The 115,343-nt window shown below is 60.6% G+C and carries 77 protein-coding genes and 1 pseudogene (2 of these 78 only partly in view); 39 read left to right on the top strand and 39 right to left on the bottom strand.

Annotated elements, in window-relative coordinates:
* Positions 1-435, bottom strand: partial view of a cryptochrome/photolyase family protein gene (locus ACZ5B4_RS06030; RefSeq protein WP_464913530.1) — the 5' end (the start) only. The gene continues 1,008 nt to the left of window position 1, outside the view; only the first 435 of its 1,443 coding nucleotides appear in the window; the start codon lies at positions 433-435; the stop codon falls past the left edge of the window.
* A 329-nt stretch (positions 436-764) separates the two neighbouring features.
* On the opposite strand from ACZ5B4_RS06030, the gene ACZ5B4_RS06035 reads away from it, so the two are divergent.
* Together ACZ5B4_RS06035 and ACZ5B4_RS06040 are read left to right on the top strand one after the other, a co-directional pair.
* Complete coding sequence (locus tag ACZ5B4_RS06035) at positions 765-1,667, top strand: sugar phosphate isomerase/epimerase family protein (RefSeq protein WP_464913531.1); 903 nt, start codon at positions 765-767, stop codon at positions 1,665-1,667.
* A gap of 30 nt (positions 1,668-1,697) precedes the next feature.
* Complete coding sequence (locus ACZ5B4_RS06040; RefSeq protein WP_464913532.1) at positions 1,698-3,107, top strand: Gfo/Idh/MocA family protein; 1,410 nt, start codon at positions 1,698-1,700, stop codon at positions 3,105-3,107.
* A 97-nt stretch (positions 3,108-3,204) separates the two neighbouring features.
* Here the strand turns inward: ACZ5B4_RS06040 and ligA are convergent, their stop codons facing one another.
* The 3 genes from ligA to ACZ5B4_RS06055 form a co-directional block, all read right to left on the bottom strand.
* A complete protein-coding gene (gene ligA / locus ACZ5B4_RS06045; RefSeq protein WP_464913533.1) occupies positions 3,205-5,214 on the bottom strand; it encodes an NAD-dependent DNA ligase LigA in 2,010 nt (669 codons plus the stop codon).
* Positions 5,215-5,406: 192 nt separating this feature from the next.
* Positions 5,407-7,152: a DUF1559 domain-containing protein gene (locus ACZ5B4_RS06050; RefSeq protein ID WP_464913534.1), complete on the bottom strand. Its 1,746-nt coding sequence runs from the start codon at positions 7,150-7,152 to the stop codon at positions 5,407-5,409.
* A 108-nt stretch (positions 7,153-7,260) separates the two neighbouring features.
* A complete protein-coding gene (locus ACZ5B4_RS06055; RefSeq protein WP_464913535.1) occupies positions 7,261-8,559 on the bottom strand; it encodes a Gfo/Idh/MocA family protein in 1,299 nt (432 codons plus the stop codon).
* 429 nt (positions 8,560-8,988) lie between these two features.
* Between ACZ5B4_RS06055 and ACZ5B4_RS06060 the strand changes: the two genes are divergently transcribed.
* The 6 genes from ACZ5B4_RS06060 to ACZ5B4_RS06085 all read left to right on the top strand — a co-directional run bounded on the left by ACZ5B4_RS06060 (position 8,989) and on the right by ACZ5B4_RS06085 (position 16,240).
* Positions 8,989-11,754 (top strand): FAD-dependent oxidoreductase, encoded by a 2,766-nt coding sequence (locus tag ACZ5B4_RS06060; protein ID WP_464913536.1) that lies wholly within the window; start codon positions 8,989-8,991, stop codon positions 11,752-11,754.
* A 158-nt stretch (positions 11,755-11,912) separates the two neighbouring features.
* Positions 11,913-12,887, top strand: a complete 975-nt coding sequence (locus tag ACZ5B4_RS06065; protein WP_464913537.1) for a sugar phosphate isomerase/epimerase family protein — start codon at positions 11,913-11,915, stop codon at positions 12,885-12,887.
* A gap of 26 nt (positions 12,888-12,913) precedes the next feature.
* Positions 12,914-13,927, top strand: a complete 1,014-nt coding sequence (locus ACZ5B4_RS06070; protein ID WP_464913538.1) for a Gfo/Idh/MocA family protein — start codon at positions 12,914-12,916, stop codon at positions 13,925-13,927.
* A 26-nt stretch (positions 13,928-13,953) separates the two neighbouring features.
* Complete coding sequence (locus ACZ5B4_RS06075; RefSeq protein WP_464913539.1) at positions 13,954-14,349, top strand: metallopeptidase family protein; 396 nt, start codon at positions 13,954-13,956, stop codon at positions 14,347-14,349.
* 169 nt (positions 14,350-14,518) lie between these two features.
* On the top strand, positions 14,519-14,923 hold the full coding sequence (locus ACZ5B4_RS06080) for a UxaA family hydrolase (protein WP_464913540.1): 405 nt from the start codon (positions 14,519-14,521) through the stop codon (positions 14,921-14,923).
* Between the two features lie 84 nt (positions 14,924-15,007).
* A complete protein-coding gene (locus tag ACZ5B4_RS06085) occupies positions 15,008-16,240 on the top strand; it encodes a UxaA family hydrolase (RefSeq protein ID WP_464913541.1) in 1,233 nt (410 codons plus the stop codon).
* A 68-nt stretch (positions 16,241-16,308) separates the two neighbouring features.
* Here the strand turns inward: ACZ5B4_RS06085 and ACZ5B4_RS06090 are convergent, their stop codons facing one another.
* On the bottom strand, positions 16,309-17,328 hold the full coding sequence (locus ACZ5B4_RS06090; protein WP_464913542.1) for a 2-hydroxyacid dehydrogenase: 1,020 nt from the start codon (positions 17,326-17,328) through the stop codon (positions 16,309-16,311).
* 224 nt (positions 17,329-17,552) lie between these two features.
* Here ACZ5B4_RS06090 and ACZ5B4_RS06095 point away from each other — a divergent pair, with 224 nt between their 5' ends.
* Positions 17,553-18,293 (top strand): glycosyltransferase family 2 protein, encoded by a 741-nt coding sequence (locus tag ACZ5B4_RS06095; protein WP_464913543.1) that lies wholly within the window; start codon positions 17,553-17,555, stop codon positions 18,291-18,293.
* Between the two features lie 30 nt (positions 18,294-18,323).
* Positions 18,324-19,985: a hypothetical protein gene (locus ACZ5B4_RS06100; RefSeq protein ID WP_464913544.1), complete on the top strand. Its 1,662-nt coding sequence runs from the start codon at positions 18,324-18,326 to the stop codon at positions 19,983-19,985.
* 83 nt (positions 19,986-20,068) lie between these two features.
* Here ACZ5B4_RS06100 and ACZ5B4_RS06105 read toward each other — a convergent pair whose 3' ends face one another.
* Together ACZ5B4_RS06105 and ACZ5B4_RS06110 are read right to left on the bottom strand one after the other, a co-directional pair.
* Positions 20,069-20,605, bottom strand: coding sequence for an adenine phosphoribosyltransferase (locus ACZ5B4_RS06105; RefSeq protein WP_464913545.1), 537 nt, complete (start codon positions 20,603-20,605; stop codon positions 20,069-20,071).
* 56 nt (positions 20,606-20,661) lie between these two features.
* Positions 20,662-21,405: a hypothetical protein gene (locus ACZ5B4_RS06110; protein ID WP_464913546.1), complete on the bottom strand. Its 744-nt coding sequence runs from the start codon at positions 21,403-21,405 to the stop codon at positions 20,662-20,664.
* Positions 21,406-21,927: 522 nt separating this feature from the next.
* On the opposite strand from ACZ5B4_RS06110, the gene ACZ5B4_RS06115 reads away from it, so the two are divergent.
* A complete protein-coding gene (locus ACZ5B4_RS06115) occupies positions 21,928-22,290 on the top strand; it encodes a methylated-DNA--[protein]-cysteine S-methyltransferase (RefSeq protein WP_464913547.1) in 363 nt (120 codons plus the stop codon).
* 34 nt (positions 22,291-22,324) lie between these two features.
* Here the strand turns inward: ACZ5B4_RS06115 and ACZ5B4_RS06120 are convergent, their stop codons facing one another.
* The 5 genes from ACZ5B4_RS06120 to ACZ5B4_RS06140 all read right to left on the bottom strand — a co-directional run bounded on the left by ACZ5B4_RS06120 (position 22,325) and on the right by ACZ5B4_RS06140 (position 30,687).
* The gene (locus tag ACZ5B4_RS06120) at positions 22,325-23,557 is read right to left on the bottom strand and encodes a Rid family hydrolase (RefSeq protein ID WP_464913548.1); all 1,233 of its coding nucleotides are present in this window, start codon (positions 23,555-23,557) and stop codon (positions 22,325-22,327) included.
* Between the two features lie 355 nt (positions 23,558-23,912).
* On the bottom strand, positions 23,913-25,817 hold the full coding sequence (locus ACZ5B4_RS06125) for a heparinase II/III domain-containing protein (RefSeq protein WP_464913549.1): 1,905 nt from the start codon (positions 25,815-25,817) through the stop codon (positions 23,913-23,915).
* Positions 25,818-26,459: 642 nt separating this feature from the next.
* Entirely contained in the window at positions 26,460-27,242 is a 783-nt protein-coding gene (gene nagB, locus ACZ5B4_RS06130) for a glucosamine-6-phosphate deaminase (protein WP_464913550.1), read from the bottom strand.
* A 240-nt stretch (positions 27,243-27,482) separates the two neighbouring features.
* Positions 27,483-29,690, bottom strand: a complete 2,208-nt coding sequence (locus ACZ5B4_RS06135) for an NfeD family protein (protein WP_464913551.1) — start codon at positions 29,688-29,690, stop codon at positions 27,483-27,485.
* A gap of 430 nt (positions 29,691-30,120) precedes the next feature.
* Positions 30,121-30,687: a GNAT family N-acetyltransferase gene (locus ACZ5B4_RS06140; RefSeq protein WP_464913552.1), complete on the bottom strand. Its 567-nt coding sequence runs from the start codon at positions 30,685-30,687 to the stop codon at positions 30,121-30,123.
* A gap of 400 nt (positions 30,688-31,087) precedes the next feature.
* Here ACZ5B4_RS06140 and ACZ5B4_RS06145 point away from each other — a divergent pair, with 400 nt between their 5' ends.
* Positions 31,088-33,268, top strand: a complete 2,181-nt coding sequence (locus ACZ5B4_RS06145; RefSeq protein WP_464913553.1) for a protein-disulfide reductase DsbD family protein — start codon at positions 31,088-31,090, stop codon at positions 33,266-33,268.
* Positions 33,269-33,351: 83 nt separating this feature from the next.
* Here ACZ5B4_RS06145 and ACZ5B4_RS06150 read toward each other — a convergent pair whose 3' ends face one another.
* The 3 genes from ACZ5B4_RS06150 to ACZ5B4_RS06160 all read right to left on the bottom strand — a co-directional run bounded on the left by ACZ5B4_RS06150 (position 33,352) and on the right by ACZ5B4_RS06160 (position 34,928).
* Complete coding sequence (locus tag ACZ5B4_RS06150) at positions 33,352-34,155, bottom strand: hypothetical protein (RefSeq protein ID WP_464913554.1); 804 nt, start codon at positions 34,153-34,155, stop codon at positions 33,352-33,354.
* Between the two features lie 104 nt (positions 34,156-34,259).
* Positions 34,260-34,577 carry a hypothetical protein gene (locus ACZ5B4_RS06155; RefSeq protein ID WP_464913555.1) on the bottom strand — a complete coding sequence of 106 codons (318 nt, stop codon included), beginning with the start codon at positions 34,575-34,577 and terminating at the stop codon, positions 34,260-34,262.
* A 15-nt stretch (positions 34,578-34,592) separates the two neighbouring features.
* Positions 34,593-34,928, bottom strand: coding sequence for a hypothetical protein (locus tag ACZ5B4_RS06160; RefSeq protein WP_464913556.1), 336 nt, complete (start codon positions 34,926-34,928; stop codon positions 34,593-34,595).
* Positions 34,929-35,775: 847 nt separating this feature from the next.
* Between ACZ5B4_RS06160 and ACZ5B4_RS06165 the strand changes: the two genes are divergently transcribed.
* Complete coding sequence (locus ACZ5B4_RS06165) at positions 35,776-35,958, top strand: hypothetical protein (RefSeq protein WP_464913557.1); 183 nt, start codon at positions 35,776-35,778, stop codon at positions 35,956-35,958.
* Positions 35,959-36,104: 146 nt separating this feature from the next.
* Here ACZ5B4_RS06165 and cobA read toward each other — a convergent pair whose 3' ends face one another.
* Complete coding sequence (gene cobA / locus ACZ5B4_RS06170) at positions 36,105-37,769, bottom strand: uroporphyrinogen-III C-methyltransferase (protein WP_464913558.1); 1,665 nt, start codon at positions 37,767-37,769, stop codon at positions 36,105-36,107.
* A gap of 206 nt (positions 37,770-37,975) precedes the next feature.
* Here cobA and ACZ5B4_RS06175 point away from each other — a divergent pair, with 206 nt between their 5' ends.
* Entirely contained in the window at positions 37,976-39,463 is a 1,488-nt protein-coding gene (locus ACZ5B4_RS06175; protein ID WP_464913559.1) for a tetratricopeptide repeat protein, read from the top strand.
* A gap of 174 nt (positions 39,464-39,637) precedes the next feature.
* Positions 39,638-39,886 carry a 30S ribosomal protein S20 gene (gene rpsT, locus ACZ5B4_RS06180; RefSeq protein ID WP_464914001.1) on the top strand — a complete coding sequence of 83 codons (249 nt, stop codon included), beginning with the start codon at positions 39,638-39,640 and terminating at the stop codon, positions 39,884-39,886.
* A 105-nt stretch (positions 39,887-39,991) separates the two neighbouring features.
* Here the strand turns inward: rpsT and ACZ5B4_RS06185 are convergent, their stop codons facing one another.
* The 3 genes from ACZ5B4_RS06185 to ACZ5B4_RS06195 all read right to left on the bottom strand — a co-directional run bounded on the left by ACZ5B4_RS06185 (position 39,992) and on the right by ACZ5B4_RS06195 (position 42,547).
* Entirely contained in the window at positions 39,992-40,903 is a 912-nt protein-coding gene (locus ACZ5B4_RS06185) for a dihydroorotate dehydrogenase electron transfer subunit (RefSeq protein ID WP_464913560.1), read from the bottom strand.
* Positions 40,904-41,014: 111 nt separating this feature from the next.
* Positions 41,015-41,731, bottom strand: a complete 717-nt coding sequence (locus ACZ5B4_RS06190; RefSeq protein ID WP_464913561.1) for a pseudouridine synthase — start codon at positions 41,729-41,731, stop codon at positions 41,015-41,017.
* A 336-nt stretch (positions 41,732-42,067) separates the two neighbouring features.
* Positions 42,068-42,547 (bottom strand): DUF4339 domain-containing protein, encoded by a 480-nt coding sequence (locus ACZ5B4_RS06195; protein ID WP_464913562.1) that lies wholly within the window; start codon positions 42,545-42,547, stop codon positions 42,068-42,070.
* 1,219 nt (positions 42,548-43,766) lie between these two features.
* Here ACZ5B4_RS06195 and argB point away from each other — a divergent pair.
* The 14 genes from argB (at position 43,767) to ACZ5B4_RS06265 (ending at position 66,269) form a co-directional block, all read left to right on the top strand.
* Positions 43,767-44,666: an acetylglutamate kinase gene (gene argB / locus ACZ5B4_RS06200; protein WP_464913563.1), complete on the top strand. Its 900-nt coding sequence runs from the start codon at positions 43,767-43,769 to the stop codon at positions 44,664-44,666.
* A 137-nt stretch (positions 44,667-44,803) separates the two neighbouring features.
* A complete protein-coding gene (locus ACZ5B4_RS06205) occupies positions 44,804-46,033 on the top strand; it encodes an aspartate aminotransferase family protein (RefSeq protein ID WP_464913564.1) in 1,230 nt (409 codons plus the stop codon).
* Between the two features lie 71 nt (positions 46,034-46,104).
* Positions 46,105-47,040, top strand: coding sequence for an ornithine carbamoyltransferase (argF, locus tag ACZ5B4_RS06210; RefSeq protein ID WP_464913565.1), 936 nt, complete (start codon positions 46,105-46,107; stop codon positions 47,038-47,040).
* Between the two features lie 53 nt (positions 47,041-47,093).
* Positions 47,094-47,819 carry a ribonuclease PH gene (gene rph, locus ACZ5B4_RS06215; RefSeq protein WP_464913566.1) on the top strand — a complete coding sequence of 242 codons (726 nt, stop codon included), beginning with the start codon at positions 47,094-47,096 and terminating at the stop codon, positions 47,817-47,819.
* A 292-nt stretch (positions 47,820-48,111) separates the two neighbouring features.
* Complete coding sequence (locus ACZ5B4_RS06220) at positions 48,112-49,473, top strand: 6-phosphofructokinase (protein ID WP_464913567.1); 1,362 nt, start codon at positions 48,112-48,114, stop codon at positions 49,471-49,473.
* Positions 49,474-49,846: 373 nt separating this feature from the next.
* Positions 49,847-50,758, top strand: coding sequence for a serine/threonine-protein kinase (locus ACZ5B4_RS06225; RefSeq protein WP_464913568.1), 912 nt, complete (start codon positions 49,847-49,849; stop codon positions 50,756-50,758).
* Positions 50,759-50,955: 197 nt separating this feature from the next.
* Positions 50,956-52,413, top strand: a complete 1,458-nt coding sequence (locus ACZ5B4_RS06230) for a hypothetical protein (RefSeq protein WP_464913569.1) — start codon at positions 50,956-50,958, stop codon at positions 52,411-52,413.
* Positions 52,414-52,501: 88 nt separating this feature from the next.
* Positions 52,502-54,715, top strand: a complete 2,214-nt coding sequence (locus tag ACZ5B4_RS06235) for an arylsulfatase (protein WP_464913570.1) — start codon at positions 52,502-52,504, stop codon at positions 54,713-54,715.
* A gap of 188 nt (positions 54,716-54,903) precedes the next feature.
* A complete protein-coding gene (locus tag ACZ5B4_RS06240; RefSeq protein ID WP_464913571.1) occupies positions 54,904-56,280 on the top strand; it encodes a sulfatase in 1,377 nt (458 codons plus the stop codon).
* Between the two features lie 320 nt (positions 56,281-56,600).
* A complete protein-coding gene (locus ACZ5B4_RS06245) occupies positions 56,601-57,437 on the top strand; it encodes an inositol monophosphatase family protein (RefSeq protein WP_464913572.1) in 837 nt (278 codons plus the stop codon).
* 442 nt (positions 57,438-57,879) lie between these two features.
* On the top strand, positions 57,880-62,265 hold the full coding sequence (locus tag ACZ5B4_RS06250) for a tetratricopeptide repeat protein (RefSeq protein ID WP_464913573.1): 4,386 nt from the start codon (positions 57,880-57,882) through the stop codon (positions 62,263-62,265).
* A gap of 210 nt (positions 62,266-62,475) precedes the next feature.
* A complete protein-coding gene (gene hisH, locus ACZ5B4_RS06255) occupies positions 62,476-63,087 on the top strand; it encodes an imidazole glycerol phosphate synthase subunit HisH (RefSeq protein WP_464913574.1) in 612 nt (203 codons plus the stop codon).
* A gap of 238 nt (positions 63,088-63,325) precedes the next feature.
* The gene (gene hisA / locus ACZ5B4_RS06260; protein WP_464913575.1) at positions 63,326-64,051 is read left to right on the top strand and encodes a 1-(5-phosphoribosyl)-5-[(5-phosphoribosylamino)methylideneamino]imidazole-4-carboxamide isomerase; all 726 of its coding nucleotides are present in this window, start codon (positions 63,326-63,328) and stop codon (positions 64,049-64,051) included.
* 115 nt (positions 64,052-64,166) lie between these two features.
* A complete protein-coding gene (locus ACZ5B4_RS06265) occupies positions 64,167-66,269 on the top strand; it encodes an elongation factor G (protein ID WP_464913576.1) in 2,103 nt (700 codons plus the stop codon).
* A 149-nt stretch (positions 66,270-66,418) separates the two neighbouring features.
* Here ACZ5B4_RS06265 and alaS read toward each other — a convergent pair whose 3' ends face one another.
* From alaS to ACZ5B4_RS06300, 7 genes are all read right to left on the bottom strand, one after another.
* Complete coding sequence (alaS, locus tag ACZ5B4_RS06270; protein ID WP_464913577.1) at positions 66,419-69,046, bottom strand: alanine--tRNA ligase; 2,628 nt, start codon at positions 69,044-69,046, stop codon at positions 66,419-66,421.
* 297 nt (positions 69,047-69,343) lie between these two features.
* Positions 69,344-70,507 (bottom strand): aldose epimerase family protein, encoded by a 1,164-nt coding sequence (locus ACZ5B4_RS06275; protein WP_464913578.1) that lies wholly within the window; start codon positions 70,505-70,507, stop codon positions 69,344-69,346.
* 67 nt (positions 70,508-70,574) lie between these two features.
* The gene (locus ACZ5B4_RS06280; RefSeq protein ID WP_464913579.1) at positions 70,575-71,798 is read right to left on the bottom strand and encodes an acetate/propionate family kinase; all 1,224 of its coding nucleotides are present in this window, start codon (positions 71,796-71,798) and stop codon (positions 70,575-70,577) included.
* A gap of 87 nt (positions 71,799-71,885) precedes the next feature.
* Positions 71,886-72,638 (bottom strand): TlpA family protein disulfide reductase, encoded by a 753-nt coding sequence (locus ACZ5B4_RS06285; protein ID WP_464913580.1) that lies wholly within the window; start codon positions 72,636-72,638, stop codon positions 71,886-71,888.
* 188 nt (positions 72,639-72,826) lie between these two features.
* On the bottom strand, positions 72,827-74,608 hold the full coding sequence (gene aspS, locus ACZ5B4_RS06290) for an aspartate--tRNA ligase (protein WP_464913581.1): 1,782 nt from the start codon (positions 74,606-74,608) through the stop codon (positions 72,827-72,829).
* A 337-nt stretch (positions 74,609-74,945) separates the two neighbouring features.
* A complete protein-coding gene (locus ACZ5B4_RS06295) occupies positions 74,946-75,362 on the bottom strand; it encodes a secondary thiamine-phosphate synthase enzyme YjbQ (RefSeq protein WP_464913582.1) in 417 nt (138 codons plus the stop codon).
* Between the two features lie 85 nt (positions 75,363-75,447).
* Positions 75,448-75,690: a hypothetical protein gene (locus ACZ5B4_RS06300; protein WP_464913583.1), complete on the bottom strand. Its 243-nt coding sequence runs from the start codon at positions 75,688-75,690 to the stop codon at positions 75,448-75,450.
* Positions 75,691-76,634: 944 nt separating this feature from the next.
* Between ACZ5B4_RS06300 and ACZ5B4_RS06305 the strand changes: the two genes are divergently transcribed.
* The 3 genes from ACZ5B4_RS06305 to ptsP all read left to right on the top strand — a co-directional run bounded on the left by ACZ5B4_RS06305 (position 76,635) and on the right by ptsP (position 79,619).
* Complete coding sequence (locus tag ACZ5B4_RS06305) at positions 76,635-77,114, top strand: PTS sugar transporter subunit IIA (RefSeq protein WP_464913584.1); 480 nt, start codon at positions 76,635-76,637, stop codon at positions 77,112-77,114.
* A gap of 246 nt (positions 77,115-77,360) precedes the next feature.
* Positions 77,361-77,774, top strand: a complete 414-nt coding sequence (locus ACZ5B4_RS06310) for an HPr family phosphocarrier protein (RefSeq protein WP_464913585.1) — start codon at positions 77,361-77,363, stop codon at positions 77,772-77,774.
* Positions 77,775-77,855: 81 nt separating this feature from the next.
* Positions 77,856-79,619, top strand: coding sequence for a phosphoenolpyruvate--protein phosphotransferase (ptsP, locus tag ACZ5B4_RS06315; protein WP_464913586.1), 1,764 nt, complete (start codon positions 77,856-77,858; stop codon positions 79,617-79,619).
* 173 nt (positions 79,620-79,792) lie between these two features.
* Here the strand turns inward: ptsP and fabF are convergent, their stop codons facing one another.
* The 5 genes from fabF to rpmF all read right to left on the bottom strand — a co-directional run bounded on the left by fabF (position 79,793) and on the right by rpmF (position 83,676).
* Positions 79,793-81,043 (bottom strand): beta-ketoacyl-ACP synthase II, encoded by a 1,251-nt coding sequence (gene fabF / locus ACZ5B4_RS06320; protein ID WP_464913587.1) that lies wholly within the window; start codon positions 81,041-81,043, stop codon positions 79,793-79,795.
* Positions 81,044-81,122: 79 nt separating this feature from the next.
* Complete coding sequence (acpP, locus tag ACZ5B4_RS06325) at positions 81,123-81,407, bottom strand: acyl carrier protein (protein WP_464913588.1); 285 nt, start codon at positions 81,405-81,407, stop codon at positions 81,123-81,125.
* Positions 81,408-81,653: 246 nt separating this feature from the next.
* Complete coding sequence (gene fabG / locus ACZ5B4_RS06330; protein ID WP_464913589.1) at positions 81,654-82,424, bottom strand: 3-oxoacyl-[acyl-carrier-protein] reductase; 771 nt, start codon at positions 82,422-82,424, stop codon at positions 81,654-81,656.
* 112 nt (positions 82,425-82,536) lie between these two features.
* The gene (gene fabD / locus ACZ5B4_RS06335; RefSeq protein WP_464913590.1) at positions 82,537-83,445 is read right to left on the bottom strand and encodes an ACP S-malonyltransferase; all 909 of its coding nucleotides are present in this window, start codon (positions 83,443-83,445) and stop codon (positions 82,537-82,539) included.
* A 24-nt stretch (positions 83,446-83,469) separates the two neighbouring features.
* Positions 83,470-83,676 (bottom strand): 50S ribosomal protein L32, encoded by a 207-nt coding sequence (gene rpmF / locus ACZ5B4_RS06340; RefSeq protein ID WP_464913591.1) that lies wholly within the window; start codon positions 83,674-83,676, stop codon positions 83,470-83,472.
* A gap of 721 nt (positions 83,677-84,397) precedes the next feature.
* Here rpmF and ACZ5B4_RS06345 point away from each other — a divergent pair.
* The gene (locus tag ACZ5B4_RS06345; RefSeq protein WP_464913592.1) at positions 84,398-85,912 is read left to right on the top strand and encodes an aldehyde dehydrogenase family protein; all 1,515 of its coding nucleotides are present in this window, start codon (positions 84,398-84,400) and stop codon (positions 85,910-85,912) included.
* A 48-nt stretch (positions 85,913-85,960) separates the two neighbouring features.
* On the opposite strand, the gene ACZ5B4_RS06350 is transcribed toward ACZ5B4_RS06345, so the two are convergent.
* Together ACZ5B4_RS06350 and ACZ5B4_RS06355 are read right to left on the bottom strand one after the other, a co-directional pair.
* On the bottom strand, positions 85,961-86,785 hold the full coding sequence (locus tag ACZ5B4_RS06350) for a CPBP family intramembrane glutamic endopeptidase (protein ID WP_464913593.1): 825 nt from the start codon (positions 86,783-86,785) through the stop codon (positions 85,961-85,963).
* Positions 86,786-86,898: 113 nt separating this feature from the next.
* Entirely contained in the window at positions 86,899-88,086 is a 1,188-nt protein-coding gene (locus ACZ5B4_RS06355) for a hypothetical protein (RefSeq protein WP_464913594.1), read from the bottom strand.
* Between the two features lie 324 nt (positions 88,087-88,410).
* Between ACZ5B4_RS06355 and ACZ5B4_RS06360 the strand changes: the two genes are divergently transcribed.
* Positions 88,411-89,979, top strand: a complete 1,569-nt coding sequence (locus tag ACZ5B4_RS06360) for a twin-arginine translocation signal domain-containing protein (RefSeq protein ID WP_464913595.1) — start codon at positions 88,411-88,413, stop codon at positions 89,977-89,979.
* Positions 89,980-90,250: 271 nt separating this feature from the next.
* Positions 90,251-91,261 (top strand): annotated as a pseudogene (locus ACZ5B4_RS06365) (AAA family ATPase); the annotation flags it as partial.
* A gap of 366 nt (positions 91,262-91,627) precedes the next feature.
* On the opposite strand, the gene ACZ5B4_RS06370 reads toward ACZ5B4_RS06365, so the two are convergent.
* Positions 91,628-92,305, bottom strand: coding sequence for an OmpH family outer membrane protein (locus ACZ5B4_RS06370; RefSeq protein WP_464913596.1), 678 nt, complete (start codon positions 92,303-92,305; stop codon positions 91,628-91,630).
* Between the two features lie 613 nt (positions 92,306-92,918).
* Here ACZ5B4_RS06370 and ACZ5B4_RS06375 point away from each other — a divergent pair.
* From ACZ5B4_RS06375 to ACZ5B4_RS06390, 4 genes are all read left to right on the top strand, one after another.
* Positions 92,919-103,583 (top strand): Ig-like domain-containing protein, encoded by a 10,665-nt coding sequence (locus ACZ5B4_RS06375; RefSeq protein ID WP_464913597.1) that lies wholly within the window; start codon positions 92,919-92,921, stop codon positions 103,581-103,583.
* 309 nt (positions 103,584-103,892) lie between these two features.
* Entirely contained in the window at positions 103,893-104,276 is a 384-nt protein-coding gene (locus ACZ5B4_RS06380; RefSeq protein ID WP_464913598.1) for a hypothetical protein, read from the top strand.
* Positions 104,277-104,433: 157 nt separating this feature from the next.
* Positions 104,434-105,291, top strand: coding sequence for a purine-nucleoside phosphorylase (locus tag ACZ5B4_RS06385; RefSeq protein WP_464913599.1), 858 nt, complete (start codon positions 104,434-104,436; stop codon positions 105,289-105,291).
* 187 nt (positions 105,292-105,478) lie between these two features.
* Positions 105,479-108,892 (top strand): isoleucine--tRNA ligase, encoded by a 3,414-nt coding sequence (locus tag ACZ5B4_RS06390; protein ID WP_464913600.1) that lies wholly within the window; start codon positions 105,479-105,481, stop codon positions 108,890-108,892.
* A gap of 9 nt (positions 108,893-108,901) precedes the next feature.
* On the opposite strand, the gene ACZ5B4_RS06395 is transcribed toward ACZ5B4_RS06390, so the two are convergent.
* From ACZ5B4_RS06395 to ACZ5B4_RS06415, 5 genes are all read right to left on the bottom strand, one after another.
* Positions 108,902-110,608, bottom strand: coding sequence for a sulfatase family protein (locus ACZ5B4_RS06395; protein ID WP_464913601.1), 1,707 nt, complete (start codon positions 110,606-110,608; stop codon positions 108,902-108,904).
* A gap of 93 nt (positions 110,609-110,701) precedes the next feature.
* The gene (locus ACZ5B4_RS06400) at positions 110,702-111,889 is read right to left on the bottom strand and encodes an iron-containing alcohol dehydrogenase family protein (protein WP_464913602.1); all 1,188 of its coding nucleotides are present in this window, start codon (positions 111,887-111,889) and stop codon (positions 110,702-110,704) included.
* A 158-nt stretch (positions 111,890-112,047) separates the two neighbouring features.
* Entirely contained in the window at positions 112,048-113,094 is a 1,047-nt protein-coding gene (locus ACZ5B4_RS06405; protein ID WP_464913603.1) for a uroporphyrinogen decarboxylase family protein, read from the bottom strand.
* A 285-nt stretch (positions 113,095-113,379) separates the two neighbouring features.
* The gene (locus ACZ5B4_RS06410; RefSeq protein WP_464913604.1) at positions 113,380-114,144 is read right to left on the bottom strand and encodes a DUF1638 domain-containing protein; all 765 of its coding nucleotides are present in this window, start codon (positions 114,142-114,144) and stop codon (positions 113,380-113,382) included.
* Between the two features lie 78 nt (positions 114,145-114,222).
* Positions 114,223-115,343, bottom strand: partial view of a uroporphyrinogen decarboxylase family protein gene (locus tag ACZ5B4_RS06415; protein WP_464913605.1) — the 3' portion only. It continues 94 nt past the right edge of the window; only the last 1,121 of its 1,215 coding nucleotides appear in the window; the start codon falls outside the window, past its right edge; the stop codon is at positions 114,223-114,225.

Raw genomic sequence — 115,343 nt, forward strand, 5'->3', positions numbered from 1 at the left:
CGGCCGGCCTTGGCCCGTGACGACTTCCCACGGTTCCAACAACAGCGAGCCGTTGAAACTCTCCGCATCCGTTCCGTTTTCGCGAAGGTAGCGCTTCACCATTGCGTCGCGGCGGAGGGTTTCCGGCTCGTAAACACGATTCCAGCAAACGGCATCGCACTGAGTGGCGGCGACTACCTCTTCGATGGCCTCGCGCGTCGGCCCACGCCGCAGTATCAAGCGCGAGCCAAGCCGCCGTAACGAAGCATCCAGCCGATCCAGGGATTGGTGGAGCCACCAGCGTGATGCGGCGCCGGGCGCCCAATCCCCTTCCTCTTCCGGTGCCCAGACGAAAAGACAGATTACCGGGCCTCCCCGCCGAACCGCCGCTAGCAGAGCGGGGTTATCCACCACTCGCAAGTCGCGACGAAACCATACCACGCAACCGCTCATCATCGTCCTCCGTCAACCCCATATTCCACACCGAAGGCTCAAGATTGCGACCCGGCTAACGGCACACCGCCCCACTTGGACCCGTGGAATCAACAGGGTATGTAACCGACCGGCCTACGACGCCCAATCCCCAGCGGTGGCATCCTGTCTTGCGTACTGCCGGAGCCCTTGGCGGCGGCCTGCGTCGTTCCGTCATACTTGTCACGGAATTGACTTTCCCATCGCATGGAAACTACATTGACGTTTGCGACGTCGGGAACCAACATCCGTATTGTACGACCACGAGCGATTCGGCAACGACGTCATCCCCATCCCGAGGAGAAGCGATGCATATGACGTCGGCCTCCCGATTTTCCCGCCGCTCCCTGCTCAAAACGGCATCGGTCGCGGCGATCGGCCGTTGGACGTTTTCGGCCGCATCGGCGTTCGAGCCGGCGAATAGCTCCGATACGCCCAAACTACGACTTTCCGCGTCCACCATCAATTTTTCACGTTTGCCGATCGAGGTGGCCTGCCGCAAGATCGCGGAGTTGGGTTTTGAAGCCGTCGATATTTGGTCGGCGCACGCGGGTTGTCCGCATTTGGACGACGTGCAGGATCGACTCGGCGCATCCGGTCTGCGAGAGCTGTTGGACTCGGTCAATCTCAGGCTCTATGCCTTCTCGGTGTACTCGGGCGGATATCCCAAGTACGCCGAACTGTTGGGGCGATGCGGGGGCGGCGTGGCCGTTCGCGGTAGTGCCGGGCCGTGCGATCCCGCCGACTTGGTCCCCAAGATGAAGGCCTTCTTGGAATCGCTCCGACCCGAGTTGGAGTTGGCCGAGAAATATGACTCGTACTTGGCCGTCGAAAATCACGGAAACGCGATCCTCGATTCGTGCGACAGCTTGAAGGCCTTCACCGATCTCAACCGGCACCCGCGCTTGGGAATCGCCTTGGCACCGTACCATATCCAGGCTCGAGGCGAGGACGTGGCCGAGGCGGTGCGCATTTGCGGCCGCCAACTACTTTACTTTTACGCATGGCAGAAGGCGGAGGGCATGGCGCAATTGCCGGGGTACGGCCCGAGCGATTTCACCCCCTGGTTGGCGGCGTTGCGGTCGATCGACTACGGCTGGTATGTGAACCCCTTTATGCACGACGAACCGGAGCCGGAGGTCATGGCGGCCGCCCTGGCTAAGACCCAAGACTATCTACGAGAACGATGGCACGCCGCTCAAGCCGCCGCCGGCTGATTCCTGACACGTCTTGGAGGGTTGCACGCCATGAATCCACAATCGCGACGTCGGCTTTGGACACGCAGAGGCTGGCTGCATGGGGCGGCGTCAAGCCTGGCCGGGCTGAGCTTGCCGATGATCTTGCCTCGCGTGTCGGCGCTGGGCTATGAGGCGAACGAGCGGCTGGCCGTTGCTTTGGTGGGAGTCTCCGGCCGCGGTGAGTGGTTTGTCCACGCCATTCCCGCCATCGGCGAACGGGTCGTCGCCCTCTGTGACGCCAATCAACGACGAGCAGCGGCTGCTTTCGAGAAATTTCCCGACGCTCCCAAGTTTTCCGACTATCGCCGGATGTTGGGCGCGGAAGGCCCGCGGATCGATGCCGTCGTGATTGCGGTGCCCGACCACAATCACGCGGTGATTGCCAACGCGGCGATCGAGTTGGGCAAGCACGTCTATTGCGAGAAACCTTTGACGCATGACGTGCGAGAGGCGCGCATTTTGCGGCTCAATGCGGCGCGCCACGGCGTCGCCACGCAAATGGGGAACCAGGGCACGGCCACCGACGCCTTCCGCGAAGGGGTGGAATGGATCCAATCCGGCCGGCTGGGCGAGGTGAAGGAGGTTTACGTATGGAAGGACGGCGGCGGTCCGGGACCGCGCCCTCTGCCTCAAGGTCGCGGTACTCCGCCCGACTATTTGAATTGGGACGTTTGGTTGGGACCGGCTGCGGAGCGTCCCTTCGATGAACAGTGGCTGCAATGGCACACCTGGCGCGATTTCGCCACCGGCAATCTGGGAAACTGGGGATCGCATTCTGCAAACATGGCCTTCATGGGGCTTCATGTGGACGCCCTGTGGCGAGACGGCGGCGCGACTTCGCCGATCGTAGTCCGCGCCGAGGTCGGTTCTCCGCCCGGTCCGACCCATCCCCGCTGGGAGATCGTGGAGTGGCGCGTTCCTGCTCGCGATCAAATGCCTCCCGTCCTCTTCCGGTGGTTCAACGGCGCAGGCTCGCCCGGGCAACGGGACCATGTCGAGGCCTTGATGGGAAAGAAGCTCGACTGGGGGGATGCCGGCGCGAAGAAATGGGACGATCACGCAGGGTGCTTGATCGTCGGCGAGCGAGCCATGATTCACGCCACCGGGCACAATTCCACGTACGTCCTACTTCCTGAGGACGCAGCAAAGACCCTCGAAAGACCTCCCCGGATCCTGCCGCGGCATGGCAGCCACGAGCGGGAGTGGGTGCAAGCCTGCAAGGGCGAGCGACTTCCCATGTCGCACTTCGGTTACTCGGGACCGTTGACCGAGTTTCTGATGCTGGGTAACGTGGCCACGCTTTTCCCGGAGCGAGAACTGGAATACGACCCGATTGCCGGCCATATACGCAACGACGCCGAAGCGGACGCCGCCCTTTTCCGCGAGTATCGCAAGGGCTGGGAACTCGATGCATCGTAGGCGATACGGCTTCATCGGAGTCCATCCCGTCGGAGCTTCGATTCCCCCGGAAGGGCGTGGGGAGAGGGGAGGCCGTGGGAATGGTTCGTGCGGAAATCTACTCGGCGCTTTCGATCAGCCGCTCGAATTCCTGCTCTGTGAGCTGAGGTACACCCAGCGATTGCGCCTTCTGAAGCTTGCTGCCCGGATTCTCTCCCACCAAGAGATAGTCCGTCTTGCGCGAGACCTGGGACGCAGCCTTGCCGCCAAGACGCTCAATCAGGCGTTCCACTTCTTCGCGCGTTCCAATCTTGAAGCTACCGGTGACGACGAGCGTCTTACCGGCGAGAGGGGAGGGCCCGTGCGTCTCCGCCGCCTCTTCCGTCAGCTTCACGCCGCATTGGAGCAGGTCCTCGAAGATGCGGCGTCCACGGGAGCTGTTGACGAATTCGTGGACGCTTTCGGCGATGACCGGTCCGATCTCCGGAATGCGCGAGAGATCCTCGATGTCAGCAGCAAGGAGGTTGTTCAGGGTTCCGAAATGCCGGGCCAAGAGGGAGGCGGTCTTCGTGCCCACATGACGGATTGCCAATCCGGCCAACACCGCCGCAAGGCCGCGCTGTTTGCTTTTTTGGATGTTGCTGAGCAGGACGCCGGGAAGTTTTTCGCCCATCCCCTCCAATTGCGAAAACTTTTCCTGATCCAGGCGAAAAATGTCTCCGTAGGTCCGCACCAGCCCTTTCTCGACCAATTGATCGATCAGCCTCTCACCCAAGCCGTCGATGTCCATCGCGTCCTTCCCCACAAAGAAGCGCAATCGCTCCTTGAGCTGGGCGGGGCATTCCGGGTTACGGCATAGGACGTACACGCCGCCTTCCTCGCCGGAAAGCTCGCATCCGCAATCGGGACAAAGGCGAGGAAAAGGGAAGGGCGGCAGCCAATAGCGGCGACGGTGTCGTTCCACCCGAACGATGTGCGGAATGATCTTGCCCGCCTTCTCCACCACCACCACGTCGCCCACGCGAACATCCTTGCGTCTGATTTCGTCGGCATTGTGGAGGCTCGCCCGCGTGACCACCGTGCCGGCCAGTTTGACGGGAGCCAAGATGGCCACCGGGGTCACGACGCCCGTCTTGCCGACCTGGGCGTCGACCGCTACCAGTCGCGTCACGGCTTCGTACTTCTCGAATTTATAGGCGATCACCCAACGCGGGCTTTTGGCGGTCGCCCCCAACCGCTCGCGCTGATCGAAGCGATTGACTTTGACCACGAGCCCGTCGATTTCGAAGTCCAGTTCGTGCAGCCGCTCGATGATGGATTCGCAATACTCCAAAGTTTGGGAGACGCCGCCGAAACAGGCAGCCAAGGGCGCAATCGGGATGCCGTATTCCCGCATCTTTTGCAGGAACGCGAAGTGCGTGGCGATCGAAAAACCTTCCGCGTATCCCAGGCCGTGGCAGAAGAACCGCAATCGCCGGCGGCCGCAAATCTTGGGATCCAGCAAGCGGATCGTGCCCGCCGTCACATTCCGAGAATTGGCGAAGGGCGGTTCGCCGCGACGTTTCTGTTCCTCGTTCAGCAAGCTGAGATCCGAGTTCGTCATGTAGACCTCGCCCCGAATCTCCAGCACCGGCGGTACGTCCCGACCCATCAACCGTAATGGAATATCCCGAATGGTCCTGGCATTGTGCGTGACGTCGTCGCCGACCATTCCGTCACCGCGGGTCACGGCGCGGCGCAGCAGGCCGTTCTCGTACCATAGCGAGATGGCCACGCCGTCGATCTTCAGCTCCACCACCCATTCGACCTCTTCGTCGGGAAGCAGTTTCTGCACGCGATGCATAAACTCGCGGAGCTGGTGGAGATCGTAGGTGTTCTCGATCGACAGCATCGGCACGCGGTGACGGACCTTTTCCAGCCCGTCCACCGGCCGGTCGCCGATGCGCCGGGTAGGGCTGTCCTCCGCGGCGTATTCCGGGTGTGCCGACTCCAGCTCGCGGAGCCGCTGCATCAAGCGGTCGTACTCCAGGTCGGATATCTCGGGCGCCGCCTCGACGTAGTACTTGCGATCGTGGTGTTGGATGAGTTCTCGCAGGTGCCGTATTTCCTGCTCGATGTCCTGTGACATAAGCGACCTTTCAACCCTCGAAACGCGGCCATCGGCCCCGAGACGCCGACAGTCGGTGACGGCCCGCGGGATCGAACATCACACCTGGGTCGTCCGCCCGAAACATCGGCGTGGAACTCAAGCGCGGCGGCCCCGACCGTGGAGCGTCGCCGTCATCATTCTTTCCTCCCGGGAAAGGCCGGTTCCGTCCGCTCACAAATCTCCTAAAGGTTTGCCATCGGCGATGGTCGCCATGCGGCGAAACACCTCGCGGTCGATGGTTTCCGAAATAAACCGCACGGAACCATCGCAAAAAAGCACATTGAAACCGCCGGGATGAGCGTTTCCCAAACCGTCGAGCGGGTTCTCGGGGTCGAAAGGGAGGTCCTCGGGCTTAGTCCAAATCACGGCCCGATCGGAATTCACCTCCACCAGCATAATGCTATTGCTGGAGCCGTCGAGAATGTCCCGAAACGAGCGTGCCTCCCTGCCTTCAAAAAGCGTGCCCGGTCCGACAAGGGCGACGTAATGTGCCAAGCCCGGTTCCGCCAGAGCGCTGGGGTTCCTGTAAACCTCCGGCATTTGCGGAATCAAGGCCTTGTTATGCTCGCTGTCCCACGGTTCGTCGAGATGGAACTGCTCGTAGAGGTCTTGTTCTTCGATGAACGGCAGTATTTGCACGCGCCAGCTCAAGAGAGGCCGGCCTTCGGAATCGAAAATCGCCCGCGTGGGAAATCGCCTGTAAACGTCGTGATAGTTGTGCATCGCCAACCCTAGTTGTTTCAGATTATTAACCGATTGGCTTCGACGAGCGGCTTCCCGCGCGGAAGAAACGGACGGCAGAAGCAAAGCTACCAAGATTCCGATGGCCGCCATTTGCGACTCCTGCCCGCCGTCCAACCGCTTGTAAAGGGTGTCTCCTTTGCGATCGGGCTGGATCGCCCCGAAATAACGGTCCGTGATCCTTTGCAGATACTGCGCCATGGCCCGTTCGACCGGGTCTTCGCTTTCAGCGTGGCGATCGATTTCCTTCGCGAGTCTCCCTTTGACCTCTTGCAACATCGCCGAAACGATGTTTTGGAGCTTCAGTGCGTCGGCATCATTGTTGGCCCTCACCGCCAGATACAGGAACGATTTTCCGGTCAGATCGGCTCTCGCCTCCACTTCCGCCACCAGCGCCGGGATATCTTGCAACGCAGCCAAGGTCGGCGGAGGCGGATTCTGAAGCATCAGGCCGGACACCAACGGGCGGAGAGGCTCGAAATCCATGGCCAACGCCGCGTCCGGCAAGCGCTCCATGCCCCGGATGATTCGGCTGACTTTCCCGGGCTGGGGATCCTGATGATTTTTCAGCATCTTTTGCAGCAATCCCTCGTGCGCCACGATCACGGAATGATCGTCGGGCAAGAAAATGCTCGGCGTCAACGAAGGAATGCGAGAACGATAGTACGGACGGCCGTCGAGCGTTTGCTTCTCGGCATCTCGCTTGAGCGGCATCAACAACTGAGAATCATCCAAGGGCGAGGAAGAGCGGAGGATCAATCCGACTTGCGGCGGACCGAATCCCGTCACCTCGGCCACTCCGACCGCCCATTCGATTTCCAAAGGATCGAGGCCGAACTGCTGTTTGCCGGCCGCGGAAATCACTTCCAACGGGAGCAGCTCGAACTCGGGAGCGGTGAGGACGCGGCGGGGATGCAAAACCACCGCCGCCGTAGCACTCGGCGGAACGTAACCGATATCGGCCGTGACGCCGTCGGACGACCCAGCCGAGGCACTTTGGGCTAGCAATTGGAGAGCCTTCCCGGCCGGCCGCGGTTTCGCTTGCTTGACCGCGGGGACGCCCGCCTTTGGGAGAACGGCTCCTTCGTTCGCCGCCGCCGGCGCGGCCAACCACTGGCCGTGCAGCAAGGCTGTTACAAGCAACCATACCGTCACAAGTCTGCATCGACGTTTCATGACGCACCCCCTCGGTGGACAAGACCTTTCGCGACGGACCTTCCCCCGGCCCCGGCGGCCAAAGCATTCAAGGCCTTATCGCTTGGCACAACCTCGGTCCATGCACGATCACGCAATCTCCGGGTATTGCCACGGCGGGCGATAGTCGCGGCGAAGCAAACGATTCGCTTCCTCGTCGCCGACGATGACCTCCTTCTCCCCGTCCCAGGCGATGCTGCGTCCCAACTTCAAGGACAGCATCCCCAGCAAACTCATGTTCGTGGAGCGATGGCCGATCTCGATGTCGCAAACGGGAAGACGCCGATTTTCAATCGCGTCGAGGAAGTCGGCCCAAAGCTCCGGGATGTTGTGGTTGTCCTGACCGTGGAGTTGGGCGTCCTCGTGGATGACGGACTTGCTCTTGTTCGTAGGGTAGAAAGTCCAGCCGTCCAGCCAGCCCAGATGAAGCATTCCCTCGGTGCCGTAGAAGTAGCAGCCGATGTTGTGCTTTTCCGCGTCGTTCCCGCCGTAGCGGCGGTGTTCCCAAACGGCCGTGAATGACTCGAACGTGAACTGCACGACCTGGGTATCGGGCGCGTCGTCATTGGCTTGCCGAATGAATCGCCCCCCCGTTGAGGCCACGTGCCGCGGGTATTTCTCCTCGGTCCACCACAGAATTTGATCCATCCAGTGGATGCCCCAGTCTCCCAACGTACCGTTGGCATAGTCGAGAAACTGGCGAAAACCGCGGGGATGAATGGCCGGGTTGAAGGGACGCAAGGGGGCCGGGCCGCACCAAAAATCCCAATCCAAGCCGGCCGGCGGTTCGGCATCCGGCGTGGGCGAACCCGCTCCGCCCGGATAATGCACGAAAGCCCGAACCATGCCGATCTTGCCCAACCCACCCTCCTTAAGAAATCGCTGAGCCGACATGCAGTGCGGCGAGACCCGCCGATGCGTCCCCACTTGGACGATGCGATCGGCTCGGCGCGCCGCGCGGACCATGGCCCGCCCTTCGTAAATCGTGTGACTGATCGGCTTCTCGACGTAGACATGAGCTCCGCTTTCCACCGCGGCAATGGTAATCAGCGGGTGCCAGTGATCGGGCGTGGCCACGATCGCGATCTCCGGTTTTTCCCGCTCCAAAAGCTCCCGATAGTCGCGATATCGGCCCGGCGTCTTGCCGGTCCATTCCTCGACCTTGGCCGCCGCGGGACGGAGCTGATTCTCGTCCACGTCGCACAGGGCGACGACTTCGCATCGCCGCGATTCCACCGCAGCTTGGAGGATATTCATACCCCACCAACCCGAGCCGATCAAAGCCGTGCGAAAACGACGTTCTTTTTCCGCTCCGATCACGGCCGGTGCGGTCCACGACATGGCTCCCACTCCGATGACTTGCATGGCTCTGCGTCGGGAAAGATCCACGATTTCACCTCCGGTGCTCGAGGGCCGATAGCGGTAACGCCAAGTTCCGTCGGCGTTCCACCCTTGAAATCCGTGCTACGATCCATTTGCCGCGGGCTGCGGAACAAATCCTGAGATTAGTGTGACGCGTCCCTCGGCCGTTTGCAACTCGAAGCGGCAGGTATCCGGATGCAGGACGGCTACGTGTGGTCGGCGCCCCCTTTATCCGTTGGAACGAATCGCGGCCGCGGCGGAGCATGGAGCCCTCCGCACTGTGCGTTGAATTCGGCTTTTCGAAAGGATAAACTTTGGGGGCAGTGGAAAGCACGTGTTGAGACGCGGCCCCTCACCGTCGGTTGCACAAAGAAAGGCGGCGGGAATCGCCCAACCTCCCGACGGGTCGGCTGCGACGGTGAGCGGCATCGCCGACAGGAGTAGGAGCAACTACGCATGCGGGTCGGATCGGAACTGGTTCAAGGGCGTCCAGTGTCGCTCTTCGCCACGGTGATAGCGGCAGTTTGGGGAATTTCCCTCCCGTTTATGACGGCCGGGGCGTCCGGCATGGAAGATGACTCCGCGGCCGTGATCTGGGTCGAAGCGGAGCATTTCCAACAATCGGGCGGTTGGGTCAATGATGCTCAATTCGTCGATCAGATGGGATCGCCCTTTCTTCTCGCGATCGGCCTGGAAGGCCCGGTGGCGGATGCCGTGACGACGGTCTCGATACCCCGGGCCGGCAAATACCGCTTGTGGGTTCGCTGCCGAGATTGGGTGCCTGAATTCAGTCCCGGACGGTTCCACGTCGTCGTGGGCGACAAAATGTCGCAGAAGGTATTCGGAGCCTCCAAATCCGGGGAATGGGTTTGGGAAGACGGGGGCGAATTCGATCTGCCGGCGGGGAACTTGGAGATACGTCTCCGTGATTTGACCGGACACTACGGACGATGCGACGCCGTCGTCCTGGCGTCCGATCCCGAATTACGTTTGCCGGACGACCCGGCCAAAATCGCCGTCCTGCGCGAACGGTACGGCGGCGTCAGTCGGGAAGTCCGCGACATGGGGCCTTACGACACGGTCGTTGTGGGCGGCGGTTTGGCCGGCACGTTTGCCGCCGTAGCCTCGGCCCGGATGGGTTGTCGCACGGCGCTCGTACAGAATCGCCCCGTTCTGGGTGGAAACGCCAGCACGGAAATCCTCGTCAATCCGGAGGGCGATACCACACGCGAACCGCTGGATCCCGGCGAGGGAGGAATCATCGAAGAGGTCCGCGGCGACGTGTTCGGATATTCGGAACGATTGCTGAACCTGGTGCGGAATCAGCCCAACTTGGACCTTTTCTTGAATACGCACGCGAAAGGCGTGGAGTTGGCCGAACCGAACAGAATCAAAGCGGTGCTGGCCCTGGACGTGAACAGCGGACAGCGTTATCGATTCCTCGGGTCCACGTTCATCGACTGCACAGGTGACGGGGCGATCGGGGTCTGGGCGGGAGCCGAATATCGTCACGGACGGGAACCACGGTCGATGTACGGCGAAACGCGAGCGCCTGAGGTCGGCGATCTCAACAAAGGGACCATGGGCGGAACCCTCCGTTACGCCACCGAGCAGATGGCATCTCCCGTCGCATTCGTCGGCCCGGAATGGGCGCGGCACTTTCCGACCTGCGACGACTTCAACCCCGGCAGGCATCCGCAATTGCGATTCGGCGGCTGGCAGTGGGTGATCGAATACGGCGGTGAATTGGATACCTACAAGGACGCCGAGGTGATTCGCGACGAACTGCTTCGCATCATTTGGGGTATGTGGGATCATGCGAAGAATCACTGCACGCAATTGGGGCACGAAGCCGACAATTTCAAGCTCACCTGGGTCAGTCACGTCGTCGGAAAACGGGAGTCGCGGCGATTGATCGGCGACTACGTGATGACGGAACACGACATCGCGAATCGCACACTTTTTCCGGACCGCGTGTCCTACGGCGGCTGGGGAATCGACATTCACCCGCCCAAAGGTTTTTACGATCCCGGCCCGGCCGCGATCTTCTCCCACAAAGTCAAGTTCTCGGTCCCGTTTCGAAGCCTCTATTCCAAGGACGTGGATAATCTGATGATGGCCGGGCGCTGCATCTCGGTGACGCACGCGGCGTTGGGCGCCACCCGGGTCATGATCACCTGCGGACTGCAAGGCCAAGCGGTGGGAACGGCGGCCGGCTTTTGCAAGCTGCATCGGACCACGCCGCGCGGGGTCTACGAACGGTATATCCAGGATTTGCAGCAACAGCTCCTCAAGGACGGTTGTTACATCATCGACCTGCCGAATCAGGACCCCCGCGACCTCGCCAGGGGTGCTTCCGTTACGGCTTCAAGTATGGCCCCGAACGATGTCTATCAGCCCAGTGCCGCCTTGACGCGCCACAATCTGGATCACGATCGTGCCGTCATGTTCCGGTGGCCAGGCGGTCGCCTGGAATCCGTCGCGGCGCACCTCGAGTCCACCGCAGCCGGCCCCGTCGTGTTGGAGGCTCATTTGTGTCGCGCCGAGACCCTGGGGGATTTTCAGGACGCAGAGCAAGTCGCGGCGGTTCCAATCGCCGTCCCGCCCGGCGGTCGCGATTGGATCAACATCCCGTTCGGCGTGCAACTCGAGCCGGGCTACTACTACTTGTGGCTTCCCAAGACCGCCGGCGTAAGTTGGGGATTGTTCAGCGAAGAGCCGCCGGAGACGGCCCGGGCCTATCGCAGCGGGACCGCATGGACTCGCATGTCCGGGTGCTATGCCTTCAAGACCGAGCCTTCCGGCGGACAGGCCTTGCCCTTGGCGGAGGAACGGGCGGATCGCCCCTGGTTCGCGCCCGAGAACGTGATCGACGGATTCGCCCGAGCCGTTCGAGGAGTCCCGCACTCGTGGCGTCCCGACCCCTCGCTGGATCTCCCGCAATGGGTCGAGCTGCGGTTCGCTTCTCCGGTAGAATTCGACACGATCCACGTCAGTTTCCAAAGTCGTCAACTCGCGGCAAGTGACTTTTCCTTGTCCGCATTCGTGGACGGTCGATGGCAACCTCTGACGCGCGTGTCGGACAACATCCAACGGCGATGCGTTCTGACGTTCCCTGCGACGCGTGCGGATCGTGTGCGTTTGACCGTCGAGAAGGCCCCATCCGAGATGGGTGTTTGCGAAATTCGCGTGTACCGAGAGGAGGGGCCGGGCGGGCCGTGATGGTTTCGGCCTGACGTGTTTTCCCTTCGTCGCGGTCTTGGCCGCGGCGAAGGCATGAGGGAAATGCTTTCGGCGGCCCGCGTCATACATCGTCGGGGCTGTCGCGAGGGAGAGCGGTTTCTAAGAGTAAGCACATCCTATCCAGGAGGAAAACAACGATGTCTCAAGTGAATCGGCGAACCTTTGTGGCGACCGGGGCCGGTGTTTTGGCCGGAGCCGTGGCCGGACGCGGCCTTTCGGTCGCGGCGGGAATTATGACGGAGGAGCCGGCCTACCGGACGAAACTATTCAAGTCCATGATCGGCAACCCCGATGAGGCCACGCTGAAATCCTTGAAGGACGCGGGCTTCGACGGCATTGAATCCAATCAGCGCCACGCGCCGCTCGATGAAGCCGCCGCAGCCCGCAAAATGGCCGAGTCTCTCGGACTCCGCGTTCATTCCGTCTTATACGGATGGGCCAATTTCAACACCGACAGCGTCGCCGCGGACATCGAGAGCGTGGCCAAGTCCCTGGAGACGGCCGCCGCGTACGGAGCGGACGCCCTGCTGCTCGTTCCGTGCCGCATCGGCGGCATGGCCATGCCCAAACCGTGGGAATTCGATATCGAATTCGACGAAAAGACGGGCCACATTGTCAAGGTGGTAGAGGGCGACAACGACCCGTATCGAGAGTACATCGAGGCCCATAACCACGCCGTCGATGCGTCCACCGAAGCCGTCAAGAAGCTCATTCCCGCGGCGGAAAAGACCAAGGTCATCATCGCGCTGGAAAACGTTTGGAACAATTTGTGGGTCCGACCCGCCGTTTTCGCCCACTTCGTGAAGTCGTTCGACCACCCCATGGTGAAAGCCTACTACGACATCGGAAACCACGTGAAATATGCCCCGCCGCAAGAATGGTTGCGAGCCTTGGGCAAGGAAATCGTGAAGTTGCACGTGAAAGACTTCCTTTTAAACCCGGACGGTCACGACGGGAAGTTCGTCCATCCTCGCGACGGGAGCGTAAACTGGCCTGAGGTTCGCAACGAAATCGAGAAAATCGGTTACAGCGGTTTCATGACGATTGAAGACGGCGGGTTAAGCCTGGAGGAATTCAGCCGGCGTCTCGATCTCATCATCGCAGGTAAGTGAAACGCACCCCGGCGGAGGATCTACCGATGAGAAATACCCTGAAGTTGTCAACGGCTCTGGCGCTATGCGCCGCGACCGTGGTGCCTGCGTCGATGGTTTTGGGGGAGGAAACAACCTTAAAGCCGCAACCGCTGCGTGCCGGGTTGATCGGTCTGGACACGTCGCACGTCCTCGCGTTCACGGATTTGATCAATGACCCGGCGGCCGAAGGCCCCCTAGCCGAAGTCGAGGTTACCGCGGGGTTTCCCGGCGGCTCACCGGATCTGCCGGCCAGTTGGGACCGCGTCGAGGAATACACGGCGAAGTTGCGAGAAAAGGGGTTGACCATTTACGACGACATCGAAGCGATGCTGCCCCACGTGGACGTCGTGCTCGTGGAAAGCGTCGACGGGCGTCCCCATCTAGAACAAGCCCGGAAGGTGATCGCCGCGAAGAAGCCGCTTTATATCGACAAGCCGATGGCGGCCTCGCTGGCCGACGTCCTGAAGATTTTCCGTTTGGCGGACGAGGCCGGCGTGCCGGTGTTCTCCAGTTCGTCCTTGCGGTTCAGTTCCGGTTTCCAGGCGGCGCGGCGGGGAGAATTACCGATCGGAACCCTTCGCAAGTGCACGGCTTGGAGCCCCATGCACATCGAGCCGCATCACCCGGATCTGTTCTGGTACGGCATCCACGGCGTGGAGACGCTGTACACGATCATGGGGCCGGGCTGCAAGAGCGTGGTACGCGAGAGCCCGGAGCGCGTCGTCGGCACCTGGAGCGACGGCCGAATCGGCGTGTTCGAAGCCCGTAACGGCTACGGTGCGGAGGTCGAGGGCACCGACGGCACCGCTTCCGCGGGTACCTACGAGGGTTACAAACCCTTGGTCATCGAAATTTGCCGCTTCTTCCGGACGGGCGTCGCACCGGTACCCCGCGAAGAAACCATCGAGCTGTTCGCTTTCATGGAGGCCGCCGATGAAAGCAAGCGGCTGGGCGGCAAACCGGTGGAGATCGCGGACATCTTGAAGCGTGCGGAAGCCGCCGCCGCGAAGGCCGAGTGATGGCACGGATTGCCGGGTGATTGCGCATGGACCGACGGACGCGCGTATGGTTCGACCGGCGGCTCGAGGAGGTGTTGGCCTCGCTGCCCGATCGAGTCCAGGAGATGATCTCAGCCGTCCCGCTGTATGTGGAGGACTACCCGTCGCGAAAGTTGGCCCGCGAGCTGGGACTGCGACGGCGGTCCGAACTCTGCGGGCTTTTCTCAGGAGTACCGCTCCACGAAAAGCGACTGGACGAGCCGACGGTCATGTTGCCGGATCGCGTCACGCTTTTTCGCGAAGGAATTCTGGCCGCCGCCGCAGGCCGTGGTCGCCTTACGGAAGATGCCGTGCGCGAGGAAATTCGGATTACGCTGCTTCATGAGTATGGGCATTATTACGGCATGTCCGAAGAGGAGCTGGAGAACTACGGATACGGATGACTCTTTTCGGGTGGCTCGCGAGAATTGCTTGGTACTTCGGCGGCACGTGAGCGTCGCGATTGAAGGACGAAGAAGCGCTTCGCATCCGTCGGTGAGGATTCTCTTCGCTGAAGGCGGTACCTGCATCGTTGCTTTCTGATGTGCGAATGGACGTGGGAAGGAATCTACCATGAAAGCCCGTTTGATACGCCTGCACCCGGATGACAACGTGGTCGTGGCGAGTGGGACGATCCCCAAAGGCACGACCGTAAAATTGGATCGCGTGCGGCTGACTACGGCCTCCAACCTCCGCATGGGGCACAAAGTCGCCGTGCGCCCCATCGCCGAGGGAGAAAGCGTGCTCAAATACGGATACTCCATCGGGGTTGCAACCGCAAACATCGAACCCGGCCAGTGGGTTCACGTCCACAACATGCGAAGCGCCTATATCTCGACACAAGACCGACGAGGCGCCGATCCCACACTTGCCGCGGCGACGGAGAATGCCGGCCAAGGCCAGTCACCCATGGCGGGAAGAAATGAAGCCGACGGGTCTTCCGGACCGGATTCGACGAAGATTTCCGCCGACGGGTAGAACCGAGGAAGAGGAAACGCCCCACGGGCCGGCGGATTTGTTGCGCAAACCGTGTCGATTTCGAGAGAGAGGGATATCCCGATCATGGATCAATCGCCGATCACCGAGGCCCCTCGCGAGCGAGAGTGGCTGGGATTTCAGCGCGAGGACGGCCGCAAGGGCATTCGCAATCTAGTCTTGGTAGTCTATCTGGTTGAATGTGCCCATCATGTCGCCCGGGAAATTTGGCTGCCTTATCGCAAGATGGGGGTGCACTTGGCAGGTTTTCCGGGTTGTTACCCCAACGCTTACGCGAGGCGCGTGCTGGGCAGGATTGGCACCCATCCGAACGTCGGCGCGGTTTTGTTGGTTTCGCTAGGCTGCGAAAGCTTCGATGCCGAAGGTCTCGCCCGGGAGATTGCCGATTCCGGACGACCGGTGGAGACTTTGGTTATCCAGCAAACAGGAGGCACGGAAAAAACGGTTCGGCTGGGACGCTCTTGGGTCAAACGCCGATTGACCGACCTGCAAAAGGTGCCGCGCTGCTCCATGACCGCGGCCGATCTGACGATCGGCACGATCTGCGGCGGGTCGGATGCGACCAGCGGCTTGACCGCCAACCCCGCCTGCGGATATGCTTTTGATCTTTTGGTGGACTCCGGCGGCACCGCGATCTTCGAGGAAACGGGCGAATTGTTCGGTTGCGAAGGCGATTTGTCCCGTCGGGCGATTACGCCGGAGCTGGGCCGATCTCTCGCCGATTCCGTGAGCAAGGCCTTCGATTATTACGCCACGCTGGGGCACGCCAGCTTCGCCCCCGGCAACGCCGAAGGCGGTCTCACCACCATCGAAGAGAAGTCGCTCGGCGCGTACCTAAAGAGCGGCACGCGCCCGATTTCCGGTTTGTTAAAACCCGGGGACGTGCCACCGGGTCCGGGATTATATCTCCTGGATGTGGTTCCGGACGGCGATGTCCGCTTCGGTTTTCCCAACATTGCCGACAATGCCGAGATCGTAGAGATGATCGCTTGCGGCGCCCACGCGGTATTATTCACGACCGGCCGAGGCTCCGTCGTCGGTTCGGCCGTCTCGCCGGTCATCAAGGTGTGCGCCAATCCGGAAACGTTTCGGCGGCTGAAATCCGATATGGACATCAACGCGGGGGAAATCCTGCTGGGCAAGTCGGACTTGCCTGCGATGGGACGCCGCATTTTCGACTATCTGCTCGAAGTGGCCGCCGGTAAGAGCACCCTTTCCGAGCGCCTCGGTCACCAAGAGTTCATTCTGACGTACAAGACGTTCGAACCGCTGGGACCGGCCTGCCTGCCGCTGCGGTAAGGGCGGCAGGAAACGGACCAAGCCGGCGCCTTGTGAGGCCCATCGCGGATGGGACTGCCGGCGAACCTTCATGCGATCCCACCGGCACGCACGTCTTCCCACTTAATCAAGCCGCCGGGCGGCTCGCCCCGCTCGAATTGCGTGATGTTCTCCAGCGTCTGGCGCGAGATGTGTTCCATTGCTCGATGGGTGAAGAACGCTTGATGACCCGTGATGATCACGTTGGGAAAGGTCAACATCCGCATAAAGACATCGTCTTGAATGACCTGATTGGAGAGGTCTTCGAAGAATAGATCCGCTTCTTCTTCGTAGACGTCCAAGGCCAACGCCCCGATCTTCCCTGATTTCAAGGCCCGGGTCACGGCCCGAGCATCGACCAGTGCCCCGCGGCTGGTGTTCACCAGCATGACACCGCGTTTCATGACGGCCAGGGATTCTTCGTTGATGAGGTGTCGCGTCGCCGGAACCAAGGGGCAGTGAAGCGTGATGATGTCGCTCCGGCGAAAGATTTCGTCGGTGGTGAGATACTCTACGCCCGCCGCTACCAATTCTTCATCCGTCGCCAGGTCGAAGGCCAGAACGCGGCACTCGAACGCGAGCAATCGCTTGGCAACCAGCCGGCCGATTTTCCCGGTGCCGATCACTCCCGCGACCTTGCCCGCGATGTCGACGCCAAGGAGGCCGTCGAGCGAGAAATTGCCCTCTCGGACCCGATTGTACGCCTTGTGGATGCGTCTGGCCGCCGCCAGGATGAGGGCCAGGGTGTGCTCCGCCACGGCCTGAGGGGAATAGGCCGGCACACGCGCGACGGTCAAGTCCAATTGGGAGGCGGTTAGCAAATCGACGTTGTTGTAACCGGCGCAGCGAAGGGCGATGAGCCGCGTACCGCCCCGCTGAAGCATCAACAGAACCCTCGCGTCCAGATCGTCGTTCACAAAGACACAAACGGCCGGATAACCCTTGGCCAAAGCCGCGGTTTGCGCATTCAGTCGGGCCTCGAAAAAGACCAGTTCATGCCCGAACGCGGCATTGGCCGCCCGAAAGAAATCCCGGTCGTACGCTTTGGTGCTGAATACGGCGACACGCATCACGTCTCCTCTTTGGGTGGAATCGTTCGTCCCCCAATCCGATGCCCTGGACCGCCCGTTCTCGGACGCAACGTCATCCTCGGCCGATACGACGAGTCACCAAGCGGCAGTTTTGCAAGATGTCCAAGGAATCGAGGGTGACACCCATTTTACGGCGGCCCGAGAAAAGCGGCATGCCTTCCTGTTCACTTCTCCGCGGCCCCTCATCGGATAATAATAGCCGTATGAGCAACGTTCTGACGGCAATTCCGGTGTTCAACGAAGTCCGCCACGTCGGCCGGGTTCTAAGCGAGGTGGTGAAATACGCTTCCGACATCCTCGCCGTGGACGACGGCTCCCGGGACGGTACGGACGTGGTTTTGCGCCAATTCCCGCAAGTTGCGGTGGTGCGCCACCCTTGTAATCGGGGCTATGGCGCCTCGTTGCGAACGGCCTTTCGTTACGCGATCGACCACGCATACGAAATCCTTGTGACTCTCGATTGCGACGGTCAACACGAGCCGCGGCGCATCCCGGACTTCGTGCGGGCTTGCTCCGGCGACATCGACATCGTTTCGGGGAGTCGCTACTTGACGCGGTTTCCCGGCGACGGCAAACCGCCGCCGGACCGCCGAAGGATCAATCAGATCATTACCGAAGAACTGAACCGAAAGCTGGGTCTGCGATTGACGGATGCGTTCTGCGGCTTCAAGGCATACCGCGTTTCCGCCCTGACCAAGTTGGAGTTGACGGACGACGGTTATGCCATGCCGCTCGAGCTGTGGGTACAAGCCGTTCACCATCGACTGCGGATCATCGAGCTGCCGGTACCGCTCATCTACCTCGAGGAAGAGCGTTCCTTCGGCGGGGCGCTGGATAACGCCGACATCCGATTGGCGGTCTATCGTGAGGTCTTGGCTAACAGCCTGCGCAGAGTGGAGATGAGCCGGGCGGCCGAGGCTTGTTCTTCAAGCGCCTTCGATTAGCGCAAAACACGGCTGTCTTGACGAACCGTAATGAAGTCGCAGTCCGACGTCGCCCAATACCTGGCCTACCGCCCGTTGCGTGCTCCGGAAGGGGATCGCACGGTCTTTCTCCACCCTCCGCCGGCTTTGATTCCAAGCGTCGTTCATCGGAATATCGCCGATAAGTCGGCATCGTTACCCGCTCCCGCGCTGCCGTTCGACGGTGAATGGCTCGTCAAGACCCGCGGCGAGTTTGTTCGCTCCGCCTTGGCCTGGACCGGCACCTACTCGGACACCTCCTGGGCCGATCGCCTGAGCGAACAGGCGGCGTTCGGTCGCGTCCCCTTGTTGCTGGCAGGCCACCAGACCGAGATGTTTCATCCCGGCGTGTGGTTCAAGAATGCCGTTCTCTCGGCCGCGGCGAGGTCGGTCGGCGGCTTGGGCATCAATATCTTGATCGACGGGGATTCGCCCAAAACTACGACCGTGCGCGTGCCGACGAGCGCCAACGGTCGAATTCTCGCGGTCGCCGTGCCCCAGGATCGAATTCCAGGCGGCCTGCCCTACGAGGAGCAATTCGTACGCGACTGGGAGTGTTTTCGCAGCTTCGGTGATCGCGTCCACGAGCTACTGGCCCCTCTCGTGCCGACGTCGATGATTCGCGATTATTGGACCCTGGTGCAGCGCCGCGCCGCCGAGAATCGTCACTTGCCCTGGTCCCTGGCGCAGGCCAGGCACATCTTGGAACGCGATTGGGGCTGGAGGACATTGGAAGTCCCCCAAAGCATCGTGTGCGATCTGCCCGGCTTCGCCGCGTTCGCGGCCTTCCTTTGGAGCCGGGTGGAACCCTTTGCCCGCATCCACAACCGCGTGCTGGCCCAGTATCGCCGCATCCATCGCATTCGTACGGATGCCCGACCTATGCCGGATTTGAAACGGCACGACGATTGGTGGGAAGCCCCGTTCTGGATCTGGTCCGCCGACGAGCCGAAGCGGCGTCGCATCCATATTCGACGTGCCGGCCGATGTATTCAGATCTCCGATGGCGTCGCCACGCTGGGGTGCCTCCCGGAAGATGACTTTGCCGCCGCGGCAGATTGGTGGCGTGATCTCCGTCGCAAAGGAATCAAGATTCGCGGCCGCGCCATCATCACCACAATGTGGGCTAGAATGCTCTTGGGAGACATGTTCTTTCACGGCATCGGAGGGGCCAAGTATGACCAAGTCACCGACGCCGTGATGGCTGAGTTTTTCGGTCTTCAGCCGCCGGAATTCGGAATAGCCACGGCTACGATTCGCCTACCGATCATCACCAACCGAGTCGCCCCGGGACCGGCCGTCGAGCCTCGCGCGTTGCGTCGAAAGATGCGTGAAATGCTCTACCATCCCGAGCGATTCCTCCGACCGGACGACTTGTCGGACGCCGATCGGCAACGGGCAAGCGCGCTGGTGTCGGAAAAGCGGCGGTGGGTGGAAACGCCGAAGACGCCGAACAATGCGGCCGAACGCCATCGCGCCATCACAGAAGCGAATCGTAAGCTGGCAGAGTTTTTATCGCGGGAACGCGAGCATCTGTCGCGAGAGCTGGCGGCGGCCGAGGAACGCGCTCGGGACGCAGCGATCCTGTCCTCTCGGGAATTCGCCTTTTGCTTATACCCCGAACCCTATCTTCGAGAGTTTTTTGACAGCCGCCTCGCATCGCTGCGAGCGTGACTCCGGCTCCGGCGGGCGTGTCGGTTTCGCTGTCAGCCATCCTTGGGCCGGAACGGCGATCCCCTCTCCGAGCCGTCCGCGATTCAACCGCCGTGAAACCGAAGCAGACTGGTGGGGCGATAATCTGCCAGTCTCTCCGCGCCCTTCAAATCAACCAGTTCAATTAGGAAGGCGCAACCGACGACCTTCCCGCCGGCCTTTTCCACCAACCGGCAGCATGCCTCCACGGTTCCCCCCGTGGCAAGCAGGTCGTCCACGATCACGACCCGCGCGCCTTGGGGCAAATCATCCTGGTGCATTTGCAGCGTATCGGTCCCGTATTCCAGGCTGTAACTGTGAGAAATCGTGGCCGAGGGCAGCTTTCCCGGCTTGCGAATGGGAATCAACCCGACATCCAGCTCCAAAGCCAACGGTGCGGCGAAGAGAAAGCCCCTCGCTTCCGCGGCCGCAAGGAACTGAGGATTCCGCTCCTTGACCGAGTCCGCCATCCTTTGGACGGCGAATCGCAGGGCCGACGGTTCCGCCAAAAGGGGCGTTATGTCGCGGAACAGAATGCCCGGCTTGGGAAAATCGGGAATCGTGCGAATGTATCGGCGGAGGTCGTCGATGGTTTGGATCATGATGCGGAAAGTCCTTTCACGAGGCATCGCCGCGACGGTCCGAACAGGACTTCGCGTCAGCGGAGGGAAATGGCCTTGGCCAACGGCTGAACGATGTTGGGAATCACGAATTGTTCGGCCGCCGTTTGCGCCGTCTTGGCCAGCAACTCGAAGGTCTGCTCGAAGCCGTCTTTGCCCGGCAAGCAGCCGTAGTGCCGGGTGGTAAGAAATACGCTTAGATTCTCCTCAGGGTAGTCTTTGGCACGAATATGTTCGTCCGTAGTGCGCGTCTCAATATGGACGCGGCATTGCAAGCGGCAGTCCGCATCCAATGCTAGCGCGATGCTAGGTTCGAATCGGGTAAGTTGCGCACCGGGCATGTCGCGCAGCGATTCGAACGCCGGCGACACCCCCAAAGCCTCCGCGACGAGTTGGTTTTGATTACCTCGATATTGAAAATCGAATCCGAACAAGAGATCGACGGCTTCGCAATCCAGCCGGCTCAAAGAAAGGTGAAACGGCGCCGTTTGAAGGATCAACCGATGAAACGCAAACGCGTCCGCCAGAGACTCGGGATTGAGAAAGCCCGCCGAGACGCGCCGGGCTTCCAGACTGCACCACCGATACGAATGACTGCTTCGATCCTCTTCCAGCGCCAATTCGACCTTTTCCCTCGCGAAAAAATTACTCATGCGGGGATAGGCCTTTTGCAGCCGTTCAAAAAAGGTGAGCAGCGTCTCTCGATTGGAAGGCAAAGAAAGCGAAGTGTTGAGGACCAAATTGACGTAGTAGTCATCGGAATAGGCGCTGTAACTGTTCATGGTCGCTAGTGTCTTCCAAAGCTACCGTGCAAAACCGGAGCGGAGCGCGGCCGACCGGGTAACGAGCACCGGTCATCCCGAGGATTCCCCCCAAACGAGCCGATTTCCCTCCACGACTGGTCAAGCTCCGGGGGGGCCCCGACAATGATAGAGTATAAGGCGAACGCAAGAAATGTGTCAAAATCCCCCCTGGAAGGTCAAATCATTCCGGCCATTGCTACGACATATCGCACTTTCGAGCGATCAAGGTGACCCATGAGCGCAGACTGGCTCGGCGTGGGGGTGTTGCCAACCCCGCTAGGAACCATGGCCTTTCGGGTGACGGCACGAGGGATAGCCTCCGTTCGGTTAGGATATCCAAATTTGAAGGCAGCGGTTGAAGCGATTTTGCCCGAACCGCGGGGAAACCGAACTCGGTCCGAAGGGGCACTCCTCGGGAGCGGCACTATTCGGCAAAGACTCGGCCCCCTGCTTTGGATCGCACCCGGGGCGAATCTAAAACCGCCGGAGTTCGCGTCTGCGTTGGCCGATGACTTCACCCGCTATTTTGGAGGCGAGGTCGTCGATTTCGCGAGGTATCCCCTCGATTTGGGATCGGCTACGTCCTTTCAACTTCAGGTCTGGCAGACGTGCCGCTCCATTCCCTTCGGGGAGACGATGAGCTATGCTCAGCTCGCCGCGTGCATGGGGCGACCTTCCGCGGTGCGGGCCGTCGGCCGCGCACTGGGAGCCAATCCTGTTCCTCTGATTGTCCCATGCCATCGTGTGATTGCCGCCGATGGGAGCTTGCGCGGATTTTCCGGTTACGGAGGATCCGGCACAAAGCGTGCGCTGCTGGAGCTGGAACGGACGGCGATGAGAAAAGCAGCCCTCCCGCCGCGCTAGCCCGCGGTCGGGCCGGGAGAGACAAATCGGATTCCTAGCAATGGCCGTCGGTACAACCGGGGGTGCCTCGCTGAGCGAATGCCACGCCCTCGATCTCGACCAACAAATCGGGTCGGCACACATCCGCCACCGCGTAGATCGTAGGCACGTCGCCCATTCGCTTCTTGCAGATGGCCGCCACTTTGGGGTAATCCGATTTGCGTTTGATGTAGACCCGAGCCAAGGCTAATTGTTCCAAGGAACTCGACATCTCGGGCAAGTAATGGCGACGCAAGTTGGGACCGTCGATGAGGGCCTCGATGTTGTCCAGGGTCTCATGCGTTTGGCCTTCGACGTCGCCCTCGTGCTGCGTTTCGGAATCGGTGATGCTGGCGGTACCGGAAATGAAGAGCGTGGCGTAGCTGCCGCAGGAGAGCGCCATGGCTCGGGAAAACTTGGGGCTCTTGGGGCTGTAATGGCAGCCGTAGCCGAATGCCGGCGTTTGGCGAGGGTTCTCCAGCGGCATTGCAATGATATCGGAGCGATCCGTCACTAAGGCGATGCAACTCATCACCACATCGCGATGATCCGCGCCGATTCCCGTGCTCGCGGGATAGGCGGTACCATGCTGGACGGGCATGCGATCGCGCAAGAACGGGATCCCTTCATAGAAGTCCGCCCTCGCCCGATTCAATTCCTTATACCGCTGGGATTCGCCTTCCGCATCGACGATCCCGCCCAAATAGAGCCAAGTGCGAATGACCTGATCGAATCGCACATCCACCCGCTGCAATAAGGCCCGCATTCTTTGGAAGGCGTCGATCGCCCGGTCGTACGTTGAGGTAGCGGTGGTCTGCGGCACGACGTTGGCGCAATGCACCCAGGAAATGTTGTTGTGGCGAGCAAGAACGAGCTGGTCACTGAATCGGAGGATGTCCACATCGCCCTTTTTGCGACCGACGCCCAAAGCCTCGATTGAGATCAGCCCGCCTTCACACGGAAGTTGTGGGACATAGGTGGTTGCGGGCATTTCCGGCCCGTAGAAGTCACGTATGATTTTGCGGACTTCGTCGAGCTGAGAGTAGTCGCCCAGGAAGACTACCTGATGGACGATCGACCCAAGCGTACCCTCCTCGCGAATCACCGCTTCGATTGTTTTCAAGGCGTCGTCGGCTTGCGTCTCCAAGCTTCCCCCGCACCGCGGAACCGCCGCCGCGAACACGTGGCGGACATCGGTTAAGTCCACAACCGAATACCCGACGCCGTCGCTACACGTCTTTCGAATCATGAGTCCCTCGCAGGCTCGCGTTTCCCTTAGCCCCGCCTTCAGTTTAATTTCCCCCCGCAGGTACGACAACAAAACGGTGCTTGCTTGCCGCGCAGTGGTCAAAGGGGTAGCTCTGCGGTCGTGGCGGGGGTCGCATAAAAATCGCCGGAACGTTGCCGGATAAATGGGATTACACCGGACTATGGTGAGGGGTTTGCGGCGGGCCGCCTAATATTCCATGCCGTTTTTGGGGTAAGGCGCACGACCGGCACGAGCGCCCGGGCAATCCCGACATGAATCCCCAAGCTGTTTGGAGATTCCGAACAACCAGATTTCCGGCGCAAATCTTTACTGTTTTCCCAGATTCCGGGTCGGCTTAAAGTGAGGGTTCGTTCCAAGCGTCCAAAGGTATCGGCGAGGGAAGGTCGGCGGTATTGCCCTGGGAGGTGAAGGCGACGGTGATGCGAACGGGTTCCCCGCCTTTTTTCAGACGAATTACAAGTTTACGGACGTCGGGCTGTTGTTTCTGAGGCGGTGGGGCGTCTGCATTTTCGACTGAGAATTGCACACCCTCGGGCGACAAAATTACGGCCTGAATCGCGCGGTCGTTCTGCCGCAAAAGGGCGGTCCGACCTCGCAATTCCACTTCCGCCGGAGTATGCACCTGCCATTGGATCGAGCGTCCCTCGAATCCTTGAAGCTCATCCTGGATGAGGACGACGCTCTTCTTCAAAACGGCCACTCCGCGCCGTACCCGATCCGTCGACCGGCCGGACCCGTCACCCGATTCCTGGGCATAGGCCTCGGAAAGGTCCGCTACGGCGAACAAGCGATCCGGTCGATCGGAAAACGCGGTGATTGGGGCTTTGGCACGCGGAGCCTGGTTTTGACCGTCCAAAAGCAATGTGTTTTGGCCTGCCGTACCAAGGCGATAATAGGTCCACCGCAGATTTCCGAAATAACCCGGCAGATTGTAGTCGTCGGCCCCTAGGTCCAAGACCCAACGCTGCCCGGCCGCATCCAGTACGAAGCTGCCCAGTTCCAGGTGGCTGTGGTTGACGGCATTGTCTCCGCCTTTGAAACCGACAAAGACCGCATCCTGCGTCCAGTCGCTGCGCAGCGTGACGATGTCGGCTCCCCGGAACCACTTGGCCGTAGGCTCCCCCGTCATGCCCTCGCCTCGTGGATCATACCACCACAGATCGAGAGAGGAACGGCCTTCGAGGTAATCTCGTTGGTGCCAGGCATACACGGGCCGGTCGAATCGCCTGGCCAGGTACAACATGCAGGGCGCGCTCCCGACTCGCGAGCCGCCGTCCGCAAAGTTGAAACTGAGCTTGGTGGGACCGATCACGTGCATCCAAAAATCACCGGTGACGGAAAAGCCCGGCGAATCCCCGAGGCCGAAATCAGTCCCGAGGGCCGTTTCCAACCCTGCCAGCATGTAGACGGTGTACCGCGTGGCGTAGTTCCAATACCCCGGCCCTTCCGCCCAGGCCCCATCCGGGGCGTAGCTCGCCATGGCTCGGGGCAGGGAAGCGATGGCGGAAGACACGATGAACGACGCCAGTTCCCGTTCGTCTTCGGCGACGGCCAAAGCCCCCAAGGTCAATCCGCCGTTACAGACTTGATTCCAATTCCATACCGTTCGCGGCCAGCCGCCCCCGCGACGATAAATCTTTTCACCTTCGCGCAACCCTTTTTCTACGATTGCCGTGCGGATCGCCTGACGGTCCTCCGGCGTCAGAATCTCGTACAGCCAGTCGTAACCGATAGCCAGCGCGTGCGTCATTTCGGCCGTATCGAGAAAGTGCGACGGATTCCAGTCGGGAAAAGCGGCGGCGGTCCGCATCTCGAGCGTCGCCCGATCGGCGTATTTCTTGTCGCCCGTCAGACGGTACAGGGTTGCCAACGTGTACACCCGATCCACGCACAAGCGACTTTGATCGAGCAATCGAGGACCGATGAGTCGATGGCGAATGGGCGGTTCCGTGAGAATGCGATCGCCCCTCTCCTTGACCGCTTCGAAGATGCTTCGCGCCTTCTCGTCGGCTTGCAGCACCTGCCGCAGAGACTCCTCCGCGCCCCGCGGCGCGATCAAACGGGGATGCTCGCGAACCAGGGAGCTTAGGATCTGCTCGGGAGAAGTCGGTGCGGCAGGTTCCGATGCCGTGGCGATGCCCTCCGCATCGAAGGGTGTTGCTGCGCTCATCACGGAGCACGCAGCCGTGATTCCAACGGTGAACCCATGCAGGAGTGCCGAACGAAGTGCGTGCAACACGAGATAGACCTCCCTCACGTGATCGACGTTCCATCCGATGATGGAATCAAAGGTGGGAAAAAGCGGCGGAAAACATGCGGTGCCAAACCGAGCATTGCAGTGGAAGTGTAGGAGAGTGTAACCCCTGCGCCGACCGCGGTCAACCATTTGGCGAACCGGCCAGGCTGTTTGCATCGTTCTCAGATCTCAGAAACCTTGGGAATCGGGGAGAGGCCGTAAAAAGACCCTTTCGGCAAAGCGTGCGACTGAAGCGGCGTCGTGCCGGAGTCGGAGGATACTTCCCAGATTTCTTGACTCACCCGCGAGTCAAGCTGATATCGCGCGATCCGGCCGAGAATCGCATTCGACGGCAAGATATCGACGCTCTCGCTCCGTCGCGGCCGCAGGGATGAAAAAACGGCTCACCGTGGTCGCACGGCGGAGCACGTCCCTCGGTTCCATCGCCTTACTGTGCGCCATTCGTTCGGAGCAAGGAATGGTGCTCCACCCCGCCGGTCCGTCACAATCTCCGCGGAATTTCCTCGGAATGAGCCGACCGCTGTAGATCGTCAGCCGGCCGGAGGCATACGATGCGATACGACCAAAGCGTAGTCCGACGCGACCGCTCCGCCCGGAGAAGCGACGCCAAAAAGAAGAATCAAATCATCTGTCGGGTGCGTCCGGGCGTTTCTCTTGGACCCAGAGGTAGTAATCGGCCAATCTCAGCTTGGATGCCGCTTGCCGGTCGAGAAAGACGACGGCATCGCGGTGCAGTTGCAGGGCCGAGGCCGTCACCATGCTTGTAATCGGGCCTTCCACCGCGGCCGCGACGGCATCCGCCTTCGCTTCTCCGTGGGCAATCACGATGATGCGTTTGGCGTCGAGGATGGTTCCCACTCCCATCGTAATGGCGAACGAGGGTAACTCTTCATCGGGATCGAACTGCTGAGCGAACTCCGCCAAGCGATTCTTGGAAAGCGTTTTGATTCGGGTGCGAGACCCCATCGAACTGCCCGCCTCGTTGGCACCGATTTGTCCTTCCGTCCCGATGCCCAGGATCTGCAAATCTATACCGCCGCAATTCTGGATTCGCTGTTCGTACCAGCGGCAGTAGGCCTCGTAATTGTCGGTGGTGCCGAGTGGGAAGTACGTGTTTTGCGGGGGAATATTGACGAACTTGAACAGATGCTCGTGCATGAAATAGCGGTTGCTTTGGGGATGATCGCGGCCCAAGCCCACGTATTCGTCGAGGTTGAACGTCGTGACTTGTGAAAAATCGAGAAGTCCCTCTTTGTACATCTTGACCAATTCTAGATATAGGCCGCGATGCGTATTTCCCGTGCTGAGCCCCAGCACGGCGTTGGGCTTGTTGTTCAAAACTCTGGCGGCCGCTTTCGCCGCCGCCGCACACATTTCTTCGTAACTGTCCTTGATGATGACTTCCATGATGAGCATTCCCCGGCTGTAACCGCAAACCAAACTTTGCTGGAGATCCGACCTTCCGTCCGAAGGCCTCTTCGCTCGCCCTTCCAACAGTCTCGGCCCGAAAGGGGCGACCGTGTGCCGTGCCGACAACGGCCCCGCATCATGATAGCAGTGTGAAAGGTTTGTCGTGGCACGTCAAGAAGGCTTTGCCGCGCGTATGCGGCCCCGTTTCCACGACGATCGCGAGCACCGTGCCGCCCGTCACGTCAGCGGCCGAACGAAAATCCGCGTTCCGCGGACCTCGGTTACGACGACATCGCTGCCGGAGTCGATCGGTTCGCCGTCCTCCGCGAGGACGTCCAGCAGCCGTCCGGCCAGGCGGGCCTTGCCGCCGGGCAAGAGCGGGGTCACCGTCGTCCCTCGCTCACCGACCAGGGATTCGTCCACCGGAAGCAGGCTGCGGCGGCGCTCCATGGCCTCGGCCTCTTCCTCGGTCGGCGGTAACAGTACGATCCGCCCGATGCCAGGTGTGTGCGGCAACCATCGCCCCACTAAGGAAGCGACGATTCCCGTTCCCACGGCTGCGGCGGCGACGACCAAGAGCGATTGTTGGAACTGCGCCCATTGGTAGTTGTTGCGCGGCCAAATAAAGGTCTGACCAGCCAAGACCAGCGACGCGAGGATCAATGCACCGCCGCCCAATCCGAAGATGCCGAAGCCCGGCAAGACGAACAATTCGACGGCCAGGCAGGTCAGCCCGACTAAGAAGAGGATGATTTCCAGCCACTCCGCGGTTTGCCCGAGGAAGCGACTCCAGAAAAAGAGCACGAAGCAGACGGTTGCGACGAAGGCCCCCACCCCGATGCCGGGAGTCTGCAATTCGATGAGAAGGCTGACGAACCCGATGATGACTAAAGCCACGGCCACCCCGGGCGAGGCCAGCCCTTCGATCAGCATATCCGACCATGTCGGTTCGAGCAGGGCGGGATCATTTTCCAGGCCGTACAACTCTTTCATGGCGGCGAAGGAATCGACCGTCTCTTTCGCCAAGCCGAATTCCAGCGCTTGCTTGCCCGTCAACTGAAGGGGAGCCCCCGGGGTCGTTACCGCTTCGCCCTTCACCCAATCCTCCGGATTCGGCAGGCTTTGCCATTCCTCCGGTGAATAAAAATCGCTCATTGCCGGTGCCGACTTGCGGGTATAGCGAAACACCTCCAGATTGGGATCGAGCATGGCGACGGGCAGGGACCAGGATCGTTTCATCTGGGGGGCGACCACTTCGCGCCACGTCCGCCGCACCTCGGCCAATTCGTCGTCGGAGAGGAGACCGTCTCCTTCGCCTCCCAGGCGGGCATCCGGATGCAGGATCAAATGATCGCAAGCCAGGGCAATGAGCGCCGCGTCGGAAAGGGCCTGCCTGGGAACGTAGGCCACGGTGCGAATGCGGTCGCCGGGCAAATCCACGGCCAAGAAGGTGGCGAGCCGCAACGAATCGACCGGCGAGCCGCCCGCGCTGTCGATGTTCAGGCACACGAGGTTGACATCTCTCCGCAACGCATCCTCGATCAGTTTTTGAGCCCGTTGCACCGTCGTCGCACGAATCGGCCCGTGAATCCGCACTTGGACCGCTTGCCACGTGCCGCCGGCTAGTACTTCCTCATCGACTTCGGATTGCGGTATGGCCAGGGCGACCAAGAGTTCGCGGAGGTCCGCCGCCGTGTAGTCGATCAAATCCAAGGCCCTGGCCTCGCGCCCGGTGAGTCGCCCGAGCTGTCCGGCCGGAAACAGGACGGCGGGCCGGCCCACCACGGGGCGTCCCAATTGTTCGAGCCCCTCCGGGGTGACGAACACTCGCTCCACGTCGGTTTCCACCTGCAAAACCGTTCGTTCCGCATCCAGCATCCCGAGGGCGATCTCCACCGGCATGACGCGACGCCGTTGGGCAATTTCGCGGTAAGCGCTGAGCATGGGCGGAGAAATCCGCTTTTCCGCGATTCCGGCGGAGCCCAACTCGGCGTCCGGTGCGAGGATGACCTGGCCGCACGCCAAAATGACCAGGACGGCATGGCCCTCGGCACGATAGGGGACGTAGGCGATCGTGCGTACGCGACTCAACTCGTCGCCTGTCAGAAACTCGGCCATGTCATAACATGCCCCAAATTCGCTACGCGACGCAAATTGCTCCTCACCGCGGTTGGTTGCAAAGACGAAGATCATGTTCTTCGGCGGACCGCCGCGGTCATTCAAGACGTCGCGCACCCATTGCTTGAGCCGGGACGCGGTCGGTCCCGTAATGGGCAGCGTGATGCGGACGACTTGTGTTTTCTTATCGCCTTCCGCGGGCTCGGTCTTGGCCTCCGCCCCGTTCGCAGGGCTGGAATCGTCGCCTTCCGCCGCGAAGGTCTGCGGCGGCTTCACCCGAAAACAGTCGTCCATCGCGGGTAAGAGGATCATCCCGGCGACTAACACGGCACGAATCATCGCCGAAGGAGTCGGCAATTTCCGACTTGCCGTCCGCACGGAAGACGCTCGGCGCATGTGTGTGCTCACTTCCCACGCCCTTCTTAATTCCCACTCGCGCCTGCCAGCGCAAGGATTCGGAATTGTACGGCGAAACCCCTTCCTGCCCGAAACCTTTCAGCCGGTATCCGCTGCACCGCAAGTCCCTCGGCAAGCGACCGCTGCGCGACGCGGCTTCCCCCCATAATTGCCATGATCCCGCAGGAATGAAGTCATTATAAGGCCGTTCGAGATCGCGTGATACGTGTTCCTCGACGACACCCACGGATAGGGCGCGAGTGTCGATTCGTGCGACCTCATACGGCTATTCGTGGAATCGATCACAATCTTAACGTGCCGGACGGTTGCGCGGGGCGGCAGCGGCGAAGCGAGCAATCGCTCACCGTCCGGCCGGAACATCCGCCACCTTGTAAACCGTGCGAACGATGGCGAAACCGAGACGTTCGTAGAGTTGAATGGCGCCTTCGTTCTCGGCCGTGACCTCCAGAAAAGCCCGAATCGCGCCCGCCTCGTGAAACCCGTTCAAGGCGAGCAATAAGAGCGCTGAGCCGATGCCGCGATTACGATGCCCCGGTGTAACCCCCACGTTTTGAATTGCTCCCACGCGCGTATCCAGATCAAGTATGCCCTGAATGGTCCCGCAGTATTCGAGACGGCCGGGCGGGGAATCATCTTGGAAAGCCGCCAGCCAGGTCGCTTCCGGCAAAAAACCCGGCTTTCGTCGGATGGCCTCCATTAAGCGGCGACAACCATCTTCGTGGGTAAAACAGGCAAAGACGTTGGCATCGATCTCATGCCGAAAACTCTGGAATTTGACACGGGCATGGTGCATCAGCAATTCGTCACGCCACGGCAGGAAACGATAGTTGGGCGGCAAAACGGGTTCCGGCGGCTTTTCGACCAGGTCGATTTCCATGCGGTAGCGTTTGAAGTAGGTCCAAGCCATGGGCGATGCCCCGCGTGCGCCGGCAACCTCATTTGGGTACGTTGCCATGGGAGTCCGACAAGCATCTACTCGTAATCTATTCCCTACCTGTGGCGCGGTCAACGTCAACGGTTTGCTGCTTGAACCGGGCCGAAGCCGCCCCACTCCCAAACCGCGGCCCTTGCTACTTTGCGAGGGCTAGCGCGGGCGAGGTGTCTATTCGCTGAAGGGCTCATGCGGCGTCTGCGGCGGGGCCTTCGCACACTTGAGAACGATGGCAAAGCGGCATCGACCCTTGGCCGGAATCGCGGCGGGGCCATATCATAGGTAAGTCTACGGGTTTGGATTTCATCCGCCGACCGATCTCCATTGCCGCCCAACATCACCGACGTTCTCGCATGGATTTGAGGAGAAAGGAACTATGACGGATCTTCGCCGTACCTTTGCCGGGAGTGCGCCGCGCGTGTTGATTCCGGCAGTCGTCACGGTCGTCCTGTCCCTGGTGTGCTCGCACTTGGCGGAAGCACAGTTTTCGTTGAACCCCGGCAGCGGGGGCCTATTCGGGTCCCCGAAGGTCCGGGTAAAGGCGGTTTTCACCGAGCCGACGCCGTCGCGGCCGGCATTGCTGTTCGTTCAAGCGGAGATCGAACCGGGCTGGCACATCTACTCCGTGACGCAAACCGGGGACGGCCCTCGCCCGACGCGTATCCGCGTGAACCCGGACCAAGGAGTACGGGTTATCAGCCCTTTCGCTCCAAATCGCAGTCCGGTCAAGAAGACGGAAGAAGCATTTCCCGGTATCGAGGTGGAAACGCACGACGGCGTGGTTTGGTGGACGGCGGCCATCGAGATCGATTCCACCGTGGATGCGAGCCGATTGGCAATTCAAGGCGTCTTGAACGCCCAACCGTGTGATGCCTCGAGTTGCTTGCCCCCGCAAGACTTCCCATTTTCCGCGACGCGGGTCGCCTCGGCCCCGATTGCGGAAGATGTGCTCGCCGCGCTGTGGCCTACGCTCCTTGCCGAGAAATCGCCCACGAGCGAAGAAGAGCCGGTGCCGACCAGGTCCGATTCCGGTGATGCCCCGAGGCCGCTCGCGGCCGCGACTCCCCAAGGCGGCTTGATTTCCCCTATCCCCGACGATTGGTCGGGAAGCGATCTCCCCTGGCAACCGTTCACGATGCGGACGTTCCTGGCTTTGGTCGGGGACGAATTCGATCCGGAAGCGATGCAAGCCAATGCGGGATTCACGAAGTGGAGTTGGCAGGAATTCCTCTTGAAAATCGCGGCGGGATTTCTGGGCGGCATCATTTTGAACGTGATGCCGTGCGTCCTCCCGGTGATCGGTTTGAAACTGCTATCCTTCATTCAAACGGCGGGAGAGGACCGGCGCCGAGCCTTTTTCTTGAACGCCTGGTATTCGGCGGGCTTGCTATCCATCTTCTTGCTGTTGGCGATTCTGGCCGTCTTCTTGAAGCTGGGCTGGGGCTACCTATTCAAGTTTGCCGAATTCAATGTCGTTATGGCAGCCATCGTATTCGCGATGGCGTTGGCGTTCCTGGGCGTGTGGAGCATTCCGATACCCGGTTTCGTCGGGTCCGGCAAGGCCGTGCAATTGGCGCAGAAGGAAGGGGTTGCCGGGGCCTTCATCAAGGGGGTTCTGACCACGATTCTAGCCACGCCGTGCACCGGCCCCTTCATGGGCGCGGCCTTGGCGTGGGCCTTCTCTCAGCCCCCGAGCGTGGTCTTTGCCGTCTTTATGAGCGTCGGTTTGGGGATGGCGAGCCCTTACCTCGTGATCGGAGCCTTTCCGGAGTTGATGCGATTCATGCCTAAGCCCGGAGCGTGGATGGAATCCTTCGAACGGCTGATGGGCTTCGTACTGCTGGGCACCGTGGTTTACATCTTTACCTACCTCGATTGGCCGTATCTCGCCCCGACCCTGGGCTTGCTCTTTGCGATTTGGGCGGCGCTGTGGTGGGTGGAACGGACGGGGCTCACGGCTAGTCCCGCCAAGAAGTTCCGCGCATGGCTGGAAGCGGCCGCCTTCGTGGCCGTCATGTGGCTGCTCCTATTTCCCGGCATTCGTGTTGACGGTCGCCGCTGGGGCGGCCTTCTGTCCGTCATGGAGCACCGTTTCGTCAGGCGGGCGACGAGCATCGTTGACCTGAAACTCTTGCGAGAGGGCAAGCAAATCGTCGCGGGCGATCCGGCGGACAAGCCCTTGGTTCGGCCCGGTCGATACACCATCTTGGTGGATTGCACGGCGGATTGGTGCGTCAATTGCAAGACCCTGGAAGCGACCATTCTGAATACCGACGCGGTTCGCCGTACTTTGCAAGAAAACAAGGTGGTGTTGCTCCAAGCGGACTGGACCCATGAGTCGCCCGAGGTTACGCGATTCCTCGATTGGCTAGGATTCCAACAGGTCCCGGTGGTCGTTGTTTTCCCCGCCGGACGCCCCAACGAACCCATCGTTTTTACAGGCATGTTCACCCAGAAGGACATCATTTCAGCCGTCGAGAAAGCGGGACCGTCCGTCGTCGCCGATTCCTTCGGCGGATCGAACCGGGAAGTCGCCGAGTTCTTACCCCGGCATTGATGCAGAAGAAAACCAAGAGAGACGGTGAGAACCTCGATCCCGGCCTCCCAGGGAAGCGATGAGGAATCATCTCGGTCCCCTGCCTAAAAATCCTTGGATTCCGGTGGAGAAGGGCGGTGGGTATTTCCTTCGTAGGCCTCTTTGGGAGAGACGTCCGGGCCGTCGGTAGCAGGCAGGCCGCTATCCCGGCCCTCGAACGGCGTCAACGGCCGGCCAGATCGCAGCAATTCCAGATACTTCCGACGATACTCCCAGGCAATCCAACCGATGTAAAGCACCGCCGCAAAGGAAGCCGTCATCCCCGATAACGCGAGTGTCTGGATTAGCGACTCGGAATTGTTAATCCGCGGCTCAACCGAAGCCTCGCCGGTCTTTGTCGGGGGTTGCTGATCCTGAGCTTCCGGCTGCGTTTCGGCCGGATCGGCTTGCTGATCGGCATCACTTTCCGTCGGCCCCCGCACCTGGTCGGATGAATGTTGGGATTCCCGCGGGGGAACGGGCAGCGAGCGATCCATCGCCTGCGAAACGGCCGGTTCGGTGAATACCAACGGGATCGTGGCTGAGGCAGCGGTGCCGGATGGGAGCGGCCGCTGACGATCGCCGGCGCCACGGTTCTCGGGCATCTCAGACGTCTCCGATGGGCCGCCGCCGCGAGAGGGAACGCTACGTTCGACCGCCCCGCGTCCCACTTCGATACGATAGCTCCGAATCGGTGGCAAGTTGGCAGGCACATCGCTCGCCGCGATGATATCGCCCAATTCCAGATCCGCCAACTCCTCCGGAGATACGCGAATTACGTATTCGGTTCCGCCGTCCGGCAAGGGCCGCCAACCGACCTCGACCCCGAGGCAGGCGACGCCGACGACAACTGCCAATACGGACCACATGCTCCCGGCTCCTGCCGTTCACCCGAATATGCTGACAACGAATGCCATCCTGCAACGGAAGTTGGCTTCGGTCAGCGACAAGTCCGACTCCTACGGTAATCTTCTCACTTATCCATCACTTTGATTCGGCGGCGGATCGCCCAAGGGCGTCCGTCTTCAAAGGCCGCTTCGATACTCACCCGGCCGTAGAAACGGTCGCCGACGGCCTCCAAGAAAAGCCGTTCCAGCCTGTCCTGGGCCGTCGCCGACTTGCGGCGGTGGTGATCGTCGAGCCCGGCCGCGCTTCGTGTCCGCGCCGCCGGTTCGGACCGAAGTGTCTCCCGCCTCGGGACGGCCGACTCCTGTCCCGGATTTCCCATCGGAGACCTCCGTGCTCCCACGGTCCGATCGCCGTCGCCTTCTTCCTTGCCGATTTTGGTCATTCACGCGCTCCGCGGCTAAACCGTGTACACACCTCCCGTTTCCTCGTCGATCTCGGGCAGCGGCTTGATGATCCGGTACGGCTCCTCCCAGATGATCTTGGCACCCACCTTGTCCGCAACGATCCGCCCGGCTTCGAGCGCCCAATTATCTATGAACAGGGGCTGGGGTTCCGCGATCTCTTCTCTCAGCACGCCAAGGGACGTCACGCTGTCGAGATATCTCTTAACCCGAGGGTCGTCGCATTGCCAGAAGCGACGGCGAGCGTACGGTGGCGTACCGTGTCCCTCGAGGACGGCACGAACGCCTTGATACTCGATCACAATGCGGGCGAGCGTGACCCAGTCGGCCATCCCTGAACGCCTTTCAATAGCAGTACGAACAAAGATGGGGCTTCGCTGGCCAATCTCTCCGGTTCCAAGTACAGCTCATGCAGCCCAATAGAGGTTACCTCGTGTCGCTTCCGTAACGACTTCTCTGTCGGTTCGTAAACGCGCGTCAGGTCCCTGTCGCGGCCTGACAATCATGCCTTATTCTTACCACCCCCGTTCCCGACTGCAACGAAGAACGGACCGACTTACACGGTTGATGGATAGCATCCGGGCGGATGTCCTCAGCCAAAACCCACCCTGGCCGGCCGCGTGCAAGGCCAAGCTTAGCTGAGTCACCGTCGCCGATCGGCCTCGCTCACCTTGTAGCCCTTGCATGTCGTCGGTGCACGGTGTCGCAGAGGCAAGTCAACGCTCACCTCCCCATCCGGTGATCCACTAAGGCCGCCCCCCAACGCGAAGGGTGGACTATTGTTAATCTAGCTAGAGTGATTAGTATGGATAATTGACGTCAAGTTTCGAGTCGATTTCGAACGGCGGATTCACTGCCGACTTTCGTCGAGGCTTGATATGTCATAAGCCTGGCTAAACAGTGTTATCCGCCGGAGCCGATTATTTTCGGCCGGCTCGTTTCGAGACTGATGTGCCACGCTGCCCGTCGGGGCTTTTCGGATTCACCTTTGTCGACTTAACCTCAGGTTGAAAGCAATCGCTGAAGAGATCATACTTTTTCCAATCCGCGTCACCGTAGGAAACGGGCGACCAAGCTTAGCTTGACTGCACCGCCGAGCCATGTCACGACGAGAGCAAATCTCGAGGCGGCCGGCTCACGAGGTTCGGTTTGGGAACGCATCCGTGGGGAATTCCACCAATGCCTAAGGCCCTGTGCGTTTTTGGTATGGTAGCGGCGGGACTCATGGTTCTCCTCTTCGGTCTTGACCTCGCGATCGGTCTGCCCTTCGGCAAGGCGAACGTCATCATGGATGTCGGCTTTCTTGTGGCAGCGGCACTGCTAGGTTATGCCAGCTTTACCACGTACCGCGAAATCCCGTAAGCCAAAACTCTTTGCGGATTCCGCCGCGACTCGACCGGATATTTTTTCATTCTTCAAAGCGTAGGGTTGCGACCAACATGGCTGCCGCCGAGTGCGGCAAGTCAAGTCTGGTACGGCCTCATCTCATCGGCCGTTTTCCCGTCGGGTTACAAGGCAGGGGAACTCGCCCCGCGTTCCGGAGCCGTCCTTTCATATTCGCAAATAGCGTCCACGATACCCGGGATGGTGTAGACCGTTGCCTCCACAGTCGGCTCGAAGCCCAGACCGCGAAGGGTTTCGCTGGTAATGGGGCTGATCGAAGCCAGTCTGACGCGCCGCAGATCTTCGCCGAAAAGGCGAACGAGCGAGGCCGCGATGGAGGAGCTGGTGACAGTCACCCAATGGACGGAACCGGCACGCATGCGTGCGAGGACATCCGGATGGGGCGTTTCGATATCGCGGTTGATATAGACTACAACCTGCCGGACTTCCCGGCCGGCCCGAACGAGGGCTTCCCCCAGCGTCGGGCGCCCCCGGCTCGCACGGACCAGCAGGTACCGCCGCCCGTGCTCGTTCGCCAGCAGGGCTTCGGCCAAGGATTCGGCTCGGAATTCGGGCGGGACCAGATCGGCGCGAATATGGTATCGCAGCAATTCTTCCGCCGTCCCCGGCCCGATAGCAGCTATGCGTGCCGCGCCGAAGGCCCGGGCGTCCCGGCCCAGTTGCCCCATCCGATCCAAGAAGAAGCGTACACCGTTGGCGCTGGAAAACACGACCCAGTCGAAAGCCCCGAGGTCGGCTATGGCTGCATCAACATCAGTCCACTCGTCCGGGGCTACGATCTCGACGGCCGCCTGCGTGAGGACTTCGGCGCCCAATTCCACCAGCATATCCCGAATCTTGCCGACTTGGTGTTCGGGACGGGTGACCACGCAGCACCGTCCGAACAAGGGGCGATCCACGAACCAGGATCGGGCCGGGGCATGCCGAGCAGCCTCTCCGACTACGATGACCGCCGGGGGTTTGATACCGTCCCGTTCGATGACGTCGGCGATCTCTCCCAGTGACGTGTGGACGGTCTCTTGGGTGGGCCGCCCGCATCGGCGAACCAAGACCACCGGGGTGTCGGCGGGTTTGCCGTGCCGCATCAGCTCCGAAGCCCAAACGGACGCCGAACGAACACCCATGTAGAACACCAAAGTGCCCGGAAACGCCGCCAAGGATTGGTAGTTCAAGGGTACGCCGTGGGACTGATGCGACTGCTGCCCCGTCACCAAAGCGACCGCCGAGGCAAACTTGGCATGCGTTAGAGGGATCTCGCTGAGAGAACCCACCGCGAGTCCGGCGGTAATACCGGGTATGATGACGATCCGAGCACCCGCTTCTCGCAGGAATTCCGCCTCGTCCGCCTGCCGCCCGAAAACGACGGGATCCCCGCTTTTCAAACGCACCACCGTTTTACCCTGGGCCGCGGCCTCCAATATCCGCCGATTGATCTCTTCCTGCGTCCAATGAAAACCGAGACTGTGGTGCCCCAGGGAGACTTTTTCCGCCTGGGGGGGCACCAGGTCGAGTACGCGAGGATCGACGAGATAGTCGTAAAGCACGAGGTCCGCCTTCCGGAGGATGTCGGCTGCCCAAAGAGTCAGCAACCTGGGATCTCCGGGACCGGCTCCTACAAGATAAACGCAACCCGTGAGAGACGTTTTCTCCCGAATCATGCTTGGAGACGGACCGCCGGCGGGAACAGATGCGGGCGCGGTCGCTTGGCTCCGGGCAGGATTCCGATCCGGGCGGGCGAAGTCTGCGTCAGGCTGAAGAGAATCAGTCATTCGAAGTAAATGCAGGCTCGGGAAGGTTTTTTGATAACTGGTCCGCCTCGCGTCGCCGCCGTCGTGATCGTGCGGAACCGCCCGTTTGGCCGTTGAGTTGACATTTGCGGCAGGTACAATGATGATAGAGTCCGGGAAAGGCCCTCGCGGGAAAAACGGATGTTTTTCGGGCTACGCTCGAGGTTGCTCTACTTATCGAGGCCGCCATGGCATCAGAAACCCCCACACAAGCCGTTGACACGCGTCTCCCGGAACCAAGCCCGGCGAAGCGCAAAAAGCTCAAGGAATGCTTTGAGTACGGCAACCGCATCGCCGCGCAGGAAAACTTCGACTACGCCGCGGACATCTACACGGAATGCGTGGTCGGAGACCCCGGCAATGCGATCTACCTCCAGGCGTTCCTCGCCAACCTCAAGAAGAAATACAACAACAACAAGAAAGGCAAGAGCTTTTCCTTCTTCAAGTTAGCGCCTTTGCGGAGCGCAATCAAGAAAGCCCTGCAAAAGAAGGATTGGGTCAACGTCTTCAAGTATGGGGCGGAGGCCCTCAAGGTCAATCCTTGGGACACGACCGTCCTGACGGCCCTTTCCGAGGCTTGCGAGCAGTGCGATTTTCAGGAGACGCAACTCATTTACCTGAAAATGGCGCTCGACGCTAATCCCAAAGACGTCGAAATGTGCCGCCGCTGTGCCAAGACGCTGGCCGACTTGGGAATGTACGACCAGGCCATCGCCATGTGGCACAAAGTAGAGCAACTTCGCCCCAATGATCCCGACGCCTCCCGGAACATCGCCAACCTCGCCGTTGAAAAGACGATCGCGGGCGGCGGCTACGACGAGGGAACGGGCGAGTCGCGACGGAAGGTGGAGGCGGCAGGCGGCGAAATCGTTCGCGGCGGCGAGCCGCTCAGCAAGAAAGAACGGCTGGAAGTCGAGATCAAGCGACAGCCGAAAAACCTTCCGTTGTACTACGAGCTGGCCGAAATCTACGTTCGCGAGGAGGACTACGCCAAGGCGGAGGATTTGCTCCGGCGCGCCTTCGAAGCCACCCAAGACGTTGCCGCCAAAGAAAAATTGGAAGACGTTCAATTGCGGCGGCTGCGCGTCGAGTTGGGTAAGGTCGAGGTGGAATATCGCGCCAAGCCCGACGAGCGCAATCAGCAAAGGCTCAATGCCGCGAGGAAAGCGCTGTGGGCGAAGGAGTTGGAAGTCTACAAAGACCGAGTCGAACGGTTCCCCAATAACCAGGCTTTTCGTTTCGAATTGGGGGTGCGCTACCAGCTCAATGGCTTGTACGAGGACGCCATCAAGCAATACCAGGCCGCCCAGAGCGACCCGCGACGAAAAGGGCTTTGCTTGCTCAATTTGGGCCAGTGCTTCGAAAAAATCGGTCAACACCGCCTGGCCATGAAGCACTACGAGCAAGCGGTTCAGGAAATCGCGGATCGTGACAGCGACAACAAGAAGCGGGCCTTGTATTCCGCCGCCGTCTTGGCGTATCGCCTTCGGGCGTTCCAGCAGGCCGAGCAATTCGCCAGCGCCTTGGCCGCCATGGACTATTCATACAAGAACATCGGCCAATTGTTGGACAAGATCGGCGAGAAGCTGGAGCAGCAACGGGCAGGGGCCTCAACTCAAGCCGGGGAGGAAGAACCCATCGAGGTCGAGTTGCCCCCTGGACAGGACGAAGACTAGCCCTCATAATACCGGTTTCCGGCGATGGATGGCCGAGGCACTAAAAGCCGAGAAAGGCCGTGCAGGTCGACGGCCGTGGTATTGGATCTTCGTTAGCGGAACCGGTTGGTTCAGGTCGATATGCCAAACACCAGAAGTGCGAAAAAGCGTTTGCGTCAAGATCAGCAACGGCGGATGCACAACCGTTCCATCAAACGGTCCCTGCGGACGCAATGCCGTAAGGTTCGCGAGGCCGCCGCAGCGGGTAATATAGGCCTGGCTGAATCCGAAATCCGAAAAGCGGCCAAACTTCTGGATCGCGCCGCAGCTAAACGCGTCATTCACCCCAATTCCGCCGCCCGAACCAAGTCGCGGCTGTCGGCTGCCGTGGTGAAGGCAAAGCGAGCAGTCACCGCGCCGTCCGAAACCGGCGCGGCCTCCTGATTGACCTTTCCCCGGACGTCTTTCCACCAACTCGCGGTTTCCGGGTGCGGGTTCAACGCAAGGGTGATGTTGCGGACGCTCGGATTGCTGCCACTTTCTCACTCGCTAATCGAAGATCACACGCGAGCCGTCGAAGACGGGACCCTCGACGCATGCGCGGTGGTAGTCCCATTCTTCATCGGATTGGGCCGTCACGTCTCGGAGACGGACAACGCAGCTAAAGCAGATGCCCAAACCGCAGGCCATGGGCGTCTCCATGGACACGAAGCACGGCACGCTGCGGCCGGTACATATCTCCACGACGGATCGCATCATCGGCTCCGGTCCGCAGGTGTATACGCAGGCGGAATCGAGCGGATACCGATCCAAGACTTGCGGCAGCATCTCCGTAACCACCCCCTTTATCCCCACGGTTCCATCCTCGGAGGAGACTAGAACTTCGGCGCCGGCACCGGAAAAAGGGGTCAGATCCGGCAAATAGTCCGCCGTTCTCACACCGTGGCACAAGACGACGTCTTGGACTTGGGAGTTTCGGGGCGTCGTCCCGTACTGTTGAACCCTCAGAGCCTCCTTGGTCACCGCCAAGAACGGTGTGTAACCGACACCGCCGGAGACGAGGATCAAATGGCGGGCTTGGCAAGGAGCGAACCCATTGCCCAACGGACCCCAAATCTCGATAGGATCGCCCGGCCGAAGCGTCGCCAACGTTCGCGTCATGCGGCCGAGCGTTATGTAGACGATATCCAACTCACTTGGCGATCCCTCCTCCGCCGAGAATGCGACGTCGTACATGGCGAGCGGCCGTCCCAAGAGCGGGTCTTGCCGACCGGACAGCCGCATCATCACGAATTGCCCGGGAACAATTCGTCCGGCGATTTCCGGGCACTTCAGCCGGATGCGAAAAGTATCTTTCGCGATCTTCTCCTGCTGGAATATTTCAACCGAGCCGCTCCAAATCTTGCCGTCCGTAAGCGCCCGGCCGCAGGCATGAGAAGGTGTCGGGTTCGGGAATGTCATGTTGATGACCCTAGTCGCTATTCCAGATTGCCCAACCGCGCAAGTCACGCCTATCGGCGGAGCCCGCGCTCCCGAGTGCAGCGATCATTTCCGCGGGCGGGTAGTCGCACCTCATACGGGCCGTCGCCCGGATTCCCGGCGAAGTGCCGCGATCTCCTCGCGCGTCAGCGGTCGCGCATCGCCGGGCAACATCTTGCCGAGGCGAATCGGGCCGACGGCGATACGCTTCAGTCGTTGCACCTTGTGCCCCACCTTGGCCATGATGCGGCGGATTTCTCGATTACGGCCTTCATTCAACACCATCTCCAAGATGGTGCTTTGCTTGTGTTTGCGGCGCACCTTGATGCTTGACACGCGAGCGATTCCTTCGGCCAGATGAATCCCCCGCAGCAGCTTGGCGAAGACCTCGCGATCCGGTTCCCCGGCGACTTGAACAAGGTAGGTCTTGGGGACGCCGAACTTGGGATGCGTCAGGCGATTCGCCAGCTCCCCGTCGTTCGTGACCAAAATCAAACCCTCGCTGTGGATATCCAGTCGCCCCACCGCGAACAGTCGGGCCTCCTTTTCCGGTACTAAATCGATCACACGGAGCCGCCCGGAAGGGTCTCGATTCGTGCATACCACGCCGTCGGGCTTATACACCGCGTAATACAAGGGCTTTTCTTGTCGGATCGGCACGCCGTCCACCGCAATCTTTTGCCGCAGTGGATCCGCTCGAAACCCAAGCTCGGTAATGACTTTGCGATCCACTTCGACGCGTCCCATGCGAATCAATTCCTCGCACTGGCGACGACTACCGATTCCGGCGGCGGCGAGGATCTTTTGCAAACGCTCGCCGCTTCCCCCCCCGGAGCCGACGGGAACACGGCGAGCCCCTTGCTTTTTCTTGGGCTGCCTGGGTTGCCGGGAACTTCTCGCTTCGGATTGGGGTCGCGGCCTTTCTCGTCGGGTCATGTTTGCCACCTTTGTGCCGGCTCTTAAATGGGCCGTGCCGCCATCGCCATCCGCGGCCGATCCCCGCTGATACGGACGCCGATGCTCGAAACTCGATCGGAATACGGCATCACCGTGCCTTGCGTTTTCCCGAAACGGCCCAACTCTGATGATAAGGTGTTGCGTTCCTGTCGCACAGGTGAGCGGCCGCCGAGGCTTTTTCGTCGCCGGCTACGTAGAGCCGCCGAAACCGCCAAGCAAGAAAAATACTAGAGTGGCGATTACTGCAACCGCGATGGTTGCCAGAACGGCAAGAATCCAGGGTGAGAGACGTTTGGATGGTCGGGGAGTCCGCTGTGCGAGGATGCGTTCGGCAGCCGGAGATATAGACGCGGCCTGCGGGAGTTCCGTGCCGCCGAAAGAGGAGAAGATATGCCGAGCCTCCTGCCAGTCTCTCCAACCCTCCCGCCAGACGAGCGTGTCGGGCGTAATCCGTCCTTCTTGTAACCATTGCTGCATGATGTCGCCGGTGGCCGGACCGAACTGGCCGCCGGACGGCGGACGGACGTACCAAACCAACTGGGGATCCGCCAAAACGGCGTCGCCCTCTCCGCCCGCCCCTTCGGAAAGCGATTCCTCGGTCGCTGAGGATGCGGCAAAAACCGCGGTGCCCCTTACATCCGGCGGAACGGCAACACGGTCCCCGGTCACCAAGGAAGCCCCGACCTCCTCCTCCGTCAGGGGCGACGGAAATGATCGATACTCTGGTACCGCCTCCGAGCCGGAGCTGGGCGTCGATGATTCGCCGTTCACGCTCGCGCCGAAATCAAGCGGAGGGGTTGTTAAGGCCGACGGACCCGAGCTACCGTGCGAAGCACGATCATCCGCAACCGCCGACTGCGATCCCTGCTTTGCGGCAAGATCGGCCGCGAGTTGCCGCCTTCGTGCACGTTGAAGTTTCGTGCTCACCCGCGTGCTTTGAAGCGGTATCTGCACCTTTGCCCCGCAATAGGGACAGATCCCTCGCATGCCGGCCTGAAAGGCCTTCACGTGCAACTTGTGGCCGTTCGGGCAGTAAAAGCGAATTCCCATGTTCGGCCTGGCTTGTTAGCCGCCGCAAACGCCCAAACACCCGCGCCCTGCATCTTGGGCCGGTGAGGAGGCGTCTTCCAGCGAGTAGCGTTAGTTTTACCGTTTCGCGCGGGACCTCGGGCGAAAAGCTCCGGCACTCCAACCGAACGGCAAAATATGCGGAACGGCCATGTGGCTGTTCCGCCGACTTTCCCTTATTTCATTATACCGTGAAAGAGGGGATAGCCTCAAACCGTGTGGGCTGCTCAATCATTTCCTTTTCGGCCTCGGCCAAATGGGATTGCTGCAAGGTGTCAGGGGAGGGGAAGGCTCGGAGTCTCAGTCGCCCAACCGATCTCGGCCGATAAAAAACGGCCCGCAGGCGTTGCGGCGATCGTACCGCAGCGCACGCCCGGCGTGCAAGCCTTCAAGGCCGTTGGGGCCGATCCCGAAAGCGGCCGTCGGGCCGGGCTGAAGATCGGCGACACTCGGCGGAATCGCCCCCCTGATGTTACCGGTCGTTGACACCCTCAAGCTTGCGTCGGAAAATGAAAGTTTCTTTCCGAAGAGGTGTTCAGGTGCAAGGGGCACGGGAAGGCGGCAGGCAGCGTCCGCCCCTTTGATGTTATCGGGACCACGAGCACCCTTCGGCTTTGCCGGGGATCGAAGATCGGCCAATATCCTCGGTCGGAGCGGCCGGCATCGCGCCGCCGTTGCCGGCCGAGGTTAAGTATTTCACAAGGAAGAATCACCGGCGCCGGATTACCGCCGGTAGCAAAGCTTGAGATTTGCCCGGCACGTTGTTGGACATTCGTGTCGGTTTCGTCATTGCAGTTCCAGCAAACGGGAGACATCCGGATTGCAGCAAGCCGTTGAAAAAGCCGACGTTTTGATTGAAGCCTTGCGGTGGATTCGCCAATTTCGCGGCAAGGTGACGGTTATCAAGCTGGGCGGCAGCGTCTTGGAAGACCCGCGTGCCATGACGCATTTGCTGCTCGACATCCTTTTCATGGAAACGGTGGGAATGCAGCCGGTGGTAGTCCACGGCGGCGGGGCTGCGATCTCGCGCGCCATGGAAAAGGCGGGACTGCAACCCAAGTTCGTCCAAGGTCGTCGATTTACCGACGAGGCGACCTTGCGAATCGTGGAACAGGTACTGGCGGGGGAATTGGCACCGCGGCTTGCTCGCGAGATACAAGACCTGGGGGGTGCGGCCGCTTCATTGAGCGTCCGGACGAAGAACGTGCTTTTCGGAAGGAAGGCAGGGCTGACAGGTCCGGAGGGCCGACCGATCGACTTGGGTTTCGTCGGAGAAGTGACGCGCGTCGATGCCGAAACCCTCACGGAACTTTGTCGCCGCGGGGTCGTGCCGGTTATCCCCTCGCTTTGCCTTTCCGAAGACGGCGACACAATCCTCAACGTGAATGCCGACCTGGCCGCCATGGCCGTGGCCACGGCGCTGCAAGCCGAGAAGCTCGTCTTCCTCAGTGATGTCAACGGCGTTCGGGCCGACAAGGACGATCCCGAATCCCTCATCGACTCGCTCTCGGCATCGCAGGCCCGCGAGCTGATCCGTTCGGGCGCCATCCAAACCGGAATGTTGCCCAAGGTCGAAGCGTGCCTCGATACCTTGGAGAAGGGAGTCAACAAGATTCACATCATTGACGGTCGCATCCGCCATTCGCTCCTATTGGAGGTGTATACCACCAAAGGCATCGGGACGGCTATTAGCCGCAACGGCGCGGGCGAATTGGTCTAAGCCGCCTCGATCTTCCTGCCGCACCGGCTGGACGCCCCGATTCGTTGAACCCAAGATTCGTCCTGATCGACCTTTCGGAGCTCGATCACACTCGCAAGAGACAAGATTCAGGAACAGGAGACGGCGGTCGCGCAACCATGGCCACTACGACTCACCTTTCCACGGAAGATGTCTTCGGCATATTCCGGCAGTACGTCATCCCAAACTACCGGCGATATCCGGTAGTACTTGTGCGAGGAGAAGGCGCTCAGGTTTGGGATCTAGAGGGCAAGCGATACTTGGACCTCTTCCCCGGCTGGGGGTGCAATCTGCTGGGCCATTGCCCGGCGCCCGTGGTCGCGGCGGTTCAAGAGCAGTTGACGCGGTTGATCCATGTCCCGAATACGTGGTTCACGGAGGTTCAAGGTCTTTGGGCCAAGGCGCTGAGCGAGCGCAGCTTCGACGGCATGGCCTTTTTCTGCAACTCTGGAACCGAGGCCAACGAAGCGGCCATCAAACTCGCTCGGCTCCATCAAGGGCCGGGACGCTACAAGATTATCGTCTTCGAGGGCGGATTCCACGGTCGAACCATGGGAGCGCTTTCCGCCACAGCACAACCCAAGTACCACGAAGGGCTGCATCCCCTTTTGCCGGGCTTCACGTACTGTCCCTACGGCGATCTCGAAGCCGTGCGGGAGCGCATCGACGGCGAAACCGCGGCCATCATGATCGAACCGATTCAGGGCGAGGGAGGTGTGGTCTTGCCGCCCGAAGGATTCCTCCAGGGCTTGCGCGAACTGGCGGACGAACATCAATTGCTGCTCATTTTCGACGAGGTGCAGACCGGGTGCGGGCGAACCGGCGAGTGGTTCGGCTACCAATATTTCGGCGTGGTTCCCGACATCATGACCCTTGCCAAATCGCTCTGCGGCGGATTGCCGGGAGGCGCCATGCTCGCCCGAAAGGACATCGCTCCCTCCCTGCGGGCGGGAATGCATGCTTCCACGTTCGGCGGAAATCCCATCGCCGCCGCCGCCGGCCTGGCCGCTATCGAAATGATCGAGACGCAGTCGTTGCTCGACCGGGCCAAGGCAATGGGCAACCTCTTCCTGGAACGGTTTCGCGACTTGGCGCGGCGGTGCTCGATTATTCGCGAGGTCCGAGGAGCCGGCCTGATGATCGGATTGGAATTGGTCGTGGATGGGACGCCCGTGGTCAATGAGTGCCTGCGACGCGGCCTGCTCATCAATTGCACGCACGGAACCGTGCTCCGGCTGCTCCCCGCCATGACCATGACGGATGAGCAAGTGCACGAGGGTTGCGACATTCTGTGCCGGGTGATTGAGGAATACGCGGCAGGCGGCCTCGAATCCCAGGCGGAGGCGTGACCGGCGAACCGCCCTCCACGACCTCGCGATGCGAATCCTTGGGAATGCGACCGAAAAGGACCCGAAACGCGATGACGCCCTTCAAGCCCCGCCATCTGCTTACGCTCCAAGATCTTTCCCGGGCGGAAATCGAACGCCTCTTTTCGATCTGCGAAGACCTCAAAACGAAATTCGCGGCGGGTGTGCGCGAGCCGCTCTTGCCTCACCGCGTCCTGGCACTGGTCTTCGAGAAACCCTCCCTGCGGACGCGAGTCAGCTTCGAAGCCGCCATGGCCCATTTGGGAGGCAGCTCCATATTCCTGGGCGACGACGCAGGCTTCGGAAAACGGGAGACGGTCGCCGATTTCGTACGAGTGCTCAGTTCGTACGTGGATGCCATCGTCTTTCGCGGCAAGCGCCACGCAGTACTGGAAGAGATGGCCCAATACGCTACTTGTCCGATCATCAACGGATTGACGGACCAATCACACCCATGCCAAGCGTTGGCGGATTTGTTCACCATGCGAGAATTGGCGGGCAAGTTGAACGGCCACACGCTGGCCTGGGTGGGCGACGCCAATAACGTAGCCCGGAGCTTGGCCGAAGGTTGTGCCAAGTTGGGGCTGCGATTCGTCATGGCCACGCCGGAAGCGTATCGATTCGATGCTGACTTCCTACCGGGGTTGAAGGCGGCGAACCCGGGATTCGATTTCGAGGTCACCGATGATCCCGTTCAGGCCGTGCGAGATGCCTTGGCGGTTTATACCGACGTATGGACGAGCATGGGCCAAGAGCAAGAAGCGGAACAGCGGCGGCGGGATTTTGCGGCCTATCAGGTAAACGCGGCTCTCATGTCGCACACGCAACGAGGCGCCGTCTTCATGCATTGCCTGCCCGCCAAACGCGGCGAGGAGGTAACAGACGACGTCATCGACGGGCCGCAGAGCGTCGTGGTCCAACAGGCCGCGAATCGCATGCATATTCAAAAGGCCGTCCTCGCCTGGCTGCTGGGCTCGCACGGCGGCTGATCCGACCTTTTTGATGCCGGCGGAAGCGGCGAAGTCGATAGGGAGTTCCCGTCATGGCGGTCGTTCGGTCGGATGGGCGTGAACCCCACGAGTTGCGGCCCTGCCGTATGCAAAAAGACTTTGCCGGTGCGGTGCCGGGCAGCGTCCTGGTTTCCGCCGGCCGAACCAAAATCCTGTGCACGGTCTCCATCGAGGAGCAGGTCCCGGCTTGGTTGGCAGGCGCGGGAAAGGGCTGGCTGACGGCCGAATACAACATGCTGCCGGGGAGTACCCAACCGCGCAAACCGAGAGATCGGTTTCGCGCGGACGGACGAACGGCGGAAATCCAGCGCCTCATCGGCAGAAGCCTCCGCGCCGTCGTCGATCTCGCGGCCTTGGGTGAGCGCACGTTGACCGTGGATTGCGACGTATTGGAAGCGGACGGCGGAACCCGCGTTTGGAGCATTAATGGCGCGTGTGCGGCTTTGATCGCCGCCCTCCGCCGTTTGCCGACGAACGCACGGTTTCCAATCCGAGAGAGCGTGGCGTCCGTGAGCGTCGTCCTTCGAGGCGATGCCTTGCTACTCGATCCCTGCCGCGAGGAAGATGCTGCCGCCGACGTCGATTTCAATATCGTCATGACCGGCAGCGGTCGAATCATCGAAGTCCAGGCAACCGGCGAGAGGACGACTTTTGACGAAGATATCTTAAGAAAAACCTTGCGTCTGGCAAAAGATGCCTTGCGGTGCATAACCGACGCCCAGCGCGATTGCCTCGGAGCGGACTGGCCTTGGGATTGATAGCGGATCATGGGCCGCCGGGGGAAGAGCAGGGCGTCATTCGCGGCCCGTCATTGTACGCGGTCGGCAGACCGTACACCCGTCAAGCGGTGGTCCGGAACGTGGAGTTCCGGACGAGTTCCGGACGGGCTTGCCGCACAAGCTTAGGCGGTCGGGTGCCTTCTGAACTCGGCTCGGCGGCGGTAGAATTAACGCTTTTGGTGGTAATGCCCTGCGGACATGCCTTCGGGGCGACCCTTGCTTTCGGATAGGGATTGGTTTTTCACAAGCAGCCGTACGCGAAGAGGCCGTCATGCTTAACGCACTCGCAACACCGGAAAAACCGAATACGAGCATCAAACGAGTAGCCGTGCTTTTCTCGGGAGGCCCGGCCCCGGCCGCCAACGCCGTCATCGGAAGCGCGGCCATCGCTTTCTCCCAGAACGGGATCGAGGTCTTGGGCATTCGACACGGCTATTCCCACCTCATGAAATACACACCGCAAGAGCCTCTCCGAGAAGGCCAGGCCTACCGGATTCTCCGCCGAAACGATATGGAGCAGGTTCGCAGCAGCGCCGGGATTATTATCGGGACGGCGAGGGCGAACCCCGGCAAATCGCTGAAGACCGAGAAGGATCTCGACGATGCCGAAAAAACCGCCCCGTTGAAGACGGTTTACAATGCGCTCCGTTCCCTCCAAGTCGACGCCTTGATCTCCATCGGCGGTGATGACACCTTGACCACCGCGGCCAAATTCAAGCTGTTCCAGGATCGCCTACCCCCGGATCAGCCGCGCATCGCCGTCGTCCATCTGCCCAAAACCATCGACAACGACTATCAAGGCATCGATTTCACCTTCGGCTATTTCACGGCCGTGGAAATGCTGGCAACCCAGGTACGCAATCTTCTGGCAGACGCCAAGGCGGCGGGTGCCTACTATCTCGTGCAAGTGATGGGGCGAAAAGCGGGTTGGCTGGCTTACGGCGCCGCGATCGCCGGGGAGGCGGCTCTCGTCGTCGGCCTCGAGGACATTCCCGCCGAATGGTGGAAAAAGGAAGTGACGGTCAACCCTAAGACCGGCAAGGAAGTCATCGACGAAAATACCGGAAAGCCTCAGATGCGCGACGTCATCGACGTTCGCGCCCTGGCGCAGAGAATTGCCGATACGATCATCGCGCGAAAGAAAGAAGGCAAAGCCTACGGTGTGGTCGTGCTGGCCGAGGGGATGGGCGAGTATTTCCCCCTGGAGGAATTGCACCGATGCGTTTCGGAGGATGAGTTTGCCGTTCTCGAACCGGATTCCTTCGGGCATTTTCCCGTGTCGCAGATCAAGTTCACGGGCCGGATCGCACGATTGGTCAATCAATCGCTGGCCGACCGGGGAGAGAAACCCCTCAAGATCAACGCCTTGCAATTCGGCTACGAGGTCCGCTGCCATCATCCCACGGCTTTCGACATCATTCTGGGCAGCCAATTGGGTGTGGGTGCCTACCGCGCATTGGCCGAAAAGGGTTTGAACGGAGTGATGGTGTCGGTCGGAGGGGATCTCAGCCTTCTCTATCCTAAGTTCGAAGAACTGATCGATATGTCCAAGCTCCGCGCGAAGGAGCGGCTTGTGTCTCCGGAATGCGACTTCCATCAACTGGCTCGGTATCTGGAATACCCGGTCGTGTAGGTATTACCGGCGTATTCATCCGGTATTCCTTGCCGGCTCGAGATTTCGAATCTCGGGCCGGCTTCTTTTCAGCAGTCCGCATTCTCGGCCTCGGACGCTTTCCTTTTCGGCTACGTCACGTGAGCCCGTCGCGACGTCAGGCTGTCAGCCGGAATAGAAAGTCGCTGCATGAGCTACGCCGCACCGGCTACCTATTCGGAGAGAGACTTCGACGCCCACCATCGATGGGGTTGCGCGGCGGATGACGAAAGGAAGGATCGTACGTCTCGCAACGCCCGTGAGCATCGCGCGGGAAAGAGTCGCGCGGCCCCGACTCCGGGGACCGACGAACCGATATGAGGAAACGGAGTCTCTCATTGAAAAGGACCGAGCCGTGCTGCAGACGGACGTTATCCGTCCCAACCGACTGCCGCCGCGCCCCGAACAAACCGGGTTCCGGGGCTATTTGGAATTCGGGGATTGGCTTGCGCGCGAGCCTATCGCGGTCGGCAATTGGAGTACGGTCTACCGCGCCGCTCCCCGCACATCTCCTACCACCGGAACCTACGCCCTCAAAGCCCTGCATCCCCACCTGGAAAACGACCCTGTCGCGGTCGCCTTGTTTCGCACGGAAGCTCAAGTCGGGCGGGCCGTATCCCATCGTCATGTGGTCCCCATCTTGTCCGAGCATGTGAGCGACCGCCCCTTTTACTTGGTGATGCCGTTCTTGTCCGGACAAACTTTGAATACGAAAATGGCGAGCGGCGTCGCGCAACCCGTGATCGAATCCTTGTGGATGATCCGCCAGGCGACCGAAGCGTTGGAGGCGCTCTGGTCGGCGGGGTGGATGCACGGCGACGTCAAACCCTCCAACCTGATGATCTCCCATGCCGGTCATGTCACACTGCTTGATCTCGGCTTCGCTCGCCGACCGGGAGAAGACCACGACGGCAGGGGTCGTCCGTGGGTGGCGGGGACCGTGAACTACTTGGCCCCCGAATGGATCCTAGGTGCGCATCGGCCCGACATCCGCAGCGACATCTACAGCCTGGGGGTAATACTCTATCAATTGCTGACGGGAAGGCGTCCGTATCGCGTTCAGTCACCCGCCGATCTCCTTTCCGTGCATCGCGACATCCGCATCCCCGGCGTCAGGACCTGGGCGCCGTGGATCGGAAAAGAGCTTGCTCGCCTCGTCGCCTCTATGCTGGCAGGAGATCCCCTCCGACGCCCCCAGAATCCTCGCGAATTGCGAGAGCGCCTCGTCCGCTTGGAAATCGAGCACCTCGCGGAACGGTTGAACTAGCGGAAGAAACGTGTGTTCCGTACCCCTCGGAATGCCGCCGGCCGCACGGCCGTATCGCTAAGGCCGCACGGCGATCTTTGGTACGCCGGTGATCGGATTGCACGTGCAATGCCACGCGACTAGAATTCCAACGTGTCGCAAGTCCAACATCCGCACGGCTGAGGGGAGCCTTTCTTTCGAGCAGAGGGAATGAGCCGATGTCGTCACGCCGCGGGTCCCTTGTGTCGTTTCTGTTTGTTGGTCTGGGTTTTTTCGTTGCCGTCGCAAACGCCGCTGAGCTTCGCGTCGGCGCTGCGTGGATCGACATTACTCCGGACCGCCCTGTGGCGCTGGACGGGCAGCGGCACCTGAGGATTTCCCGACAAGCGGCGACGCCGATAACGGCCGCCGCCGTGGTTATCGACGCACTCGAGGCTGGGCAAGCCCCCGAACAAGCCGTACTCATCTCTTGCGACTTGGTCCACATTCATCCCGACGTGCTCAAAGCGGTTCGAGAAAAAGTCGCGTTGCGTATGGCCGAAATCGCCCCCGATCGAATCGTCATGTCGGCCACGCACACCCATACGGCGCCCGTCACAGGCGAGGGCAAATACGATATTCCGGCGGAAGGCGTCATGCAGCCGCGCGAATACGTGGAGTTCCTCTCCGACCGGATCACGGAGATGGTGGCCGAAGCATGGCGAACTCGCCGTCCTGCCAAAGTCGGCTGGGGGCAGGGCCATGCCGCGGTCGGACAGAATCGTCGGGCGGTGTACGTCGACGGCTCCGCTCAAATGTACGGTAGTACGCAGATCCCGCAGTTTCGCGGCCTGGAAGCTCGCGAAGAACACACCGTGGATGTCCTCTTTTTCTGGGACGCGGATGACCGCCTGATCGCCGCCGCGATCGACATTTGGTGCCCTGCCCAGGAGATGGAATCCCTGTCGGTAATCCACGCCGATTATTGGCATCCCGTTCGTGCGATGATCCGCAAGGAGTTCGGCGATCAGGTCGTCGTCCTCGGTTGGATTGGAGCCGCCGGCGATGTCAGCCCCCATGCCATGTACGAAAAGGCCGCCGATGAACGACTCTATAAGTTACGCGGCACGACTCGCTTGGAGGAATTGGGGCGGCGCATCGCCCAAGCCTTTCGTGAAGCGTACGAAGTGGCCTCGCGCGATGTGCGAACCGAAGTGCCGTTTCGCCATGCGGTCGAGGAAGCGGTTCTGCCATATCGAATCATCACGTCGGATGAAGCCGAGGCCGCTCGTGCGGAGATGGAAAAATTCGCCGACCGCCCCGAGGAACAATGGAACTTCCTGTGGCACCAACGGGTCGTCTTTCGCTACGAACGACAGCAGGCAGGCATCCAGGACACCTTTACGATGGAGTTGCACGTTCTGCGGGTGGGAGACGTCGCCGTGGCCTTCAATCCGTTCGAACTCTTTTCGGAGTACGGAATGAGGATGAAGGCCCGCAGTCCGGCCGTTCAAACCTTCGTCGTTCAACTAGCCGGGGCAGGGGCCTACTCCGGCGGCTATCTCCCCACGGAGGAGGCGATCCGCGGCGGCGGATACAGCGCCGTTCCTCAAAGCACGTTGGTCGGTCCGGAGGGGGGACAAATACTGGTAGACCGAACTGTGGACCTCATCGGTCGCTTGTGGACAAGCCCATAAACATTCGAGGTGGTCGGCCGATCGATGCGCCGCAACGCGTAGCGTTTTCCCGTACCGTCCCGAGCCTCTCCCACCGACAAGGATTTTGATGATGACACCTGAACCAGCCCGCTACTTCAGAGTCGGCGGCGTTTTTGTTTGCCCGGCCATCCTGGCCTTTACCCTCTTATTGAATGCGCTGCGTCCATCCTACACTTACGCTGAGGCCTCCCGGCCGAACATACTCATCGTGCTCGCGGACGATGTCGGTTTTTCCGATATCGGGTGCTACGGCGGCGAAATCAGCACGCCGAACCTAGACCGCTTGGCCGCGAATGGCCTGCGTTTTACCCAGTTTTACAACACAGGCCGATGCTGCCCGACGCGGGCCTGCCTTCTGACCGGTGTCTACCCCCATCAGGCGGGCGTGGGTCACATGATGGAGGATCGCGGCTATGACGGCTATCGTGGGGATCTCAATCGACAGACGGTGACTATCGCAGAGGTTCTCCGTACAGCGGGATATCGCAATTACGCCGTCGGTAAGTGGCACGTCACCAAGGCCACCAAACCGGAAGGGCCCAAAGACAATTGGCCGCTACAACGTGGGTTCGAACGCTTTTACGGGACCATCACGGGCGCCGGGAGTTATTTCGATCCCGGAACCTTGACCCGCGATAACACGATGATCTCCCCCTTTGCCGATTCGGAATACACACCTTCCCTTTACTACTACACGGATGCGATCAGCGACCACGCCGCGCGGTTCATCCGGGAACATGTGACTGCGGCGGGCAAGAGTCCGTTCTTCATGTACGTGGCCTACACCGCGGCACATTGGCCCTTACACGCCCTGGAAGAGGATATCGAGAAATACCGCGGACGCTACGATGGGGGTTATGAATCGGTTCGCCGGGCAAGGTTGGAACGTTTGAAGCAAATGGGGCTGATCTCGCCCAACTGGGAACTTACTCCGCAGGTCGGTGATTGGGATAAGGTCGAGCACAAGGAGTGGGAGATCCGCTGCATGGAGGTCTACGCAGCCCAGATTGACCGCATGGATCAAGGAATTGGACGAATCCTCGAGGCTTTGCAAGATACCGGTCAATGGGAAAACACGATCGTGTTCTTCCTTCAAGACAACGGTGCCTGCCAGGAGGCGATCGGCCGAACCGGGACATGGCGGCGCCCCGTGGAACCCTCGCTGCCGACGATCCCGTTGGATGCGGTTCGCAACGATGTCAGACCTTCCCAGAACCGGCGCGGCGTTCCCACATTGACGGGCCCCTTCATCATGCCTGGGCCGGAAGACACCTATATTTCGTACGGCATCAATTGGGCGAACGTTTCGAACACGCCCTTCCGCGAATACAAACACTTCGTACATGAGGGTGGGATCTCCACTCCGTTGATTGTTCACTGGCCGGCGGGGCTAACTCGCCGTGGCGATTTGGAGCATCAGCCGGGTCATTTGATCGACCTCATGGCCACCTGCGTGGATTTGGCCGGGGTACAATACCCCGGCGAATTTCAAGGCCGCAAGATCATCCCCATGGAAGGCGTGAGCCTCGTTCCCCTCTTCAAGGGCCGACCCATCAACCGGATGAAGCCGATTTTCTTTGAGCACGAAGGCAATCGCGCGATCCGGGATGGCAAATGGAAACTCGTGGCCAAGGAAAACCGACCTTGGGAGCTGTACGATATGGAGGTCGATCGTACCGAAATGCACGACTTGGCTGCCGAGGAACGGCAAATCGTGGCCCAATTAGCCGCCGCATGGGATGCCTGGGCCGAACGCGCAAGCGTCTTGCCGCTAGGTGCATGGCGTGCCAATTCCGAACGTCCTTCGCAGCAGAGGGTGTTCTCTTTGCGGCATGGGGACTCGCTCCCCCGGTCCGCGGCCCCCAACGTCGTCGGAACCGGAATTCACATCAACGCTCGAATTTCGCGAATGGGACAAGGTGTCGTCGTGGCTCAAGGCGGCAGCTCTCATGGTTACGCGGTGTTGCTGAAGGACGACGGCCCGCGCTTTGCCGTTCGCAAGGGCGGCAAACTGATGGTGGTGGCACCGATACCAGGTACACCCGACATGGCACAGGCCGACGTGAACGAGATTTCCGTCGACTGGACTCGCGACGGTCACGTCACCTTGCGATGGAACGGAACGGTCGTGGCGGAGGAGAAGGGTATCGATCCGTTAGGTGCGATGCCGGCGGACGGTTTGACGGTGGGACTCGATGACGGCGGCCTGGTGGGCGATTACAACGCCGATAATGCGTTTTCCGGGCGGATCGAATCGGTCACGGTGGAACTGCGCCCCTGATCCCGGCGATGCTCGGGTGTTTGACGGCGACTCGCCAAGGCAAAATCTATAGGGGGACGTATTTCATGCTTTTGCTGTCGGACACACGCGCACTATTACTCGCTCTCGCAACGATAATTGCGGCTTGTCCAACAATCGTTCCGACTTCCAAGTTCTGCTTCGCCGCGGAGCCGGACGCAAAACCGAACGTGATCTTGATCTTGGCGGACGACCTGGGTTACACGGATCTGGGCTGCTACGGCAGTCGCTACTATCGAACGCCTCACATCGACCGGATGGCCGCCGAGGGCATGCGTTTTACCAACGGCTATACCTGTGGTCCGAACTGCCAGCCTACCCGGGCGGCCATGATGTCCGGACAATACGGGCCGCGCACCGGTGTCTATACCGTCGGCAGCATCGAGCGATTTCCCTGGCGGTCGCGATCCTTGCGGCCCGTGGACAACGTGGAGAAACTCCCGACGAATAAGGTGACCTTGGGCCAAGCCATGCAATCTTGCGGCTATGTTACCGGGCTGTTCGGCAAGTGGCACTTGGGCGACGACGCCGACCATCACCCGCTCGCGAGAGGCTTCGACGAATCCGTCGTCAGCCAGGGAAAGCATTTCAATTTCAACACCATTCCGAAATCGGAATATCCGGAAGGCGCGTATCTGGCTGACTTCCTCACTGACAAAGCCGTGGACTTCATTCATCGCCACCGAAATGAACCGTTTTTCCTGTGCCTCCATCACTTCGCCGTGCATTCACCATGGGAGGCCAAGACCGAGTTGATTCAAGAATTCCGGGAACTTCCCGCGGCAGGCGGGCACCACGACCCGGTTTACGCGGCCATGATCGCCAGCCTGGATGAGAGCGTGGGGCGAGTCCTGAAGACCCTTCATGAACTCAAACTCGCCGAAAATACATTGGTCGTGTTCACCAGCGACAACGGCGGGGTCGGCGGCTATGCTCGCGAGGGACTAGGCGGCAAAGACATCACGGACAACGCACCGCTCAGAGGCGGAAAGGGGATGTTGTACGAAGGCGGAATCCGCGTGCCGTACATTTTTTGGCAACCTGGGACCGTTCCCAATGGCAAAGAGTGCGACGTACCGATTTGCAGCGTCGATCTGTTTCCCACACTACTCGATCTGGCCGGCGGCACCCCGCCTGATGCCTATCCTTTGGACGGTATCAGCTACGCGGGTATTCTCCAGGGCCAAAGTGGGGATGCCCTCAAGGAGCGTGCGATCTTCTGGCATTTTCCGGGCTACCTCGGCGCCGGCAAAGGGACTTGGCGGACCACTCCGGTGAGTGTCGTGCGGAAGGGCGACTGGAAGCTCCTTCAGTTTCTTGAAGACGGGCGCGTCGAGCTGTACGATCTGCGAAACGACATCGGGGAAAAAGACAACCTGGCGGAGCAACACCCCCAAAAAACCGCAGAGCTTCTCGCGCTGTTGAAGGCCTGGCGGGCCGAGATTCAAGCGCCCATGCCTTCCCCGCATACCCCGGAGACCGTCGACGATGATTCGCCACGGCCGCGGCCGGTCGATTCCCGACGTTCGACGAACCGAACTCGCTGAGAGAGACCTGTCGGGTCTTAAGTTCGCCGCGCGCATGAGGATGCCGGCGTGCGATTACGCCCTCCTCATCAAGGTTGAATGCTCACGGAACTCGCCGGCCACGTGTTTTCGCGGTTAGTCACGGCCCACGCCCGGATGCAGCCGGTGGACGTTTCCATCGCCGCAAGGATGCCCGCCGGCTACGGCCGCCCATCGGTCCCGTGATATAATCCAAGATCCGAGACGTTAAAATTCGCGGCGAAGCAAGGTTTCCCCTCGCCCCCGTGTCTTGGGGAGACGGCCGCCGCTTTCTACTCTTAAATCAGACGAAAGACCGCGTTATGGATGCTGAGTTGGGCGAATTCTTGGAGGCCGCCAAGGAAGCCGCGTGGCGAGGTGGAGAAATCCTCCTCGAAAAATTGGGAACCGCCGTCGTCCGTGAAAAGGGTTTCGCCGATTTTGTGACCGAAGCCGACTTGGCCTGCCAAGAGGCCGTCGTCGGTCGGTTGTCAGATCAATTTCCAAATCACCGTTTTCTTTGCGAGGAGGGGGCACTGGCGGCGCGACCTCCGTCGGCATCCCATGTGTGGATACTTGATCCGCTCGACGGTACCACCAATTACGTCCATCAAATCCCTTTTTTCTCGGTATCGTTGGCTCTTGAAATCGACGGCGCATTGGCGGTGGGAGTGATCTTGGATCCTTCGCTGGGAGAGTTGTTCTGGGCGACGGCCGGGGGAGGGGCATTCCTCAACGGCCGCCCCATCCGGGCCAGCCAATGTCAAGCATTGCCCGATGCCCTGGTTTCCATCGGGCTGCCGGCGCGCGTATCCCGAGAATCGGTTGACATCGCCATCATGACCGCCTCTGCCGAGCACTGCCAATCGGTACGCAGAACGGGTTCGGCGGCACTGAATTTGGCGTACTTGGCCGCAGGACGACACGACTTGGCCTGGGCGTTCACCACCAAGCCCTGGGATGTGGCCGCCGGCGCCCTGCTCGTTCGGGAGGCGGGCGGCGTTATCGAGGCTCCGGACGGCAAGCCGCTGAACCTCCGAAATGAGCGGGTGCCCTACGTCGCAGCGGCGTCGCCCAAGCTCCAAGACGCCTTCTTGAAGCTCATTCTTCCCATGCTTTCGCGGGATGGCATTTCGGGAACCGGAAAACAAAACCACTAGGCAGCGTCCGCGGACGGCCCCCTCTCCGGAAGCAGTGCGGCAATCAATCAAGGTGGCTGCGTTTGGGAATCCGGGGCCGGCGAGCTAAAATTGAGGAAATCGATTCAGATTCAGGACCGGGCGCGGAACTCCGGTCTAAGACCCAGCACTCCAACGAGAATCGAAACGCACTTGAACTGCGAGAGCTGGAGTTTGGACAAAGAAAACAGGTCCGGCAGGTCCGTCACATCGTGCTGATGAGTCCTGTTGTTGAGCTCCGACTATCGGGCACACAGCGGGAACCGCAAATATCACGTTATACCTTGGGGCAATCCTTTCCGGCGGAACGGAGTCGGTGTCTTACTCACCTCAGCCGACACTTCACGAATCTTTGGCAGGTTTGCGGGCGGCTTTCGCCGACCGCGGGGCGCAAAATCAAATCGGAAATTCAATGGGGTAATGCATGAGAACCGTCAACCGGCGATTCGTCGTTATCTTCACGGTTTCGCTCCTCCTCTTGGGCATCGCCGTCTATTTCGTACAGAGGTTTCAAGTCCGGCGCAATGCCCGCTTCTTTTACGATCGCGCGCTGCAGGCCCAGGCTGAGGGCAAGGTACCGGACGCCATCCGCAACTTGCAGTGGTACGTGGAGTTCGTGCCGACGGACACAGAGGCGGCGGCCCGTCTGGGAGCGTTACTCGTCGATGCGAAGGCCTATGGCGCGGCCTTTTTCCGGCTGGAAAGCGTCCTCCGCCGTGATCCGTCGCGGAGCGACTCCCGGCGACTGCTGGTCGATGTCTTGCTGCGAATGGGCAGGTTTCGTGACGCGCAAGAGCACCTCGAACAATACCTCTTAAAGGAGTTTCCCGAGGATGCCGACCTGTTGGCTAAGTTGGGGCGTTGTCTGCGGGGATTGCGGCAGCCGGAGCGAGCACTATCCCTACTTCAACAGGCGATCGAAAAAGACGCTACCTTGGAAGACGCCTATCTCCAGGCAGCGGCCATAACGCGCTATGACCTCAAGCGTCCCGAGGAAGGCGACGCCTGGATCGACCGTCTGCTGAAGGCCGTGCCCGACTCGGCAACCGCAAAATACGCCGCCGCCGCGTATTTCTACGAATTGAAGGACTACGCCAAATCCTATGAATTGGCCGCTCAATCGGCCGAACAATCGCCGCAAGACGTCCAAGTGTTGCTCCTGGCGGCGGACACCGCCCTTCGAATGGACAAACCCGACGAATGCAAAGAGTGGGCGGGGCGTGTGCTGCGCGCCGATGCCGAGAATGCCGACGCCTACGCCCTTCTTTCCAACGCGAATTTGCGATCGGAAGGCGTGGACGCGGCCATCAAGACGCTGGAGGAGGGTATTTCCAAAGTCAAGCCGCGCGACCGCGACCGGTTGCTGTGGACGCTTGCAAGCCTGGAGCTGGATCTCGGTCGAGCAGACTCCGCAGCGGTCCGCGTGGAGGCTTTGACCAAGAACGCTTACGATCCGCCTCGCGTGCGATACTTACGCGGCAAATTGCTGGCACAACAGGGGCAGTGGTACGAAGCCGTTCAAACGTTGGAGCAGGCTCGGACCGGCCTGATCGACCAGCCGGACCTCCTCAAGCACGTCGATTTTTGGCTGGGCGTGTGTTACGGCCAAATGGGCAATTTGGACCAAAGCTTTGCGGCTTACGCCAAAGCCGTCAACCAGGATCCGCTTTGGCCGCAAGCCCGCTTGGGCCGAGCGGCCGCGTTTACGGAGCTGGGACGAGTCGACGAGGCAGTGGCTGAATACCGCACCTTGGTGCAAATGAATCAATTGAACAGCGCCGGTCTGCTTGATTTTGCCAGGCTTTTGGTCTTGCAAAACTTGGCACGCCCTCGGACGGAGCGCGATTGGACGGAAGTGCGGCAGATTCTGGATGCCGTGGACAAACAAACCGCCAACTCGGCCGATACCGCCGTGCTGAAAGCCGAAATCGCGGCTGCGGACGGAGATAATGCCGCGGCGGAAACGACGTTGCAAGCGGCCCTCGATCAACAGCCTGATTCCCCGGACTTGGTGCTCACGCTCACCGCACTGGCCTACCGTTCCGGCGACACCGCGAAAGCCGAGCGTTTGCTTCAGGATGCGGAGCAAAAATTCGGACTGACGGCCACGGTGCTTTCGGCCAAGGCTCGCTTTCTCCTCGGTTCCGGTGCCGCTGCCGAAAAACTGGAGACGGGCCTTTCGGAGATCGCCACTCAAGGCAAATCACTCCCCGCGGCGGATCGACAACGTCTGCTCAACTCGCTCACGGTTTATGCGATTCAAGCCGATCAGATCGAATTGGCCAAGCAATTCTGCCGGGAACTCTCGTCTCTCGCTCCCAATTCCTTGCGGGTGCGCTTAATGCTGTTTGATCTGGCGATTCGGGCGCAAGACTATCAAACCGTGGAACCCGTCTTGGAAGAGATCGCACGGATTGAAGGCCGCGGACCGCTCTGGAATTACGGCAGGGCGGTCTACCTGTTCCTCAAGTCCCGAGGGGAAGATCGAGCGGCATTGCGTTCGGCGCTCGGCCACCTCGACCAAGCAGCGGCGCAACGACCCAACTGGGCCCGTTTGCAATCCCTGCGGGGCATCATTCACGAACAATTGGGGGACGAAGCCGCTGCGCTGAACGCCTATCTCAGCGCCGTCGATCTCGGTGACCGCGACCTGGCGACCATTCGTCGCGTGATCCCCTTGCTCTACAAACAGCAACGCTTCTTGGAGGCGGACCGCATCGTGCGCGCCATGGAAGAACGCCAAGTGCCGCTTTCCGCCGACGTAGACCGGCTGGCATCCACCATTAATCTTCAACTGGAAAACTACGATCGCGCGCTCGATATGGCGCGACGAGCCGCCGAAAACAGTACGGACTATCGGGATCACGCCTGGTACGGCACCGTCTTGAGCGTGCTGGCCAATCGCGCGCAAAGCGCCGGCCAATCGCCTGACGTCGAGCGGAATTTGAGCGTTGCCGAAGCCGAATTCCGCAAGGCGGTGGAACTCTCTCCCAAGACTCCTGAGGCCTGGGTGGCCTTGATGCAGTTCTATGCCCGATCAGGCCAAAAAGAGAAGGCCGAAGCCGTCATCCAAGAAACCCGCGCTGCGTTGGAAGGCGGCTTGGCACCGCTGGCGCTGGGTCAGTGCTACGAAACCCTGCAAAACCTCGACGAAGCCGAACGCTACTATCAGGAGGCGCTTACCACTTCTCCTTCGGACCCGCAAGTCATTCGGCAGGTGGCGGAGTTCTATTTGCGGACCGGACGGACGGAATCGGCGGTCACGCAAATCAGTCGTCTGACCGGGGGCGAAGTGCAGGCCAAGCAGGAGGATGTAGCTTGGGGACGCCGCGCCATGGCCCTGCTCCTGGCCAATCGCGGTGGGTACGAAAACCTGCAAAAGGGCCTCTCTCTGATGCAACAGAATCGGGCCGGGGGTGCCGGGACGATTCAGGACGCCCGCGCGGAAGCACTCCTGCTCAGCTCCCACCCCTTGCGGCGAGAGAGGAACAAGGCCCGGGAGATCTTGGAGCGATTGGTCGCCGAATCCCCCCAAGTAACGCCGGACGATCGTTTCGTCTTGGCCCAGCTCTACATGGCCGACGGAGACGTGGTCCATGCCGCACGGCACATGCGCTCGCTGCTGGCTTCCCACGGCAATGAGCCTCGATACGTTCAAAGATTCGTCTCATTCCTGATTCAGCAGGAAGACTTTTCCGAGGCGGAGGTCTGGCAAAAGCGATTGGAAGCCCTCGCGCCGGACGCGTTTTCCACTGTTTCCTTACGAGCCCGACTCCTCGTCGAGCAGGGGCAGGATAACGCGGCCTTGAGCCTTTTGAAAGGATATGCCGAACAGGCTCCGGCGTCCGCCGAGACGGCCGGCGTCCCCGCGTCCGACCCCGGTTCGCAAACCGGCGAGGGCGTCCCCGCATCGCAAACCGACGACGCCTCCAAGGCGGCGGAAACGCCGGGCAACGACGATTCCGAAAGGTTACTACAACTGCGGCGGGCTGTTGTCGGCGACGCTTTGGAAGGTTTGGCGCAGGTGCTTCGCCGCAAGGGACGGCAAGAATCGGCGGACCGCTTCCTTGCCGAAGTGGAATCGGTCTATCGCGACTTCGTCCAGAAATATCCACAGGCGACGCTGCTTTTGGCGGCTTTCCTGGCAAGACGGGATAGAACCGACGAAGCGATGGAGCTGTTTCGCCGCCATTGGCCCGAAAGCGACTCCAACATCATGACGGCCGCCGCGACCGTCTTGCTATCACGAGTCTACAATGACCAATCTCGTGCCGCCGCTTTGGAGGCCACGCTTCTGGAGGCCGTCGAAAAGCTTGAAAGGCCGCAGGGCCTTCTGCTCACACTCGCCGACTTTTACGGTCTCCAAGGCCGCGTGGATGAAGCCGCCGCCGTCTACGAAGAAGTTTTGCGCCGCGATCCGCGCAACGTCTTGGCCCTCAACAATTTGGCCGTGGTGCTGGCCCTTGGGGGCAAGAATCTCGACCGGGCGCTCCAGTGCATCGACCAGGCTTTGGCCGTTTCGGGACCGGTCGCCAATATCCTCGACTCCAAGGCCATCATTTTGATCGCCAGGAACAACCCGCAAGAGGCCTTGCGTATCGTGAACGACGCAATCGCCGACCAACCCACGGGCATGCTCTATTTTCGGCAGGCGCAAGCCCTCTTGGCGCTCAAACAAAACGCCGCCGCCAAAAAAGCCCTGGAACAGGCCTATGCCATGGGGTTCTCGCGGGATGGCCTGCATCCGTTGGAGCGCGAGTCCTTCGACCGACTTGAAACTTTGCTCGGAAAGCCGGAACCCAAGTCGTAAGATCGTTCTCGCAAACTCGCCGGAATAAAACCTCGCCTGGACCATCAATCGAAGTTGAAGCTTTCAGCGGCCGGCCGTCAGCCGGTACACCTCCGTTGTCTTCCTAAAACTCCGCTTGCAACGCCTTGACGATCGAAGTGCGCTATAATAAGGCAAGCGTTTAAACGCCGTTTCGGGCGGGCGCCGACGTACTCCGGAGGAAGCCGGGAAATGATTGTAATCGTCGATTACGGCATGGGCAATTTGCGCAGTGTGCAAAAAGCCGTGGAACGCTGCGGTGCGGAGGCGATGATCACGGACGATCCGGAAGTCGTCGCCCGGGCAACCAAGGTCATCCTTCCCGGGGTCGGTGCCTTCGGCGATGCTATGACGGAGCTGGAACGGCGCAGTCTGGTCAAGCCCATTCTAAAGACCATCGAGAGCGGCAAGCCCTTCCTGGGCATCTGCCTCGGCTTGCAGGTCCTTTTTGAAACAGGTTACGAGAATGGACAACGCAAGGGCCTTGGGCTCTTTCGGGGAGAGGTCGTCCGTTTCGAACTCCCAAAGGAGCTGACCGTTCCGCATATCGGCTGGAACCAAGTTCGCTTGGAGTGTCCGAATCCCCTTTTTCGTGGCATCGCGGATGAGGCTTATTTTTTCTTCGTCCACTCGTACTACGTCGTTCCTCGGGATACCGAGATCATTTCAGGTACCACGGAGTACGGCATCCGCTTTTGCTCGATGGTCCGTCAGGACAACGTGTTCGCCGTTCAATTTCACCCGGAGAAGAGCCAGGCCTTGGGATTGAAGGTCATGGAGAATTTCGTCGCCCTTGGTGATTGAACGAGTCGCGACATGCCCGGCAAGGACATGGCCGGCAAGCGCGTGCACTCCTCGTCCCTTCGGAGCCGCCCTCCCATGCCACCGCGACGCCCCCAAGGTCCTTGCCGATGGTTGGAGTAGCGCCCTTCGTCCGGTCGGCGCACGCCTCTCAACTAGAGCGGCATCTTGAACGAAAGTGCTTGCTGTGTCATATTACAGGGTTTACTGACCCGTGTTGACACCGGCGAGGGTTGAGGGCGTGGAAGTCTGGCCTGCGATCGACCTACGAGGGGGGAAATGCGTACGCCTTCGGCAGGGCGATTACGACCGGGAGACGGTTTTCGGAGAAGATCCTCGTGAAATGGCCCTGCGTTGGGTCGCCCAAGGTGCCAGAAGGCTGCATTTGGTCGACCTCGACGCGGCCAGAGACGGGCGGTCGGGAAATCTCGATGCTGTGCGTCAAATTCGCGGCGCAGTAACGGTCACGATTCAGCTCGGCGGCGGCGTACGAAACGAAGCGACCATTCGTAGTTTATTGGACCTGGGAATCGATCGCCTTGTCGTCGGCACCGCCGGGATAAAGGATCCCGACTGGCTTCAATCCATGGTACGACTGTTTCCCGGCAGACTGGTCCTCGGTCTCGATGCCCGGGACGGTCGATTGGCTACGGACGGCTGGCTGCGAACCTCCCAACAGCAAGCGGCGGATTTTGCGGCCCGATTTCAAAACGACCCTGTTGCCGGCATCGTCTACACGGACATCGGCCGAGACGGCATGTTGAGCGGACCGAACGTGGACGCAACCGCCGCCCTTCAGCGGGCGGTCAAAGTGCCGGTGATCGCATCGGGCGGGATATCCCGTCTCGATGACATCCGCCGCTTGGCGGAGGCCGGCGTTGCCGGGTGTATCATCGGTCGTGCTCTTTACGAAGGTCGCGTTCCCTTAAGCGAGGCCGTGAAGTTCGAAACGGAGGTCGCCGCTTGAGGGAATTACGTCCGGAGATCGACGCCGTCGGCGGTTGACCGGCGATGTCAACGGCTGCCGCCGATGAGGCGCAATCCAAAACGCTGTTATCTGTTAACCCATTAAGGACGGTTCGATGACGATGTTTCCTGTAGACAAGATTCGCAATGTGGCGCTTTGCGGGCATGGTTCCGTCGGCAAAACGACGTTGGTGGACCGAATCTTGGGATTCACGGGAATGGTCACTCGACCTGCCGACGTGGATGACGGCACCAGCATCTGCGATTTCGACGAAGAGGAAAAGGCCCACCGTTACACCGTGGAAGCCAAAGTCACCTTCTGCGATTACGAAGGCTACCGGTTTCACCTTTTGGATACGCCCGGCTATCCCGACTTCATCGGTCAGACGATCGGCGCGCTTCGGGGAGTGGATACCGCCGCAATCGTGATCAACGCTCAATCCGGGATCGAGGTCAACACGCGCCGCGTGTTCAATGAGGCGGAAAAGGCCGGAATCGGGCGCGTCATCATTCTGAATAAGCTGGACGCGGAAAACGTCAATTTCGAAGGCGTGCTGGGACACATCAAAGAGGCCTTCGGCGACCGTTGCATGCTCATCAACGTGCCCATCGGTTTGGGCGCCTCGTTCTCGGGCGTGGTGTCCGTGCTCCACGCCGATCAAAACGTCGCCGGCGCCGTCGTGGACCCCAGCACTCTCAGCCAATCCCTCCTGGAGTCCGTCGTGGTGGCCGACGAAGAGGTCTTGAACCGATACTTCGAGGGCCAAATGCCGACCGAGGAGGAGATCGCACGGCTCATGAGCCGATCGGTCGCCGACGGTACGGTCATTCCCATCTTTTGCGTTTCCGCGAAAAGCGGGATCGGGTTGAAGGAACTTTTGGACGGCCTGCGGCTTTGCGGCCTGTCTCCCGATACGATCGTGAGAAAAGCCAAGCGGCTGGACAACGGCGAGGAAGTCGAGCTTGCGGCCGATCCCAACGGCCCGCTGGTCGCTCAGGTGTTCAAGACCCGGGTAGACCCTTTCGTGCAGAAGTTGAGTTTCCTGCGGATCTTTTCCGGGACGTTGAAGAGCAACAGTACGGTCCCAATGGCGGGCGAGCGGAAAGGCGTCAAAATAACGCAATTGTTCCGCGTTCAAGCGTCGGAGACTACGCCCGTCGAGGAAGCCGGAGCCGGGGAAATCGTGGCCGTGGCAAAAGTCGAGGAGCTGCGCACCGGCTCGACTCTCGGCGAATATGCGATGCCGCCGATCGAATTCCCCACGCCGATGACGGGTCTTGCCATCACGCCCAAGAGTCGCGGCGATGAGCAAAAGCTGTCCGGATCGCTGGCGAAGATTTGCCAAGAGGATCCGACCTGCCGCCTGGATCGTGATTCCCAGACCAAGGAGCTGGTGATTTCGGGAATGAGCGAACTTCACCTGCAATTGATCCGCGAGCGTCTTAAGCGCCGCGACAAGGTCGAGGTGGACGTCAAGGAACCCAAGATCCCCTACCGCGAAACGATCCAAGCCAAGGCCGAGGGAATGTACCGGCACAAGAAGCAGACGGGCGGCCGCGGACAGTTCGGCGAAGTGCATATTCGCATGCAGCCCTTCCCCCGCGGCACAAAGGTGGAGGAGTTCGCGACCAAGGAACGTTTCCCCGAAATGAAAGAAGTGCATTACCACGAGGAATCCAATTTTCTGTGGATCGACTCGATCGTGGGTGGAACGATTCCCAGCAACTTCATGCCGGCCGTGGAGAAAGGGTTTTTAGAACGGATTACCAAGGGCGTGATCGCCGGCTATCCCGTTCAGGACGTGTGCGTCGAGGTCTTTTTCGGCAAGCACCATCCCGTGGACAGCTCGGAGCAGGCCTTCAAAACCGCCGGCTCCATGGCGTTTCGCAATGTGTTCCAACAGGCCAAGCCCGCGTTGCTCGAACCGATCGTCAAGATCGAGGTCACGGTTCCCAGCGACAAGGTCGGCGATATCAATAGCGACATGTCGGGGCGTCGCGGTCGAGTATTGGGGATGACCTCGGCGGGCGGTAATTTCCAGACCATCTCCGCCGAAGTTCCACTGGCCGAGGTAATCACGTACGGACGCGCGCTCTCCAGCATCACGGGAGGGCAGGGGAGTTATACCCTGGAGTTCAGCCACTACGACGTGGTGCCGGGCAACGTCCAGAAAGAAATCATCGAGAAATCGAAGGTGCAAGAGGAAGAAGAGGAGTGATCGGCGGCTCAGCCGATCTCCTCAGTCCGGCCGCGCTGCTCGGCGATACTGTCGTCATGGCAGCGGGGCGGCACGGCCGGAACGAAGAATGACAATTGCGCCCGTGTTTCGGCGCCCCCCCGGAATCAGGACGATCTCGGCCGGCACGCTCAAACGCGGGAGCCGAGCTGTTCCCGAATGAACCGCTTCGCTCCCGCAAGCGCGTCTTGCAATTTTTCGGGGGATTTCCCGCCGGCTTGGGCCAAATCCGGGCGTCCTCCCCCGCCGCCTTTCACCTCTTTGGCCGCCGCCTTGACCCACGCGGTCGCGTCAGCCCCCCGTTGAACCAGGTCTGGCGAAAGACCGGCGATCAACGTAACTTTGCCCGCCTCCTTGTCGGCCGTCCCCAGCATCACGGCCACGCCCTGCTGATGGCGTCGCAACCCGTCGATGGCCTGGCGCATACCCTCGGCACCGATGTCGGGGACTTCGGCCACGATCAGCGTCACGCCGTCGAACACCTCAGCCGCCTGGCGTAGCTGGTCCACACTGATCCCCGCCGCTTGTCCGCCGTGGGCCGCCTGCTTTCGCAATTGACGCAACTCTCGCAGCGTTGCCGAAAGTCGCGCGGCGACCTCCTGAGGGGGGACGTTCAACATGGAGCTGATTTCACTCAGATTGCGTACGGCGTCGCGCGCAAACTCGTAAGCGCGGATGCCGGTGTAGGCCGTGATGCGTCGCGTGCCGGCCGCCACGCTTTCCTCGGCCACGATCTTGAATAGTCCGATCCTCCCGATCTGTTCCAAATGCGTTCCGCCGCACAGCTCTCGGCTGTAGTCTCCCACGGAAACGACTCGGACGACATCGGGGTACTTTTCACCGAAGAGCATCATGGCGCCGGTTTTTCGGGCTTCCGGCAGCGGCATATAAGCGATGTTGACGGGCGATCCTTCCAGGATGCGGCGATTGACCTCGCCCTCGATCCGATCCAGCTCTTCCTTGGTCACGGCGGCATGGTGCGAAAAGTCGAATCGCAGCCAATCGTCATCCACCTTGGATCCTTGCTGCTGCGCATGCTTGCCCAGCACGGCCTGCAAGGCATAGTGCAAGATGTGGGTCGCGGTGTGGGCTCGCCGAATGCCTTCCCGCCGCGGAACGTCGATCTCAGCCTTGAGAACTTGGCCGAAGCGCAGACTGCCTCGCCTCAAGACTCCATAGTGGACCGTATATCCGCTTTCGACCTTGGCGTCGCGAACCTCGAAAAGCACGTCTTCGGAACTGAACTGACCGTGATCGCCGACTTGCCCGCCCATTTCGCCGTAAAAAGGCGTTCGGTCCAAGACCACCGCCACGGGGGTGTCGCTACCGGACTCTTCGACATGGTCGCACAGTCGTCCCTGCGAAATGATGCCGATGACTTTGGCGTCGGGTACGCAGACGGTATCGTAGCCGACGAATTTGCTTTCCAATCCCGCCTTTTTCAACGAATCGAGCGGGCCGGAGTAGAACAGCTCCTTCTTTTGACCTGCGCCGGATTCCACCCCGTGACGTTCCATTTCTCGGCGATATCCCTCCCAATCGAAGGCCAGGTTGCGTTCCGCCGCCAATGCCTCCAGTAACTCGGGAGGGAATCCGTACGTCTGATACAATTCCGCAGCCTCGGCCCCGGAAACAACACCCCGCCGGAACTTTTCCATTTCCCGGAACATGCGTTCGATGCGTTCCAGTCCGGTTTCCAAGACCGCCAAGAAGTTTTCCTCCTCGGCCTTGATCACGGCCGATACCCGCCCCAGGGTCTCGCTCAATTCAGGATAAGGCACCTTCATGACGTCCGCGACGACCGGAACCAGGCGGTGCAGGAACGGTTCCCTCATCCCCATGCGGTTACCGTCCAAGACCGCGCGTCGCAACAGGCGACGGATCACGTAACCCTGCTTGTTCGGCCCCGGCGTCACATTTTCGTGAATCGCGAATGTGCACGCCCGAATGTGGTCCGCAATCCGCCGGAGCCGCCGCCCATAATCCGAGGCGGCCTCGTACTTCCGGCCGCATACCTCGCCCGCCGCTTCCACCAGGGGTCGCAAAATGTCGATGTGGAAGTTCGACTCCACGTTTTGCAGAACGGCGGCAGTCCGCTCAAGTCCCATCCCGGTATCAATGTTTTTGCTGGGAAGCGGGCGAAGATTGTTCGGCGGAGGTCCCACGCGGTTGAACTGCGTGAAAACGAGATTCCAGATTTCCACCTTGCCCCAGGGCGTTTCGTAGTAGATCTCAGAGCAGGGCCCGCAAACCCCGTCCGGCCCCTGGCTGGGGGCGTTGGCGGGCCAAAAGTTCTCGTCCTCTCCCATACGGGTCACCTTGGCGGGAGGAAGGCCGATTTCTTCGACCCAAATGGCTGCGGCTTCATCGTCGTCGACATAAACGGTCGCGGATAGTTTCTCTGGGGCCAAACCGAGCCATTTTGGGGAGGTGAGAAACTCCCAGGCCCAGTGGATGGCCTCCCTTTTGAAGTAGTCCCCGAAACTGAAATTCCCCAACATCTCGAAAAACGTGTGGTGATAAGCGGTTCGCCCGACGTTCTCGATATCCCCCGTGCGCAGGCACTTCTGGCAAGTCGTCGCCCGCGTGAACTCCAACTTGCAGCGCCCCAAAAAGTGATCCTTGAACTGGTTCATTCCTGCCGGCGTGAACAGCACGGAAGGATCCCAACGCGGGACCAACACGTCGCTGGGACGTCGGACGCAGCCCTTGGATTCAAAAAAAGTCAAATACTTTTCGCGAAGTTCGTCGGTTTTCATCGCACGATCCGGGCACACGAAAGGAAGTGGAAGGTCGTCTCCAAGAGGGCCGTAACAGCCGGAACGACCAAAGGTTCATCATATCGGACGCTCGCGAAGCGGAGAAGTCCACCGCAGATGGAGCTTCGGGGAGTCGTCGTCGGAACGAAAGCTCGAAGCCGGTCGAGAATCTACGGCGAACCGACGTTGCCTGCCCCGCGACGCCTTGCTGATCGTCGTCAAGCCGGGAGGCGCTGGGGGCGCGACCGGTCTTGCCGGATGCGCTTTCCCTCCGACGTGGAGCAACCGGCAAACGGTTTAATCCACCCAGAAACGGTGAACCGTCAATTGGTGGTACCGCTCTCCGGGGCGCAGGACCGTCGAAGGATATTCGGGACGGTTCGGAGAGTCCGGAAAATGTTGGGTTTCCAAACAGACCGCACCGTATTTGGGATACGACTTCCCTGCCGCCCCCAAACTGCCGTTCAAACCGTTTGCCGTGTAAACCTGCACCCCGGGCTGCGTCGTCAAAACCTCCATCACCCGGCCGCTCTCGGGATCTTTCAAGACGGCACAAAGCTCGAGGGCATGCTCCTTCGTGCGATTCAAGACGAAGCAATGGTCATAGCCGCCGTCGGTCCGAGCAATGTCTCTGCCAATCGTCTTTTCCTGGCGAAAGTCGAAGGGCGTATTTTCAACCGCCGCCGGCGGACCGAGCGGGATCAATGTTGCGTCCACCGGCAGATACCGGTCGGCGTTGATTCGCAACCTATGGCCCAATACATCGCCATTGCCCGCCCCCGCCAAATTCCAATAGGCGTGATTCGTAAGATTGACGACGGTGGGCTTGTCCGTCGTGGCTTCGTATTCCATTTCCAATCGATTGTCGGCGGTAAGCCGGTAAGTCACCGCGGCTTTCAACGTGCCGGGATAGCCTTCATCGCCGTCCGGGCTTTCCAGCGACAATCGCACACCCACGTAGCCCTCTCCCTCGACGGCTTGCGCGGTCCAATTCTTCTTATGAAAACCTTCGATTCCTCCGTGGAGATGGTTGGGCCCGTTGTTTTGAGCCAGCCGGTACTCGACGCCGTCCAGCACGAAGCGGCCCAGGGCTATCCGGTTGGCATAGCGGCCGCAAACCGACCCGAAACACGGGTGACCTTTGACGTACTCTTCCGCGGTCTCCAAGTAAAGGGTGACGTTATCCCGCTCTCCGTTGCGATCGGGAACCTCCACGGCCGTCAACGTGGCACCCAAGGTCATCACTCGGGCGACCACGCCATTGCCGTTTTCCAAAGAAAAAATCTCGATCGCCGATCCGTCTCGCGCAACCCCAAAGACCGCCCGCGTCACACGCATTTTGTGATCCTCCTCCGTAGCGGCTCCAAAAGCTCCTGTAACCGATACCAGGGCCGCCGCCGACAACAGAAAGCAAGGCAGCGCGGCCGGCATCCGCCGCAGCCAACTGTGAGAGTAACTCATGATTCGCCCTCGCGGTGTCTTGGGCAGTCCGACCGTTCCATCAAGCAATTAGCCGCTGAGCCAAAGCTTAGCTCGCCTTGGGCGTCAATTGCAAGTTCCGAATCGCCAGCCGCTTTCCCTCCCGCGCGAGGAGCAGGTCCTCCCGGCTCTTCACGACGAGAATTCGTCCCGCTGAGCCCTCACGCGAGACATCGCAATCCGGCACGGCCCGCTGGTTGGCCGACTCGTCCAAATTCAACCCGAGGCACTCCAACCCGCGACAAATATCTCGTCGAAGCCGGCATGCGTTCTCGCCAATTCCGCCGGTGAATACCAGGGCCTCGACGCCTCCCATGGTCACGGCCAAGGAGCCTAGCATCGCTCGCACGCGGTAAGCGTACATTTCCAGCGCTAGGCGGGCGCGAGAATTCCCCGCCGCGGCCGCCTCCTCTACCTTGCGAAAATCACCCGATACGCCGGACACCCCCAGTAAACCCGAATTGCGATGGAGAATCTCCTCAATCTCATCGGCCGATAACCCCGCGATCTTCTGGACGTAGGTGATCAATCCGGGGTCGATCGTGCCCGACCGCGTTCCCATCATGAAACCTTCCAGGGGAGTGAAACCCATGGTATTAGTCACCGCTTTTCCCTTTTGGATGGCGGTCGCCGACGATCCTTGACCCAAGTGGCAGGTAATCAGGCGGAGTTCGGAGACCGGGCGTCCGAGCATCTCCGCCGCGCGTTCCATCGCGTAGGCGTGACTCGTTCCGTGATAACCGAACCGCCGAATCCCCCAACGTTCATACCACTCGTACGGCACGGGATAAAGGTACGCGGCAGGTGGAATATCCGCAAAGAAGGCCGTATCGAACACGCCGGTCTGCAGGGCTTGCGGAAAGGCTTCTTCCGCCGCCGCGATCGCTTCCAAGCCGGCCGGAATGTGAAGCGGAGCCAGAGGCGAGAACTGCGCAATGACCGCCTTTACGCGGTCATCGATTACGACCGGTTCTCGGAGCGACTCCCCGCCGTGAATGAGACGGTGGGCGACCACACGGACTTCGCCGCCGGACTGCGGGCAACCGCGGCTTTCCAGGTATCGGAACGCCGCGACGACGCCCTCACGATAGCCGCGGACCGGGAGTTGATCCTCGCGACGCTCGTGCTCCGGCCAGGTAATACGAATTCGGGCGGAACCGCCCGCACCGTCCAACTCGACGATGCCGCCTGCCTCCAGCGACAATCGGTCCCAATCGAAGACGGCAAACTTGACGCTGCTGGATCCGGCATTGAGAACGAGAATCTTCGTCATCGCCCGATCGGTCCCCAAGACCCGAAAAAATGGGTGACCACGCTGACGATCGCGGCGTCCCTCTCGATTGCGGAGAGAGAATCGCGGTCAATGTCTCGCCAACACTTGCACGGCCCGACTCAACTGCTTGCGGACGGCCGGGCCGTATTCGATATCCATCCAAGCCACCTTTCCCTCGCCGTCCAAAAGGTACAGGCACGGCGGCTTTTTTGCCGTCAATTGCGGTAACACCACGTTATTCGCGTCCACCAAGATGGGAAACGTTATTTCCGCCTGCTTCAGGGCATCACTCAATTGCGGCGTAGTTTCCCCGACATGAATCGCAAGGACGGCGATTTCCTCTGCCGGGTATTTCGAGGCCACGTCGCTCTGAATATCGAAAAGCAGGTTTTCGGCGCGAAGCCGACTTACGGCATCATCGCCGAGCTGAAAAAAGACCACAACCGTTCCCTTGCCGCCGAGTGAGCCTTGCGCCGAATGAGCTTGCCCGCTGAGGTCGTTCAATTCGAACGCGGGAAATCGATCACCGACGAAGACCTTGCAAGCACTTCGATCGGACGCCGCCATCACCACCTCCGGAAGAGCGGACCGATCGGCGGCCTCAAAAGGAAGTCTTTGCGACACGGGCGGAGAGGGCGTCGCCTCCCGAGGCGGGGCAGCGGCGGCTGTGCCGTCATCGGCCGCCGCTGTGTGCTCTGCCTGCGGTTGAGCGGCCGGTTGAGCGCCGACATCGGTCGGCGACGCCTTCGGTCCATCCGTCGCAGGACGGTTACAGCCGGCCAACGCCAAGCATGCCAAGAGACACCCGACGCACAATCCTCGCGATACCGATCCCAACATACGCGCATCCTCCTTCCGGGGAGTTCTTGGTAATCCGCCGCCTGCGGTTGGAGTTTTTGCAACTCCGAGCCCGAGGGTCACTCCCTCGATTATAAGTGAATGACCAAGGCGTGGAACTGCGCCGGATGCCCCGCATCCCAAAGAGGCGATCCCACCGTCGAGACGGCGGCCGCTTTTCTAGGTGGCAACTACTTGTCAATCCGAATGCCCAGTTCTTTGAGTTGCTTGGGGTCCACTTCCCCCGGGGCACCCGTCATCAAATCGACGGCCCGTTGCGTTTTGGGAAAAGCGATGCAATCGCGAATCGAGTCGGCTCCCGAGAAGATGGCCACCAGGCGATCGACTCCCAGGGCGATGCCTCCATGCGGCGGCGCCCCATATTGCAGCGCCTCCAACAGGAAGCCGAATCGGTCCTTCGCCTGAGCGGGATCCAGGCCGATCAATCGGAACACCTCTTGCTGGAGTTCCTGATCGTGGATACGAACGGTCCCTCCGCCGACCTCGGAGCCGTTTAGAACCAGGTCATAGGCCTGCGCTCGACACTTCGCCGGATCATCTCGCAACAAATGGCGATCCTGCGGACGGGGTGAGGTGAACGGGTGATGCATCGCCGTCCACCCGCCCGTCTCCTCGTCGATCGCGAACATGGGAAACTCCACGATCCAGGATAAATGCATGCTCGCGGGATCGTAGAGCTTCAACTCCGCGCCGAATCTCTTCCGCAAGGCGTAGAGAGCGCGGCACGTAATCTCAAACGCATCCGCCACGAAGAGAAGCAAGTCGCCGGGGCGAGCGTCCAGGCGTTCCGATATGCGATGCAAATGCGATTCGCTGAAATTCTTGACCGTCGGCGAGCTGAGCTTGCCGTCCGCATCCACTTTGAACCACACCAGTCCCTTGACGCCGAAATCCTGCTTCAGCCATTCGGTGAGGTCGTCGAGATTCTTGCGCGAATAGCCCGCGGCTGCGCCTTTGGCATTGATGCCGCGTATCCGATGCCCGCGTTCAGCGGCTTCACGAAAGACGCGGAAATCGCACTCCCTACCGATGTCCGTGACGTCGATCAACTCCATTCCGAAGCGGAGGTCCGGCGCATCGTGCCCGAAGCGTTCCATAGCCTCGTCATAGGTCATGCGAGGCAACGGCAGCTTCAAAGGAATACCCAGCACCTCCTCGAACAGACGTTTCATCAGCCCCTCAACGACGGTCATGACGTCGTCCGCTTGCACGAAGGACATCTCCAAGTCCAATTGCGTGAACTCCGGCTGGCGGTCGGCGCGGAGGTCCTCATCGCGAAAGCACCGGGCGATTTGAACGTAGCGATCGTACCCCGCCACCATCAAAATCTGCTTGTAAAGTTGAGGAGATTGCGGCAAGGCGTAGAAGCTGCCCTTCTGAACGCGGCTGGGTACCAAGTAGTCCCGAGCGCCTTCGGGGGTACTCCGTCCCAGCATCGGCGTCTCGACCTCGATGAATCCCAGACCGTCAAAATAGTCTCGCATCAACTTGATCATCCGGTGGCGGAGAAGCAGCGTCCGTTGCATCTCCGGCCGGCGAAGGTCGATGTAACGATAACGCAAACGCACATCCTCGCCGGGCAAGTCTGGGGCGCTCGGCATGAAGGGCGGCGTCAAACTGCGATTGAGAACGACGCATTCCCGGGCACGAACCTCGATCTCGCCCGTCGCCAGTTTGGCGTTCTCGGTTCCCTCGGGTCGCTGTTCGACAATCCCCCTGACTTGAATCACGTACTCCGATCGCAAGGAACGAGCCGTTTCCATCAGCCCGTCGTCTTGATCAGTCGAGTCGACATCAGGTGAAAAAACAATCTGCGTCTTCCCGTAACGGTCGCGAAGATCGACGAAAAGGACGCCCTTGTGGTCGCGATAAGTATCGACCCAACCGCAAACGATCACCTCTTGGCCGGCGTGTTCCAGCCGCAATTCACCACAGTTGTGCGTGCGTAACAAGGAAGGCGCTCCTTTTCCGCAATCCAGAATCCAAAATGCTAAGCCGTTCGCGATTCCGCGAACTTGGCGGTCGGGCAACAATAGGAAGTAGGAAGAACGATTTCCGTTCCGCTACCGAAGCTACGCGGCCCCCCCCCCACGCAGCTTCCACCCCTAGCCGTGCGAATCCTTTGATTCTAGGCATCCCGACCACGCCGTGCCTAGCGGATGCGCCGCATCCATCCCATCCTTGCAAGCGATAGGGTCGGCATTCGCTGCGGTCCGCCGGAACGATGCCCGGTGATTCCCGAGCCGGACGTCTCTACCACCGTTTCCCATCCGCGTCGGACCGCGGGCTTTATTCTCCCATAACGGTCAGAATCACCGTGCGTTGACGAGGGCGGACGTCGCACTCCAAGTGAAACACCTGTTGCCATCGGCCCAAAAGCAATTCCCTCCCCTCGAAAGGGATGCTGATTGATGGCCCCAGAAGTGTGGCTTGTAGGTGGGAGTGACCATTACCGTCGTGCCACATTTCCTCGTGCGAATAATGCCCGCCGGGAGGGATCAGGCGATCCAAGTTTTCCGGCAAGTCCTTGGCCAACCCCGGCTCCCATTCGATGGTTCCCACTGCCGCGGTGCTACCTATCGCGAAGACGTGCACGACGCCCGCGTCGCTGCCGGATGTCCGCACGGCCTCCCGAATCTCCGGTGTGAGGTCGCGCATGGCCCCGTGACCTGAGGTCGAAAAGGTGATCCGTGCCCGCCGCATCATACGGTGCCCCCAGGCTCAACAACGGCTGGGTAGATCGGATTACTTGCGGTTGCGATCGCGGCTACTCCTCCCACGCCTTTGATCGTTACTTTCGCCCCAGCGACCACGTTACGGCATACAGGGAAACCACGGCCCCGGTAGACATCAAGCTCCAGGGCACCCAGGGTTGTGGCTCCAAGACTCGCCTCGGCCCCGGTGCAGCTTCGCCGCCGGCGGTCATGGGCGGGGTACTTTCCCGGGCCTTAAGGGTAAAACGCTGAACCCCAAGCGTCTGCACTCCCAAGAACACGACGAACAAACCGACGGCAAGGAAACAGGCTCGCATCACGTCCCAGTCCTCCTTCATCAACGGGTAAAATGTCTATGGTCAGGACGTTGGTTTTTCGTTGTTTACGATTTGGGCGGAAGGAACGGGTCAGGCTCGCATTGCCGGTCTTGCAAGTTATGACGACCTGGTTTACCGCGAAACGATCGCCCGCTGGATAACGGAATGGGACAATCGCGACAACTCCGCGTCGAAAACACGGTGCGGAGCCGGCAACGGCTCGATTACCCTGTCTTGTCATCGGCGCCACGTGCCGCACCGGTCGCGGAATCCGCCCGTTGTGACGTTCGAAACAATATTAACGTCTCGGGGGAGGGAACTTGATCGAGCTTGAGGCGTCCAACGGCCCCCCATCCATAACGGGTGAAAGTCTTGAGACGAGTTGGAGCCGGCCGGGGTACCGGGAGCGGGAGTTCTGGTGGAGAGAAATCCATGCAGGGATGCAGAAATCGGAGGAGCCTCCAGCCCGAGACGCGGGGGCTGTGCTTAGGTCGGCCATGCTTGGCGTTGGGGATGAACGGGAGACGGAGGGAGTCGAGCGGCGAGCATTTCGCCTACGCTGGTCCGATCGCTCTGTGTCATTACACAGATTAAGTAGGGGAGTGAAGCAAAATCTATTCCCGTACGGTACCATGAGGTAAGACCACGAGGTAAGATTTCTCATAATGGTTTCAAAATGAGGACACTTCCATCGGGCGTCAACGAAACCGACGCCGCCGATTGTGGCGGGCCCCAGTATGTGATAAAATGACGGCTTGCTTTGTTCATAGGGCGGGTTGTCGGTTCTCTAAGTCGTTTTCAAGCCGGGGCGTGTATTTCGGCTTCGACAGCGATTCCGGATGTGAGAACCGAGAAATCTTTCGTCACGCCGCTCCCACCCATGTAGTTCCAATCTGAAAAGCCAAGCGAAACCCCTTAATTGCCCACACTTTCGAGGGGAGGGATGAATGAAATTCAGCGAATTCATCGTCCGTGACGCAATCTTGGTCGACCTCGACGTCGACGACGGCAAAGAAGCCATCATCCAGCGGATGTGTGAAGCCCTGGTGGAAGCCAAGGCGTTGGGCGAAGATCAACTGGACGACGTCGTCCGAGCCATCGTGCGACGGGAAGCGGAAGGGACCACAGGGATCGGTCACGGGGTCGCAGTCCCTCATACCAAACACGCGAGTCTCGATCGTCTTGTTGCTACCGTCGCCATCAGCCCTCAAGGCGTAGATTTCGAGGCGTTGGACGGGGAAAAGGTGCACGCCCTGTTTCTCGTAATATCACCGCTCGACCAGCCGGGGCTACACCTGAGAGCCTTGGAGTACATTACGCGACAGCTGCACCACGATCGGTTTTCGCGGTTTTTGAAAACGGCGAAATCGGCCGACGAGGTGTGGCAACTTCTGGAAGAGGCCGACCAGGGAAAGTTCGCGGCCTAGCGGCGTTCGCGGACGCAGCCGGTTTCCTCTTAGATCTCCTACAGGTCTCGCGGGCCGTTTGCGTTCGCCACAATTGTTGCTTAAGATGATAATCCGTGACGCATCGTGCGATCCCAACTTAGGGACGGCGTTGGCCTTTCAGAAAAGGGCGTTTGTAGCGAACATCGGGACGGGTTTTTCGTGTCTGAATCAAGTGCGGCGAATGCGCCGCTACCCAGAGGCTCGAATTCAGACGGGAATCCCAACATGTTAGCACGTGAGTATTATCGGCCAGGCGTTTGGGTTATGGAGACGGATCCGCCGAAAGAGCGACCGATGGAGTCCAAGGCTCGTCGCAAGATCCGAATCATCAATCGAGCCGGTTTGCACGCACGGGCGGCGACGCTGGTGCGTAGACTGGTTCTAGATTACCAAAGCCGGTTGGTGCTCCGCAAGATTTCCGAGGATGGATCCTCTTCGGGAGGCGGTTTCGAGACCGCCGATGGTTCGAGCGTGCTGGATATGCTCAGTCTCTGCGCCTTACAAGGGGATGAACTCCTTGCCGAGGCCGAGGGTCCGGATGCCGAGGAACTGTTGCAGGCCCTCGAATCCCTGGCGAGCCGCAAGTTTCTGGAAGAGGAATTTGCCTCGGATTCCGAACAGGGTTCCCCGGCGGCTTAGCCGAACGAGCGACGGTCTTGAGCTCGGCCTTCCTGGAAGCCGTTGCGGCTCCGATACCGCCGTTCGGGATAGGAACAGCGAATGTTGCGTCTGCAAGGGATCGCCGTCTCCTCCGGAATCGCCATCGGCGAGGCGATGGTGTTGGGCCGGGAAAAATTCGACGTACCGGACCGTCTGATCGACGGCACGGCGGTGGAACGGGAGATCGAGCGTTTCCGCAGCGCTTTGGCCAAGGCCGTCGACGAGCTTTCCCGCCAAAGAGACGCCGTCATCCGAGAGTTGGGACAGCGTTCCGGCTCCATCTTCAACGCTCATCTGGAAATCCTGCAAGACGCCAAACTACGCGAGGATATCGAGAGACTCATCAGCGAACGGAATTACGCGCCGGAGCGGGCAGTGAGCCGCATTCTCCACCGGTATGCCGACGTCTTCCGTCGCCTTCCGAACCCCAACTTCGCGGAACGCGTCAACGACGTTTACGACATTGAAAAGCTGCTTCTCCGATCGCTGCTGGGTCAACCGCACAGCGAGGTCTTCCAGCTCAACTCGCCCGTGGTCGTCCTCGCGGTCACGCTCACGCCCAGTGAAACGGCCCGGCTTGATCGGAGATTCGTACGCGGCTTCGTGACGGAAACCGGCGGCCCGGGCGGGCACACGGCCATCGTGGCGCAGGGGTTGGGAATTCCCGCCGTTGTGGGTACGGGCCCGTTCTTGGGCGAAGTATCCGGCGGCGATACCGTCATCGTCGACGGCGACCGTGGTTTGGTCATTGTCAATCCCGACGGCGCCACTCTTCAGGAGTATCGGGAGCAATATCGGGCGATCGAAGCCCTTCAGGCTGAACTGCGAGATATTCGCGGTCTTCCGGCGGAGACGCTGGACGGCACACGAATCCACCTCTTCGGCAACATCGAATTCCCCCAGGAAGCGGAAACCTGCTTGGAACAAGGCGCCGAGGGGATCGGCCTCTATCGGACCGAGTTTCTCTACCTCGGCCGGACGACGTTGCCGAGCGAGGAGGAACACTATCAAGCCTACCTCCGGGTCATCCAAACCATGGGGGATCGTCCGGTGACGATCCGGACGTTCGACATGGGCGCCGACAAGATACCGCAAGACTGGCTGCCCCGGCAAATGGGCTGGGACAACGAAAGCAATCCGTGTCTGGGGCTGCGAAGTATTCGTTTGGCCTTGCGGCACCTACCCATGTTCCGGTCGCAACTGCGCGCCATCTTGCGGGCATCGGCAATCGGCAGGGTCGAGATTATGTTCCCCTTGATCGCGACTCTGCCGGAACTTCGTCAAGCCAAGTTCGTCGTCGCCGACGTTATGGAGGAGCTGGCGGAAGCCGGTATTCCGTTCCGGAGGGAGACACCGATCGGCATGATGGTCGAGGTTCCGTCCACGGCCATCATGCTGGACCGATACCTGCCGGAAGTGGATTTCATCAGTATTGGGACGAACGATCTCCTGCAATACACGCTGGCGGTCGATCGCACGAACCGAAACGTGGTGTCTCTGTACAGCTCCGCCGAACCCGCCTTGATTCGGCTGTTAGCTCAAACGATTCGCACGGCCCAAGAGGGCGGGGTACCGGTCGGCCTGTGCGGCCAGATGAGCAGCAGTCCGATCTATACGATGCTCCTGATCGGGCTGGGGCTGCGGAACTTCAGCGTGACCGCAGGGGCCATCCCCGAGGTCAAGAAGGTCTGCCGCAGCGTCACCGTCGCCCAATGCCGCGACGTCGTGAATCATGTGATGGAGATGGAAAACGCTCGTGACATCCGGGCATATCTCCGCGAGGAGCTTGTGAAGATTTTGCCTGAATTCAGCCGCCTCCCGTAGCATCGCCCTCCCTGTTATCTATCTCTCTCGTCACCGATTCTCCGGAGAAGACGGGTCCGCAACGAATCGCGAAAGAAAGGCAGAAACCGTGAAGCGGCGAAGCAATGCCGGATCACGAACTCAGTCGGAGGGGCCGGGAGAGGCCGGAGCTCGGAAGGAGATTGAGGCCCGCATCAGGGTGAACCGTTTTGCAGCTCACCCACGATCAAGGAAACATTGTGTCCGCCGAAGCCGAAGCTATTCGACATGGCAATCCGAACTCGCCGCTCTCGGGCCGTATTCGGCGTATAATCGAGGTCGCAGGCCGGATCGGGGTTTTCCAAATTGATGGTGGGCGGAATTAGGCCGTGACGGATCGCGAGGATGGAGATGACCAATTCCACACCGCCGCTGGCGCCCAAAAGATGGCCGAGCTGGCTCTTGGTGCTGGAAATCGGCACCGAATGGGCATAATCGCCGAAAACCGACTTGATGGCGATGGTTTCGGCCGCATCTCCTAGGGGCGTGCTGGTACCATGGGCATTAATGTAATCGATTTGTTCCTTTGCCAAGCCGGCCGAAGCTAAGGCATCGGACATGGCCCTGGCCGCCCCCAGCCCGTTCTCGTCCGGTTGTGTAATGTGCCCTGCGTCCGAGGAGACGCCATAGCCGAGCATTTCCGCCAGTATCGGGGCGCCCCGCTTGCGTGCGTGCTCGTATTCCTCCAGGACCAGAATTCCCGCTCCCTCGCTCAACACAAACCCATCGCGATCGCGATCGAAGGGGCGGCTGGCACGTTGCGGATCGTCATTCCGTTCCGAGAGGGCCTTCATGGCCGCGAAACCCGCGATTCCGAGGGGCGTTACGGCGGCTTCACTCCCGCCGGTGATCGCGATGTCGATATCCCCGGATTCGATTTCCTTGACGGCCTCCACGATGGCGTTGGACGCACTGGCGCAGGCCGTCACGACACCGTAGGCCGGCCCTTTCAAGCCGAATTGAATGGAAACGCATCCGGCCGCCGCGTTAAGCATCATTTTGGGGATGGTAAAGGCCGAAACGCGCTCCGGGCCTTTTTCCATCAAGCGACGAAATTGGGCCTCGATCTCGCCTAGTCCGCCTACACCCGAACCAATGACACTCGCACACCGGTGCGGGGCCTCTTTCGAGAAATCCAAGCCCGATTCACGAATCGCGTCCGTGGCGGCGACCAAAGCATACTGCGCAAAGCGATCGATCCGCCGCTGTTCCTTGCTGTCGATATACTCGACCGGATTCCAGTTGCGGATTTCCCCTCCGAACCTCACCTTGAAGATCGAGACATCGAAGCCCTCAATCGGACGAATGCCGCTCTCGCCGCGACAAAGGCGGGCCCACATCTCATCGACTTTGCAGCCGAGAGGCGTGACCGCACCCATTCCCGTAACCACCACGCGTCTTCTCATGCTCGACAACTATTTATGCTGGCGAAGAGTTCGAAGATAGGCCATTCGCGTTTCGGACGCCGCCGACCCGAAGGGAAGCTCAACCGTTCTGCTCGCCTTCGGCCTCCGCAACAGCCTCTTGGATATGGTCGATGGCTTGGCCCACGGTTTGGATCTGCGACGCCACCTCCTCGGGAATTGAAATGTCGAATTCGTCTTCCAAGGCCATCACCAATTCGGCCTGATCCAGCGAGTCCGCTCCCAAATCGTTCACAAAGTGAGACTCGCGGTTGATCTGTTCCTGTCCGACCCCAAGGCTCTCCGAGACAATCTTCATGACGCGTTCTTCGATGGTCGCCACGTTCGTACTCCTCTTGGATCTCACGTCATCTCAAAAGCTATGGTGCGCCCGTCTTCCACATCGGCAACGGGACCGAAATCTCAAACGCGAACAATCGCAAACATCACCGCCCGATCAGCGGCGGACCGCCTCTCTAAGCTCACGGCGTTTGCCGACAATCCTACTACGTTACCGGAAACGCTAAATTGTGTCCATATCGCCCAAGGTGAACCGCCGTGCTCCTATTTGCCCATATCGTCGCAGCGCCGGAGGGCGAGCGGTTCCCGTCTCTCACTCCGCGAGGCCCCCATCGACCCGCAGCACTGTTCCGGTGATGAATCCGGCAGCGGGGCTAGCCAAGAACAGCACTGCGTCGGCCACATCCTGCGGCTCTCCCAGACGGCCGAGGGGTGTTCGCTCTCGGATCTGTTTCAGCGTGTCCTCACCCAAGGCGTGAGCCATCTCCGTCGCGATAAACCCCGGGGCTACCGCGTTCACGGTGACCTGACGCGAGGCCAACTCACGGGCGACCGTCCGGGTAAAACCGATCACCCCCGCTTTGGAAGCCGAGTAATTGGCTTGGCCGGGGTTGCCCATCAGCCCGGAAATGCTCGCGATGTTGATGATTCTGGCTCCGCCGGCCTTGATCAAATAACGGGCAGCGGCTCGCGTGAACAAAAACGTGCCGCGCAAGTTCACATTGAGGACCAAGTCCCATTGCTCGTCCTTCATCCGCAGCAAGAGACCGTCTCGCGTGATGCCGGCGTTGTTGACCAAGATATCCAGCTTCTTGTACTGCCCGATGACGGCGTCCACGACGGAGTTCACTTGCTCGCTGTCGGTGACGTCGCAGGCGAAGGCCGCGGCCTGTCCTCCGTCGGCCTTGATGAGGGAGGCCGTCTCCTCGGCGGCCGCGACATTCACGTCCACGCAGGCGATCGCCGCTCCACAGCTCGCTAACGTTCGAGCGATGCACCGTCCGATGCCCCTTCCGGCACCGGTAACGATGGCGACTTTGCCGGCCAAATTGGTCGCGATCCGCGGTGCTGATGTATCCGACATCTCGATTTCTCCCTCAGTGCGGCAGGGCCTTTCGCGGGCGCGTCGGCCCCAGAAAAACCGCCGTGCAGATCAGTTCGCCTTTGCGCCGTGAAACCCGATCGGCTGATCCGTCTCACACTTCGACGTTCTGGCACGACACGCCGCGATCGATCCGCCGCATCAATCCACGCAAGACCTTTCCGGGGCCGACTTCATAAAAACCGTCGAATCCCTCAGCGATCAGATAGCGCATGGAATCCTCCCAAAGCACCGGTTCGACCACTTGGCGAATCAAGAGCTGCCGGATTTCCTCCGGGTCATCATGCGTGCGGGCATCCACGTTCGAGACGACCGGGATGCGAGGCGGACGCAAGGATATTTTCGTCAACGCCTCGGCGAGGCGAGCGTCGGCAGGCTTCATGATGGCGGTGTGAAATGCCCCCGCTACCGCTAACGGAATAGCCTTCATGGCCCCAAAGCCTGGAGCCAGTTCCGCCGCCCGTTCGCAAGCGGAAGTCGTACCGGAGACGACGATGTTTCCGGGGCACAAGAGGTTCGCGATCTGGAGTACCTCGTTCCCCCTTGCTTCGCGGCACAAGCGATCCACTTCGGAACGTTCGAGGCCCAAAATGCTGACCATGCCGCCGGGCGTCGCGTCCGCGGCGTCTTGCATCGCCTCTCCGCGCTTCTGCACCAGCCAAAGGCCGTCCTCGAATGACAGCACGTCGGCGAAGACCAGCGCGGTGTATTCGCCCAAACTCAATCCGGCCGCGGCTTCGCACGACAAGACGACATCGGGGGCATCCGCCCGGAGCGATTCCAAAGCGGCCAAACTCGTTACGAAAATCGCCGGTTGGCTTACCACCGTGGAGTCCAATTCCTCGGCCGGTCCTTCGAAACACAATTTGGCCAAATCGTAGCCCAATACGTCGCCTGCCCGGTCGTACAGCGCCCGAGCGGCCGGAACGGCCTCATAGAGGCGCCGTCCCATCCCGACGGTCTGCGCACCTTGGCCCGGAAAGAGAAAGGCGATCCTACCCAAAGCTGCCTCGTATCGCGATTACGGTTACTGCGATTTCTTCTTCCGCTTTTCCTTCGCCTCGACGTCCACGACCGTCCTTCCCATGTAATATCCGCACTTGGGGCAAACGGCGTGGGTAGGAACCGGCTCACGACATTCCGGGCAATAGCTCAGCGGCCGGACCGTCAAATGATCGTGGGCACGGCGCGATCCCGTTTTCGCATTGCTTTGTCTTCTTTTGGGAACAGCCATAACTTCTCCCGCTCTGTTCAGACACTTCCGATCGCGCCGCAAACCGCGTCAACGCACCGCCGCACCGCACACGCTCCCAATACCGGCAACGGGCGCCGAACACCACGACCAAGGAGGTTTTCGTTATTGGGCACCCCACCCCGCACCGCGGCGGCATCGGCATCAAGATTCGATGCTCCTGCACGATCGCTTACTGAAATTCCCAGGACTGTTCGGCGGATCTATTCCGATCGGTTCTCTCGCACCCGCTTCATCACACCAAACCCGGACCTTCGAGTCCTTGACCTTCCGACGACAAAAACTACCCTTCCGAGGGAGAACCAGCCATCCGCAGTACGGATGCAGCAGCAAGCCGGAGTTGCAAACCGGACGGCACTTCGGAACGAATACGAAACGATCATCGTAGGGGGCCGCCACAGAAATGTCAATGTACACCCCATTTCCAAGCGAAGGCGGAATCCTGGGGGGAGATGCAGCCCATGGGAAGGTTGCGACAGTTGGAAAAAAACCGCATACGGATATCCTTCCCGGCCCCCGCTAACGAAACGCAACCGAAACATTAAAGGATGTCAGGTCAGGCCGTCCACGCTCCAGCTCCATCGAATTGCTTCGCACAGCGGGAAGAAAACGGCTGCTTCGCCATGGCGGAATTGCAACCCCTCTGTATAATTCATCCTCACACCATCGTTGCCCTGGGATCCAGAAGGGTGAATCGCCGCTCATGAATTCAACTCATGCCGCTTACGACGAGACTCTCTCGGCAAGCGATTCCCTTCAAATTGAGCCGGAAGACAACAGCGCCATAGCCGGGTGTTTGCGGGCCGCGCGGGCGGCTCAGCGGGCGTGGTGGGCCGTCACCATCCCCGATCGTCTAACCATTCTGCGCCGTTTTCGTGGCAGGCTGGCCGCCGACGCGGAGTCGCTATGCCGAAGCGTGAGCTTGCCCAACCGAACGCCGAAAGACACCATCGCTGCCGAAATATTGCCGCTGGCGGACGCGTGTCGCTTCTTGGAGCGCAACGCGGCTCGCATTCTCGGATCGAGGCGGGAGACCATTCGTAATCGACCCTGGTGGATGGGGGCAGTCAGTGTTACAACGTATCGGGAGCCGCGCGGAGTTATCCTCATCGTCGCACCCCGAAACTATCCGCTCTTCCTACCGGGGGTGCAAACACTGCAAGCCCTGACGGCCGGCAATGCCGTGCTTTGGAAGCCGGCGCCCGGAGGCTCGCAAATCGCCTTGCAATTCGCCCAAGGGATGCAAGAGGCGGGGTTGCCCTCTGATCTTCTACATATCCTGCCGGAAGCCCCCGAAGCCGCCCGGGCCTCCATTCGCGGCGGCGTGGATCTGGTGGTGCTGACCGGTTCCTCGGAAACCGGCCGTCTCGTATTGCATCAAGCCGCGGATACGCTGACGCCTGCCGTCATGGAACTATCCGGATGCGATGCCGTCTTTGTCCGCGACGACGCCGATATCAGCCTGGTCGTGCAGGCTCTGACGTTCGGCCTGCGGTTCAACGGCAGCGCCACGTGCCTTGCCCCTCGCCGGGTCTTCGTGGCCCGAAAATGCTATTCCGCACTATGCCGCGGTCTGGCCGATTCAGCATCCGCCTTGCCGTTGCTCGTCGTCGAATCGCGGCTGCGTTCGAGGGTGATCGGCTTGGCCCGCGCGGCGATCGCCGGAGGCGCGCGATTGCTCTGCGGCGACCTGGAAGCGGAAAACGGCCCAAACATGAGTCCCATCATATTGGCGGACGCACGGCCCGAGATGGAGCTTCTTCAATCCGACATCTTCGCCCCCGTGCTTTGCCTGGTCCCGGTTGACGATGACGACCAAGCCGTTGCGGCGGCGGAAAAGTGTCCGTATGCATTGGGCGCCGCCGTCTTCGGAAAACGCGATGGAGCGGAGAACTTGGCTCAGCGTCTGAACGTGGGCTGCGTCGTTGTCAACGATGTGATCGTGCCTACGGCGGATCCGCGCGTGCCGTTTGCACCGCGCCGCCGCAGCGGCTTCGGCGTCACCCGCGGGGCGGAAGGACTCCTCGAGATGACCGTGGCAAAAAGTGTTGTCACCCGGGAGAGGGGGCCGAGACGACACCTGGAACCTGCCGGCCCTCAAGACTTGCGGATCGTCCGTTCGCTCCTCGAGATTTCGCACGGCCCGACGCTGGGCGGCCGCATCCGCGCAGCCGTTCGACTTGCCGCAAGCGTCGTGCGACGACTTCAGGGAAAATGACGTCGGTACGGGCAGGCGTTCTCAGGCGGTTCGAGAGCGGAAACGGCGTCACATCAACCCCACCAAGAGGTCATAGACGGCGTGACTCCCGGCGGCAATGCCGAAACCGCGATAGAGGAAGAGCGTTCCGAAGAAGATCCCCGCCAGCACTCGGAACACTAGGTTGAACACCGTAAAAGGCTCTCCCATCGGCCCCACGTGGTGCGCTGCCGCGAAGATAAGGCTGCTGAGGCCCACCCCCAGCAAGTTCGCCAAACGGGACGGTACGGCCAAGGTTTTGAAGCCGAAGGCTATGGCCGTGAGAAGAATCAAGCGAAATACCAATTCTTCGTAAACTCCCGCACCGACGTAGGCCACGGCCCGCGCGGCAAGTTCGGTGGCGTGCGAGGGGACCGTCGACTGTGCCCAGACAAATCCCGGCGGTGCCGTCGGCGCAACCGATCCCGCCAGGCAGGAGAAGAAATTCGCTTGAAGCCCGAGAAGCAGGCGTAGCACGGCCGCCAGCAGCACGGACTCCACGGCCATGCCCCACAGCGTGACGGAGCGGATGTACCACGGCCCCCGACTAAAGTAGTGGGCCAGTAGCAAGATTGCCGCAGTGAGAAACGGCAAGACGAAATACTGTCCGATACCAATCGCCAGAAGCAATTGCCGCATCCAGACTTCAGCCCCGTTGCGAACGGCCTCGGGTCCGAGGATCAGCACTCCCAGCTCGTAAATGATTAGGAGGGGCGAAATGAACATCAGCCCGGCCAAGGGAAGCTGGGACTCTCGCCAATACTCCTCGGAGAGAGAATTCGCTCCGGTAGGGACGGCTCGCGATTCTTCGGCGGGGCCTCTTGGCTTCCGAGCTGGACGGTCGGTTTCAATCATGCAAATCCGAAAAGAAGCTTCGCAAGAGAGAAAATAGTCAATTCAAACGAGAATTAAGAATGTCCGCGGCGCTGACCCTGTGTTCGGGATTCCAAACGGACCATTCAGGCGATTCACCGCATCAAAGTGGGGCGGCTCCACTCTAGAATGATTTGCTGCGGTCGCTCCACCGCCTGTGGATATCCCAGTCGGTTAACATGTGGCTCCGTCTCGACCGCTGAAGTGACAGCCATACCGGGCGTCGCCTGCCATTCCCGGTCCTCTCCGGCCCGGGAACTCAAAACCTCCGTTCGATCTGCGGGCCGCCATCCTCCGAAATCGATGTCCGCCGACGGAGCAGCAGGTCCTCGCGTCCGCTCGCCGGCGGGTGGTGATCCGTCAGGCGGCGCCGCGGCGGGCGGGTACCCCTGCGCGGAGGCGGCCAGATAGATGGAAGTGTCTCTTTCGCCGGCATCCCGCGTTCGTGCCGCCGTGTCGCCGACGACCCCGCTTTCCATACTGGCCGACGGCACTTGCGTTCCTTGTGGAGCGACGGCTAAGCCGACCGGCGAGGTCGTCGGTCGCCGTTCCGGATAGCCCCGCCCGACCCAGGCGACCCACTGAGTCTGAAGCTCGCCGAGCTCTTCGTACCCGTAAAACTTCTTCACAGCCGCGTGCCAGTTCCCGTCGGCCAATCCGGCTTCGAGGAACTGCACGAACCGCCGATGACCTCCTTCTTGGATGAGATAATCGGCCAGGGCAAAACCCTGGGCATACAGGGGCATGATGTCTCTCGGATACTCCTCCATGGCGAACATGCGATTGAAGGGAATACCGCGCCGCCCCTGCAAAAATCGGATCAACATACGGCGATGCTTCTCACGCTCCGAGACGTGCTCCACGCTCGTGGCGGCGCCTTCATCCGCCCACCTCGGAAGAGGGCGGCGGAAGTGGCTGGCCAAGATCATGTGGGTGATCTCATGCGGCAACACGGAGTCCAAGAGCCTCTCTCGGGAACCTTGAATGGCCATCTCCCAGCCGTAAACTTCCCCGCGATCGAAGATGAAGGTAGTTTGGCCGCCGGCCCCTAAACCCGGACCGTCCTGAACCGTCACCGGGCACGGTCGCGACCAATTGGGTAATTCTCGGCCTAACCATAGCACGGCCAATTGCTTTCGGTACGATTCCGCGGCCTCGCCCATCTGCCGGGCAAACTGAGGGTCTGGATTGCGGATGGTGAAATTGGGCGTTCGATATTCGGCCCCGCAGCAGCAGAAGGCTACCGCCACCAGGAACGCGGCGCGAAGGGCACGAGCTTCCATGCTCTTTCCATCCTCCGTGATAAAGTCGCGCCATCGTCGGCGCTGACTGCGACCATCCCCACCCACCTTGGCGGGGGAACGCCGCCGAACCATGCCTCCTCTCGTCGCGACAATCTAGCACCTCCGTTCCAAACTGCAAACCCCGATTTCCTTGGCCGTCCCATCAAAAAAGCAAGAGCCAATGTTGACACCGGCACGTCGAAATCGACAATGACGGCATCCAGGCCGGCGATCGCTGTCATGCCCGGCCATCGTTTCGGCGCAGCGTGTGCCGGCGGAAATCGAAATCGGGTCTGGGAAAACTTGGGAGCAAGGGGGAAAACCATGCGATTACCGGTCGAATCGGCGTGTCATTGTTGCGTCAATCGTCGTCGCTTCTTGGGCGGTTGCGCTGCCTGTGGGGCCGCAACTCTGCTCCCGGGGACGATGCCGTCCCCTTCGCTCGCTGAGCAGCCCGGCGGCGAGCCTCGACCTCGCGTACGATTGGTCTTCGCCTGCTGGGCCTTGGTGCAGGACCGTCCGACTTGGCCGCATCTCGGGCACGACATGCGGCCCGAAATCGAAAAGGTCACAAACGCACTTCAAAGCGAGTGTCCCGAAGTCGAATTCTTGCCCGTCGCCGCACACGGCCCGGAGGATGCCGACCGCCTTTTGGCCTCGGACGAACAGGATCGCATCGACGGCTACCTTGTGTATCAAATGAACAACTGGATTCAGGTGTTCCCCAAGATCGTGGCGTCGGGAAAGCCGACCATCGTGGCCGACTTTTTGTTTGCAGGAAGCGGCGGGTTTCTGCGATACACGGCCGGCTTGCGTCGGCAGCACCGGAACTTCTCGGTCGTGAGTTCTTCACGAATCGAAGATTTGGTGGAGGCCGCCCGATGCTTCACGCTCGTGAAGACCTCGGACCCGGACGCATTCGTGGCGGCCTGCGATCGGCTGCGACAAGACCGTACCGCCCCGGCTGTGCCGGCCGATTGCGCGGACGACCCAGTGAACGCCGTATCACCTGGACAATGTCTCGAAGCGCTCAAGCAGGCCAAGATCCTCTCCGTGGGCGGCGGCTCCAAATCGGTCGCCGATGCCCTTTACGAAGTATTCGGGATCACCGTGGAATTTACCGCCTTCGAAGAGCTGGCAGCGATGTGCGATGCCGTCGCGGAAGCGGATGCGGAACGCGTCGCGGAAACTTGGCGGAACGGCGCCCGTCGGATCGCCGTGGAAGAACCGGAGCAGACGCTGCTCAAATCGGCACGCAATTACTTGGGGCAAAAGAAACTCTTGGAATCCAAGGGCGCCGAAGCGATCACCATCAATTGCTTGGGCGGGTTTTATAGCGGAAAACTGCAAGCCTATCCCTGCCTGGGATTCGTGGAGCTGCTCAACGCGGGACAAATCGGGGCGTGCGAAGCCGATCTGCTTTCCACGGGCACAATGGTGGCGATCCGCCATCTGGCCGGCAGACCGGGATACATTTCGGATCCGGTTCTTGATACCTCCAAGCGACAAATCATCTACGCCCATTGCGTGGCCATGACGAAGCCGCTCGGGCCGGACGGGCCTGCCAACGACTATGAGATACTCACCCATTCGGAGGATCGTCGCGGCGCATCAGTCCGATCCTTTCTACCGCTGGGCTATCGGATCAGCACCATGGAAATCCACCCGGTCCGCAAAGAGATTCTGTTCCATCAGGGCCGGGCGGCAGAGAACGTGATTCAGGATCGGGCTTGCCGCACGAAACTGGCTTGCCACGTGGAGGGGGGTTTTGAGAAGCTGTTCCACTACTGGGATACCTACGGCTGGCACCGCGTGAGCTTCTACGGAGACCTCCGCGAGCCGACTCGGGAACTGGCCGCTGCGATCGGCTTCCAATTCGTGGAGGAGGCATGACCGGGATCGCCGGGTAGGGCTCGACAGGTAAATTCCCCCCGGTGATTGCGCCCAGGTTTTCGTAGTATCTCGGTAATGGTAATGCAGGGTCGGAGGAGCCCTGATTTGTCCTCCGGCGGCTGACAGAGTATCCTCTTGATTAGGGATGCGGTAACGGTGAATCTCCCTCGGCGCGACGTTATGGAATGTCGTCGCGCCGAGACGGTTGCCACGTTCGATCCCCTTTTCGAAAACAGCGGAACGCCGGAACTGGAACGCGGAGGAGAGGATAATGTCCCAGCCGACTGCTGCGCCCGCCGCGCAGATGTCTCCCGAGGAGGCCGTGCGTCGTATCGGCCAGGCCAAGGAATTGTTGCACAAGGAAGTGCATAAGGTCATCATCGGCCAAGATGAGATGATCGAGCAGATGATGATCTGCATTTTCGCGCGCGGTCATTGTCTGACCATCGGCGTGCCGGGATTGGCGAAGACCTTGACGGTCTCCACCTTGGCCAAGGCCCTCCACCTTAAGTTCAGCCGAATCCAATTCACTCCCGACTTGATGCCGAGCGACATCACGGGCACGGAAATCATCGACGTGGACCCGGCGACTGGCAAACGGACGTTCCGATTTGTTCAAGGCCCGGTCTTTGCCAACATCGTTTTGGCGGATGAGATCAACCGGACTCCGCCGAAGACTCAGGCCGCTCTGCTTCAGGCCATGCAAGAGTACGAAGTGACCTCCGCCGGAAAGACGTACCCCTTGGAGCTGCCGTTTTTCGTCATGGCGACGCAAAACCCGATCGAGCAGGAAGGGACCTACCCCCTGCCCGAAGCCCAACTGGACCGCTTCATGCTCTCGATCAACATCGGTTATCCCACCCGAAGCGAAGAGCGTGAGATTGTGATGGCCACCACGCAGACGGTGCGTCACGAAATCCAGCCGGTCTTGACCGGTCGGGACATTCTCTGGATTCAGCAATTGGTGCGTCAGGTGCCGGCCTCGCAACACATGATCGACTATGCCGTGGATCTGGTGCGGGCCACCCGTCCCAAGGAGCCGCCCAGCCCGGACTTCGTGAAGAACTGGCTGGCTTGGGGGGCCGGTCCCCGTGCCGCGCAAAACCTGATTTTGACCGCGAAGGCCCGGGCGCTGCTCCATGGGCGTTATGCGGTAACGGCCGATGACATTCGGGCCATGGCCTTTCCCGTCTTGCGTCATCGCATCTTCACCAATTTCAATGCGGACGCCGAGGGGGTGGATGTCGACCAAGTTATCGAGCGGCTTTTAGAAACCATTCCTGAGCCGACATACGGCGAGCCTGTTTCCCCGAAACCACGGCCTGCAAAGAAACCACACGCCTCTCGGACCGCCGGCGTGCCTCCAACCGCGGAATCCTCAGGGGAACCGGTGCCTCGGACGGCACCCGTGACTCCCGCCGAGATCGACGCCGCGAATGCAGCCCCGCCGATGCCGCCGCCCGCGGCCCGGCCTATCGTCCAGCCGACACCGCCTCCAGGGGCCAAACCCCAGCCACGGTCCGGGTGACGGCTTGGGCACCGCACCCCGCGATCACGCCGGCCCACCGCTGTTTCCAGCCGCAAAACGAGGCGGCAAATCCGATCATTGGATCGCGCGAGAGCTTGCCGCCTGCGGTGCCGGCGGTTTTCAGGGGCGTGTGTCATTCCCTATTACGACGGCCTTGATGGCCGGAGTAATGTCGAGTTCGTCTTGCGCCCAAATCACGTCGCGGTTGACGTAGGCCAAGACCTCCTGTGCATTGGCGACATTGGCCGGTCGCCCCGTGTTCCGAAGCACGAGGGCAATTCCGTGCGTCTTGCAATACTCGCCCACGGCGGCGTTCAGGCGAGTGTAGGCGTCCATCAGCGCCCGCCCCTCACGGGCCAACAATTCGCGTTGCTGCAATTGTATTTCGGCCTGGAATTGTTCCAGTTCACGGCCCAACTTCTCCATTTCTTCGCGAACGGCGGGTTCGTCGGAGGACTTCTCTTGCAACTCCTGCCGCCGCTTCATCAGGTCCTGCTGCCGTTTTTGAAATTGAGCCTGGGCCCGTTGGAAATCGGCTTGAATCATGGCCCGCGTTTCACGGAGTTCGGGCATCTCGTTCATGACGGCCGTGACGTCCAAAACGGCCACGGTGTGGGACGCGGCCGCGGCGGATTCCGCCGTGGTCGGCACAACCTGGGTTAAGGCCGGCCCGTCGCTCGTTCGGCGAGTCTCCGCTATGCCGGTGGTCGTCCCGAGTCCGCGGATCGCCCATCCCGCCGTGAGCAAACACATCGCCAAGGCCCCCAGCCCGACTCTCACTCTGCCGAAGCTCTTCATCCCCAAGATCCTTATTCCTTATTTGCAACAGACCTCACCCGAATTCCAAGCACGATTTCCCCGAAAAGGCCGTTTCGGTTCCCACTCGCTGTGACGTTCTCATTGTGCGGGTGCAATCGATACCGAGCAAGCCGCCCAGGGCAACTCTATCAGGCGACGACGGACGTAATCGGTTCCATCTCAAAGCCGAAAGATCGTCTAAAACCGAGCCGGTAGGCCCACGACTTGCCCGCGTCACGAGCCAAAGTGTCCCTGACGCCAAGCCGCACAAGCTGAGGCGAATACCCCAAAAAATAACTCCACAGTGGGGTGTTTCCGGCAGATTCATGACGTATCCAGTGGAATCGCCCTGCATGATGATTGACAAACGCGGTTTTCCATGCTTATATAATCAGCACAGCCTGCGCAGTGGGTATAAACGGAACAGCCCGCAAATCTGCACGACGCCCGCAGGCCGCCGGTTCGAGTGCTTCGGTCCGGCAATAAGAAGTCGTTCGTGGCTACGAGGGCAAGCTAGTCCAATCTTTCGGGCGTCACCATCGCTTCGAGCGTCGGTCGAGGTTGTGCAACCCGGCGGTCGTCCAGCGTACGGTACCCAAAAGGAGATTTCCCCATGAGGCTTAGCAACATCTTTGGTCACCGTCGGTTCTTGGGTGAGCGTTCTTGGAAAGTGGGCAGGACGTCGGAGGCGGGACGCTCTCGTCGGCGGGTAAGGTCGTTGCTGATGGAGCCGTTGGAACAGCGCCATTTGCTCAGCGTGGTGACGATCTCCGCGGACGATCTTGCCGGAAAGGCTTCGAACGACGGATTGGCCGACGAATTCCGCTTGGTCCGGAACGGAGGCAACCTCGAAGTCTACATCGACGACACACTTTCCCAGAGCCTGGACTTGGCGACCGTGACCGGGGTGGTCGTGCAAGGCTCGGCGGACGCGGATACGTTGATCGTGGATCTGTCAGGTGGGATTTTCAGTTTGCCCGCCGGAATCCAATTCGACGGCGAAGCTTTGGGGGCCAACCTGTCGCCCAGCGATACGTTGATTCTCACGGGCGATCCGGGGACGGCCATCGGCCGAATCTCGTACGGCTCCGGCCCCCGTTTGGATCTGGGTCCCAATGACGGCGGGATTCTGATCGATCCGGATGACAGCACGGGTCCGGGCGGCGGCTTTCCCACGTTGGCCGGCGCCAACGGCGACGAAATGCTGATCCAGTTTTTCAACCTTTCGCCCGTGATCGACACCGTGCCGGCCGCTCAGCTCGATATTTTTGCGACGAACGCGAGCGAGACGATCTCGATCACCGATGGGCCGATCTACGGCGGAGACCAAACCGCGACGGTTAGCGCCGTCACGTTCGAGAGCTATTCCTTCGCGAATAAAACGCGCGTGACCGTTAACGCGTTGGACGGCGCCGATACCTTTATCTTGAACTATTCGCTGCAAGTACCGGAGCTGGAACTTCTGGATCTTTATGGCAACGAATTGACGGGCGGCTTGTTGGAATCCGACGATGCGGCCGGCGAGACGTTCCAGATTTTGGCCACCGGCCCGGGGACCACTGCGAACCGAATGTACGGCCAGAATGGGGCCGAACTGTTCACGAACAACCTGACCAGGTACCTGGATCCCATCCAAAGCAATGTGCAGATGCACGGTCAGGCGGGCAATTCGATCATCGATTTGTCCGACATCAACGACCCGACGGGTGATTTCATCACCATCCAGGGCAACAAGATCGTCGGCGCTGCCCCCGGTGCGATTGAACTATATTTCGCCACGATCGAGGACGTGCGCTTCGAGGCGACGTCGGGTGATGACATCATCACGATCCTCTCCACCTTCGCCCCGTTCAAATATCGCATCTCGGGCGGTCCGGGATCGGACGTTTTCCGGGTCGGGTCGTACGACCAAGACCCGTCACCGGCTGTGTCTCTGGCTTGGGCACCCTATGCATCGGGCGCGAATACGATCGGGCAGATCAAAGGCGAGCTGACCATCGTTCCTGGGCCGGCGAGCGATACCGGCGTCGACCTTTTGTATGTCGATGACTCCGGCGGGCTGGCGGGCTACGCCAACGCGCAGATCAACGATGCCGCCGGCGGCTCCGTCCTGAGCCGAACCACGACGCTCCTCAATTTCGACGCCGCAGCGCCGATCAAATACGAGTACACACCGGGCGATTCCGAGCTGGAAGGCCTGTTCGTACATGCCTCCCAAGCGGCGGATACGATCTGGGTCAACGCCACGACGGCGCAGGCCACGCAGATCGACGCGGGGCCGGGCAACGACGACTCCACGGTTTATATTGCCGGCGACAATCTGAGCGGCGCAAATGTCTTTCTCGGTAACACCGGCGGGGATCGTTTCGTTCTCAACGTGGTCACCGATTTGGGAGCGGCAAGTGTGCTCCCGCTGAACCAGCTCCGCATTGAGGGCAACGCTCCGAGCGGCACGTTGGTCGGCGGTGATCGGGTTTCCATTAACGATCTATTCGGAGGCATACGCACCCTCGATTTCGCTTTTTCCGGCAGCGGCGACGTCGTCGTGACGGGGTTCGCTGTCCCGGTCGATATTCGTACGGTGGAAATCGTCGAGTATGCCGGCGATGCGGCGAATGATGACGTGATCAGCGTGACAGGTACCGCGGCCGACGATCTGATCACCGTCGCGCCCATCAGCGGTGATGCAGCCCGAGTCTTCCTTGGGGGTGATCCGTGGGACGGTCCCGCGGCGGATGGCGACTTCTTCGATCAGTTTCCCGGTGTGGCGGGCGGCGGCGCAGGACCCGACCTGCACATTTCCGGAGCGTCTAGTCTGTATGTCGATGCGGCGGGCGGCGGCGCGAATCGACTCTTCATTTATGCCCCTAGCGAGGACGATCTCACGGCTGGGGCAGCGGTCGTCGTCCCGGGATTGGGCGCGGGCAACGCATTCGATCAGATCGCGGTGACGGACTCGGCAGTAAGCATCACAAACAATTCCGTTGGCGGACTGTTACCGATCGGTTTCAATTCCGCCGCCTTGATTCAGACGGTACCGACGGATCGCGGCTTGGTCGTGAACGCCGGATTCGAGGCCGTGCCGAATGGGATAGGTTTGGCGGATACCATTGACGTCACGCCTTCCAGCCTTTTCGCCATGGTGGTCAACGGGGGTGATCCCATTCCCGCCTTCGCGCCCGACGGGGACCAACTGCAAGTTCTGGCTTGGGGCGACGTGGATCTTTGGGCGGATAAGAGCGGCACGGTGAGTTTGGCCATCAACGGCGTGGGGACCTTCCCGATCGATTTTAGTTCCATCGAGAATCTTACTTTGTGGGTGGGAGGAACGGTTAACATCTACGGCGATAACAATGATCCGGCCGTGGATCAAAACGACCTGTTCGAGATCGAAGGCACGGGTTACCAGTCATTCCGGCTTTCGATCAACGGAAGTGCCCCGATCACGTTCTACGGCGTGACCGATTTGAATATCTACGGCGACGACGCAGCGGGGACGCCGAGCACCGGCCCGAATGACGTGGATACGCTCGTCGTTACGCCCTTCGCCGACAATTCCCCGCAGGGCTGGGGCATCAACATCTTCTTTGACGAGGGAAACCCCGCGGACGGCACGGGCGCGGTACCCGACCCCATCATCTATAACGGCGTGGCGGGCGTGTCGGAGAGGATCGAATTGGTTCCCACCGGTCCCGGCAACGGGCAACTCCGCGTCACCAATGCCGCCGACGGTTCGTTGATCACCGTCATCAATTACGTCGCCAACACGGGCTTCATCATCAATGGCAATGACGGCTCCATGGGGGATACCGATGCGCTCATCATCTCCGGCACCGATGCTGCGGACGCCTTCGTAGTACAGGACGCCGATACGGTCGATGTGACGGGCATCTTCACGGTGGATTTCACGAACTTCTCCTTGGTTACCCTGCTCGGCCGGGCCGGCATGGACAGCTTCACGGTGAACCTCGGCGGCCCGCAAGTCGTTATTGACGGCGGCGTGCCGGAGGGTACCCTGCAATCCAATGGCGACGTCTTGAGCGTCGTCACCGGCGGGGCCCCGTTCAGCCTGGTGCTCGGTCCCGAGGGAGACCAGGGTACGTTTACGGTAGCCGGGCAAAACCCGATTTCCTTCGATCACTTGGAGGCTTTGGAAGTCGACGGCGTCCTTTATACGCTGCCCGATTTGCAGGAACCCAACGACAGTTTGGCCGGCGCCTCGGTTTTGGGGTCGATCCCGCATATTACGATCCGCGACTTGACCATTCACACCACGCAGGTCGGCACGACCAACGACGACTACTTCCAGGTCACGGCGCGCGAGTCGGGGGCCTTGCTCGTGAACGTCTTGTTCCAGCGCGACGGCACACCCGGCAATTTGACGTTGGGCGATCTGGGGCTCGAAGTGCTCGATGGGGCGGGAAACGTGGTTGCCACCGGTACGGCGACGGCGCTCGGACTTCGGGCGGCGATTCCCGCCGTTTCGCAGGAGCGTTATTACCTGCGCGTTTTCAGTACCGATAACGACCCCAACACTTACACCTTGGAAATCGAGAATTTCGCGGCTCCGACGCCCACCACCGTCGGTTTGCACCCCGCCTACGATACGGGTCGCGACGGAACCGATCGCATCACCAATGCCGATGATCCGGTGTTGCTGATTCAGGCCTGGCTGTCCGACTTCGCGGCGAAAGGCATCCCGGTTTTGACGGCTGCCCAGGCGGCGGCGGGAACCCCGGGCGTGGCGGTAGAAGTCTTCATCAACGGTGTCAGCGCCGGTTTCGCCGACCCGTTCGGGCCGTCCAACAATGTCTTTGCGTTTGCCATGCCTGCCGGGTTGCTTTCGTCCGGTTTGCCCGGTGGCTACACCGGCTATTCGACCGCCCATGGCTGGATGAATTTTGTGAGCGCCGCGGTGCGGGTGCTGGATCCGCAGGTCGTCCAGGTTACGGACGCCAGGGAATTGGGCGTGCCGGCGGTAATTACCTACGATCCGAACTTGCCGGATGCGACCGCGATCACACTCGCGCTCAATCCGGCGAGCGACAGCGCGACCCCGGGGGATGGGATCACCAACGTCACGCATCCGACCTTCAGCGGCGCGGCCGAGGCCAACGCTATCGTCCGCTTGTACGCGAACAATCAGTTGGTCGGGCAGACCGTGGCCGGGTCCGATCTCAGCGACGGCGTGGCAGGCAACGGTCTTGGGGCATGGTCCATCGTCAGCCAGCAATTGATCGACGGTTCGTACACGTTCGCGGTGACCGTGGAAGATGTGGCGGGCAACGTGACCGACATTCAGCTCAGCCCCACGGTCGTGCTGACGATCGACGCGACTCCGCCGCAGATTCCCACGATCGACCTACAAGATACGGACGATACGGGCCGGTCCGACTCGGACAACGTCACGATCGGCGACCCGACTCAAGCCCCCGGCGTGGTGGACGTTCGCGTCTCCGGCGAAGTGGGAACGACCGCGGTCATCAAAGACGGCGAGATCGTGATTGATACCTTCGTCTTTGCCGCGCCGTTCGAAGTGCGAACGCTCGCTCTCGCGGAAGGCGCCCATCCGTTGACTGTCGAAGTCACCGACGCCGCCGGGAATTTCCGGCAGTCGGAGCAGCTTTTGGTAACGGTCGATTTCACGGCTCCCGCGGCGGCCACTATTGCCTTGGCTCCCTACAGCGATTCGGGGACGCCGGGCGACGGGGTTACCAATGTCTCGGCGCCGGCGTTCTATGGGCTTGCGGAGGCAAACGCGCTCGTCCGATTGTATGTCGATGACGGCAGCGGCCCGGTTCTCGCCGGTTGGACGTTCGTTCATTCCGACGAGAGCGACGGCGATCCGACCGACGGCCTGGGCGTTTGGGAAATCACCGTCGAACCGCTGGCAGACGGGGATTATACAGTTTGGGTCGAAGTCGAAGACCTGGCAGGTAACATCAGCGAGGGTAGCGACGCATTGTCGCTCACGATCGATACGTCGCTACCACAGGTTCCGACGATCGATTTGCAAGATGCGGACGATACGGGGCGCTCTGACTTGGACAACGTCACGATCGGCGATCCGACTCAAGCCCCCGGCGTAGTGGACGTTCGCATCTCCGCCGAACCGGGAAGTACGGTTTACATCAAGGACGGTAACACGATTGTCGACACCTTCGTTTTCGATGCCGCTTTCGACCTGACGGACGGGTTGGCGGACGGTTTCGGCTTGCGGACGATCGACTTCAACGCCAATCAGCTCGCTTACAACATCCCGGCCGAGGGACCGCACCCGTTGACCGTCGAGTCCATCGATGCCGCGGGGAACGCCCGGCAATCGGAGCAACTCCTCGTCACTGTGGATTTCACGCCCCCTGCCGCGTCTGCGCCGTCCTTGGCGTCCTACGCCGATAGCGGCGTCGTCGGCGACGGCATCACGGGAGTGGCCCCGCCTGCCTTCGTCGGTACGGCCGAGGCCAATGCCTGGGTGCGATTGTATTTGGATCGAGGTTTCGGGGCGGAATTGGCCGGCGAGACTCGCGTCCATTCCGACGAGAGTGACGGCGATCCGACCGACGGTCTGGGTGTTTGGGAAATCACCGTCGAACCGCTGGCGGACGGCGTGTATACGGTGTGGGTCGAAGTCGAGGATTTGGCCGGAAATGTCAGCGATGCCGAGGGCAACCTGGAATTGGCCATCCAGATCACGGTCGATACGACGCCCCCGCAGATTCCCACGATCGATCTCCAGGACGGCGACGATACCGGTTGGTACGACAAGGACAACGTGACGATCGGCGATCCGACGAACCTGCCTGGCGTGGCCGACTTCCGCATTTCCGCCGAACTTGGTACCACCGTCTGGGTCAAGGACGGCGAGGTCGTGATCGCGACGTTCGTCTTTGACAACGCCTTCGATTTGACGGACGGACTTGCGGACGGCTTCGGCATTCTGACCATCGACTTCAACGCCAACCAGGTCGCCTACAACATCCCGGCCGAGGGACCGCACCCGTTGACTGTCGAGGCCTTTGACGCCGCCGGGAATTTCCGGCAATCGGAGCAGTTGCTCGTGACGGTGGATTACACCGCACCGTTGAGCCCGAGCGCTCCCGACATGTTGCCAAGCTCGGATACCGGCGCCTTCGACAACGATAATGTTACCCGAATCAACGCTCCGGCCTTCCAAGGGGTGGGTGAAGCCAACACCTTGGTCCGAATTTGGGCTGAAGATTTGTCAGGGCAAATCCACCTCGTCGGCCAGGCAACGGTAGGCTCCGACGAAAGCGATTCGGATCCGACCGACGGGCTCGGTTTATGGGAAGTTACCGTCGAACCGCTCAACGACGGCGTGTATCGCATTTATGCGGAATTGGAAGACCAGGCAGGCAATCGAAGTGCTTGGTCCGAGGCGTTGATCATCGAGATCGACACGTATGAGCCGAATACTCCTTATCTCGATCTCATTACGGCGGATGATACCGGTCGAAGCAACGTGGACAACATCACTCGGGATAACACGCCGATCTTCACGGCGGCCACCAGTGATCCAAATGCGTTGATCCACTTGTTCGGCACGAATCTGCGCTACCGCATCTACGACCGTACCGAAGGCAGCGGCGACGTGCTGATTTATGACAGCGGCGCCCTGCTGAACGCGAATTCGATCAACACGGGGCCGCTTGGGCCGCTGGCCGACGGCGTTCACAACCTGAAGTTGGAGGTCGAGGATCGGGCGGGCAACATCAGCCATGACTTCTTGCTGACCGTGGTCATCGATACCGCCGTTCCGCCGGCCTCGTTCGGCGAATCCGCGGTCGTCAATGACGGCCTCCACCCGGACAGCGACAGCGGGCTGGTCAGCCTGCCGGCAACGGGTGCGGACCGCATCACCAATGACACGACGCCCACACTTTGGGGACGGGCGGAAGCCGACGCCATCGTCCGCCTTTACGCCGACCTCAACGGCAACGGTGTGATCGATGGGGCGGATGTTTTCCTCGGTCAAACCACCGCGACGCCGCTCGACGGCAACCACGCCGAGCCGGACGGATATTGGGAAATCACCTCGGCGGTGGATTTGAACAACCCGGCCTACTTCACCCGCGACGGTCTTCGTCGATTGCTGGCCCAGGCGACCGACCCGGCGGGCAACCCCTCCGTCACCCAGCAACTCAACATCTGGCTCGACACGGCCGGGCCGCGAGTGGATAACGTCTTCATTACGTCGGAGCCGGGCTTCAATTTGTTCAACCCGAAACCCACGGACGGTCCGACGCCGCTGGTCAATCAGCTCTCGATCCGCGTATCGGACCTGCCGAATCGAGCGACCGGTTGGCTCTATGAGGCCTTGGCCGCCAACATCACTCCCGCCCTCTTCAACTTGGTGGGGGACGCCAACGGCGTCATTCCCATTCAGTCGGCGGTATTTGTTTCCGATCCGGTCGTCAATGGGCTTCCGGCGTCGGGCACGATCATCCTATCCTTCGCGGAGCCTTTGCCCGACGATCGGTTCACATTGACCGTTTCCGATGAACTGCGCGATCCGGCGGGTAATCGCTTGGACGGCGAGTCGAACGCCGTGGAGCCGCAGGATCCGCCGTTGTTCCCGACCGGCAATGGGTTGCCGGGCGGAAGCTTCGTTGCCCGGTTCACCGTGGATAGCCGACCGGAGGTCGGTGTCTGGGCGGCCGGCTCCGTTTGGGTCGATACCAACGGCAATTCCGTCTTCGATCCGGATAACTTCGATTACACGAATCGGGATATCATCTATACCCTCGGCTTTACGAGCGACGATGTATTCGCCGGCAATTTCGCCTTGTCGGCCGGCGACACCGCCGACGGCTTCGACAAGCTGGCCGCCTACGGGCGAGTGAACGGCTCATTCCGCTGGCTGATCGATACCGATAACGACGGGGTGCCGAACGTCAATTTGATCGAGCCTGCCGCGGTGAACGGCCTGCCCATCGCCGGCCGCTTCGATGACAACGATGCAAACGGAGATGAAGTCGGCGTCGTCACCGCCTTTCCACCGGCAGGACAGCCGTCGTACTGGTATTTCGACACCAATCACGACTTCCAAGTCGATTACGTTTTGACCAGCCAGCTCCGCGGCTATCCCGTGGTTGGTGACTTTGACGGAGACGGCTTCGACGACTTGGCCACATGGATGGACGACACGTTTTACGTGGACTTGGCCAACGGCGCGCGTCGCGGCTGGGACGGTGTCGCGGACTACGTCTTCCGTTTCGGCTTTATCGGCACCCAAGAGCGTCCCGTCGCGGCCGACATGGATCAGGACGGGTTCGACGACCTCGGCTTGTGGGTGCCTAACCGAAGCGGCCAGACGCCCGGCGAGGCCGGCGAATGGTACTTCCTCGTTTCCGGCGGGGAAACCCTGCTGAATCGCATCGTGGTCGATCCCATCAAGGGATGGAACATGATCGAGTTCACGCCGAAACCGTTCGGCAACGATATCTACCAGCAGTTCGGCGATGAGTTCGCCTTGCCCGTGGTGGGCAATTTCGATCCGCCGGTCGTGCCGCGGACGTCGGGAGGCGGCGCGACTTTGAATGGGACCGGCAATGACGATCTGCTGGAAATCATCGCGGGCGACACCGCCGCCAATTGGACGATTCGGCTCAACGGCGAGACGCAAGTCCTGGACGGTTCTTTGACCGTCCTAACGGTGAACCTCGGCGGCGGCTACGACCAAGTGGTCTTCACCGGCACGTCCGGAGATGATGTCCTGGAGTTGGAGCCGGGGACGTTCATCTTCTCAGGAACCGGGTACTCCATCACGGTGCTGGGCGCCGAGGTGCTGACGGCCGACGCGGGAAGCGGCAACGACTCCGCGGTGTTCCACGACGGAGTCGGCGACGACGCGTTCACGGCGTGGCCGGGCTTGGCGACGCTTCAGGGGCCCGGTTACCGACTGGTGGTGCAGGGGGCCGAGAATGTGCGAGCAATCGCCGATCGCGGCGGCTCCGACGTGGCCATACTGTACGATTCCTCCGGCAACGATGTCGCGGAGATCGCCCCCGGTTCCGTTGTGTTGAGCGGACAGGGATTCCGCTCGGCGGCCGATGGTTTTGCCTTCGCCCACGCCGTCGCCAAGAACGGCGGCAACGACGTCGCCCGATTCACCGGCAGCACCGGAACGGATGAATTCGTGGCACGTCCGGATTACAGCACGATGCTTTCCGGCGGTCTCTTCGCCCGAGCGAAAGGCTTCGCGGCGGTCGAGATTGCCGCTCCGTTCGGTAACCAAAGCTGGATCAAGATGGTGGACGGAGATGGGGACGACACTTTCACCGGTTCGCCGGACGGTTCCCGGCTCCAAGGTCCCGGTTATGAAATCTCGGTCCTGGGTGTGGCCTATGTTCACGCCTATGCCCGAGCCGGCGGCAACGATACCGCAGTGCTGAACGGCTCCGCCGGCGATGATCGCTTGGTAATCGACGATCGTTTTGCCAAGCTGTTCGGCGACGGCTACTTCCTCCGCGTGAAGTACTTCGAGTCGGTGATCGTCGATACGCTGGAAGGAAACGATACGGCGAAGGTGCTGGATACGCCGGGCGACGATGTGCTTACCGCCGGTCCGAACCGCTTTACCCTGCAAACGCGCAAGCAGGTCTTCGAAGGCCGAGGATTGGAAACCATCCAAGCCCTAGCCACGTACGGCGGCCAGGATACGGCGTACATGTACGATTCGGCCGGCGATGACGTGTTTGTCGGTACGCCCACCCGCGCCTCCCTGACCGGCTCCGGATTCAACTTGCAAGTCTCGGCCTTCGACTACGTGTACGCGTACTCGACCTCAGGTCGGGACGTCGCTCGGCTCACGGGATCGTCCGGTAACGACTCGTACGTCGGCGACTCCGTCTACGGAAAACTATCCGGTTCCGGGTTCTTCCTGCGTACGAAGAACTTTGCCGAGGTGTATGTCGCCTCCGGCGGCGGGGCGGATACCGGGCGGGTCACCGGCTCGGCCGGCGACGACGCCGCGTTTGCCGACGGCGTGGACTTCGTGCTCCAGAACCTCGATTTCGTGCAAAGCCTGAGCGGGTTCCGCAACGTGCAAGTGAAGGGTTCCGGCGGTACCGATACGGCTGAGGTCTGGAACGGCCTGATCCGGCACGAAATCCTGCCGCTTGACGGCGGTAGCGCGCCCGTCGATCCGAATGCCGTGACGGCCGTCTTCCAGCAGTTCAGCCAGATCCGCGTCCGCCGCGATCCGCCGGGCGGCGATCAGGACCTCGACAACGTGGACAACATCACCTTCCAGTGGTAGTCCGCCGTCCGATCGAATTGGATCGGACATCCGGATTGCCTCCTGAGCAACTTCGCGACGAGGTCGTTGCGAGCCGAAATCTGCGGCAGCCCCCCGTGCCGACGGCAGGGGGGCTTTTTTCGTCCGGTCTCGATGCCCTCGGCTGCCCCATTTCGGCCCGACATTCACAAGCCTGTTCGCGGGTTGGGACTACCCATCGGTGTCGGAATGCAGTACATTCGGCAGTTTGAGCGAAAATGCGTCCGGGGAGACGCGACTTGGTTTCCCGGTCCCTTTTTCCAAATTCGACATCATAAAAGAGGATCGGTCATGACCTCAGAGGAAAAGCCGAGCCGTTGGAATGTGCCGATCGACGGGCCGCCGCTCGAGGGTGATTCGCCGGAGGAAGAGGGCGAAGATGAATTTCCGTTCGAGCTGCCGACGGCGTTTCCCACGCCGCCCGAAAGCGAGGATGGCGAGGGATTCGACGAATTCGACGACGACGACTTCGACGACGACTTCGATGACGATTTCGAGTTTGAGCCGGAGTACGAACAGGAGATCGAACGGGAGTTCGGAGACGGAGATGCGGCGACCGAAGAGGAGCCGGCAGAGATGCCTTTGCCGCTGCCCGAGGATGAACCGGAACTGCCCGACGACGAAGAGATCGAGGGCGGCGATGGAGATGAGGAAGAATTCGATGACGATTTCTAGCCCTCATCGACGGGAGCGGTCATTCCTTTCGTGCGACTCATCGAAGCCGATTCCATGCCTTTGAAATCATGGTTCGGCCGAGCGGATGATCCGAGCCTGGGAATCAATTTTTGAGCGGGGATTCAGGAACGGGCAAACGACGCAAGAGGAAACGGAAATGAGTCAGCTTGCTCAGGAGATTCAAGCCGCTGCGGCGGCGATTCGAACGCACTGGACGGAAACGGCGCACGCGGGGATTATCCTGGGAACCGGTCTTGGAAGCCTGGCAGGCGAGGTTCAATCGGCGGTCGCCATCCCGTACGAATCGATTCCGCATTTTCCCCGCTCCACGACGGTTAGCCATGCCGGGCAACTGGTTTGCGGTACCCTGGCCGGGGTGCCGGTCGTTGCCATGGAAGGTCGTTTCCATGCCTACGAAGGCTATAGTTATCGGCAGATCACGTTTCCGGTGCGGGTCATGCGGGCCTTGGGGGCTCGGTTGTTGATCGTCTCCAATGCGTGCGGCGGAATGAATCCGCATTATCAGCGCGGGGATATTGTGGTCATCGACGATCATATCAACCTGATGAACGGCAATCCCCTCATCGGTCCCAACGATGATTCCTTGGGACCTCGCTTTCCGGATATGTCGCGGCCGTATGATCCGGACTTGGTCGGGCGAGCCTTGGCGATTGCTCGCCGTGAGGACTTCACGGCGCATCGCGGAGTGTATGTGGCCGTTACCGGACCGAATCTGGAGACGCGGGCGGAGTACCGATTCCTACGCGGAATCGGGGCCGACGTTGTGGGTATGTCCACCGTACCGGAAGTCATCGTCGCCGTGCATTCGGGGATGAGGGTACTGGGACTGTCCGTTGTGACGGACATGTGTTTACCGGACGCGCTGGAGCCTGCCGTCGTCGAGGAGATTATCGCCGTGGCCGCCTCGGCGGAGCCGAAACTGCGGAAGATCGTACTAGGTGTTTTGGCCCACGAGGCAAGTCTGCTTCGGGAGCTGAATGAAGCCGATCGCTGAGCGCGGCCGGCGGCGGGGAGCCTCGTTTCGCCCGACAAGCGGCGCGTCCAAGGCTTTCCTCGAATTCCTGTTTCCTGCTCGGTCAAAGGAGTCGGGGGGCGTTCGTCGGCCCCCCCGATTCACGATGTGCCGACCTATCGTCGACTTCATCTTGGTTATTTCTTTCTTGGGATAGATGGCTAGGGCTATGTTCGAACCGGTGGATCGGAACTTGACGTTTCCAAAGCTCGAGGAACGGATTTGCAAGTTTTGGAAAGAGCAGGACATCTACCGCCGCTGCCTCGATCTGCGGCGGGGCGGGCCGCGTTTCGTGTTTTACGAGGGGCCGCCCACCGCAAACGGTCTGCCTCACCCGGGACACTGCTTGACCCGCGCCATCAAGGATCTGTTTCCCCGTTACAAGACCATGCGGGGATACTACTGCGAGCGGCGCGCGGGTTGGGATACGCACGGACTCCCGGTCGAAGTGGAGGTGTGCAAAGAGCTGGGCATCCACTCCAAGCAGGAAATCGAGCGGTTCGGGGTGGAGCCGTTCATTCGCCGTTGTTTGGAAAGCGTGTTTCGCTACACCAAGGAATGGGAACAGCTCACGGAGCGGATCGGTTTTTGGATTCGACTCGACGATGCCTACGTGACCTATCACCAGAGCTATGTCGAAAGCGTGTGGTGGGCGCTGAAGGAGTTGTTCCGCCGCGGCCTGCTGTACCAGGGCTATAAGATCGTTTGGTGGTGGGCCCAGGGCGGCACCGCTCTCTCGTCGGGCGAGGTGGGCCAGGGATATCGCGAGGTCGCGGATCCCAGCGTCTACGTGCGATTTCCACTGCTGGATGATCCGGACGTCGATTTGATCGTGTGGACGACCACGCCGTGGACGCTGCCGAGCAATCAATTCGCTGCCGTATCCCCCGACTTGAGATATTGCCGCATCCGATTCGAAGGCGACGAGCGAGATTGCATCGTGGCGGCCGCGCTGGTCGATACGATCGCACAAAAGTTGGGGAAGCAGTACCGTGTTTTGGGTGAATTCGCGGGCGAAGCGCTGCTGGGCAAACGATACCGACCGCCGTTCGACTACTATTGGAAAACCTTGGGCGATCGGCAAGGCCGATTGAAGACCGGCGGGCGCGAGTACCTCGCTTGGCGCGTGGTTCCCGCCGACTTTGTGACGATCGACACCGGCACCGGTATCGTTCACCAAGCTCCCGCCTTCGGTGAAGTGGATTACGAGGTGCTTCTTCGCGAGCAAGCGAGATTCTTGCCCGGCGAGGGGCCGGAATTGATTTGCGCCGTCGCCCCCGATGGGACGTTTACGGCCGATGTCCCGGATTACCAGGGGCGCTGGGTCAAGGATTGCGATCGCGACATCATTCGCCAAATGCGAGCCGGCGGCCTCTTGCTGCATTTCGAACAGTATGTGCACGATTATCCGTTTTGCTGGCGGGCGGAAGAGGACCCCTTGATCCAGTATCCGCGGAAAAGCTGGTTTATTCGCACCACGGCATTTCGAGACGCGATGTTGGCCAACAATCGTCGCATCGGTTGGTTGCCGGAAAACATCCGCGACGGCCGGTTCGGCAATTTCTTGGAAAGCAACGTGGATTGGGCGCTTTCGCGAGAAAGGTTTTGGGGTACGCCGCTGCCGATCTGGGTTTGCGAACGCACCGGCAACATGGAAGCCGTGGGGTCTTACGCGGAATTGCTCGCCAAACCCGGGGTTCAAGGCACCGAAGTTTGGGAGCACACCAAAAAGGCCGATCCCGATTTGTCGGAACACCTGAAGGTACACAAGCCCTATATCGACGCCGTGACGTACGATTCGCCGTTTGCCGCGGGCGCACGGATGCGGCGGGTGCCGGAAGTCATCGACTGTTGGTTCGACTCGGGCGCCATGCCTTTCGCGCAATGGGGTTTTCCCCATCGGCCGGAATCCGCAACGCAGGTGGCAGAGAACTTTCCCGCCGATTTCATCAGCGAAGCCATCGATCAAACGCGAGGCTGGTTTTACAGCCTGCTGGCCATCAGTACCTTGTTGTTCGGCCCGCGAGAAGGGGAACAAGCGGGCAGCGCCGAGGAGTTTCGCGAGGAAATCACGCCGAAGATCGAGTATCCCCATCCGTTTCGCAATTGCGTGGTTCTGGGGCTGATGCTCGGCGAAGACGGGCAGAAGATGTCCAAGAGCAAACGCAATTATCGCGAACCGCAAGAGATATTCGATCGTTACGGGGCGGACGCCCTGCGATGGTACTTCTTCGCCAATCAAGCCCCGTGGACGTCGATTCGCTACAATGAGCAGGCGATCCGAGAGAGCGTGCCCGAATTCCTGTTGCGACTGTGGAACGTGTACAGCTTTTTCGTGATCTACGCCAACATCGACGGTTGGGATCCCGCCAAAGGCTGGACGGATGCGGTGGGCGACCTGAAGCCGACCGTTTTGGCTCGGGGCGAAGGCTACCGCCCTCCGCGTGAACGCGCAGAGCTGGATCGCTGGATTCTCAGCGAGCTACATCACACGGCGGCTCGAGTCCGCCAAGCGATGGATGCCTACGACAACCTCTCGGCCGCTCAGGCCATTCAATCGTTCGTAGACGCCTTGGCCAATTGGTACGTCCGCCGCAGTCGCGCGCGGTTTTGGTCGGGCACTTGGGACGCGGCGAAGACGGATGCCTATTGGACGCTCTATGAGTGCATGGTCACGACGGTCAAGATGACCGCCCCGTTCGTGCCGTTCATCTCGGAGGAGATCTGGCGGAATCTGGTCGTGACTCCGTTCGGCGATCGAGCGAAAATCAGCGTTCACTTGTGCGACTATCCCCAGCCTGAACCCGACTACTTGGACGCCGTTCTATGCGAACGGATGGGCGCCGTGCGGGACTTCGTCTCGCTTGGTCGTTCAGCCCGGGCGGCTGCCAAGCTCAAGGTGCGTCAGCCGTTGTCGCGCGTGGAAATCATCCCGGTCGATCGTACCCACGAGATCTGGCTCAAGGAACACGCCGACTTGATCTGCGAAGAACTAAACGTGAAGACGGTGGACTGGCCGGCCGACGCCGACGCATATGTCGTTTTTTCCGTGCTTCCGGATTTCAAGCGGTTGGGCCCGCGATTGGGACGGCGGCTGCCGGCGCTGAAGGCTTGGCTGGCTTCGGCGAACGGTGCGGCCGTTCAACACGCCCTGCAAGAGACCGGTGAGTTGACGGTGAAGCTGCCCGACGGAGACATCGTATTGACCCGGGACGATGTCCAGGTCCGCCTGGCTGCGCGGCCCGGTTGGACCGCCGCCCATGGGCCGCGCGGTGTGGTGGTGCTGGCGACGGAGTTGACGCCCGATTTGATCGCGGAAGGCATGGTCCGTGATCTCGTGCACGTCGTTCAAAATCGACGCAAGGAGTTGGATTTGGATTTCACCGATCGAATCCGGCTCGGCATCCGCACCGACTCCGAGGAATTGAAGACCGCCCTGCGCGATTTTGAAGAGTATATCAAGGGAGAAACGCTCGCCGTCCAAGTCACGGCGGGGCCGATTTCAGACGCGGAAGGGGTCCGATTGAAGCTCGGCGAGGCCGAGGTCGAAATCTTCGTGGTTCGTGCCGACGACTGCGCCTGAGATGAAACGCTACTGCTGCGGTTGCGCAGCGGGCAACGGCTCGAAGTCGTTCGGATTGACCCAATCCGCCCGTAAAGCCTCGCCTCGCATGAACCGCTCGTAGAAACCGCGGTGGCTCTCGTTCGCATAGGGATAACGGTCAAAGATGTCGCCTTGACCGTTTATGCGTGGGTCGCCTTGAGCTTGGAGCTCCTCCCTCATTTTCGCGGCTAACCGAAGCTTGATCTCGCGATGCTCCGGTGCGTCGGCCAGGTTATTGAGGCAGTCGCGATCGGATCGCAGGTCGTAAAGCTCCTCCTCAGGCCGCGGCCCGAAACACAATTGCCAGAAACGCGTATCGTCTCCGCGCCGCCGCAATTCAAGGATTTCGGTCTTGGTGGGGCCGCCGTCGCAATTCAGATAGCCGGTCTCGGGATTGCCCGCCGGCCAACGACCGGGCTCGAAGTTTCGCAAGTACAGCCACCCCTCCGCGATGATGCCCCGAATGGGATAGCCCCAATCATGAGGGCGGCCGACGTCATGCCGTTCCTTGCCGAGAAGCATGTGATCCCTCTCACGATCGACGATTCCGCCTTGATTCGCATGAAAGATCGGCACGAGGCTCTTTCCCGCCGGCGGATGCATGCCCGAATCATTCCACGGTATTCCGGCCACCTCCAGAAACGTCGGAGCGAAATCGGCGAAGCTGACGTAATCTTCGATAACGCGGCCGGGCGAGGCGATGCCTTGTTTCCACATGATGGCTAAGGGGAGGTGAGCAGACGCCTCGTAGCATTGCCCTTTTTCGCGGGGAAAGGGCGCGCCATTGTCCGCCGTCACAACGACCAGGGTATTGTCTAGAAGACCCTTCTCGTCGAGCAAGGTGAGCATCCTGACCAGGTGGCGGTCAAAATGCTCGATTTCGAATGCGTAGTCCAGAATATCGGTCCGCACCACTTCGTCGTCGGGCCAATAGCCGGGAACCCGGGTAACCTGCTCCACGGACTTGCCCCCCTTGGCGATGCCGGAGGCGTACTCGTAGCCGCGATGCGGCTCGACCGATCCGTACCAAAAACACCAAGGCCGGCCTTCGGGTACGGCCGCCAAAAAATCAGCAAAATTGCCGGCGTAATCATTGTTGGAAATACCGCTTGTCGGCGGCGGCGCTTTGCGTGCGTCGAACCCGTTGCCCGTTAGCGCCCGCGGCGATCCGTCCGCATGACGCGCGATCCCCGGCGCCCAGCCCTTTCCCGTCTTGCCGACGAAGTACCCTCGCTCAGCCAGAACCTCCGTGTAGACTTTGAACTTCGCGGGAAAAAACGCGGCGTGATTGCAAGCCTCTTCAAGCTGCCACGAATTACGTCCCGTGAGAATGGTGGCACGGCTGGGTGCGCATTTGGGGTTGGGTGTGTAAGCGTTGACAAAGAGCAATCCTTCCCGCGCGACGCGATCGAATCCCGGTGTTTGTACCCATGAACACCCATATGCCCCCATGTGGGGAAACGAAGCATCATCCGCGAGACACAAAAGAATGTTTGGGCGGTTCGGCTTTTGGGCATCTTCGGCGAAAAGCCGATCCGTCGAGCAGGCTGCCAAAAGGGACAGAACGACGTAAGCGGCATGGACGCTTCGGTAACCCGGTACCCGGCGCCGAATCGCACGGTACGGCAAGTTGGAGACGCAGCAGCTTGTGCTGGGGTGCTCCTTACGGTTCGAATCGCGATTTGTCCGCGGCATGACTCCGCCTCCCAGTATTGAGGAAGATTCTTTCGTTGCTGCTCACCCTCGGCTATACCGGATGAGACTTGGGCCCTCGCGACGTTGGAGCGGCTATCCCAAAATCTGCACAAAGAGGTTGCGGAGGGCTTCCGAGTCAACCGGTACCGGTGTCAGTTTACACGCTTCCGGAGTGGCTCGCATAGCGTGTTGCACCAAGCGGTCGAGATAATCCGGCGGCGATTGGGCGGGCGGCGTAAATTTGTCTGGCAGGCCGGCCTCGCGGAATAGCGTGGACACGCGATCCAATAGGGCCTGGATGGCTTGGTCGTCGATGGGTTGTCCGCCGCGGCAAAAATACACCAATTCTCGCAGTGAATCTTGCGCGGCCCCGGCCATGAAGCGAATAGCGACCGGACCGGCGATGGCGACGGCCCGGCCGTGCGGGATACCGAAGATTGCGCCCAGGGCGTGGGCCAAAGCGTGCCCTACGGTCAGCCCCGTCACATCGTAGGCCGCCCCGGACATGGTTGCCGCCAAGGCCAGCGCCGATCGGGCATCCATATCGGCGGCGTTGCCGAGTGCTCGCGGCAAATGATCCAGAATCAATCTCGCGGCATGGCCGCCCAACACGGCGGAGATGGGATTGCACATGCGGCTGAGACACGCCTCGACGGCCTGAATCAGGGCGTCGGCGGCGCAGGCCGCGAGAATCTCGGGCGGGCTCTCCGCGAGTAGGTCGGGATCGATGACGGCGACTTTCGGGTGCAAGCCTTCGCCGACCATGGCCGCTTTGGCGGGAAATTCCCACCCGGTGACCTCCGGTGCATAGTTGAATACCGCGATCGACGTCACCTCGCTGCCCGTCCCCGCCGTGGTGGGAACCGCGATGACGGGAGCGGATTCGGTGATCCTTCGGTGCGATTCATTGGCATTCGTGAAATCCCAGGGCCGGCCGGAGAGCTTGACGAGCGCCCCGATTCCCTTGGCCACGTCGATCACGCTGCCACCTCCGACGGCCACAATCAATTCGGCTCGCGATTTCTTATAGACTTCGGCGCCGGCCGTCACCAAGGATTGATCGGGTTCCGGACCGACTTCGAGGAAGGCTTCGGCGTGTACCCTCGCCGTTCGAAGGGCTTGCTGGACTTTGCGATAAACGGCCTCCATGCCGGAAATGTCTTGATAGCCCACCAGCAAGGCTCTCCAACCAAAGTCTTGAGCCAGCTCACCCAGCTTCCTGACGCTGCCTCGCCCGAAACGTACGACGGTCGGAAGTCGAAAAGTCCAGTTACGCAACATCGATCCTTCATCTCCTGCGAAGCGAAAGTATTTCGGCTCCGCCAAGCCCTTACCCGCAAACTGCTCGGGACGACCGGTGCGTCACCGCAATGACAAAGCTATGACAACGATGCTTGAAAAGCCGTTGCCCCGCCCATTCGGTGCGGTTTCGTTCCCAATCAGAAAGGCTCCGTCTGAACCGCGGCAGACGGATCGGGCCGGTGCGATCGTGCGTAATCGGCCAGCGCCATGAGATTGGGCGGCGGCGTTCCTCGCGGCACTTCGCATCCCGCCCCCACGATATAACGGTTGCCGGCCTCCAGGTGGCAGCGGCGGACTGCCTCCGTCACGTCCGCAGGGCTGCCGTTGCGAAGACACTTGACGGGATCGATGTTGCCCAACAAAACTTGCGAGGGGCCCATCTTTTCTCGGCCCGCAACAATCGGCACCATGAAGTCGAGGTCCACGATTTCGCATCCCAGACTTCCCATGCCGGACAAGATGCGGTTCGTATTGCCGCAGATATGCAAGCGTACCCGCCCGCCCATTGCGTGGATGGCATCCACCATCCGTTTTTCATACGGCAACACGAACTCTTCGTAGATTCGAGGTCCGACGAGGGATGCGGCCGCATCACCGATACCCACGATATCCACGCCGGCCTCGATTTGGGCCTTGGCGAACGACAGCTCCATCTCCAAGACGAACTCGAACAAATCGCGGACGAATTGCGGATCGTCGAAGAAGTCCGTCATTAAGGAATTGATACCACGCAGGTCGGCCGCTTCCGCGCACGGTCCTTCGATCCAGCCCTCGATGAGCAATTCTCCGCCCACACGCTTGCGAAACAGCTCGGCGGCTTTTACGCGATCCTCCATTCGGCCGCCGCCGAGGGGATCCGGCACGCGCAGGCGAGTCAGCGTCTTCTTGTCGGAGAGCAGGGCCTTATCTTCAACGATAGCGGGCGGTTGATCGTCGAAGTATTGGATGATCGCCCCGCAGTCGGCTGCCTCGCGGGCGGGGTCGGAGATACACGAGACGTAATCGAAGCCGAAAGTTTCAGCCGTCTTCAACTGGGCATCGACCAACACCCGGTGATCCGTCGCGTAATCGCCGTAGGGCACGCCGAGAACATCCGCGGCAAACATCATGGTGATGGGCATGAGCGGCAAACGATCGCTTTCCCCCGTCTCGATCATCGCAAGGACGCGTTCGTAACCGTTCATGATGCGTTTCCCCGGATTCCAGCCTGTGCCGTCTCAATCCAAGCAACATTTCCTCCCCGACCGGCAACCGCATCGGAACCGCCCCGCAGCCGTGCGTTCACGACGCACGTCATGATAGCGTTTCGCGGCAGGGGGAATCAAGCTGCCGTCCGGTATCAGGGCCGCGGCAAGCGAGACCCATGAGAAGAGCTGCGGATTCTGCCGCCTTCGCATGCCGCCGTTGTCAACGCCGACGTCATGGCAGAGTGCGGCCCGACGACGTCGGGACGTCTTCGGAGGAATTTCCTATGTCACCGTTGCGTCGCTACGGCACGGTATCGCCCGGACGATATCGGAATCGAACGAGGCCGCGATCTGCGAGCCCGGCGGAACGACAAGGAAGTCCTCGGGATTCCAATGGCCGTCCACCAGGTTTTGGAGGAGCCGCAAGTCACCCGCCAACGACTCGAAACGCCATCCTCGGCTTTCGGCGCGTTCTCGCGTCAGCTTCTCGAAATGATCGTCTTGCCCGGTACCCGTGCGGATGTACGCCAGCTTGCCGTAGTTCCGTGCGAGGTCTCCAAGTTGCTCCCGGAGGTAGCGGGCGTTTTCTTCGCCGTACTTGCGGACCCAAGCCTCGTAACTCTCCAACAGTCCCATCTTGCGAACGATCGAGTCGGGACCGTGTTGCGAAAGGTCTTCGCCTCGCTCGATCCAGCCCGGTGTTTGGAAATAGACCCCGGGATTGGCGTAAAAGTAGTCCAGATAGCGTTGCTTATCGCCGAGAAAGAGCGTGATGCAGTCGTGGGCCCGCGGCAGAACGAGCGGAATACCCCGCGCAGCCAGCCCGACCAAGCCATTGTTGCAGAGAGCGTAGGCCAACGCGATGGCTTCGTATCGCGACTCATCGACCGCCGCGATCGCTTGCCGAATTCGGGCCGACATGACCTGCGGCCCGACGTCGTGCAATCCTTTGGGCAGAAACGTGACATCGACGGTATTGATCGAGCGGGCAACGACGGCGCAGACCTCTCGATGAAATATCTCGCACGCGATGACCTGCAATCGCACGACGCCGTCTCCTTGCCGCTATAAGAATGCTGAAAGTGATCGAGGTGCGACGATGCTTCGTCTCCCGCGAAGCTGGATTCAGGGACGGATCGGATACCGCCCAACGCGCAGGGCGGTGTCGAACATGGCCGTAATATTCTCGGGCGGGCAATTGGCTTGGATATTGTGGACCGAGGCGAAGACGTATCCGCCGCCCGGGGCTAGGGCGGCGATATGGGCCTCGACTTCCGCGGCCACTTGCTCCGGCGTGCCGAAGGGGAGCGTCCGCTGGCAGTCACAAGAACCGCCCCAGAATGTCAACCGATCTCCGAATCGCTCTTTGAGCCGACGCGGATCCATGCCTCGCGCCGTGGTCTGAATGGGGTTCAGGATGTCGACGCCCATCTCGATCAGGGTCGGTATGAAGTCGAAAATGGCGCCGTCGTTGTGCATGAAGACCTTGAAATGCGTGTGTTCGTGAATCCAATCCAGCCCGCGCTTGTAAAACGGAAAAATCAATCGGCGAAACATCCGCGGGGAAAGGAAAGGCGCGTCTTGCGTCCCCAGGTCATCGTTGAATTGAACGATCTGTACGAATTCGCCCACGGCCGACGTGAACCGCCGGAGATTCTCGATCCACGCCTCGGTCAGGCGTTCGTATAAGGCTTGAACGTAGTCCGGTTCCTGAGCCAGCGTTATCATCCAGGCGGAAAAATCGCCTGTTCCCAGGCCGAAGAACAGCTCGTACGGCGGACCCATGGGAGCGACGACGGCGAAGTCGGTGTTCCGGTAGAGCGCTTCCGCGGCGGCCCGAAGCTCATCCAGTTCTTGTTGCGATAACAGGGGCAATTCCAGGGTATCGGGATCCGCATGTGCGGCACCGGGGTACTTGTCCAAGCGGTCGAAGTAGAGGCCGTCCTTGGGCATCCTGGCTATCGGTCGACCGTCGGGATGATAGAGCGTGAGGCTGCCGTCCTCTTCTTCGGCGGGTCGGAATCCGCCGGGAACCTCGACGGGCGTGCCGTCGAAGAGCCTCCACGGCTTCCAATCTTCGTTGCGGATACCGAAGGCCACCGCCTTACGGTTCAAACCGATAACATCCGCCCCGAATCGCTCCAGAATCGGCCGCTCCACCTCCGCCAGCATCTGATAAAGGTCGTAGACGCGGGTCGGCGTATCGATTCCAAGGTGCTGTTTGAGACGATGATAAGCCGATGCGG

This window comes from Thermogutta hypogea, from assembly GCF_055386265.1.

Bases quoted from the DNA above. Each gene is read 5' to 3' on its own strand.
- ACZ5B4_RS06090 (WP_464913542.1), bottom strand. From the start codon at position 17,328: ATGCGTGTCGCCGTATTCAGCACCAAAGCGTACGACCGGGATTTCTTT.
- ACZ5B4_RS06280 (WP_464913579.1), bottom strand. From the start codon at position 71,798: ATGACGAAGATTCTCGTTCTCAATGCCGGATCCAGCAGCGTCAAGTTT.
- ACZ5B4_RS06355 (WP_464913594.1), bottom strand. From the start codon at position 88,086: ATGGAAGCTCGTGCCCTTCGCGCCGCGTTCCTGGTGGCGGTAGCCTTC.
- fabF (WP_464913587.1), bottom strand. From the start codon at position 81,043: ATGAGAAGACGCGTGGTGGTTACGGGAATGGGTGCGGTCACGCCTCTC.
- ACZ5B4_RS06250 (WP_464913573.1), top strand. From the start codon at position 57,880: ATGAGAACCGTCAACCGGCGATTCGTCGTTATCTTCACGGTTTCGCTC.
- ACZ5B4_RS06345 (WP_464913592.1), top strand. From the start codon at position 84,398: ATGAATTCAACTCATGCCGCTTACGACGAGACTCTCTCGGCAAGCGAT.
- nagB (WP_464913550.1), bottom strand. From the start codon at position 27,242: ATGGAAGTCATCATCAAGGACAGTTACGAAGAAATGTGTGCGGCGGCG.
- ACZ5B4_RS06165 (WP_464913557.1), top strand. From the start codon at position 35,776: ATGCCTAAGGCCCTGTGCGTTTTTGGTATGGTAGCGGCGGGACTCATG.
- hisH (WP_464913574.1), top strand. From the start codon at position 62,476: ATGATTGTAATCGTCGATTACGGCATGGGCAATTTGCGCAGTGTGCAA.
- ACZ5B4_RS06085 (WP_464913541.1), top strand. From the start codon at position 15,008: ATGGATCAATCGCCGATCACCGAGGCCCCTCGCGAGCGAGAGTGGCTG.
- alaS (WP_464913577.1), bottom strand. From the start codon at position 69,046: ATGAAAACCGACGAACTTCGCGAAAAGTATTTGACTTTTTTTGAATCC.
- ACZ5B4_RS06105 (WP_464913545.1), bottom strand. From the start codon at position 20,605: ATGATCCAAACCATCGACGACCTCCGCCGATACATTCGCACGATTCCC.
- ACZ5B4_RS06310 (WP_464913585.1), top strand. From the start codon at position 77,361: ATGTTAGCACGTGAGTATTATCGGCCAGGCGTTTGGGTTATGGAGACG.
- ACZ5B4_RS06110 (WP_464913546.1), bottom strand. From the start codon at position 21,405: ATGAACAGTTACAGCGCCTATTCCGATGACTACTACGTCAATTTGGTC.
- ACZ5B4_RS06075 (WP_464913539.1), top strand. From the start codon at position 13,954: ATGGACCGACGGACGCGCGTATGGTTCGACCGGCGGCTCGAGGAGGTG.
- ACZ5B4_RS06100 (WP_464913544.1), top strand. From the start codon at position 18,324: ATGAAGTCGCAGTCCGACGTCGCCCAATACCTGGCCTACCGCCCGTTG.
- ACZ5B4_RS06375 (WP_464913597.1), top strand. From the start codon at position 92,919: ATGAGGCTTAGCAACATCTTTGGTCACCGTCGGTTCTTGGGTGAGCGT.
- ACZ5B4_RS06360 (WP_464913595.1), top strand. From the start codon at position 88,411: ATGCGATTACCGGTCGAATCGGCGTGTCATTGTTGCGTCAATCGTCGT.
- ACZ5B4_RS06060 (WP_464913536.1), top strand. From the start codon at position 8,989: ATGCGGGTCGGATCGGAACTGGTTCAAGGGCGTCCAGTGTCGCTCTTC.
- argF (WP_464913565.1), top strand. From the start codon at position 46,105: ATGACGCCCTTCAAGCCCCGCCATCTGCTTACGCTCCAAGATCTTTCC.
- ACZ5B4_RS06380 (WP_464913598.1), top strand. From the start codon at position 103,893: ATGACCTCAGAGGAAAAGCCGAGCCGTTGGAATGTGCCGATCGACGGG.
- ACZ5B4_RS06390 (WP_464913600.1), top strand. From the start codon at position 105,479: ATGTTCGAACCGGTGGATCGGAACTTGACGTTTCCAAAGCTCGAGGAA.
- ACZ5B4_RS06035 (WP_464913531.1), top strand. From the start codon at position 765: ATGACGTCGGCCTCCCGATTTTCCCGCCGCTCCCTGCTCAAAACGGCA.
- ACZ5B4_RS06350 (WP_464913593.1), bottom strand. From the start codon at position 86,785: ATGATTGAAACCGACCGTCCAGCTCGGAAGCCAAGAGGCCCCGCCGAA.
- ACZ5B4_RS06245 (WP_464913572.1), top strand. From the start codon at position 56,601: ATGGATGCTGAGTTGGGCGAATTCTTGGAGGCCGCCAAGGAAGCCGCG.
- ACZ5B4_RS06395 (WP_464913601.1), bottom strand. From the start codon at position 110,608: ATGCCGCGGACAAATCGCGATTCGAACCGTAAGGAGCACCCCAGCACA.
- ACZ5B4_RS06080 (WP_464913540.1), top strand. From the start codon at position 14,519: ATGAAAGCCCGTTTGATACGCCTGCACCCGGATGACAACGTGGTCGTG.
- ACZ5B4_RS06065 (WP_464913537.1), top strand. From the start codon at position 11,913: ATGTCTCAAGTGAATCGGCGAACCTTTGTGGCGACCGGGGCCGGTGTT.
- ACZ5B4_RS06120 (WP_464913548.1), bottom strand. From the start codon at position 23,557: ATGATTCGAAAGACGTGTAGCGACGGCGTCGGGTATTCGGTTGTGGAC.
- ACZ5B4_RS06205 (WP_464913564.1), top strand. From the start codon at position 44,804: ATGGCCACTACGACTCACCTTTCCACGGAAGATGTCTTCGGCATATTC.
- ACZ5B4_RS06370 (WP_464913596.1), bottom strand. From the start codon at position 92,305: ATGAAGAGCTTCGGCAGAGTGAGAGTCGGGCTGGGGGCCTTGGCGATG.
- fabG (WP_464913589.1), bottom strand. From the start codon at position 82,424: ATGTCGGATACATCAGCACCGCGGATCGCGACCAATTTGGCCGGCAAA.
- ACZ5B4_RS06405 (WP_464913603.1), bottom strand. From the start codon at position 113,094: ATGAACGGTTACGAACGCGTCCTTGCGATGATCGAGACGGGGGAAAGC.
- ACZ5B4_RS06285 (WP_464913580.1), bottom strand. From the start codon at position 72,638: ATGTTGGGATCGGTATCGCGAGGATTGTGCGTCGGGTGTCTCTTGGCA.
- ligA (WP_464913533.1), bottom strand. From the start codon at position 5,214: ATGTCACAGGACATCGAGCAGGAAATACGGCACCTGCGAGAACTCATC.
- ACZ5B4_RS06185 (WP_464913560.1), bottom strand. From the start codon at position 40,903: ATGACATTCCCGAACCCGACACCTTCTCATGCCTGCGGCCGGGCGCTT.
- rpsT (WP_464914001.1), top strand. From the start codon at position 39,638: ATGCACAACCGTTCCATCAAACGGTCCCTGCGGACGCAATGCCGTAAG.
- ACZ5B4_RS06400 (WP_464913602.1), bottom strand. From the start codon at position 111,889: ATGTTGCGTAACTGGACTTTTCGACTTCCGACCGTCGTACGTTTCGGG.
- ACZ5B4_RS06275 (WP_464913578.1), bottom strand. From the start codon at position 70,507: ATGAGTTACTCTCACAGTTGGCTGCGGCGGATGCCGGCCGCGCTGCCT.
- ACZ5B4_RS06230 (WP_464913569.1), top strand. From the start codon at position 50,956: ATGTCGTCACGCCGCGGGTCCCTTGTGTCGTTTCTGTTTGTTGGTCTG.
- ACZ5B4_RS06140 (WP_464913552.1), bottom strand. From the start codon at position 30,687: ATGGCTTGGACCTACTTCAAACGCTACCGCATGGAAATCGACCTGGTC.
- ptsP (WP_464913586.1), top strand. From the start codon at position 77,856: ATGTTGCGTCTGCAAGGGATCGCCGTCTCCTCCGGAATCGCCATCGGC.
- ACZ5B4_RS06150 (WP_464913554.1), bottom strand. From the start codon at position 34,155: ATGTGGTCCGTATTGGCAGTTGTCGTCGGCGTCGCCTGCCTCGGGGTC.
- rpmF (WP_464913591.1), bottom strand. From the start codon at position 83,676: ATGGCTGTTCCCAAAAGAAGACAAAGCAATGCGAAAACGGGATCGCGC.
- ACZ5B4_RS06220 (WP_464913567.1), top strand. From the start codon at position 48,112: ATGCTTAACGCACTCGCAACACCGGAAAAACCGAATACGAGCATCAAA.
- cobA (WP_464913558.1), bottom strand. From the start codon at position 37,769: ATGACTGATTCTCTTCAGCCTGACGCAGACTTCGCCCGCCCGGATCGG.
- ACZ5B4_RS06040 (WP_464913532.1), top strand. From the start codon at position 1,698: ATGAATCCACAATCGCGACGTCGGCTTTGGACACGCAGAGGCTGGCTG.
- ACZ5B4_RS06265 (WP_464913576.1), top strand. From the start codon at position 64,167: ATGACGATGTTTCCTGTAGACAAGATTCGCAATGTGGCGCTTTGCGGG.
- ACZ5B4_RS06160 (WP_464913556.1), bottom strand. From the start codon at position 34,928: ATGGCCGACTGGGTCACGCTCGCCCGCATTGTGATCGAGTATCAAGGC.
- ACZ5B4_RS06235 (WP_464913570.1), top strand. From the start codon at position 52,502: ATGATGACACCTGAACCAGCCCGCTACTTCAGAGTCGGCGGCGTTTTT.
- ACZ5B4_RS06095 (WP_464913543.1), top strand. From the start codon at position 17,553: ATGAGCAACGTTCTGACGGCAATTCCGGTGTTCAACGAAGTCCGCCAC.
- ACZ5B4_RS06305 (WP_464913584.1), top strand. From the start codon at position 76,635: ATGAAATTCAGCGAATTCATCGTCCGTGACGCAATCTTGGTCGACCTC.
- ACZ5B4_RS06070 (WP_464913538.1), top strand. From the start codon at position 12,914: ATGAGAAATACCCTGAAGTTGTCAACGGCTCTGGCGCTATGCGCCGCG.
- ACZ5B4_RS06155 (WP_464913555.1), bottom strand. From the start codon at position 34,577: ATGACCAAAATCGGCAAGGAAGAAGGCGACGGCGATCGGACCGTGGGA.
- ACZ5B4_RS06175 (WP_464913559.1), top strand. From the start codon at position 37,976: ATGGCATCAGAAACCCCCACACAAGCCGTTGACACGCGTCTCCCGGAA.
- ACZ5B4_RS06295 (WP_464913582.1), bottom strand. From the start codon at position 75,362: ATGATGCGGCGGGCACGGATCACCTTTTCGACCTCAGGTCACGGGGCC.
- rph (WP_464913566.1), top strand. From the start codon at position 47,094: ATGGCGGTCGTTCGGTCGGATGGGCGTGAACCCCACGAGTTGCGGCCC.
- ACZ5B4_RS06145 (WP_464913553.1), top strand. From the start codon at position 31,088: ATGACGGATCTTCGCCGTACCTTTGCCGGGAGTGCGCCGCGCGTGTTG.
- ACZ5B4_RS06385 (WP_464913599.1), top strand. From the start codon at position 104,434: ATGAGTCAGCTTGCTCAGGAGATTCAAGCCGCTGCGGCGGCGATTCGA.
- ACZ5B4_RS06050 (WP_464913534.1), bottom strand. From the start codon at position 7,152: ATGAAACGTCGATGCAGACTTGTGACGGTATGGTTGCTTGTAACAGCC.